This is a genomic window from Ditibartonella choladocola (genome assembly GCF_002007565.1).
Taxonomy (GTDB): domain Bacteria; phylum Pseudomonadota; class Alphaproteobacteria; order Rhizobiales; family Rhizobiaceae; genus Bartonella; species Bartonella choladocola.
In genome coordinates, this window is record NZ_CP015625.1 from 57,672 (window position 1) to 173,014 (window position 115,343).

Here is a 115,343-nt window from a genome sequence, read left to right on the forward strand (position 1 = left end):
GAACTGACAATAATCGGCGGTAAATGCCGGAATACCAGTATGGGCATTTTCGGCGCTCTTGCGATCAAAAATCTTGAATCATTTACGGCAGACTATTTTTTCACGAGTGCTGACGGTGTCGTTCCGGGGTTGGGCTTATGTGAAGCAAGTCTGGAGCAGACTATTTTAAAAGAAGCAATGATGCAAAGGGCGCGTAACACAGTCGTAATGGCTGATGCTGATAAAATAAATCGGGCAGAACAGCATTGTTGGGCAAAGTGTCCTGCCAAATGGACATTGATTACCGACAAGAAAATGGACGAAGAAGAAAAAAGATTGTTTTCTATTGCCGGTGCAACCGTTCTTGAGGCAGCCCCCCATTCGGTTTGATAGATAGCAAAGCGTTTTTCGTGCTTATTGCTCTTCTAATTCGACCAATGTGCCATCAAAATTTTGCGGGTCAATAAACAATACCGGTTTGCCACGAGCACCCGGTTTCGGGTTCCCGTCACCCAGAATTGTAATTCCCTCTTCTATCAACTGGTCACGCATTTCTAAAATGTTTTCAACTTCAAAACAAATATGATGAAGGCCGCCAGAAGGGTTCTTTTCAAGAAAATCCGCAATTTCCGAATGGTCGCCCAAAGGTGTCATAAGTTCCAGTCTGGTATTGGATAGTTCAACAAAAACAACCTTTACGCCGTATTCCGGCAATTCCTGTACAGTGGTGATATTGCCATTGACCGAGCGATAAAGTTCTGCGGCTTGTTCAAGATCCGGTACGGCGATAGCTACATGATTTAAACGACCAAAGTGACGCACAGATAAAACTCCTTAGTATAATGAAACCTAGAATAACCTCTCCGGTTGCTGTGTCTTTATCCTTCTTCCGGAGAGAAAATCGAGGTATTTGTTGTTGTAACATCTAAAATAAGTTGAAGATTGCAGCAACACTGTTTGTTTCTGAAAGTTGTCCCTGAAAGTTGTTTTTGAAAGTCATCCCCGAAAGTCATCGCTTTGCTATAGTTGTTGCCAACAAAGCAGCAGATTCCGGTTCTGCGGCTTTTGTTCGTTTTATAAGTTTTGCGGGAATAGAATTTCTTTGAAACATAGTTCTATGCAAATTGGTGTTGTTTAGCAGGAACCGGATTTTGGCAAGGTGAATGCCGGTTTTTCGAGCGAGATAGCCGGAAATAGAAATCGAGCGGGATTGCGACATTTTGTTTAAGTTGAATTTATATGGCCGGTTATGGACGAAGTGTCTGCATAATGCATATTTCCGGTCGTTTTATGTAGAGTATCTGATGTTTATTTCTCATTCGGGGCTGTTCCGGATGGACTGCGCTATGTTTTTCCCAGTAAAATAATCTATCCGTTATGACTCTCATGATTTTTAAAAAATTTTAAAGAGCAGATTTTACTGTTTTGTTGATGTTGTAGAGATAACCAATAAAGGTAAAAAAAGAAAAGGCGCGCTCTCCCACGCTGCCTTTTCTTTTCCTCCCACATATATCCTATTCATAAAAGACAAAGCTTTTTTTTCCTCCGACAATCCAAGGCTAACACAGCGAAAAAAATAATAAAGCTTGATCGTGTGCGAATGCATAAGTTATAAAAATGCAAATTGTAAATTGCGAAATTGTGAAAAAAATGTCTATCGGAAAACTTTATATTGGAAGAAAAGTTCGTAAATTGCGGGAAGACCAGAAATTGACGCAGGCTCATTTTGCCGAGCGCATAGGTATTTCCACTTCATATCTCAATCAGATCGAAAACAATCAAAGGCCTGTATCGGCTGCGGTTCTGCTGTCTTTGGCTGAAAAATTTCATATTGATATTTCTAGTCTTTCTTCGGGTGAGGACGACCGGCTGCTTTCCGCTCTGAGCGAAACTTTAACCGATCCTCTATTCAAGAATCACCGCGCAGCTATGCAGGAATTGCGGCTTATTACACAAAATGCCCCTGGCCTTGCGCGTGCTTTGATTACTTGCCATCAGGCCTACCGTCTGGCTTCCGAACAATTGGCAAGTACCGACGGATGGTTGCAAGCGGGTGGGCTCACAGAAATTTTACCTTATGAAGAGGTGCGCGACTTTTTCCATTTCATGGATAATTATATTGATGACCTCGACCGGAGTGCAGAAGATCTTGCGGGCGAAATGGGTATCGGGGAACGCGATAATCATTCGGCCATTATCGAACGGCTTGAAAAAAAATATCAGGTCAGTGTCAACTGGGGAACTGCTGACGATGGTATGGTACGCCGTTATGATCCGGTGAGCCGTATTTTGACTTTGAATCCTTATATAGCGCCGCAACAACGCACTTTTGAATTGGCTATCCAACTTGCACGATTTGAAGCGGATCCGCTTTGTGATGAAATCATCAAAAAAGCATCTTTCAAATCGGAGGAAGCCAATGAAATATGTCGCATCGGGCTTTACAACTATTTTGCCGGTGCGCTCATTCTTCCCTATAAACCTTTTATGCGTGCAGCCAGTGCGCTTCGTCATGATATAGAATTGCTTGCCGCCCGTTTCAGCGTTTCTTTGGAACAGGTTTGTCACCGGCTTTCAACTTTGCAACGGCCAGGTCTGAAGGGTGTGCCGATTTTCTTTGCGCGCATCGACCGTGCCGGAAATATAACCAAGCGTCATAGTGCTGTGAAATTGCAATTCGGCCGTTATGGCGCGGCCTGTCCGGTATGGAATGCACATCAGGCTTTTGAAACGCCGGGCAATATCATCCGCCAACTTGCCGAAACGCCCGATGGTGTGCGCTATCTTTGTCTGGCTGTTCAGGTAGTGAAAAGAAATGGCGGTTACCATAGTCCGCATCCCCATTATGCCTTGGCATTCGGCTGTGAAATATCGAATGCGTCGCAATTTGTTTATGCCGATGGCCTTAATCTTGATAATAATGCAGCCTATGAACCGATCGGCATTTCTTGCAGGATTTGTCCACGCACGCGGTGTCCGAACAGGGCAGCACCGCCGCTAAAACATCGTTTAACGGTCAATTATAACCAGCGTGATGCCTTGCCATATACGTTGGAACAAATTGGCTAGGAAAGCTGCTGCAATCCGAAGCAATCGGCCGTTTGAAAATACGATTGATAATGAAAAATCAATCGGACACCGGCGAAGATTCCGGCTGTCCAAACTTTCCTTGAATAGAAAACCGGATTCAAGAATTTGATAATCGAAGACGGTTTTTTACATTTCCCGGATGTCGGCATTTCTTTGCTATAAGAGATGAACATATAAAAATGCGCAGACAAGAAACAGGCTGGCGTTGCATACCGGAAAATTTCCCGATTTTTAGGGGAGAAAACCTCTGGTGGCTGCTATGATTTCGATAAGTTGAAAAACTGTGCGCAATTACGCCATTTGATAATCGCGTTTCAGCCTGACAGGTAAAAGTGATTAAGTGTCTCATCTCACGGAATGAGATCTGCTCCGGCCTATAGACTTTAAGCCGGAGCAATCCTGTTGAAAAATCGGAAACCGGTTATTTGTCAACCAATTTCAAACGGCTGTCATCATACCGTTTTCCGGCAACTTTATCGGGGCTGACAATATTTTCAAGCCGCACGCAATCATCTTTTGTGAGTTGAATTTCGGTGGCAGCAACATTGTCTTCCAGATGGCGGATTTTTCTTGCCCCCGGTATCGGTACGATAAAATCGCCACGGCTTAAAACCCATGCCAATGCAAGCTGTGCAACGGTGGCATTTTTCTCTTTTGCCATTTTTTCCATTTCGGTAATAATCTGCCGATTTTTTTCAAAAGCACCTTCCTGAAAACGCGGCAGCAAACGACGGAAATCGTTAGCGCCCAAGCTTTTTGTTGTAAAATCACTGGCGAAAAAACCGCGTCCCAAGGGACTATACGGGACAAAGCCAATGTTAAGCTCGCGACATGTTGCCAAAATTTCCTTTTCGGGATCGCGTGTCCAGAGCGAATATTCACTTTGGAGTGCACTGATCTGATGAACCTTTGAAGCGCGTCTTAGCGTTTCGCTGTTTGCTTCCGAAAGGCCAAGCGCACGCACTTTGCCTTCTTTGACGAGATCGGCCATGGCACCGACCGTATCTTCAATCGGCACATCCGGATCAACCCGATGCTGATAGAGAAGATCAATGACATCGACGCCCAAACGTTTGAGCGAGGCTTCGGCAACCTCACGCACATGTTCCGGTCGCCCGTCAACACCGGTGGCATCAATGTGGCCATCAGGCTGACGCTCAAGTTTAAAACCGAATTTTGTGGCAATGACCACCTGATCGCGAAATGGTTTTAGCGCTTTACCGACAAGAATTTCGTTATTGAAAGGGCCATACATTTCGGCCGTATCAAAAAGGGTAACGCCAAGTTCAACCGCACGATGCAATGTTTTGATCGCCGATTGTTCATCATCGCCGCCATAAGCATGTGTAAAGCCCATGCAACCAAGTCCGATTTCCGAGACAGTCAATGCACCGATTTTGCGTTTCTTCATACTCAATTCCTTTTTGTTATCTTTATGTTTTTACCGCTGTAACGAATCTAGAAGAATTATTACTGTTTGTTTATCCTGTTTAATTTGCTAAATGTGATCGAATAATTAGAACAATAGAAAAAAGTAAAAACCATGGATCGTCAACAGCTTTCCCATTTATTGATTTTTGAAACAGTCGTTGAAGAAGGTAGTTTTCGCGCCGCCGCAAAAAGGCTGAATATTGCACCTTCTGCCGTATCTTACGCGATTGGAAAATTGGAAGAAAGTTTGGATGTACAGCTTTTTAACCGTACGACTCGCAGTCTGGGATTAAGCCCTGCCGGAAAAGTGCTCATTCGCCAAACGGCTTCCGCTTTGGGAATGATAGAAGACGGTTTTAACGCGGCAAAAGCAACGCATGACAATGTTTCCGGTCTTTTGCGGATCAATACCGGCTATTCGGCGGCAAAATTTCTTATTTCTCCTTATCTCGGAGCATTCGCAGAAGCCTATCCCGATATTATCCTTGATCTCGTGATTGATAACCGGTTTGTCGACATTGTAAAATCCGGTTATGACGCAGGCATACGCATTCACGAGCATGTCGAAAAAGATATGATTGCCGCAAAAATTGGTGGCGATTTGAAAAGCGTTCTTGTCGCGACGCCAAAATATTTTGAAAACCATCCGGTTCCCTGCCACCCTGTCGATTTGAAAAACCATAGAGCAATTTTATATCGTTTCAACGAACAACGCACTTATGTGTGGGAATTCGAGAAAGGCCGGAAAAAATTGACGGTTACTCCTCCCGAACAGCTCGTCGTCAATAGCCATCAATTGGTTATCGACGCAGTGCTTCAGCATACCGGATTGGCTTATATATTTGAAAATTATGTGAAAGACGAGATCAGTCAGGGCAAGCTCGTAAAAGTAATGGAAGATTGGACACCGCCATTTTCGGGGTTTTACATTTATTATCCGCAACAAAAAATGCGCGCAGCTCTTCGTGCTTTTATTGATTTCTTTATTGCCAAAAACCGCTAAGAGAAACCGTTAAGTAAAAACGTTAAGTGAAACGGAAAAATCGGATAGCATTTATAGCCTTCAAGACCAAAATGGTTGACGTTTGAAATCTGTCACAGCCGCAACGTTAGCCTTATTACTCTATTTTTTCGCGGGTGCACCGCCCTTTGTTTATTCGGTTACAGAATTTTCGTTTTTCCCGCTCGACCAATTTTTAAAGCATGACAAGCAAATTTATCTATTCAGAACCGGCGGGGTAAAAAATTCTGTCCAGTGTTAAATTGTATTGATAGAAAAATACCTCGCATTGCGATAACGTGATGGTAATTACATGTATTAACGGTTTGAGACGGAAAAATTTCTTGATATGAAAATGTCGATTCAAATCTTTCCGTAACTCCGAGGAGGGCGATTTTAATGGATGATTTAACGACCGACGCTGCCGATGTTGCTGAAAGACAGGCTGCGCTGCTTTCTGCAGCTTTGCCTTATATGCAGAAATACGAGAACAAGACAGTTGTGGTCAAATATGGCGGTCATGCTATGGGAGACCCTGAACTGGGTCGTGCTTTTGCCCGCGATATTGCGCTTCTCAAGCAATCCGGTATCAACCCGATTGTCGTTCATGGCGGCGGCCCGCAAATTGCAAAACTCCTTGGAAAAATGGGAATTGAATCGAAGTTTGAAGGTGGACTTCGTGTAACCGACGCCAAAACTGTCGAAGTTGTCGAAATGGTTCTGGCCGGTTCGATCAACAAAGAAATTGTTGCAATGATTAATGCCGAAGGCGAATGGGCTATCGGCCTTTGCGGCAAAGATGGCAATATGGTTTTTGCCGAAAAAGCCCAGAAAAAAGTGATCGATCCCGATTCCAATATTGAGCGTATTCTTGATTTGGGTTTTGTCGGCGAACCGGTGGAAGTTGATCGCACACTTCTTGATCTGCTTGCCCGCTCCGAGATGATACCGGTCATTGCGCCGGTTGCACCGGGTAGGGATGGCAACACTTACAACATCAATGCCGATGTTTTTGCCGGTGCAATTGCGGGTGCACTAAAAGCCAAGCGTCTGTTGTTCCTGACGGATGTTCCCGGTGTTCTCGACAAAAACGGTGTTCTTTATAAAGAATTGACAGTCAAACAATGTGAAACGCTTATTCATGACGGCACTATATCGGGCGGCATGATACCGAAAGTTGAAACCTGCATACAGGCGATTGATCGCGGTGTTGAAGGCGTTGTTATTCTGAATGGCAAAACGGCCCATTCTGTTTTGCTTGAACTTTTCACCGAACGCGGCGCGGGTACGTTGATTGTGCCATGATGAACGAACAAGCGGTTTCACGGCTAAAAGCCATCAATGTCTGGGTGTTTGATCTGGATGATACGCTTTACCCGCGTAATAGCGGGCTTTGGGCACAGATCGACAAACGTATCAGTGCCTATGTCAAAAAACAGTTGGAACTTGACGATGATGAAGAGGTCAAAAAATTTCGCCAATATTTCAGGCAAACTTATGGCGGCGCTCTACGTGGAATGATCGAAGAATATTTTGTCGATGTAAAAGACTATTTGAGAGATGTTCATAATATCGACTATTCGCCGTTAAAAAAAGATCCGCAGCTTGCCGAAGATATTAAAAGTTTGCCCGGACGCAAATTCATTTTCACAAACGGTGACCGTGCTCACGCTGGCCGTGTTCTGGCACATCGTGGATTGGAAAACTGTTTTGACGGCATTTATGATGTGACATTTACCGATTTTCTGCCCAAGCCTTACCGGCAAGCCTATCACAGATTTTTAGGACATTTTTCAATCGATCCGGAAAAAACGGCAATGTTTGAAGACAATCTTGCCAATCTTTCAACCTGTAAAGAACTCGGCATGACGACAATTCTGGTTGGTCATAACGAGGATAAAGAAATTCCGGCTTTTGTCGATTTTGAAGCTGTTGAACTGGAAACTTTTCTCCATGATCTGGTAGGTCGCCTCAATGGGTCCTGCTGAATGACCGGAGACAGAACAAAGTCGATTTTTCTTCTGACGAGGCAAGAACTTGCCCTGATCGGCATTACCTTCCTTTGGGGAACGACTTTTCTGATCGTCCAGCTCGCCATGCGCTCAAGCGGGCCGCTGTTTTTCGTCGGATTCCGTTTCATTCTTGCCGGCCTATTTGCCAGTGCCATTTTTTGGCGCAGCCTCAAAAACTTGACAATTCACGAGTTTTTCGCCGGTATCGTTATCGGTTTGCCGATATGTCTCGGCTATGGCTTACAAACAGCCGGATTAAAGACAATTGCAAGCAGTCAGTCGGCGTTTATTACCGCTGTTTATGTGCCTTTGGTCCCTTTGTTACAATGGGCAATTTTGCGCAAAAAACCGGGGCTCACGAGTTTTATCGGCATTGCTTTTGCTTTTATCGGTCTGCTTCTCGTATCCGGTCAGGGATTTCAAGGCTTGGCCTTTTCAAAAGGCGAATTTTTTACTCTTTTATCGGCATTTGCAATTGCTTCGGAAATTGTTCTTATCAGTCTTTTTGCGGGGCGGGTCGATAGTCGGCGTGTTACTGTTGTGCAGCTTTTTATTGCCGGTATTTTTTCTTTTGCTGCAATGCCGTTCAATGGCGAAACTGTTCCTTCATTTTCATGGGGTTGGGTTTTGGCCGGTTCAGGTCTGGCTGCAATGAGTGCGCTGATACAGCTTACGATGAACTGGGCACAAAAATCGGTCTCGCCGACACGCGCCACCATCATCTACACTGGCGAGCCGATATGGGCCGGCCTGATGGGGCGAATCGCAGGCGAGCGTTTACCCCAATCGGCACTATTTGGTGCGCTGTTGATTATTATCGGCATTCTGGTTTCCGAGTTGAAACCGAAAAAGCCGGAAAATGCCGCAGCCATAGATAAAGCAGGCTGAAAGCATAAAGGCCGGTTTTTCAAAAACTACCTATATAGCGATAAGACTACCCGTATAGTGAGAATGATCTGCTTATAATTGACTGTGTTATTTGCTCGTAACGGATTATTTGAAATGTGTGTAGCGTCGGGATTTCAAAATTGAACCGACTCTTTTGTTGGCATTGTTTTATGAGCATTGTCGCAGCAAAATGCCCCATAATGACGGGAAGTCACAAAGTCATATTGTGTTTTATCGTTTTCCCGAAATGAAAAACAGCGACAATATTCGAGGTAAAATTCGGGCGACGATTGGAACCACTTCTGTGGAAAGAAAAAGATTTCCATGAACAAGCTTTTTAACGTTCATTTCGGCTTTGCGTTTCTTTGCGTTCCTTGCTAAATCGCATTTCATGACAATAGATCGCGACCATATACGGAATTTTTCCATCGTGGCTCATATCGACCACGGAAAATCAACTTTGGCTGACCGGCTCATCCAGATGACAGGCGGTCTTGCCCAACGTGAAATGAAAGAACAGGTGCTCGATTCCATGGATATCGAGCGCGAACGCGGCATCACCATCAAAGCGCAAACGGTGCGGCTCCATTACAAAGCAAAAAATGGTGAAACCTACATTCTGAATCTGATCGACACACCGGGTCATGTCGACTTTGCTTATGAAGTTTCACGCTCTCTAGCGGCCTGTGAAGGGTCGCTTCTGGTTGTCGATGCGTCTCAAGGTGTGGAAGCACAAACGCTTGCCAATGTCTATCAGGCAATCGACAATAATCATGAACTGGTCGTTGTCCTCAACAAGGTTGATTTGCCCGCCGCCGAACCGGAACGCGTCAAAGAACAGATAGAAGAAGTTATCGGCATAGATGCCAGTGATGCGATTGAAATTTCTGCCAAGACCGGTATGGGAGTCGATCAGGTTCTGGAAGCGATTGTTCATAAATTGCCTGCACCGCGGGAGGGCGATCGCAATAAACCGCTGAAAGCAATGCTGGTCGATAGCTGGTATGATGCCTATCTCGGTGTCATTGTTCTTGTGCGTGTTATCGACGGCGTTTTGAAAAAAGGCCAGACAATCCGCATGATGGGAACCGATGCAAAATATCCGGTCGAGCGTGTTGGTGTCTTTACCCCTAAAATGGCTACGATTGAAGATTTGGGGCCGGGCGAATTGGGTTTTATCACCGCCTCTATCAAGGAAGTGGCCGATACCCGCGTTGGCGATACCATTACCGAAGATCATCGCCCGTGTGACCATGCTTTGCCGGGCTTCAAACCTGCCCAGCCGGTGGTTTTCTGTGGCCTGTTTCCGGTTGATGCCGACGACTTTGCCGATCTTCGAGCGGCGATGGGGAAACTGCGCTTGAATGACGCAAGTTTTTCTTTTGAAATGGAAACGTCCGCAGCTTTGGGTTTCGGTTTCCGGTGCGGTTTTTTAGGGCTTTTGCATCTTGAAATCATTGAAGAAAGGCTCGAACGCGAGTTCAATCTCGACCTTATTGCTACGGCTCCTTCTGTTGTCTACCGCATCAATATGACCGATGGATCAGTCAAAGAGCTGCATAATCCGGCCGACATGCCCGACATTGTGAAGATTGCTTCTATTGAAGAGCCGTGGATACGCGCCACGATTATGTCGCCGGATGAATATCTCGGCGCAATTTTAAAACTTTGTCAGGATCGTCGCGGGGTGCAGGTTGACCTTTCCTATGTCGGCACTCGTGCGATGGTTACCTATGATTTACCGCTAAACGAGGTGGTTTTCGATTTTTATGACCGTCTGAAGTCGATCTCGAAAGGCTATGCATCCTTCGATTATCATGTAACGGACTATCGAGAAGGTGATCTCGTCAAAATGTCCATTCTTGTGAATGGAGAGCCGGTGGATGCACTTTCTGTTCTCGTGCACCGTTCTGCCGCTGAAAAACGTGGCCGGTCAATGTGTGAAAAATTGAAGGAACTCATTCCTCAACACATGTTCCAGATCCCGATACAGGCCGCCATTGGTGGCAAGATTATCGCTCGCGAGAATATCCGCGCTTTGCGTAAAGATGTGACAGCCAAATGTTATGGTGGCGATGTCAGCCGCAAGCGTAAGCTTCTCGAAAAGCAGAAAGAAGGCAAAAAGCGTATGCGCCAATTCGGTAAGGTTGAAATACCGCAAGAGGCGTTTATTCAAGCTTTGAAAATGAACGATTAATTGCCGTTTTATGGAATATGACCGTAATAGCCGTTTGTGAGCATTGAACGTTAAACTGCAATGCATGGGGCTGGTTACGTTGAATATCAATTTAAGATCATTAAAAATGATCTGCGTGATTTCAGGTTGAAAAATATTCCGTCTTTTTTGAACACATCGGGTTGAACACATCGGGTTGAACACACCGGAAATTTCGTCAAAGCTGAACTTGATTTGAAAATCTGGCAAAAAAACTGCCGGAAAACTTCCGGAAAGAAAACATGTCGGAAAGAAAACATGCCTGAAAAATGCCCGAAAATGCCGGAAAAATCATTGCAATGGAAAACAATTGACAGACTAATCAACTGCCGCAGTGGAAGGACGTTTTGAATTTGCTAGTGCCAGACTATCCGCTACCAACAGACCTTGAAAAGGAACGTTTGAAAAACGGTTCTTATAAAAAACCACAAAAAGCAACTGATTCGCATTCGAGAGCAAATTAATCGATTTAATTATCAATTTTCCCCGTTTTTGGATCTTCAAACCGGTTGAATCCAAAATAATGCAATCTACACTGCACGTGGAATAAAGGCTTCAATCATAAGATGCTGCGACGAGGGTTATTTCTCGCATTTTATCGCGTTTGGGTGTTGACGCAAAATAATAAGCCGGTTAATAATTTGCCCCATAAATTTCAAAAAAGGTTTTGATATTCGGACCTTAGGGGGCTGATAACCAGTTGGGTTATGTCATTCTTATGACCATGACCCGGCGCAGCAGAGTTACACCCCCGCATACTCTGCTGCACTTATTTGCCTGTAAAAAAACAGGTGCTTGAAATGGAAAACAGGTGAAGAGGCATTATGCTTTTTCACCTGTTTTTTGTTTTGTTTGATTGCGTAGATCGGTATGATTAAATCAACAAAATTTGAACGACTTCGATCAACAATTTAACAGAAACCGGTTTTGACCGGTTTCACTGATGGTTCAGAAAAACAGATTCCGGAGAACCGGTTTTTTAATCGCGCAACAATTCGTTGACAGATGTTTTTGAGCGGGTTTTTTCGTCGACCCGTTTGACAATGACGGCGCAATAAAGATTGGGGCCAGCCTCGCCATTTGGAAGTGGTTTTCCCGGCATGGTTCCTGCAACAACAACGGAATAGGGCGGTACTTCGCCATAGAAAATTTCACCGGTTGCGCGGTCGACAATTTTTGTCGATTTGCCGATGAAAACGCCCATACCGAGCACGGCTCCCTCACGGACAATACAACCTTCTACAACTTCCGAACGCGCACCGATAAAGCAATTGTCCTCGATGATTGTGGGACCTGCCTGCAACGGCTCCAGAACGCCGCCAATTCCGGCTCCGCCAGAAAGGTGGACGTGTTTACCCACTTGCGCGCAAGAGCCGACAGTAGCCCATGTATCGACCATTGTGCCTTCACCGACATAAGCCCCGATATTGACGAATGACGGCATCAAAACGACGCTTGGAGCAATATAGGCAGACCGTCGCACAATAGCGTTCGGAACCGCGCGGAAACCGGCATTTTCAAAATTGTCGGCGTTCCAGCCGTCGAATTTCGATGGAACTTTATCCCACCACGAAGATTGATCGGGACCACCGGAAATCAGTCCCATGGCATTGAGCCGGAAAGATAACAGAACCGCTTTTTTGAGCCATTGGTGAACTTTCCAGTTGCCGTTATTTTCACGTTCGGCGACGCGCAGTTTTCCCTTGTCGAGAAGGTCGAGCACATGGTCGACCGCCTCGCGTATTTCTCCCTTTGTCAGGATGTTGACTTTTTCGCGTTCATCAAACGCCTTTTCAATGATGGATTCCAGTTGGGACAGATTGGTCATGGCATTAGGTCTCCGTTAAGTAAGTCGAAAGCATCAGCATTTATTCTCTTCGGCCTAATGCAAGAAACAATTGTGGTCAATGAAAAGGAAGATCCTGAATGGCTAATGGCGAAAAAAACGGTTGGACACCTTTTCGGCACTCGAAAGAGGATGCCCGTAAAGTTCATGAAGTTCCCGATACGGCCCAAACGCGTTCACCAGCTTATCGCCTTGCCTATGTCGATGAAGATTTCATGATGCGGCGCGAATTGCGTGCTGTAAGAATCGGTCTGGAACTGATGAAACCGGAAGTCGGCTTTGTCGAACATGGTATCAAATCGACCGTTGTTCTGTTTGGCGGAGCCCGTATTCCCGAACCCGGTAAAGAAGCCAGATCGGCAAAAAATCCCGAACAAAAGCAAAATCTTGAAAAAGCCTCCCGTTATTATGACGAGGCGCGCAGATTCGCACAACTTTGCTCGCTTTATTCGGCCTCTACCGGCCATCATGAATTTGTCATTATTACCGGCGGTGGTCCCGGTGTGATGGAAGCCGGTAACCGTGGCGCGGACGATGTCGGCGCTCCCAGTATCGGGCTTAATATTGTTTTACCCCATGAACAGGCACCGAATGCTTATGTAACACCTGCCCTCTGTTTTGATTTCCATTATTTTGCGATGCGCAAGATGCATTTTTTGATGCGCGCAAAGGTGATTGCTATTTTTCCGGGTGGATTCGGCACTCTTGACGAATTGTTTGAAGCGTTAACGCTTATTCAGACGGGTCGAATGAAACGTGTTCCCATATTGATGTTCGGGCGTGAATTCTGGAAAAATGTGCTGAATGTGAAATATCTTGCCGAACAGGGAACAATTTCGCCCGATGACGCGAAATTGATAACTTACGTCGAAAGTGCCGACGAGGGTTGGGACATTATCCGCCAGTTTTACGATTTGAAATAGACCGGTTTTTCAAAACAACGATGGCAAATGAATAACAATGGCGAGCAAATCCGGTTCTATCCGGGTTTTGTTTCATCCGAAAACGTGCCATTTGTATTTTCTGTGAGTGGCACAATTGGCAGGGGCGTTTGTCATCACGCTGACTGTGACATTTGATGAGCCTGTGCAATTCTGATGAGCCTGTGCACTTCACCGGTTTCAAAAGCGGGGCAAATGGGGGGAAAAGGGGCAAAGGAGCAAAGGAGGGAGATTTTTCCGCCGGATTTTCCCGCTGATTGCCCGCAATTCAAAGCAAAGCCACAATGTCAAAGCCGGTTAAAAGCCGGAAATTTTGTCCGGTTCGGCATTTCTGACGGTATTCGAGCCTAATGTTCGGTATTTTTGCCGGATGTCCGCGAAATGTAGGAAAAAGATCAAAGGGTGGAAAAAGAACAAGCCATATCCGCCGAACCGGCAAAATAAGAGCCGCATAACCGGCAAAAAAGTTCAGCAAATTTTATGTAGTTTATGCGCCTATCAAGCGGCGGCGATGATGGTTTTTTGTTGGCGGGCAAAGGTGCTTGAACCGTTTTTTTTGAATGCCTCGGCGCCGGTTTTAAAGTGGAAACCGAAACGGGATTTGTCAGGCCAGACGGAATTGGCCGGAATGGTTTTGTTGAACCATGTGAAGGTGGATTAAAAAAGGCGGGTTAAACCCGCCTCGTTTTTTTAAAAAACTGCAATTATTTTCTCGGTGTACCGTCGTCGGATTCACCTTTTTCGTCGTCCTGAATCACAGTTTTATCCAACGGCGAATCTTTCTTTTCACCGGGAACATAGCTGTCTTCGCGCGAACCATCACCATCGTGACGACCGGCTTTGCCACCGTGATCGTGATGGACATTGCCTTCCGGTGCTTTTGCCTTTTGACCTTCTACATAGCTATCTTCTACCGAACCGTCACCTGAAGCATTACGGGCTTCGGCGGCCAATACCATTGATCCTGCTGCCAATAGGCCAGCCAAAGAGACTGCGAGAATCTTTTTCATTTTAATTTCTCCTGTTTTTGAAGCGTTGATGCTCCATGTCATCACACACTGCTTTTGTTAAAACTCTTTATTTTAGAACCATCAATAAAGAAATGTTCCAAACAGTGCTTTATTCAAGTCACGAAATTGCACGAGGACATTTGCTTTGTGACGCGGTCATAGAAACATAATCGGATTTTATTTGCAAATACAGAACGTTGTTTTTTATCTCGATAAGCTTTGAAAGCAGGATTGGACACGATTATGAACAGCTTTACCGGCTTTTTTGAAAATTTGTGAGCGCCAAAGAAACAATAGTTTTGTCGGAAAAATGCATGATAAATGCCGTTCAATTGCATGAAAAACCTTTAAAAAACCGCTTTATCAAATGAATCTTTTCAACATCTCTTGCACGTCTACAGGGGTGCCCTTATATACGCCTCAACGAGGTTCGTTATGGTTGCCGATTTTTGAGTGGCCATTACGGGCTTTTCATATGATAAGGAGCTGTCTGACAGGAATGCTCGCTAGAGGTCCCGACAGCTTGCTGAATGGAGAGTAGAAATGGCAAAAGTAATCGGTATTGACTTAGGTACGACAAACTCTTGCGTAGCCGTCATGGATGGCAAAAACGCGAAAGTTATCGAAAATTCGGAAGGTGCCCGTACCACACCTTCTATTGTAGCATTTGCAGAGGGTGGCGAACGTCTTGTTGGACAGCCGGCGAAGCGTCAGGCTGTAACCAATCCTGAAGGCACTATTTTTGCGGTCAAGCGTTTGATTGGCCGCCGGTTTGATGACCCGATGGTTACCAAGGACAAAGAACTTGTTCCTTATAAAATCGTCAAAGGGGAAAATGGTGATGCCTGGGTTGAAGTAGAAGGCAAGAAATATTCACCTTCTCAGGTTTCTGCAATGGTCTTGCAGAAAATGAAAGAAACGGCTGAGTCCTATTTGGGCGAAAAAGTCGAGCAGGCGGTTATTACAGTTCCTGCCTATTTTAACGATGCCCAGCGTCAGGCAACCAAGGATGCCGGTAAGATTGCCGGTCTTGATGTTTTGCGTATCATCAACGAGCCTACGGCTGCTGCCTTGGCTTATGGCCTTGACAAGAAAGACGGTAAGACAATTGCTGTTTATGACTTGGGCGGCGGTACATTCGATATTTCGGTTCTCGAAATCGGTGATGGCGTTTTTGAAGTTAAATCGACCAATGGTGATACATTCCTTGGTGGTGAAGACTTTGATATGCGTCTGGTCACCTATCTTGCCGAAGAATTTGAAAAAGAAAACGGCATTGATCTGAGAAAAGACAAATTGGCTTTGCAGCGTTTGAAAGAAGCGTCCGAAAAAGCCAAGATCGAGCTTTCCTCTTCGCAGCAAACGGAAATCAATTTGCCGTTCATCACTGCTGACGCAACCGGTCCTAAACACCTCACCATGAAATTGACCCGTGCAAAATTCGAGTCATTGGTTGAAGATCTGGTTCAACGCACAATCAACCCGTGTAAGGCTGCATTGAAAGATGCCGGTTTGAGCGCTGGTGATATTGACGAAGTCGTGCTCGTTGGCGGTATGACCCGTATGCCGAAGATTCAGGAAATTGTAAAAACCTTCTTTGGCAAGGATCCGCATAAAGGCGTCAACCCGGATGAAGTTGTTGCAATGGGTGCTGCTATTCAGGGTGGCGTTTTGCAGGGCGATGTCAAAGACGTTCTGTTGCTTGATGTTACACCGCTATCTTTGGGTATCGAAACATTGGGTGGCGTGTTCACACGCTTGATCGAACGCAACACAACAATTCCGACCAAGAAGTCGCAAACCTTCTCGACTGCGGAAGACAATCAGAATGCTGTAACCATTCGTGTTTTCCAGGGTGAACGTGAAATGGCGGCTGATAACAAGTTGCTTGCCCAGTTTGACCTTGTCGGTATTCCGCCCGCACCGCGTGGCGTTCCTCAAATCGAAGTTACATTCGATATTGATGCCAACGGTATTGTCAGTGTTTCGGCAAAAGATAAAGGCACAGGAAAAGAACACCAGATACGCATTCAGGCTTCTGGCGGTTTGAGCGATGCCGATATCGAGAAGATGGTCAAGGATGCCGAAGCTCATGCTGCCGATGACAAGAAGCGTCGTGAAGGCGTTGAGGCCAAGAATCAGGCAGAGGCTCTTGTCCATACAACCGAGAAATCGCTTGCCGATTATGGTGATAAAGTCTCGGCTGAAGACAAGTCCGCAATTGAAGCTGCAATGGCTGATGTCAAGAAAGCTATCGAATCGGATGATGTTGATAGTCTTCCTGAGAAAACCAAAAAATTGTCCGAAGTCAGCATGAAGCTGGGCGAGGCAATGTATGCTGCTTCAAAAGCACAGGCTGAAGCCGACGCTGCACACGATGCGGCAAAAGAAGAACATAAGGACGATGATGTTGTCGATGCGGATTTTGAAGAGGTCGACGATAACGATAAGAACAACAAGAAATAATTGCTCTTATGTCTCTGTAAATTGAAAAAAAGCCCGACCTTTTAATCAAAAGGGCGGGCTTTGTTATGGAACAACCAATCCGTTCGCAATGGAAACCGGAACTATAATCTGTTTCAAAGAACCAATGACAACAGCCTGAGCGGAAACAAATATGGCAAATGTCGTCTCATCAGTGAACGGCAGAAGAACTGCAGGAATAAGTGATGAAAATTGACTATTATGAAACATTGGGCGTTTCACGGGAATGCGATGAAAAAACGCTCAAATCTGCTTTTCGTAAACTTGCCATGCGTTACCACCCCGACAGGAATCCGGGCGACAAAGAGGCGGAACAGAAATTCAAAGAAATCGGCGAAGCCTACGAGGTTTTAAAAGATCCACAAAAGCGTGCCGCATATGACCGTTTTGGTCATGCCGCTTTTGAAAATGGTGGTGGCGGTGGTGGAAATCCGTTCGGACGCGGCGGGTTTGCTGCCGGTGGTTTTTCCGATATTTTTGAAGACTTCTTTGGCGAGATGATGGGCGGTGCACGGCGCAAACGCGCTGACGGGCGCGAACGTGGTGCCGATCTCAGCTACAATATGGAAGTTACTCTGGAAGAGGCTTATCACGGTAAAACCGCACAAATCAGAGTGCCGGGCTCGATCACCTGTGATCTTTGTTCGGGAACGGGAGCCAAGAAAGGTTCAAAACCGCAACCTTGTGCAACCTGTGGCGGAACAGGAAGGGTTCGTAGCGCTCAAGGTTTCTTCTCGATTGAAAGAACCTGCCCGACATGTCAGGGGCGCGGCGAAACGATCAAGGATCCTTGCCCGAAATGTCATGGACAGGGGCGCATTGAAGAAGAGCGTACATTGACTGTCAATATTCCGGCAGGGATTGAAGATGGAACACGCATTCGCCTTGCAGGAGAAGGAGATGCCGGAAGCCATGGCGGACCGGCTGGCGATCTTTACATTTTCCTGTCTATTAAACCGCATGAATTCTTCCAGCGTGACGGAGCCGATCTTTACTGCCGTGTGCCTATTTCCATGACAACAGCCGCACTCGGAGGCGAGTTTGAAGTTTCCACACTTGATGGCATGAAAACACGTGTCAAAGTACCGGAAGGAACGCAAAATGGCCGGCAATTCCGCTTGAAAGGCAAAGGTATGCCGGTTTTGCGCCAACAGACAACCGGCGATCTTTATATTCAGGTGGCAATTGAAACGCCGCAAAAATTGAGTAAAAGGCAGCGCGAGTTGCTGGAAGAGTTCGACAAATTGTCAGTCGATGAAAATTCGCCGCAGTCACACGGATTTTTTGCCCGTATGAAAGAATTTTTTGAAGGCATTGGCGGCAATAACGCCGATAACAGCAAAAACTGACAAGTTCTCCATAGAAACGTCATGTTATGCATGGCCTTTTATGCATGACCTTTTTGGAAAAAAAGAAAGGCGGAAACATAGTCCGCCTTTTCGGGCTTGTGTTCTGTTATTTGATTATTTGTTCCGTCTTTTTGATTATGGGCGCGAGTTTCATTTCCAATAAAAACCGGATATTGAATATCGGGCAATGCCGTTATTTATTCATTGCTGTTATCGGCAAAGAAAAATTCCAGAAATTTTTCATATATTTCTGTGAGCTGTTCAAGATCTTTAATGGAAACACACTCATCGATCATATGCATGGTTTGCCCGACAAGCCCGAACTCTACAACAGGGCAATAATCTTTGATAAATCTTGCGTCGGATGTTCCGCCAGAGGTTGATAATTCCGGAGTACGGCCTGTCACAGCTTCAATTGCGGCGCTCAAACGACTGACCAGCCGTTCGTTTTTTGTCAAAAATACACCACCCGGACTTACCATCCAGTCAAGCTGGTAACTTGCCGAAGATGCATTGCCATGCTGCAATTTCACTTTAGCCAAACGGTTTTCAATTTCCTGTTTTAGCGTGTCGATATTCCAATTGTCATTATACCGGATGTTGAAACGGATCGTGCTTTGTGCCGGAATAACATTGGTTGTCGGATTGCCCGTATCAATCGCGGTAATTTCAAGATTACTTGGTTGAAAATGACTTGAACCTTCATCAAGGGGTGTATTTTTCAGGGCTTCACACAGCTTGATCGTCAAATAAAGTGGATTGGCAGCACGTTCAGGATAGGCAACATGCCCTTGCTTTCCCTGCACTGTGATAACCCCTGAAAGCGAACCGCGCCGACCCACTTTAATCATATCACCTAAATGGTTCGGGTTTGTCGGTTCGCCAACAATTGTTGCGTCCCACGTTTCGCCTTTGTCGGCTGCCCATTTCAAAAGCTTTATCGTGCCATTAATACCGGGGCCTTCTTCGTCATTTGTTATCAATAGGCTGAGCGAGCCTTCAAGCGGAGTTTTTTCCAAATAACGGGCAACCGCTGCAATAAAACAGGCAATTCCACCTTTCATATCAACGGCACCGCGGCCGTAAAGTTTATCGTCTTTTATCGCACCTTCAAATGGCGGAAAATTCCACGCTTTTTCGTCACCAACCGGTACAACATCGGTATGACCGGCAAAAGCAAGATGCGGCCCGTTCTTGCCGATACGCGCATAAAGATTTTCAATATCGGGTGTGTTTTTATCTGTAAAAATGGGTCGTTCAACAGAAAAACCAAGGCTTTTTGCCCATGTTTGAACTTGCGTTAATACACCGTTTTCATGCGGCGTAACAGATGGACAACGGATAAGTGCCTGCGCCAAAGCTACAGGATCCTTGAGTGTCATCATTGCTATTGTCCTTTGTTTCAAACAGTATCTACAATTATTATTCACCAATTTGATGATAATTAAGAAAATATATTGTTAATATTTTTATCCGGCTGCTAAAGAAATTGCGTGCCCGAATTTCGTCGATCGGGTTAAATTGGTGGGGAAATTATCAAGGGATAACTATTATGGCCGGATTGGTAGATACTCCTGACAATCATAAGGGGAATGTTGCCCTTACACCTGTCGGTAGTAAAACGAAATTGATTGTCGGAGCAGGTGTCGGCAATTTTCTCGAAATGTTCGATTTTACGGTTTATAGTTTTTTTGCCGCTATTATCGGACACGTCTTTTTCAATTCTGAAGATAAGCTGATTTCATTGCTGATATCGGTATCGGTTTTCGGCGTAGGCTTTGTCATGCGTCCATTAGGCAGTATTATTATCGGTGCCTATGCCGATCGCCATGGGCGTAAAGCCGCAATGTTACTGACAATTGTATTGATGGCCATTGGCAGTGCCTTGATAGGATTTGCACCACCTTATGAAGCAATCGGTATTTTTGCACCACTGTTGATTGTTTTGGGGCGTCTCTGTCAAGGATTTTCAGCTGGTGGAGAAGTTGGCGCGGCAACAACGCTTCTTATGGAATCGGCCGAACGTAACAAGCGCGGATTTTTCGTGAGCTGGCAGTTTTTCGGACAAGGCTTGAGTACTTTATCCGGTTCACTGCTCGCCGCCTTATTAATGGGGTGTCTTTCCACGGAAGCCATGGAAAGCTGGGGTTGGCGCGTACCGTTTATCTTTTCACTCCTTATTATTCCTGTCGGGCTTTATATCCGCGCCCATATCAAGGAAACATATAAGGCACCAACTGCTGAAGCACACACAATACATCCGTTCAAAGAGCTTATCAGCCAACATACAAAACAGACGATACTCGGTATTCTTATGGTTTTCCCGTCAACCGTCATGATGTATATTTTGGTGTTTTTTATGCCGAATTATCTGAAAACGGTCACGGAAATCGGAAACTCGCAATCGTTCCTTGTATCGAGTTATGCAAGTGTCATTGTTATCGTTGTAACTGTTTTTGCAGGCTTTTTTTGCGACCGGTTGGAGCGGCGTAAAGGCGCGGCTGTCACAGTTCTGGCGGTCACCTTTATCTCGTCCTATTTTGCATTCCACTTTGTGCAAAATATGCATGTTTTTCTTGCCTTTTACACCGTGTCAATGATTTGTATGGGGTTGATGCTAACTTTATCGGTTCTTTTCATTATAGAAGCATTCGAGAAAAGAATTCGCGCAACTGCAACGGCGGTTATCTATGCTTTTGGTGTTTCAATTTTTGGTGGTACAGCACAGATGATTGTAACATTTCTTCTTAAAATATCCGACCGCAATATTATGGCGCCATTCTGGTATCTTGGCGTTGCTATCGTCGTTGGTATGGCGGCATATCTGGCTTTCGATGAAAAGCGCCACGAGATTTAAAGAATGAGATTTAATGATAGAAAACAGGGGAATTCCGATGAGTAATGAACACCTTTCGCCAGACGCGAAAAAAATTCTTCAAACCATGGCATCCTATGTGCCGGAAATGGAAGCTGTGCGCCACGATTTGCATGCCCATCCAGAGACAGCTTATGAAGAGCATAGAACGGCAAAAGTTATTGCCGATCTTTTGAAAAAATGGGGTTATGAAGTTACAACAGGCCTTGGCAAGACCGGTGTTGTCGGGCGCTTGAAAGTTGGCGATGGCAAAAAATCCATTGGTTTGCGTGCCGATTTTGATGCTTTGCCGATTACAGAAATGACCAATCTTGAATATTCCAGTTGTCATGAAGGCAAAATGCATGCTTGTGGTCATGACGGCCACACAACCATGTTGTTAACGGCCGCACGTTATTTTGCCGAAACGAAGAATTTCAACGGGACACTCAACCTCATTTTCCAGCCGGCAGAAGAAGGTTTTGCCGGTGCAAAAGCAATGATCGACGATGGCCTTTTTGAAAAATTCCCGTGTGATGCCGTTTTTGGTATGCACAACTGGCCGGGGTCTCCAACCGGCAAAATTTCTGTTAATACAGGGGCATTCATGCCTTCAAGCGACACTGTCAAAATCAAAGTGATTGGCAAGGGCGGCCATGGTGCTGTTCCGGATAAGGCAATTGATCCGATAGCAGCAAGTGCTGCGATCATTTCAAGCCTGCAAACGATTGTCTCGCGAAATGTGCCACCGCTTGAAACAGCCGTTGTCACTGTTGGCAGCTTTCATGCAGGGTTTGCCGCAAATGTTATTCCCGATAGTGCGGAAATGTTGCTGACCGTGCGTTGCTTTAGTCCGGACGTAAGGGATTTACTGCAATCGCGTATCGAAAGTCTCGCCAAGTTACAGGCGGAAAGTTTTGGTGCAACCGCTGAAGTTGATTATCAACGTTCATATCCTGTTCTGGTCAACCACGAAGCAGAGACGGCATTTGCTGTTGATGTTGCGGCAAAAGTTTTCGGGCGCGACCATGTTGATGACAATATGACGAAACCATCGGGAAGTGAAGACTTTGCCTTTATGTTGGAAAAAGTGCCAGGGTCCTATGTTGTCATCGGAAATGGAGATAGTGCACCTTTGCATAGTCCCAATTACAATTTCAACGATGAATTGCTGCCTCTTGGTGGTTGTTATTGGGTTTCATTGGCTGAAACATATTTAAAATGACTTTTGAAGGCTACATTCCCGAAAAATGTAGGATATAGGACTTAAATCTATGAAACATATTCGCGAACACATTGAGAAAACCATTGATGAAATGGTGGCAATCCGCCACCAAATTCACGAAAACCCTGAAATGGGCTTTAATGAGCATAAAACCGGCGATAAAGTAGCGAGCCTGCTTGAAAGCTGGGGCTTTGACGTTGTGCGGGGTGTCGGTAAAACCGGCATTGTTGGCACATTGAAAGTCGGTAATGGCAAAAAGGTCATCGGTATACGTGCCGACATGGACGCACTTCCGATAGAAGAGGAAACGAATCTGCCTTATGCGAGTAAAAATGCAGGTGTCATGCATGCTTGCGGTCATGACGGGCATACAACCATTCTTCTGACTGCCGCCCGTTATCTTGCCGAAACCAGAAATTTTGATGGCACAGTTCGCGTTATCTTCCAGCCGGCTGAAGAAAGTCTTGGCGGCGGCAAGAAAATGATTGATGACGGATTGTTTGAAAAATTTCCATGCGACCGGATTTACGGCCTGCATAACTGGCCGGGCTTTCCTGCCGGAACATTGCGTTTCACCAAGGGGCCGATGATGGCCTCTGTCGATACCGCTTATATTACAGTTCGCGGTAAAGGTGGTCACGGGGCACGGCCGGAAACAACAATTGATCCGATTGTTGCAGCTTCGTCTATCGTTATGGCCTTGCAAACCATCGTTTCCCGTAATGTCCCACCGCTTGAGGCCGCACTTATCACTGTCGGTATGTTCAAGGGTGGCAGTGTTTCCAATGTCATCCCAGAAGAAGTCAAGATGGAGCTGACGATCCGCGCATTTTCACCTGAAGTCAGAAAATTGTTACAGGAACGGATTTGTAAACTCGCCAAATCGCAGGCCGAAAGCTATGGTGCCGAAGCCATTATCAATTATGAACGTGGCTATCCTGTTACTGTGAATGATGCCGAATCGATCGATTTTGCGCTGGACGTCGCAAAACAGATTGTCGGCGACAAAAATGTCGTCGAAAATGCCGAGCCGCTAACTCCGAGTGAAGACTTTTCCTATATGCTGGAGAAAGTTCCGGGTGCTTATATCATTATGGGTAATGGCGACAGTACAGGCCTCCATACTCCCCAATACAATTTCAACGATGATGGTATTGCTGTAGGAGCAACCCTGTGGGGTGCGCTGGTTGAAAAATATCTCGCCAAAGCTTGAAAATTTAAAATTTCAAGTTGCTTTTTTGCGAACCGGATATTCAACAGATATTCGTTGCATCTAGCCGGAAAACCAACTTGTCATCTACTACTTGCCCGCCTGTTTTTAAAAATCCACTCACGGGAAACAGGCGGGTTTTTATTCGGAAAGACTATTTTTACGCAATTTATATGCAATTTATATGCAATCGCACCTCGCCAATTCTCTAGAATATCAACCTTGCGGGAAACATCGGGTAGCGAGAAAATATATCCGGACAAAAAGAAAATTTGGTTGGTCATTTCTTGATAATCATCTTTTACACCATCCATAATAGGCAGGATTATCAACGGGGACGGGAAAGATGACTGAAAAAACAATCGAAAATTTGATCCTCTCCTATTTGCCGGAAATGACAGCTTTTCGACATACTGTTCATGAAAATCCGGAATTGTCGGGAAAGGAAACGGCAACATCGGCTCGTGTCGGAGAACTTCTCGAACAATATGGTTATAAAGTCACACGTCACGTCGGTGGGAACGGTATTGTCGCGTCATTGAAAAATGGCAATGGGCGAAAGTCCATCGGCATCAGAGCCGATATGGACGCTTTGCCGATAAGGGAAGAAACAAATCTCGAATATGCCAGCAAAAATGAAGGTGTGATGCATGCTTGTGGCCATGACGGGCATACAACGACACTTCTTACAGCCGCGCGCGCTTTAGCCGAAACAAGAAATTTTGACGGAACAGTGCATCTTATTTTTCAACCGGCCGAAGAAATCGGTGCCGGTGCAATGGCTATGATTAAAGACGGATTGTTTGAAAGATTTCCTTGTGATGCGGTTTATGGGCTACATAATTGGCCGGGATTGGAGCAAGGGAAAATCCAATTTACCAAAAATGCAATGATGGCCTCTGTCGATTCCGTAACAATTGTCGTTTATGGAAAGGGTGGTCATGGAGCCCGCCCTGAAACTGCAATCGACCCGATCATTGTAGCGTCTTCAATCGTCATGGCATTGCAAACGATTGTTTCCCGAAATATTCCGCCACTCCAATCAGCCATTATATCGACCGGCTCAATACATGGTGGTGAAGCATTCAATATCATTCCGGATAGTGTGACAATTTCACTAACGGTGCGCAGTTTCTCGGCAGATATTCAAAATCTTGTTGAAGACCGGATCAAAAAAATCGTTGAAGCGCAGGCGCAAAGTTTCGGAGCGCGCGCTTCTGTGCAATATGACCGGCTGGTTCCGGCGCTGGTTAATCATTCTGAATACAGTGATTTTGCTCTTGATGTCGCAAAACAGAGATTGGGAGCTGATAAAATCGTCCAGAATGAAATACCAACCACTGTAAGCGAGGATTTCGCCTTTATGCTACAAGCCCGACCGGGAGCATTTTTCTTTCTCGGCAATGGCAACAGTGCAAGCCTTCATAGCCCTCATTATAATTTTGACGATCGCAATCTGGTGGATGGAGCAATTTTCTGGTGTGCACTTGTGGCAGCAGTTTTAAAACAGAATTAACCAATCGGAAACCATCCTTATGCATTATCGCAAAAGTTGAATATTGGTTGAACGGAAATGATCGGAAATTGAATCCGTTCTGAATTGCAAATTTTTGAAGATGAGTTCAGGTATTTTATGAAAAAATCATGCCCCTCTTTGACTCGCCGCACTTTCCTTGTCGGAAGCGGAACAGCTTTTATCGGGGTCTTGAGTGGCTGCACAAGCAGCGGAATTTTGGGAGATGGTTATAGTAATATGACCACCGGAGCAATCCCGCGCCCCCCGATCGGAATTGATAAAGGTTTTACAACGCCCGACAAAATGTATGCGGCCGTTCATGAAGGTCCTTATACGCTTGCCGCCATACCTTATGATAAAGTTCCAAAACAATTTCTACGGCAGATTGTACCCAATCCGACAGGCGAACCACCCGGTACAATTGTTGTGAGTCTGAAAGACCATTTTCTTTATTTCATCCAGCCTGACGGCGATGCTTTGCGCTATGGTGTCGGTATTGGTGCAGCCGGTTTCCAATGGTCGGGGCGTGCCAATGTCCAGTTTAAACGTGAATGGCCGCGCTGGACCCCGCCTGCTGAAATGATTGGTCGAAAACCCGAACTTGTCGAATATCGTAATGGTATGGAACCGGGGCCGACCAACCCGCTTGGTGCGCGCGCGCTTTATATCTATCAAAACGGGCGCGATACGGGATATAGAATCCATGGTTCACCGGAATGGTGGTCCATCGGGCAATCAATGTCATCCGGTTGTATCAGGCTGATGAATCAGGATATTATCGACCTCTACAATCGGGTTCCGGTTGGAACACCGATTGTAGTAGGTTAGTCCTCATTATATGGGAGGAGGCGTATAATGAGAAGAAAGGGGTGCCCGACTAGACAAGCGGGGGCAACTCTATCGGGCACCTTGGGGGATACCAGGTTTCGTCCTGGTGCTCACTAAACGAGTGGCCGAATATAAAGTTCCAAAAAATTTTGATTTCATTCAAAAGGGCTTGAAGAATGTTGAAAAAGACTTTCCTTATGACATTTATCCTGGCTGCTCTTTATGGCTTTGCGGCCAATGCACAAGCTTCTTCAGTGCGTAATCAAACCTATATTTGTGAACGTGGTGTGGCGTTGCAGGCGATTTTTATCAAAGATAAAGATGATTCTTATGCGGTTATTTTTGTTGATGGAAAATTGGTAGCAATGCATGAAGATGTCAAAGGGCCGGAAAGGCTTTTTATTGCTGTTGACGATCAGGATAATTATCGTTTCCATATAAAGGGGAACGACGCAAGTCTCACCTATAAAGATAGCGACCAGTCAAAGGCAGAAAAAGTCGTTTTACAGTCCTGTCAGGCCGATATAGCGGAGGATTAATGGAAAAACCCGATTTTGAACGAGGTCCTTTCGGAAAGTTGCGGATGAAGGCTGGCGAGCTGTGGCAGGCTTATGTTGGCCATTCTTTTGTTAGTCAATTGGCAGCGGGAACACTGGCCGAGAAATGTTTCAGAAAATTTTTGACGCAGGACTATTTGTTTCTGGTTCATTTTTCCCGCGGTTATGCGCTTCTCGCGGCAAAATCGACAAATATTGCAGATATCAGGGAAGCACTTGACGGTCTCAAATCCATTATTGAAGAAATGCCGCTTCATGTCGCTTATGCCAAAAAATGGGGTATTTCCGAACAGGAAATGAGTAGAGCAACCGAGGCATTGGAAACAATTGCCTATACGCGCTACGTTCTCGATGTCGGATATGCCGGCGACCGGCTTGATTTGATGGCCGCTCTATTGCCCTGCGTTGCCGGTTATGCCGAAGTCGGCTTGCGGCTTGCAGGTTCCAAAACCACTGTCTTTAATGGCAATCCCTATTCGGAATGGATTAAAAATTACGAAAGCGAAGAATATATCAAAGGGGTGATAGCCTTTATTGATAGTTTCAACAAGCTTGCGGAAAAATATGAAGGGGAAGTGCGTTTTCAACGTTTGAGCGAAATCTTCAATACGGCTACGCGTCTCGAAACCGAATTCTGGCAAATGGGGCTTGATGCGTAATAATTGACGATCATTCAACCGATCTATTTGAAGTCAATGGCGTGCAAGGCTTGTCCATTGCGTTTCAACCATGCTTTACATTCTTTCGTTCGCGGGCATAATTTTTCGCATAAAGCCCAGAATTTGGAACTATGATTCATTTCAACAAGGTGGGAAGCCTCATGGGCAACGAGATAGTCGATAACTCCCAAAGGAGCCATGACAATTCGCCATGAAAATGACAAATGCCCGTCAGCAGAACACGACCCCCAACGGCTTCTGGTGTCCTTATAGCGGACGGAAACCGGCTTCCGGCCTACGGTAGCGCAATGCTTTTCGACAAGCGGAGCAATAATATGAGCGGCCTGTTTTTTAAGTGCGTCTCCAATGTGCCTTGGTAAATAACGCTCGTCACCATAAACAATTATTTTTCCACCCTTACCATTATCATCGGCAATGATGGTGACTGTGCCCCGCCCTTCCCGATGTATGATTTCATAGGGATGGCCCAGAATAGGTATAGCAGCACCGGCTTTCAACATCGGCGTATTGCGAGGCGCTGGCAAACGGGAAATGCGGCTTTCTATCCAACCTTTATAACGTTCAATGAAGCTCGTAATCTCGTTTTCCGATGTTTTCGGAGGAACAGTGACACGAACGCCTTTTCCGCCGGCTTCTATGCGCAATGTCAGCCTTTTTGCGCGCGCAGTTTTCATAATTGTAAGCGGCAAGGAACGGTCTGACAATTGAAGTGTCAATTGCAGCTTTTCCGGTTTCAAATCAGGCGAGCGGGAGAGGCTAGAAAACATGGGCCTTATTTAGGAAATGAAAGCGTTTTTTGAAGAGATTTAATCATATTATAGGAAAATTATTATCACAACGGACTGAAACCATGTCACACCCACCGCAAACATATCGGCGGGTAGAGCCGGATTTCCTAATAAAAGGAAATCCGTTTTATTCTCTTCCGTTTTTGCCTTTTAATCAATTCGTCTGCAAAGAAGAACCGGTTTTATTCTTTCCTTGTCATATCGATCAGGCATATTCAACGCGCACCGTTAGCTATCAGCATCTCCAAAGCGTTGAGGATGGCGGCAATATCTTGCGGACGGGAGAGATGGTGTTCGCCATCACGAATTAATGTCAGTGTAACATTATCGAAAGGCAGATGTTCGACAAGTTCAAGCGTATGCTGATAAGGCACTTCATTGTCGGCCATTCCCTGAATGATATGAACCGGACAATGAATATCGATAAGGCCTTCCATAACCAGATTTTTATCACCGTCATCAAGAAAGATTTTGGTAAAAGGAACCGGTTCCGGCTCGTTTTCATAAGGGACTTCAAAAAAGCCGCGTTCCTCCAGTTCCTGTTTTTGTTTGCTTGTCATTTGCGGGCGAACAAGGTCACGGGTGAAATCGGGTGCAGGGGCGAGAAGCAACAAACCGGCAAGCGGAATGTGTTTCTTTGCCAATTCCTGCGCCATGCGAAGCGCTATCCATCCACCCATTGATGAACCTGCTATGATTTGCGGGCCGCGGCAAAATTTTTCAAAAAGCGTCAGGCTTTCCTCTAACCACAAGGAAATGCTTCCCTTGTAAAAATCGCCCTCCGATTCGCCAGTGCCCGAATAATCGAAGCGCAAAAACGGATAGCCGTTTTTTTCTGCAAATGCATTCAATGCAACGGCTTTTCCCCCCATCATGTGCGAGCGGTAACCCGGTAGCCACATCAAACCGGGGTGTTTTGTTCCTTCAAGGGCACGTATTGCGAGTTTTTGATGGCCGACAGTTAAAAATTCAAGATCACCATTTTGCATGAAAAACTCCTTACATCGCCGGAACGATAACAAATATTATAGATAGACTTATTTTAGCCGGAAAATCGCGAACATAAACCCTTAATGCCGCTTTAAAGCCAATATTCAATAAAAGCCTAGCATTTCGGTTGTTTTTGAACGTTAATTTGTATATGACGAAAAACAGATGAATTTATTCGACTGAAATAAAATATCCGGTGTGAAATCTTGGGTAAACCAAGTTATCACACAGGTTTTAAAGGATAAATTATATCTGAACTGGATAATTGAAACTATTATAGGGAGAATCGACCATTCGCCGACCGTTTAAAACAACGCCAACCCCAAAAGATGGGCCGCGTTCCAATCAGGATATCCGCATTCCTCGTATACAACTTATCGATCATGAGGGGCATAATCACGGGGTCGTTCCGACGCAAGATGCTTTAGCAATGGCTGAAGAGGCAGGTCTCGATCTTGTCGAGATTGTTCCAAATGCCGAACCACCGGTTTGCAAAATCATTGATCTTGGAAAGCTGAAATATCAGAACCAGAAAAAGGCATCCGAGGCGCGCAAGAAACAGAAGACCGTGGAAATCAAAGAAATCAAGATGCGGCCGAACATTGATACCCACGATTACGGGGTAAAAATGAAGGCAATCGGAAAATTTCTTGAAGGTGGCGACAAGGTCAAAATTACCCTTCGGTTCCGTGGCCGCGAAATGGCGCACCAGGAATTGGGCATGCAGCTTCTCGAACGTGTAAAATTGGATACAGCCGGTATTTCAAAAGTTGAAGCCGAGCCAAAACTTGAGGGGCGACAGATGATGATGGTTATTGCGCCCAAATAATTTTGTGTATTTTTTAAAAGCACCGTTGATAACGGTGCTTTTTTATTAACTTTTAGTTGCAAACCCTAACCGGCAAATGAAATAGTAAACATATCGTATTTTGTTTTTATGCTGTTCAAAGCATAGAAGTTGTGTTTCGAGTTTTATACCGCGAAGGGAAACATGTTTTTTTGAAATATAGAAAGCATGGTTATGCGGCAAGAGTAGGGATTATATGTAATGTCAGGATGGCTTAGACGTAAACCGGTGATTGGGCAAACGTCACAAAGGGAACGAAAACTCATTCCGACATTAAGTTGGCCCCATCTTGTCGCGTTAGGTGTCGGTGGAATTGTCGGGACCGGTATTTATACCCTCATCGGTATTGGTGCCGACAGAGCAGGGCCATCCGTGCTGTTATCCTTTGTCATTGCCGGTGTTGTGTGTGCATGTGCCGCTTTTGCCTATGCGGAACTTGCAACTCTTATTCCGCTAGCAGGCGGAGCCTATACCTATTCCTATGCAGCATTAGGCGAGTTGATTGCCTGGATTGTCGGGTGGAGCCTTATTCTTGAATATTCACTTGTGGTCAGCACTGTGGCCGTTGGCTGGTCGGCTTACGCAACAGGATTTTTGCACGGCATCGGCATTCATTTGCCGTTCTGGCTTTCGGCAGGTTACAACGCAGTAGATCCGGCAACCGGTGTGCACGGGTTTGTCAATCTTCCGGCTGTTTTTATTGTTTTTGTTATTGCCGGCATGTTGATGATTGGTACCAAAGCAAGTGCGACATTGAATTTGTTCCTTGTTGTTATCAAAATAGCAGCTTTGGTACTTTTTATTATTGTCACACTTCCCCATTTCAATCTTGAAAATCTTCATCCCTTCATGCCGAACGGATTTTCCAAAGTCATGTCACCGGATGGTGTGGAACGAGGTGTGATGGCTGCGGCCGCTATTATATTTTTCGCATTTTATGGTTTTGATACAATTGCAACCGCTGCCGAGGAAACCAAACAACCGCGTCGGGATCTTTCTATCGGTATCGTCGGTTCGCTGATTGCGTGTATCATCATTTATGTTCTCGTCGGCCTTGGAGCAGTAGGTGCACTTCATTACACCAGTTTTGCGCATAGTGAAGAACCGCTTGCCCATATTTTGCGTACATTGGGCTCGAACCGCATTGCCGGTCTGATCGGCATTGCGGCTGTTATAGCATTGCCGACAGTGTTACTGGCATTCTTCTATGGCCAGACACGTATATTTTTTGTTATGGGACGCGATGGAACCCTTCCCGGTTTCCTCTCGCGCGTCAACGCAAAAACCGGAACGCCGGTTGCAACGACGCTTTTTACCGCCGTCATTATTGCCGCAATTGCCGGGCTTTTTCGACTTGATGAAATAGCTGCACTTGCCAATGCCGGAACGCTGGTTGCCTTCACTTCTGTTGGCATATGCCTGATTGTTTTACGCAAAACAGCAGCCGATGTTCCCAGAAAATTCAAAACACCTTTGGTCTTTATTGTCGGCCCGCTCAGTGCAATAGGCTGCGTTTATCTGTTTTTCAGCCTTCCATCGAAAACCCAATATTATTTTCTGTTGTGGAACCTTATTGGCATCGTACTCTATTTTTGTTACGGTTTCAGGAAAAGTAACATAGCGCATCACATTTCCGTGAATGACCGCTCTTAATGGCATTTTATGATGAACGTTTTTTTCTGAAATGCGTTTATTTATTATATTATATTCACGAGTGTTGTTCGGACAGAATGTTACATTTCGATGGTTTGCCATGCTGGAGGTATGTTTAAGTGTATAAACCAATAAGTTTCTTTTCAGCTGTTATTGCTTTATGCCTGGCGCCGATGGCTGCGGAAGCGGCTGTATACCAGAAAGTTCCGGGAACAGCGGTCTATATTAGTGTGCCCGACAGCTTTACTCTCACAACCGATTTTAGCGGTTTTATAGACAAAAAGTCCGGTGCATCTATTATCGTTGCAACAATGCCGCCAGCCAGTGACAGTGTGAAAAAGTTATTTAACGACGAAAAAACATTCATATCCGCTATGGATAATCATCATTATTCCATTACTTCACGTTCCCGCACGAAATCGCGTGATGGTAATGCTTTGCTTGTTTATCAGGGAAAGCAAACTGCCGCCAATGGTGTTTTTGATAAATGGTCTTCAATGCTTTTTGCACAGAATGCTTCTTACGTGATTACCGTACAGGCTCCTGAAACAGAACATTTCGCATTGGATGATGCGATGAAGATTTTCGCATCCGTTTCGCTTGCCCGTCATAATGATGAAGGCGATCAATTAAGCGCTCTTCCATTTACTTTTGGTGTTGAACCGCCGTTTGAATTTGTTGGCTCCATTATGAACAGTTCGGCAATGTTGACCATTCCGGCTTATACAAAAGATAGTGCTGAAAGTCCCGATATTGTGGTGACAAAGGGGCTTGAAACGGCTCAGGGTGCTCCTCTCGACAAGGTTGTCGATAATTATCTTAACTCGATCAAAGGGACCGTTAACAATGTCGCAGATCGCAAGACCTCGCACACAAAGTTCGCTGGCCACCCCGGTTTGAGGTTGCAGGCGACAGCCGAGATGAAAGGCGATCCGGTAGATCTTGTTATTTATGCGGCTGTGGGCAATGACGGGCATCCGATTTTCATGCATGCAACCGGCGAGAAGGGAACATTGGCTGCCTATAGCGATGAAATTGAAAAGACAGCCGATAGCATACAACTGAGAAACGACGAGAAGAAGTAACTCTCGACAGTGCCGGAAGTCGAAGGATAACCTTCCGTATCGCTTTTTCAGCTCCGATGAGCGGCTTTTGAATGCCTGCCGTCGGGGCTATTTTATATTTTTTGGCAAAGCCGTATAAAATCCGGACATTTCAACCATATATCGAATCGCAATGACGGCAATTCGCGATCCGGTTCCCGTTTCAGGTCTAAGAGCTGAGTCGACATAACAACTGGGCGAACATGGGAGTTGGCCCGGCATAAGAGTTTGCAGCCTATAAGGGCAGTTTTAAAAATAATGAATCGGCGGATTTTTTTAAAAAGATGTGCACAAAATCAGGTGGCGGCTTTTTGACAGGCAGGAAAAGCCACAGTCGTCCGGCATCTGTGCACTTTTGAGATAATGTACCGATCAAAATGACATAAACGCGTAATATTGCACATAACCGTCGGTTCCATTAAACTTGAAACATATGGCAGAGTGGATGGAATTCTTGCATCTCGATCTTCAACAGGATAGGAACAAGCTACCAGTAGTGCTCGTTGATGATGCTTCTACTTATCTGTTACTAGAGGCAGTCATTTAAAAAGGTTCGGCTATTTATGGCTAAAAAGAAACAGTTATCATCATTTGATAAAAGACTGATTGTTCGTTTGCTGCATGATAATTTCCGCAAACATGCATTCTGGTATATTTGCGCAATCATATCAATGCTCGTCATATCTGCTACGACCGGCGCAAGTGCCTGGATTATGCGTGATGTGGTCAATCACATCATCGAAGCAAATGATTTCAAGGTCATTGCGATGGTTTCGACCGGAGTGGCGGTTATCTTTATTATCAAAGGATTTTCCACTTTTGCGCAGACCTATTTTTTGAGTAAGGCAGGAAACAGTATCGTTGCAGAACAACAGCGCCGTATTTATTCGCGCCTTATGCAACAAGGTGTTGCTTTCTATCAGAATACGTCTTCATCCGATCTGCTTGTGCGTGTAACGCAAAATGCAAATGCTGCTCGCAACATTATCGATACGATTGTAACCACGTTTGTACGTGATCTTTTTTCGGTTATCAGCCTTCTTGCAGTGATGCTCTATCAGAATTTTCTACTCAGCATTGTCGCTTTGGCGGTTGGCCCTATCGCTTTTATCGGGGTCCGTCAGGTTTTGAAGCGCGTTCGCGGGTTAATGGAAAAGGAACTCTCTTCCATTGCTGAAATCATTAAGGTTATGCAGGAAACAACAATCGGCATTCGTGTCATTAAAGCTTTCTCGCTCGAAGAGCTGATGAAACGGCGCATGAATAAGGCGATTACCGATGTCGAAGTACGTTCAAACGGCATTGCCAAGCTGGAAGCTGCAACCAGTCCGATTATGGAAACTCTTGCCGGTATTGCAATTGCTGTTGTTATTTGTTTTTCCGGTTATATGGCGACGCAAAGAGTTGGCGTTCAAGGCGAGCTGATGTCATTTATTGTCGCACTCCTTCTGGCCTATGAACCGGCAAAGCGGGTTGCCAATGTGCGTGTCAAAATTGAATCAGGCATGATCGGTGTGCGTATGATGTTTGAAATTCTCGATCATCCGCTTACCCTTATGGAAAAAGAAAATCCGGTTGATCTTGACCGCTCGAAGGGCGATGTCCGGCTTGAACATGTCGGCTTTTCCTATGTGAAGGATCACATGGTTCTGCATGACATTACTCTTGATATTCCGGCAGGAAAGATGACGGCATTGGTCGGGCCTTCCGGATCGGGTAAATCGACAATGATTAACCTTATCATGCGCCTGTATGATCCGCAGGAAGGCCGCATTCTGATTGATGGTCAGGATATTCGTGATGCCAGTTTCAAATCATTGCGCGAATTGATGTCCTATGTCGGGCAAGATACGTTTCTTTTCCAAGGCACTGTCCGCTATAACATCGGGTTAGGGCGCGAAGGGGCGACCGAAGAAGAAATAGAGGAAGTTGCCAAGCTTGCCAATGCACATGATTTTATTATGGAACTGCCAGACGGTTACGATACCGATGTCGGTGATAATGGCGGCAATCTTTCGGGTGGTCAAAAACAGCGTATTGCTATCGCACGCGCTATGTTGCGCAATAGTGAAATTCTGATACTGGACGAGGCGACAAGTGCTCTCGACTCGGAATCCGAATCGTTAATCAAGGAAGCTTTGGCACGTTTGACCACCAACCGCACAACCATTGTCATAGCCCACAGGCTTTCGACAATTTCGCGTGCCGACAAAATTGTTGTTATGAAAAACGGCAGGATTGTCGAACAGGGAACCCAGCATCAATTGTTGAAGATTGAAGGCGGCCTTTATAAGCACCTCCATGATTTACAGTTCAAAGATCCCGATTTCGACGATATTGATCATGTCGAGGATTCATCACAAGATCAGAAAAAAATTGCCAAATAATTCGGGTTCGTTTGAAATTCCGGTTCTATTCGGCATTGTTCATCTCTATCAGATGCAAAATAATGCGATCACTGATTTGTCCGGTTGAATTGGCTTTCTTTCAAAAATACTCTAAATTGGTAGGGTGGGAGAGCAATTGGCTCCTACCCAAGCCATTTTATAGATGTTTTAAATGTTTCTCGCCAAAGGAAAACCATTATGAAAGCCGTCGGATATTTCGAGAATTTGCCGATTACTGATGATCGGTCTTTGCAGGATTTCGATTTGGAAATGCCGGAAATCGGCGATTACGACCTTCTGGTTGCGGTGAAGGCTGTTTCGGTCAATCCGATTGATGTGAAAACGCGCCAGACCGGTAAACCATTCGACGGTAGCCCACGAATTTTAGGGTTTGATGCGTCCGGCATTGTGCAAAAACTTGGTAAAAATGTTACCGGTTTTCACGAGGGAGATGAAGTTTTTTATGCCGGTGCTATCAACCGGCAAGGTTCAAACAGTGAATTTCAAGCTATTGATAGCCGCCTTGTTGCACTTAAACCGGAAAGTCTTGATTTCAAGACGGCGGCTGCTATGCCGCTCACATCGCTCACCGCTTACGAAATGTTGTTTGACCGCATTGATATTTTGAAACCGGTTCACAATGGCAAAAATGCCCTTTTGATGATTGCCGGTGCTGGTGGAGTGGGTTCGATAGCCATTCAATTGGCTCGCCAACTCTCCGATGTTGAAATTATTGCAACCGCTTCCCGCCCGCAATCACAGGAATGGGCGTTAAAAATGGGAGCGCATCACGTCATTGACCACACAAAAGATTTTGCTCCACAACTTGAAAAGATCGGCTTCCCCAATCCGTCATTCATTTTTTCGACAGCAAATTCCGACGGTTATTTACCTCAATATGTCAATATTATCGCACCCGAAGGACGACTTGGTCTTATTGATGGACCGAAAACATTTGATATTAACCCGCTAAAGATGAAAAGCGTTTCGGTTCATTGGGAATCAATGTTTACTCGTTCCATGTTCGTGACAGACGATATTGCGCGCCAAGGACAAATTCTGCATCATGTCGCGCAATTGATCGACGAGAAAAAGCTTGTTCCCACGCTTTCAAAGGTTTTGTCGCCAATCAATGCTGCCAATTTGAGAGAAGCCCACCGTTTGATCGAAACGCACCGCTCGGTCGGCAAACTTGTCGTTGAAGGTTTTTAATCGAATGGCGGGAAAAAACCGCCATTCAAATTTATATTCCGGATTTTATTCAACGAGCTTTCCCAGACGTACTGCCGTGTTACCTTTGCGGGCATGGCGCATTGACGGTTGAACGAGAATGCAATTGTCGTAAGGCGTTTTGATCTCTTCGTCACCATCATAGGCTATGATAGTGCCAGCTTTGCCGATCAGTTGCATGCCTTTAAAATTGTCGGAAAAACGGAAGTTATCTGTTTTGATTGTAACAGCTTCGGTAATATCAACCAGTTTCTGTTGTTGTGGAGCTGTTGGCAGGAGGTAATGTTCAACAGTTTTTCTATCAGCAATACCGGCAACCATCAAAAATCGCGCAGCAACATCGAGAGCTGCGGGGTAGGCCTGTTTTTCAAAATGTTGACCCGATTCAAATAAAATTGCAGCCTTGCGACTTTGCGGATTGCCGAAATCGCCGTAATCACGCAGCCGTTTTCCTGCTTTATGGCCTTTGTCCATCACAATATATTCAGGAACACCGACTTGGCGGGCGAGATCTTCCCCTTTTTTAAGGTACCCCCCCATCATGATTGCCGGATCGGATTCATGCATAGAATGAAGATCCAGCAGCAGATCAACCTGATCGACAACGGGGCGTAACGCACGCGCCCGACGCAATTCCAGACTGTCACGGGATCCATCAAGGGCTTCTTCGCTCCAGACGCGGTTCATATCTTCGTCAAGAAACCGCGTAGCATCGGGTGCATCGGGAGAAAATGCTTCATAGGCGGCAACATTGGCAAAACCCAAAGTAAGTGTACCACGTTCGGGTTTGAATTTGTCGCGCAAGAGCTTGTCGACAACCAATGCGCCGCTGATTTCGTTGCCATGGATGAGCGACATAATCATAGCGTGTTTACCGGGATGCCCCGACTTGAACTGATAAACATAATCGACCCCGCAATTACCTTGTTTCCACGCTGACAGGTCGGGGAACGGCAATTCGATCGGATATTGTTCGAGATTGGTATTCATGATCTTAACTGAAATCCTTGTTTTTATCTGTCGCTTTATGGCGACGAGCCAATAGGAGGATTGATATCAGGCTCAGAAGAACCGTGGACATGACGTAAAAGCTTGGCGACATGTTGTTATGCGTAGTCTGAATAAGCCAAGTTGCTATCAGCGGTGCAAAACCGCCGAAAATAGTGACCGACAGATTGTAACTGACTGCAAGACCGGTACTTCTCACATTGGTCGGGAAAATCTCGGCGATAAGTGCAGGTATTGCCGCAAGGCCGCACGCCAGAAGAAAACCGACAAAAGCCTGTACCGCAAAGAGTACCGCAGGTGTAGGCATTGCGTTAAGAATATAGAATAGCGGCCAGGATGTAACACCAAGAAATACGAATGAAATAGCGACGATCCGGATACGTCCGAACCGGTCGGAAATCGTGCCGACCATCGGCGAGACGATTAACAGCATAAATCCGGTAATCACTGCACCGATGAAAGAAAAAGTTTCGGGTAAATGCAATTGTTTGATCGCATAGGTCGGCATATAAATTTTATGTACGTAATTGAATGCAGTTGCCGCAGCTACAACTCCAATGCAAAGCAGAATATCATGCCAATTATATTTGAAGAGATCGTGTAGAGGCGTATTTTTCGGGCGATTGGATTTGACAGTCTCGAAATCGGCTGTTTCGGCAACACCGCGGCGTATATAAAAGCCGATCGGACCGATTAACAAACCAAAGGCAAAGGCAAGACGCCAACCCCATGAATTAAGCTGTTCGGGAGAAAGAAGAGCAAATAGCAGGGCACTTAAACCGGCTGCAAAAACGGTTGCCAGCCCTTGTGTCGACATCTGGAAACTGGCAAAAAATCCACGTTTGTCAATTCCGGCATGTTCTACCATAAAAGCAACAGACGAACCGAATTCCCCGCCGGTTGAAAATCCTTGTAACATGCGGGCTATGATGATGATAAGCGGGGCCAGAATTCCGATGGTTTCATAAGTAGGACAAAAGGTTATCATTGCAGTGCCGATAACCATCAGCGAGATGGAAAGAGACATAGACGCTTTCCGTCCGGCTTTATCGGCATAGCTTCCCAATACGATCGAGCCGAGTGGGCGGGTGATAAATGATATACCGAATGTTCCGACAGCAATCAGCAATGATACGGCACTGTCCTTATTCGGGAAGAATAAATTCCCGATTGTAATCGCAAAATAACCATAGATCAGAATATCATAGAATTCCAATGCATTACCGGCACTTGCGGCAGCAAATTCGCGCCAGTGTTCCTTGATGCTTTGCCGGATTGACCGGTTACCTTCGCTAGCTTGATGCCCCATTTTCCCCCTCGCCGGTTTCAGGTTTTTCAAAAATTCGTCCAAGCCGAATACAGTCAAGACCGCCTTTATATTATTTAAACGGATATTTCACGCAATAAAACGTGTATATGACCGGTTTTTAACAACCAGTTTTATCAATTTCCAAACCGGAATGAGGTAAATATACTTGTGCTTATTTTAAACGGTCGTCGACATAATAAGCCCATATTTTATCAACGATCGGATGGTTTGAAAATTTTTTACGATAAAGAGCAATGTCCCCTGCGACATAAGCCATGCAAAATTTTCAATTTCCACAATCAGCCCGCTATCTATTGCCGGTTTACATAGTTGATAGGGGGTAGAAAGGACATACCAGTACCGGTAGCTTTTAGCCCGACCAAGGAACTGAAAGAGTGGGTTTCATGCACGCCATGCAAATTCGGCTTGTCATCCAAGCTTGCGATATGACGGGCGATAATCGTTTTCAAGGTTGGCGGTAAAAAACAAAAATGGATCAGGCTGTTCTGTCATTCCGGTCAATATCGGGCTTTCCGTTTTTATCAACAACACTGACGGGAACCAGTGTTTCATGTGCAATTGTCAATCAATTGAACTTCTTCGGATTGGCGCGCAGTCTCGTGATAACCGGAATAGGCCAATAAAAGATCTGCTTCATTATTTGCAAGCAAAAGAATTGCGCTTCCATGACTTCCGGCAATGACACGGGTATGAAAAGTACCGGCTTTTTCATTTATTTCTTTATACCATTGCGGAAAAAACCTTATCGATAATGCTACACTTGTCGCTATTCCCGAATCCGGTCGGGCATCATCTTTTTCGCGCGGCCACCCGTTTGTGAAACAGGCGGATTGTTCCCGATATATCGCCGCTTCCGGCATAATGACACCGTCGGGCATCAATTCGACCGGTTTTTCCATTCAACGAGCCGAATTCCCACCCATTCTTCCGGAAGTTTTACGTCTCGCCCGAAAGCCGGACGGGTAACATGGTCGCTTCGGTGAAACCACAGGTGCGGGCGGGTTCAGGAAAATCTGTGGGCCACAACACCGGTATGATAATTTTTTTCTTTAATCCGGACGGCGATAACAAGTCGGTTGGGCGTGATGAAGGGCTATGCGTGCAATAGCTTGATCGAGGGGTTCTGTTTTCACATCCATTGATGCGCCATTGGCATGAATAAGCGTTCCGGAATCAATCATAATGGCTACATGACCTTTCCAGAAGACGAGATCGCCGCGTTTGAGGCCGTCATCCGGCGAAATATTTTTTCCGATTGTTGCCTGCTGCATATCGGTATCGCGCAAGACTGTTCGCCCCGTCATCATCATCGCAAGTTGCACAAGGCCTGAACAATCAATTCCCAAACCACTTTTGCCCCCCCAAAGATAGGGCGTGTGAATGAAAGACTCTGCTATCGTCACATAATCATCTGCCACCGTGGTGACAGGCATGATATGGTTGAAAACAACAAAACCTCCGTTATCAAGCTTCGCATAACGGGTGCCGCGTGTTTCGGCCTCTGCAACCACGCTGATGCGGCTTCCCATGGATAAAGGGCTAATCATGGGGCTGCGCAAGTCCGCATCACGATATTGGAAAGTGCGTGGCACGTTCACCCGATGGGTGGGTTGATTACCAATAGAACCGATTTTTGACTGTTCTACGTAACCGACATAGCCATCTTGTTGGGCTTGAACCCAGCAAAAGCCGTTTTTTTCTTCAAAGACTTTTACATTCTCGCCGAAGAGACATTCGCTTTGGCGTTCTGAGAGCGCGTCCGGAATTTTGTAAAGAGCAGCAACAGGTGCGACAATGCGCTTCAAAGAACCGGCCACAAAGCGGGATGCCTCCACTTTGCCACGCAAAGCTTCGTCGGCAAGGTCGGGGCGATAGGCATGAAGACGCGGGTCAAGTTTATCCATCAAAGACCTTTCAGAATTGTATAAAGAGCACGAATCCCTTGGGCTTCACCACCAATCGGGAAAGCGGGCTTTTCGGCCGGTGTCCAGCCATAAATATCAAAATGTGCCCAGTTTGCCGCCTGATCGACGAATTTCTGTAAAAACAAAGCAGCCGTAATAGAGCCGGCAAATCCATCCGTTGTTACATTGTTGAGATCGGCAATGCGGGAGGCAAGTTTTTTCTGATAAGGTTTCCAGAGTGGCAATTGCCATAACGGATCCTGAATTTCCATTGAAATGCGGGAGATTTTTTGACCAAGATTTTCATTGTTGCAATAAAAGGGCGGGACATCAGGTCCCAATGCGACACGTGCCGCACCGGTCAAGGTTGCCATGTCGAAAAGATAATCCGGTTTTTCCTCGTCGCCAAAGGCGAGCGCATCCGCCAGAATAAGTCGCCCTTCAGCATCGGTATTGCCGATTTCGACAGTCAACCCCTTTCTGCTTTTTAAAACATCACCGGGCCGAAAAGCATTTCCGGAAATCGAATTTTCAACAGCAGGAACGATAAGTCGCAACCGGATGGGGAGTTTTGCATCCATAATAAGGCGGGCAAGCCCCATGACATTGGCAGCTCCGCCCATATCTTTTTTCATCAATAACATGCCATTTGCGGATTTTATATCAAGGCCACCACTATCGAATGCCACTCCTTTTCCCACCAATGTCACTTTTGGATGGTTCTCGTCTCCCCAGCGGAGGTCGATAATACGCGGGGCTACCGAGCCGGCACGCCCGACAGCGTGAACCATCGGGAAATTTTGTTTGAGAAGATCATCTCCCCAAATACTTGTAACAGTCGCGCCGTAAGTTCTTCCCAATTGGCGTATTGCTTCCTCGATTGTGTCGGGCTCCATGTCATTGGTCGGCGTATTGATGAGATCGCGAACAAGAAATGTTGTTTCAACAAGACGTTCCAGTTCATCTTTATCAATATTGTCAGGAAGGGTGAATTTAAGTTTTTTTTGTGCTTTTGTCTGGAGATAGCGGCGGAATTTATAACTTCCTAACCCAAGTCCCAGAAAAAGATTAAGCGGGTTTTCCGGCAAATTTTCAAAATGCCATTCACCTTCCGGCAATTGTTTGAACAAATTTCCGGTTATAAAGGCATCGCTACCGTCGCCCGCTCCGAGGTAGGCTCTGGAAGCTATCCCGTCATTATCGGGAACCACCAATATGTCACCGCTTTTGCCGGTGAAGTGATTGGCTTTTGCCCACGAGCCTGCAACAGTGTCTTCGGAAGCAAAGGAGAAATCATTTTCTGCGACCAGAATGATCGGGTGGCTGTGTTCGGATTGTTCTGTTGTAAATTCAATCGGGCAAGATGTTATCGGAGCCAATATTCGCGACATAATTCACCTATAATTTTCTAAGCGCAACATATTCCACCAGATGATCGCTACCCTTGTGCAAGATAAGATCGGCACGTGGCCGTGTTGGTAAAATATTTTCTTCAAGATTTTTCAGATTGATTGTGTTCCACAAATTTTCGGCAACCGCCATCGCTTCCTGTTCGGTCATTTTTGAATAACGATGGAAAAATGATTGGGGATTCTGGAAAGCTGTGAGCCGGAAACGGCGGAACCGCTCCATATACCAGTGGCGGATAATTTCGGTTTTTGCGTCAATATAAATAGAAAAATCGAAAAAGTCGGAAACGAATGGTACGGCTTTTCCATCACGCGGCAAATCCCTGACCTGAAGCACGTTAATACCTTCGACAATAAGAATATCCGGCCGGTCGACAACAATCTGCTCGTTTGGCAAAACATCATAGGCCGCGTGGGAGTAAAGCGGTGCTACTACGTCACCCATGCCTGCTTTGATTGCGGAAAGGAAACGTAAAAGTTTGCCGACATCATAGGAATCAGGAAAGCCTTTTCTATCCATCCTGTTTTCTGCTCGTAAAACCGCATTCGGGTAAAGAAAACCGTCTGTTGTTATCAGGTCAACTTTGGGGCTGGATGGCCAACGTTTGAGGAGTTCTTGCAAAATGCGGGCGGTGGTTGATTTACCAACCGCAACCGAACCCGCAATACCTATGATGAACGGTGTTTTAGCTGTGTCTTGTGTGCGCAAGAAACGTTTGCGTTTTTGAAACAGCATCTGGATTGCTTCGACATGGGTCGAAAGCAGGCGGGAAAGGGAAAGATAAATGCGTTGCACTTCATGAAGATCAATCGGATCACCGATGGAACGCAATCGCTTGACCTCGTCAAAGGTCAGGGTCAGTGGCGTATCGGCACGAAAGACAGACCATTCATAGGCAGTAAAAATGCTATAGGGCGAATAACGGCCGAAAACAAAATCACCGAGGTCGCCGGATTGGTGAGTAGGCTCTGGTGTATCAACCATTCTTTCGGGACGCCTTTTCCTCAAGTCCGGATTGAGCTGTGCGCCTTGCAAGTTCTTTGATAACGTCATCAAGCTTTATTCCGCGTATATGCCACATAACCAGCAAATGATAGATCAGGTCGGCGCTCTCGCTGATGAAATGTTTGTCATCTTCATCAATCGAGGCGATAACAGTTTCAACCGCTTCCTCACCCATTTTTTTGGCAGCACGTCCTATTCCCTTTTGTACGAGGCTTGCCGTATAGGAACTGCCATCGTCAACTTTTGCACGTTCGGCAATCGTATGTTCAAGGGTATGCAAACTAAAATCAGTCATTCACCTTCTCCGAATTCATCCAGACGTACCGGAATGCCGGCTTTTGCCATATAATGTTTTGCTTCACCAATGCTATAGGTTCCGAAATGGAAAATTGAAGCGGCAAGCACCGCCGTTGCATGTCCGTCACGGATACCGGCCACGAGATGGTCGAGTGTTCCAACGCCGCCCGATGCAATAACAGGAATATCCACTGCATCGGCAAGGGTGCGGGTCAATGTAATATCATAACCTTCTTTTGTCCCGTCACGGTCCATAGAGGTGAGCAGAATTTCACCGGCACCTTTTTTTTCAACAAGACGGGCAAATTCGATAGCATCAATACCGGTCGGGTTTCTGCCGCCATGGGTAAAAATTTCCCAACGCCGGTTTTTACCATCGCCTGCTACCTCTTTGGCATCAATGGCAACCACAATACACTGATTGCCGAATTTATCGGCGGCTTCGGCAACAAAATCGGGGTTTTTAACAGCGGCTGTGTTTATCGACACCTTGTCGGCACCGGCAAGCAGGAGTTTGCGTATGTCGTTTACAGTGCGCACACCTCCGCCAACCGTGACAGGCATAAAGCATTGGTCGGCCGTGCGGGCAACAACATCGAACAATGTTTCGCGATTGTCGCTGCTTGCTGTAATATCGAGAAAACACAATTCATCGGCACCGGCGCTGTCATAGGCTTTTGCAACTTCAACCGGATCACCGGCATCAACGAGATCAACAAAGTTGACCCCTTTGACGACACGTCCGTCTTTAACATCAAGACAAGGAATAATACGCGCTTTGAGTGTCATAATTGCCCACTCTTTCCGGCTTTTTTATTTGCCTCGTCAATCAATGCCAATGCTTCTTTCGCATCAATATGCCCGTCATAAAGAGCGCGTCCCGAAATTGCGCCGTTCAATATGGCAGCTTCGGGTGAACAAAGCCGTTTTATATCCTCCATCGAGGCAAGACCGCCGGAAGCAATAACCGGTATTGAAACAGAACGGGCAAGCTCAAGGGTTGAATTCCAGTTGATACCGGTGAGGATTCCATCGCGATCAATATCGGTATAGATAATGGCGGCAACCCCTGCGCCTTCAAAACGTTTTGCCAGTTCAAGGGCAGAAAGTTCGGACTCTTCAGCCCACCCTTCAACGGCAACTTTGCCGCCGCGGGCATCAATACCAACGGCTATTTTTCCCGGAAAAAGTTTGCAAGCCTCGCGAACCAGTTGCGGATTTCTGACAGCAACAGTGCCCAGAATTACGCGGGCCAAACCCTTTTTCAGCCAGTTTTCGATATGGGCAAGGGTTCTGATACCGCCACCAAGCTGGACAGGATTGGTTGTTGCCTCTAATATTGCATCAACGGCCGAACCGTTCACTGTAACACCTTCAAATGCACCGTTGAGATCAACAACGTGAAGCCATTTGAAACCTTCCGACTGGAAGTGGTGGGCTTGCGCGGCAGGATCGGCACTATAAACCGTTGCCTTATTCATATCGCCGAGTTTCAGGCGGACACAAAAGCCGTCTTTAAGATCGATTGCAGGGTAAAGAATCATGGTTTCCATTCCAGAAAATTGGCAATGAGTTGAAGGCCGAGACGCTGGCTTTTTTCCGGATGGAACTGCGTCCCGAACATATTGTCGCGGATAACTGCTGCTGTGACCGGCCCGCCATAATCGGTTACTGCCAATAATTCATCAGGATTTTGACAATCAAGTTGATAGGAATGGACAAAATAGGCATGAAGCCCCTGTTCACCGGTACGGATGCCGGAAAATAGCGGGTGGTTCTGTTTCAATTCGAGGGTGTTCCAGCCGATCTGGGGCACTTTCAAAGCATCGTCTTGAGGCTTTATCAAAGTGACATCACCTTTAATCCAGTTAAGACCGTTGGTGATTGTTTTTTCCATTCCGCGGGAAGCCATGAGCTGCATACCAACGCAAATCCCCATGAAGGGATAGCCGCCCTTCAGCACCCTTTCGTTCAAAGCTTCAACCATTCCCTGAACGGCATCAAGTCCGGTACGACAATCGGCATAGGCACCGACGCCCGGCAAAACCACGCGGTCGGCTTTCATAACATCTTCTGCCCGATTGGTGAGGATAATATTTGCGTTTATGCCATGGTCATGGCTTGCGCGCTCGAAAGCTTTTGTGGCCGAGCGTAAATTGCCGGAGCCGTAGTCGATAATTGCGACTTGCATTTTATCAGCCTTTCAAAGTGCCCTTGGTCGAGGGTACAGCGTTTTTCTGGCGCGGGTCTTCCTCGATTGCAGCACGTAAAACACGGGCTACCGATTTAAATGCGGTCTCGGCTATATGGTGGCTATTCAAGCCGTAATGATTGACAATATGAAGCGTAATTCCGGCGTGCTGGGAAAAAGCCTGAAAAAACTCTCTGACCAATTCGGTATCGAACGAGCCGATTTTTTGTGTCGGAAATTCGACCTTGAAAATAAGAAACGGGCGCCCTGATACATCAATGGCCGCTCTCGTACAGGTTTCATCCATAGCGAGATCAAGCGAAGCATAACGGCGAATGCCGCGCCGCTCCCCCAAAGCCTGTTTGATAGCTTCACCCAATGCGATTCCGCAATCTTCCACTGTGTGATGATCGTCTATATAGGTGTCACCGACAGCCTTGATTTTCATATCGATCAATGAATGGCGGGAAAGTTGTTCCAACATATGATTGAAAAACCCTACGCCGGTATCAATTTCAAATATTCCCGTACCGTCAAGATTGACCGAAACCGAAATATCGGTTTCATTGGTTTTGCGTTTTATAGTTGCTGTGCGCGTCATGTTGTTCCCGTTCCAAGAAGCTTCAAAGGTGCTTCACCCGTTATTATTTTCAAAACCTGACGATGAGCACAAGGCTTAATGAAGCGGTATTATTTATAAGCTTTATCAGCGTCACTTTTGAAGTAAAATATGTTAAATCATTCGTGTAAAATATCCAATTGCTTTCACGTTTTTTTCATTGGCGAACCGGTTTTGTGACTTCAAACGGTTTTTACTGTCTCACCGATTTGCCAGTGACCCCATTCTTTTTCAATTTTCTCTTTATCATGACCGGCTGAAAGAAGAGCCCATAATAACAGCCTCGCTTTTAAGGGGGAAAGCCAACCGCCCATCAGCACGCCGCCTTTCATCAGATCAATTTCCGAACCTTTATAGCCATAGGTTCTTTCACTCGTTGGCCCGCTATAGGCCCGTGTTGCTACAATAACCGGCAGAGTACCCGCATAATTTTTAATAATGTCGGCTTCCTCGAAACTGACATGGCCTGATCCGAAACCGGCAACCACAACGCCCTGATAAATGCCGCTTGAAAATACGAGTTCAAGATGATCTCCGCCTGAAGAAAGACACGCTTCGACAAGGGCAACTTTTTTATCAAGCGTTTTCGGCAGGCTTAGCGGTTTTGGTCGTCTATCGATAGAGTGGAAGAATACCGGTTTTGCCTCGACAATCACGCCAAGCGGGCCGACTAAACCTGATTTGAATGTTTCAACTTTAAGAGAATGACTTTTTCTTACAAAATAGGCAGAATGGATTTCGTCATTCATCACCACCATAGCGCTGCGGCCCACGCTTTGTTCATCTATTGCCACGAGTAACGAGGATAAAAGATTGGCCGGCCCGTCGGCACCGGCTGCCATCGGTGCCCGCATAGCACCGGTTATAATGAGCGGCTGGGGTTTTTGCCAATAAAGTGAAAGGAGAAATGCTGATTCTTCAAGTGTATCGGTTCCCTGTGTCAGGATGACAGCTTTTGCACCTTTATCAATCTGGTTATTTGCCCAATCAAGAGCATCAAACAACACTTTGAAGGAGAGTGAACCGCTTGGTAATTTCGCCAATGTTTCGGCATGTATTGTAGCCAATCCCGAAATTCCGGGAACCGATCGGGTGAGTTGTTCTGCCGAAAGTTCCGGCTCCACACCACCGGACTTCCCGGAGACCATGGCAATTGTGCCACCCAATGCACCTATAGCAACCCTCGGCAATGGCATTTTCTGTTTTCCTTTGAATGTTCATACCGGCCAACCCTTAGCAGGATTTCTTCACACCAACAATGAGCATTCATTGCAAGTCATCATTGAATGGGGGTTCCGGAATGACCGAAGCGTTTTTTAAAAAGTAAGAAGGTTTTTAAAATGTCTTCGTCAATATGGTTGAGTTTTAATGTGCGAGTTCCTAAATATGCACTCTATATAGCCGCTTTTCATTGCTTTTAACGAGGATGGAGCGTGTGGATAAAAGGAGTTTACTTGTGACAGAACATAAGCCCGATACAATGTATGGCACGACCATCATTACAGTGCGCAAAGGCAATAAGGTTGTCATTGCCGGCGATGGACAGGTGACATTAGGGCAGACAATCATGAAGGGTAATGCAAGAAAGGTACGCCGTATTGGCAAGAATGGATCGGTTATTGCCGGTTTTGCCGGTGCAACAGCCGATGCATTTACCTTGCTTGAACGGCTTGAAACCAAGCTTGAACAATATCCCGACCAATTGATGCGCGCCTGTGTTGAACTTGCCAAGGATTGGCGCACCGATCGTTATTTGCGTAAACTGGAAGCAATGATGCTGGTGGCCGATAAAAATGTGACGCTGGCTTTGACAGGTCTTGGCGATGTGCTTGAACCTGAAGATGGCATTATGGCAATCGGTTCGGGCGGCAACTTTGCTCTTTCGGCAGCGCGTGCACTGATCGACACCGATATGGATGCCGAAACAATTGCCCGCAAAGCCATGAAGATCGCTTCCGATATTTGCGTTTACACCAATAGCAATTTTATTGTTGAAACGCTTGATGCCGAATAATGATTGAATGTTTCCATGTCACTTCTTGTCAGTCATGCGTAAAACCTGACAAGACGTGTGAAAGAGAGAGCACTTTTAGATGAGTTCTGTATTTTCCCCCCGCGAAATAGTTTCCGAACTTGATCGCTTTATTATCGGACAAAAAGATGCCAAGCGTGCTGTTGCTATTGCATTGCGCAACCGTTGGCGGCGGCAACAACTTCAAGGCGAGATGCGCGAAGAAGTAATGCCGAAAAATATTCTGATGATCGGGCCGACCGGTGTCGGCAAGACCGAAATTGCCCGCCGCCTTGCAAAACTCGCCGGTTCACCTTTTGTCAAGGTTGAAGCCACCAAATTTACAGAGGTCGGCTATGTCGGCCGTGATGTCGAGCAGATTATTCGTGATCTTGTTGAAGTGGCCATCAATCTTGTCCGTGAGAAAAAACGTGAAGAGGTGAAAGCCAAAGCTCATATCAACGCAGAAGAACGTGTTCTGGATGCGCTGGTCGGCAAAACTGCAAGTCCCGCTACCCGCGATAGTTTTCGTAAAAAATTGCGTGAGGGCGAGCTTGATGACAATGAAGTTGAAATAGAGATTGCCGATAACAGTCCGAATAATGCCCCCACCTTCGATATTCCGGGTATGCCGGGCGCACAGATGGGTATTATGAATTTGTCCGATATTTTCGGTAAAATGGGCGGACGCACGAAGACGCGGAAAACAACGGTCAAAAATGCATTCAAACCATTGATCGAAGACGAGTCCGACAAACTTCTCGATCAGGACCAGATCGTTCAGGAAGCGCTTCGTTCCACTGAAAATGACGGTATTGTCTTTATCGACGAAATCGACAAGATTGCGGCCCGTGAAGGCGGCCTCGGTGCCGGTGTTTCGCGTGAAGGTGTGCAGCGCGATCTGTTACCTTTGATTGAAGGAACAACGGTTGCTACCAAATATGGTCAGGTTAAAACCGATCATATTCTGTTTATCGCGTCCGGTGCGTTTCACGTATCGAAACCTTCAGACCTCTTGCCGGAACTTCAGGGACGTTTGCCGATCAGGGTCGAGCTGAATGCGCTCACGCGGGAAGATTTCCGCCGCATTCTGACCGAAACGGAAGTCAGTCTTATCAAGCAATATATTGCTTTGATGGCGACCGAAAATGTGACACTCGAAATTACCGATGATGCCATTGATGCTCTCGCCGATATAGCAGTGGATTTGAACTCTACTGTGGAAAATATCGGTGCCCGCCGTCTGCAAACAGTGATGGAACGCGTTCTTGACGAAATTTCCTTCACAGCACCGGATAAATCGGGAACAACCTTCAAGGTTGATGCCGCTTATGTCAAAAAAGCAGTGGGTGACCTTGCCGCCAATGCCGATTTGTCGCGGTTTATTCTGTAGTTTCAAAACAAACAGAGTTTATATAGTCTATCAAAAACAGCCCTTCGGGGCTGTTTTGTTTTGGATATAGCAGCCTTTTACGCACTACCGGCCATTTATGACAAATGAAGGAGCGAGATCATTGTCAGGCTTGCGGTCGCCAGAATGATGATGGATATGAAAGCTGTCAGGACAACCCGCGGTCCGGATTTTTTCAAAGCCTTTATATCAACGCCCAGTCCTAAAGCAGCCATTGAAATAACAGTCAGGATTTTTGCCACAAAAGCCATGGTATCGAGTGCCAATTGGGGAATAATATTGCAGGAATTGGCAAGCAAAAGAATGACGAAGCCGATAATGAACCACGGCACCATTTTGCCGAATTTGAGTTTGGTGTTGGCACCAAGGCCATAAATGAGGCCGATCACAAATATAACCGGCCCAAGCATCAAAACACGGACAAGTTTGACAAGTGTCGCTGTCTGGACACTGATAAGTGAAACAGGTGCTGCCGCAGCCAAAACTTGCGGCACAGCATAAACAGTCATACCGGCAAGAACGCCGTATTGTGTAAAGCTTAAGCCCGCTAGCGGGACAGCAAGTGGCAAGACCAGAATAACAACAATACCGAGTGCTGCTGTAAAAGCAATTGATGAAGCCACATCAGAGCCTTCTGCTTTGATGACAGGTGCAACAGCGGCAATCGCCGAATTTCCGCAAATCGAATTGCCACAGGCTACAAGCAATGCGAGACGGGGGCCAAGGCCCAAAAGTCTGCCAATTGCGTAAGTTACGGCAATCACACAGGCCACAATGACGATAATGCCGATAAGCAATCCGAAACCGGCAGCGACGACCGCGCTCACACTGATACTTGCGCCCAATAATAGAACCGCGCATTCAAGAAGGATTTTTGCCGAAAATCCCACCCCTTCAGCATATTGGGATGGAATACCTTTGATTGTCCGGATGATTGCGCCAATCAGGATGGCAAGAACCAGACTTTCAAGCCAGGCCTCGCCGAAGATAAGTTTTTCAAGCTTTTCCAGAACAATGGCAACAGCCGAAATAACTGCGCATAATATGATGCCCGGTGCAAAACGAAAAAAAATGGCCTGAACTCGGCTTGTCATAGTGAAATATCCTTTTTTAAAATTTGCTAGCGCGGTTTAATCATGTAATCAATTTTCAAATATGTTATGAATTGTTCGATTTGATCGAACATTGGCACGGCAATGATTACATTTGAACAGATGCGGATATTTCTTGCTGTCGCCGAACGCGAGCATTTGACCGAAGCGGCCAAAGCTCTTTTGTTGACACCTTCTGCTGTTTCCAGTGCCATCCACATGATAGAAGAACATTATCAGGTGCGCCTTTTTAATCGCATTGGACGGCGTATCCAGTTGAGTGATGCGGGTTCTGTCTTCGTTGAGGATTGCCGCCACACATTGGCGCAAGTCAAACTTGCCGAAACAACTTTGCGTGAATTTAGCGGGCTTAAACGTGGAGCACTCGGTCTCTATGCGAGCCAGACAATCGCCAATTATTTTTTGCCACCGGTCATTGCAAAGTTTCGCAATTTATATCCGGCGATAACGGTCAAAATGTCGATCGGTAACACCGAACAGGTTGAAAATGCTGTTCTATCAGGCGTGACAGACATCGGTTTTGCTGAAGGAACTATCAAAAATGAAAGCCTTCATCGTCAAAAAGTGGCTGATGACGAATTGTTCATTATTGCGGCAAAAAACCATCCTCTTACAACTAAACCGTCGGTGAAGTTTCAAGATATTTCGGCGTTTCCGTGGATTTTGCGTGAAAATGGCTCAGGAACACGGGCAATTTTCGAGCAGGCACTTGCAAACCATGGCTATGACTTCACCGATCTTGAGGTGATGCAGACTTTCCCGTCGAATGAAGCGGTGCTTTCGGCAGTAGCTGCGTCAAATGCTCTGACTGCCATTTCAAAACGTGCGGTTTCGGCTTTGCTTGCCGCAGGGCTTGTTGAAAGGTTGAATTTTTTATCCGTAAAACGTGATTTTTTACTGTTACTCAATCCGCAACGCTTCAAAACCAAAGCAGTTGGTGCTTTTATTGGTTTGCTTGAAAGTTGAGTGGCCAAATTTAGAAGAGCTATAATTCAAATCTACGGGGATAAAACAAAAACACATATTAAATTGCCGGATGGGAATGATGATGAAGAAAACTCTGATGATGCTTTTTTGGGGGTGTTCGTTTTTAACGCTGACAGACGCCGATGCGTCGAAACTCGATGATGTCCTCGACATTAAAACATTACGCGTTTGCACCACCGGCGACTATAAACCGTATAGTTTTTTGAAAACGGATGGTACTTACGAAGGCATCGACATTTCCATGGCGCATTCTTTGGCCAAATCTCTTGGAGCGGTGGTTGAATTTGTGCCGACAAGCTGGAAAACGCTGATGGCCGATTTTCTTGACGATAAATGTGATATTGCAATGGGTGGGATTTCCATTTCTCTTGCCCGCCAACAAAAGGTTTATATGTCTGAACCACTTGGAGTGGACGGTAAAATTCCGTTTGTCCGCTGTGAAGACGCAAAAAAATATAATACGTTAAATGCACTTAACCAAAAGAGTGTTCGCGCGATCGAGCCGGCAGGCGGAACCAATGAGGCATTTGTCAGAAAATATATGCCGAATGCCAAACTCGAACTTTTTCATGACAATACAACAATTTTTAAAAATCTTGTCGACAAAAAAGCCGATGTCATGATTACCGATGCATCCGAAGCACTTTATCAAAAACGGTATTACCCGACTTTATGCGCCGTCAATCCCGATAAGCCTTTGGAGTTTTTCGAGAAGGGCTACATGCTCCCGAAAGGCGACATCAGTTGGAAACTTTATGTCGACCAATGGCTGCATTTGATGCAAAAAAACGGCGAATATAATGCAATCTCCGCCCATTGGCTGAAAGCAGGTGATGTTGGACATCATGATAAAAAACATTCTGGAGCCAAACATGCCCACTAAATTAAGCTTATCTGGCTTAAACAGGGGTAAACTGCAAAAATAAGATACCCTGTTCATTCACCAAAACGGTCTCATGTCGTCTGGCGGGTTTTTAAAAAATCGGCCAATAAATCAAGTGCGTTAGCCGTTTTTGGATGCGGCGGATGAGCGAATTTCAAATAACTCTGGAAACAAAAAACGGAAGCATTTTACGGCTTCCGTTCTTGAACTTTGGTTTGGTGGCAAAAAACACTTCTGCTTTTCATGCGTATTGTTTCAGCCGATAATTTTTTTGGCAGGAAATAACAAAAATACGCGGGTTTCATTGCTTGCGCGGTCAACAACCACATTGTCGGCAACTTTGGCTCCAACACGCAAGCAATAGCGTAGCATGGGCGGAAGCGAAGAAAATACCTCATCGGGCTTGATTGCTTCTTCCGGCATAATATCCATTGTCACACCATGGGCGGCGCGCAAATGAACTTCTGATTGCGAACGGCAAAAATGGTAGAGATAGGAAAGTTCCAATGCATGTGCGGCAGGGTAGCGGCTGTTGAATGCCAGACTTCCAATCACGTAATCGACATTCTGGAGAAGGCAGAAGCGGGAAATTGCCTGCCACAAAAGCCCTTGGGCACGATGGGCTTTCGCTTTGTCGAAACATTTAAACGGTGAAATTGTTAAAAAAACCGATGCATTCCGGCCGCTTTCAACCTCGAAACTGTCGCCAAGGCTTGTCGCTTCAAGATTTTGATTGGCACCTAACACGTTTGTCAATGTCATGCAGCAGCTTGCAAGAAGATTTTGCGGGTCTTCAATATCATTGACAATCATCAACCATTGGTCGCCATCATCGGATATATGGCCTTTTGTTGACGCCGGAACTTTTGGCATAGGGTCATGCGATAATCTCCGCAAACGGGCTTCCAAAGAACCGAATGTTGCAAGTACAAGTGTATCGCTCGTATCGCAATTTTGATGATCCGGTTGTTCGAGAACTGTCCTTGCATAAGCTACCATTTCAATGCTCCTATTGAAGCGCTGTCGATCAAAAGCAATCAACAACATGTCATGTTGTCGATTTAGAACTCTCTTGTTGCATGACAATGACGGGAAAGTGATTTTTTCAAGGCAATGCACATTCCGCCCGAAATATAGTAAATAACAAGTAAATGATTATTCTTTTTTATTGTTATCAATCGCTTGCTTATAGTTTTCCGACGAAAAGCAACGGTTTTCATTCTGTCAAAAAAATGGCATCGGCCTTTATCGGGCTGGCAATGTGTCAAAAACGGATATGTCTTTCCGGTCTTTTTTGTCTTTTTGCGTTGCAACCGGATCAATGGAAATTCGAGATTGTCGCGGTTCTGCGGCTTTATAAAATGACCGGTTAAAAACAAAATTTTAGCTATTTTATAAAAATTTGAAAAGCGGTCAAAACTAGCCAGTCGACTTGTTGCAAGACGACTTTTTGACAATCGTATATTTTATGAAAATGGAAAAGCTCGTTCATCTGCGCGATGATTATTGAAAAACCTATTTAGTTTTTTGTTTTTCACGTTTCCAATGGAGTAATTCATCGAGCACGATCAGGACGGCGCCGACTGTTATGAAGCTGTCAGCAAGGTTGAAAATTGCAAAGGAGAAAACATCGTTGATATGGAAAGAAATGTAATCAATGACATAATGAAAACGTATGCGGTCTATCAGATTTCCGATGGCACCACCAATGACCAGCAGGAAGCCAAATCGCGATAGTGATTTTTCCGGACCGGCGTTTTTCCATAACCAGATAACGAAGCAGATAATGCAAAATGTCAATGCGATAAGCCCCCAATCGGAGACTGATGACAACATGGAAAAAGCAATTCCGGGGTTGCGGGCATGATAAAGTGAAAGAAACGGCAAAAGGTCGATTTCTTCCCCGACTGCCAATGTATTGACCACCCAATATTTGATTAATTGGTCAAGCCCGACAGTGATGATAAGCCCCGCTATAAGTGTGATGAGGGATTTTGCCTTCATGAACGGGCCTCGCGTGGATCAAGTGTCAGGTTATGACGGCGGATTTCATAAAGCATGACACCGGTTGCCACAGCAAGATTGAGTGAATCAGCACGTCCTGCCTGCGGAATACGCGCAAGCTGATCGCAGCTATCGGCAAGATTATCCGGCAGGCCCTGTTGCTCGTTGCCCATAAAAAGAATGATAGGCCCCTTTTTATAGTCGATTGTGCGGTAATCGACGGAACCTTTTAAATGTGTACCGATGATTTGACCATGAAATCCGGTGCGCCATTTTAAGAACTCGTCGGCGCTCATTTTAAAAAGCGGAAGGGCAAAAATCGAACCCATGGTTGCGCGTACAGTCTCAAGCGAATAGGGGTCGGTTGTATCGCCGACAAGGATAAGCCCCTTTGCACCTACTGCATCGGCTGTGCGGATAATGGTTCCAAGATTGCCGGGATCGCGGATGCGGTCAAGTGCAACATAGACATCTTCTCCCTTTGCGTTGAAGGTAGACATGTCACGCCAGCGTTGTTCAAAAACACCAACCACCATTTGCGGATTGTCGCGCCTTGTTACCGATTCCATAACCTTCTGGTTTGCTTCGATGATGAGACCACCGGAAGCTTTTGTGCGGGCTGCCGTTTTTTCAATTAACGGGTTGCCAAGGCCTGCTTTGGAAAACAGAAGTGTGCGTATTGTCCAGCCGAGATCAAGGGCATCAATAATAAGCTTCAACCCTTCGGCCATGAAAACGCCTTCACGATCGCGATTTTTTTTAAGCGACAAGGATTTCATATCCTTGATGATCGGATTGGCAAGCGAGGTAATTTCTTTAACCTGACCGTGTTGTTTTTGTGTTGTCATATTAAAAAATCCAGCGACTGAAAAGAGAGGTCGAAAGTGCCCTTTGTGCTTTTTCTTCACGCAAAATAAGTTCACCCGATTCGATGCGCCCGCCAAGGCCGGTAAATTCATCACGCATCAATTCGTGGATTGCGAAAAATGAGGCACGAATAGAATAGGCTGTCAATATTACGGCAATCGGGTTGTCGGATAAAATAGCGCGACATCCTTTGACCATTTCGGGCAAATGATCGAAAAGTTGCCACACCTCGCCATGGGGGCCGCGCCCGTAAGCCGGCGGATCAAGTAAAATAATGTCATAATGTTTGCCGCGACGCCCTTCGCGTTCGACAAATTTCATCGCATCATCACAGATCCAGCGAATGGGGCGATCTGTCAAATGTGCAACTTCCTGATTTTCTTTGGCCCATAAGATCGCTTTTTTGGACGCGTCGACATGGGTGACTTCGGCTCCCGCTCTTGCCGCAATAAGCGAGGCAAGGCCGGTATAGCCAAAAAGGTTCAATACCTTGACGGGACGGTTTGCTTTTTTAATCAGCTCTTCCATAAAACGCCAATGGGCATCCTGTTCGGGAAAGACACCGACATGGCGAAATGACGTAAAGCGGCCGAGAAACGGCATTCCATCCCATGACAATGGCCATGTTTCGCCAAGGGGTTGTTTGGGAAAATTCCAGCGCCCCATGCCTTCTTCATCGGTATTTCCGGTGAAAATCGCATCGACATCCTGCCATTCTTTTTCGCTTGATGCCGGTTGCCACAAAGCTTGTCCTTCGGGGCGAATAATGCGCAAATTGCCGTAACGTTCGAGTTTGAGGCCATTACCACTGTCGATCAATGCATAATTCTCGTTCGCACTTGTTTCCAGAATAACCGGTAATCTTTCTTCTGGTCTTTTTCCTGACGGGCGAGGTAGGAAGCGGCTTTTGATTTTTGGTGCTTCTCCGCCCCTATTTTCCGGCTGCAATTTTTGATTCTCGCGTCTCGTGTTATCCTGTTCGACGATTTTGCGATAATTGCCTGAATTATTGGCGTGCACAGCTTTCCGTCTTTCAGGCTTGTTTCCTGTCTCAAGGGCCTTTTTCGGAGCATAGGGGGCAGTACCGTTGCGCGGTGTTTTCATTCCCCTTTTTTTCTTGTCTTTCGGGTGTTGTGCTTTCACAAGTCTTGCATTTTCCATAATTAACAGAACGTTCTTTGCTTATAAAACATCTTTTCCAAAAAGGTATATTTTTCTTGCAACATCGCAATCCTGAATGATCCGGTCAATAAACCGTTCAATCATCAAAATGGTCTTTGAATTTTTAAATGGATGACATGAGTTCACTATAATTGACATGGGTTCGCTATAATTGACATGGGTTCACTATAATTTTGTGTTTTGAGCATAATTTTAGGTTTGGATTTTGGTTATAACGCCTTGATATGTCGATTTATGTAAAAGTTGGTCAAAACTTTGAACCAGAGAGGCGGTTGTAAAATAAAAATCTGCGCGAATGTAATCGCCTATGTTGGACGAAAAAATTAAAAAATAATAATTTTCACATTGATTTATATCCGCGCCGAACCTCTATAGGCGCGTCGGCTTCTTTTAATGCGGAGATTCTATTTCGAGAGCGAATAATTTATGTGAAATAGTGTTCTTCAATGGTGAAGCGGAATCGAAACACGACGCTTTCCATTGTTTTGTAGTTTCAAGAATGCTTGGCAGATTCAAGAATGGTCGGCGATTGTCAATTCGGTCGTTGTCAAATTCGACTTTTTCGACATATCCATTTTAAGCCCTTGCAATTCGGTTTGCGTGTCTTTCAGGGCTTTGCGGAAGCGATGTTGGCTAAACCAGACTGTTATACCACCTATGATAATGCCGATTGCCAGAGCCAGAAACAGCCACACAAACAGCGGAGCATGATAGACAAGATTGCTATCTGTTGTATCAAACGGGTTAAGGCTTAACGCGACGCTTGTCCGATTGGCAATAATAAAAGCAATCAGGATGATGCCAACCGGTATCAGTATTATCAGACTAACAATCTGTTTCAGATTCATGATTTTACTCGTTGTTCAAGCGGTCACGCAATTCCTTGCCGGTTTTAAAAAACGGTACCCATTTTTCTTCAACCGAGACCGATTCACCCGTACGCGGATTTCGGCCGGAGCGTGCAGGCCGGTTTTTAACCGAAAAAGCCCCGAATCCGCGCAACTCCACCCGTTTTCCCTCGGCCAAAGCGGTAGATATTTCATCAAATACAGAACTCACAATATTTTCAATATCCCGCTGGAAAAGATGAGGGTTACGGTTAGCAATAATCTGCACAAGTTCCGACTTAATCAAAACAGCCTCCAATTTTGATCCGCATAGTGACAATGATCCGCTAAAAAACAACGATTATAACGATCCGTCGATTTTCAGATCCCATGACTGGCAGGCATTTTGAATTTCCGTTCAAAAATTTTGCCAGAAGTCCTTTATCATTCACTACAAAATCCAGTTAACGCAATAGTTTATTGTCTGTCTATCGCATTTCGTCAACGTTATTTGATTAAAAAATATTTGTGTTCGGTAAAAAATTTTGAAAAAGGCAGTTTGCCACATTTAACGTTACCTTGTGGGCTTTTGACATTTGATAAAAACAGGCGGTCCAATGAAAAGTTGAATGGAAAGCAGAATTGCTCTAAATATTGAACTGGTATATGGGAACTTCGTCTAGGCGTTTGTTTTTGTAAAACTCAGGAAAAATTCAGAGGTATGATGGACGACGGTTCAGAAATATTTTCACCGAGCTTCAAGTCTGATGCTGTTTTTGATGCTGCACGTCGTCATTCAGTGCGTGTCCACATATTGAAATTTCTACTGCCGGTCGTGGCTATTATTATTGCTCTGGTTTTTTCCTGGTTTACATTTTTTGCAACGCCGAGCACGAGCGATCTCGTTGTTTTGAACGGAGATCAGGGCAGTGGTGGACAATTGACGATGACCGACCCCAAGCTTGAAGGCTATACTTCGGCCAACAAACCCTATTCGCTCAAAGCCGACAAGGCCATTCAGGATCCGCATCATCCCGGTATGATCGAACTGCAACGGATTATTGCGACACTCCCCTTGGGCGAGCGTGGCGACGCCGCTGTCAATGCCGTGGGCGCGTTCTATGACAATGTCAATGGTCGCCTGCAATTCGATAAACCTTTTGAAGTAAAAACAAATGATGGAATGGTCGCAAAGCTTGATGCTGCCGATGTCAACCTGGCGACAAGTCAATTAAGCACAGACAAGCCGGTTGATATTCGTCGTGGCGGGCAACATTTGAAAGCGAACGGTTTACAAATTCGTGATAATGGGCAAGTGTTGTTTTTTAATCGTGGTGTCAGTCTTGTCATTGACAACGCAAATGCGCAATAAAATGAGGGGCACTTGCCATTTTAAAAATGTGCGGTGTTTCGTTTATTCGAGGATTGTAAAATGAAGCCTTTAAAGCAGTATTTTTCTAAGCTTGGTGCAGTGACGGCAACAGGATTGGCTTTCATGAGCCTCGGACAAATGCCTTTATGGGCTCAACAGACAAATTTCGGGGTTAATCTTTCGGGCGGGAAAGAGCCGGTTGAACTCAACGCCGATAATCTGGAAATGCGTGACAAAGACGGCGTCGCAATTTTTACCGGCAATGTTTCTGTTGTGCAGGGCGACCGGATTTTGCGGACCTCCAAATTGATTGTGCATTACGCCAAAGCACCTGACGATGCCAATAAAGACAAGTCCGCAACAGCAAGCGACACTTCCGATCAGGGCAAAGGGGATGCAGCCACCAAAACAGCCGCCGCCGGTGCCGGTGGCCTTGGCTCGACGGGTGTTGAAAAAATGGAAGCATCCGGCAAAGTCTATATCAAAACAGCCACACAGGTCGCGACTGGCGATGAAGGTATTTTCGATGGCAAATCGAAATTGATGGTTTTGACAGGAAAACGCGTCATTTTGGCAGATGGTGATAATGTAGCAACCGGTTGTAAATTGACGGCCCATATGGATACAGGCAAAGCTTTTCTCGAAAGCTGTAAATCGGCGGGGCAAAATGGTCGTGTATCGATCATTATGAATCGCAACGAACAAAACGGAAAATGAGCGTTTTATGTCACAAAGTGATTCGCAAATGGCTTTTGAAGAAATAGCCTATGAAGATGGTTCGGGTAAAAGCCTCAAAGAACGCCTCAAAGGAACGTTGGTTGCTCGCGATTTGACGAAAACCTACCGCGGGCGGCAGGTTGTAAAAGGTGTATCCTTCGGTGTGCGCGCCGGAGAAATTGTCGGCATTCTGGGCCCCAACGGAGCCGGCAAAACGACTTGTTTCTACATGGTGACAGGACTTGTCGAAGTGGATGGCGGAAGCATTGAAATCGACGGTTTTGATGTCACCGATATGCCGATGTACAGGCGTTCCCGTTTGGGTATCGGTTATTTGCCGCAGGAAGCTTCTATTTTCCGTGGTCTTTCAGTGGAAGACAATATCAAAGCGGTTTTGGAAGTGGTCGAAAAGGACCGCAAAAAACGCGCGGAAGAACTTGATGCCCTGCTTGATGAATTCAAGATTGCGCATTTGCGCAAAAGCCCGTCATTGGCTCTTTCCGGCGGCGAAAGAAGGCGTTTGGAAATTGCCCGTGCGCTTGCTTCGCGTCCGAACTTCATGTTGCTCGATGAGCCTTTTGCAGGTATCGACCCGATTGCGATAGCCGACATTCAACAATTGGTACGGCACTTGAAAAGCCGCGGCATCGGCGTTCTGGTGACCGACCATAATGTTCGTGAAACACTGGGGCTTGTCGATCGTGCCTATATTATCCATGATGGTCAGGTTCTCACCCATGGCCAGCCGGATGATATTGTCACCAATGCGGATGTGCGCAGGCTTTATCTCGGCGATCAATTTTCTCTCTGAGTTCTTCGCGTTTGCCTGAATTATGTTTGATGACAAGAATGGCTGAAAGCGTTTGTCATTAAAAAAATTATGGCGTGCAGCAAGGCTTGTCGTTCCTGATGGCGATAGATTTTCCAACAGGCGGAGTTTGGATAAGATACGCCAAAGCCTTCCTGAGGCTGTCGCCGACACTATTTATTTTTTTCGGCAATTAATAACGCAAGGTGAAAATGCACGGAACTTATGAAAATATGTTCCAATGTGCTTTGTAATGGGCGCGCGGGGATGTTTTTGCATTATCACCTATAACCGGCTGGCGCTAAAAACACGCTAACACTGTAAAACACATAGATCGTGGTAAAGCGGCTGTCCTTTGCACATGATAAACGGCCGAACAAAAAAACGGTTGGTGGCGATGAACCGCTCTTTCATAATCAAATTCCGACATGTGCCTATGCTTGCACACGCATTCCGGATGCGGGCTAAAGCAGGCTTGTTGTTTTTCATGCTGAAAAATCCGCATGGCGATGTTTTATTTCCGGTTACGGGGCAGTGTTTCAATCGAGAAAAGAAAACGGGAAATAGCAAGCAGGAAATAGAAAACGCGAAATGGAGGAGTGAAATATCAAAAAACTGCGGGTGATTATTGATAAATCAATCCGGTTTGACCGGATCGTCAACATAAAATCCGTTTGTTGGTTTTCTCTTGTCGGAAACAACGACACAACGAATTGAATGTTCATTCATTGATTTCATTTGACGAACACATCGCACACCGGTGAAAAAATATAAAAATTGTTGAAATGCACAAGCCGAAACGCAGCTTTTGATTTTTTATCATTTTTTAGTTGACAAGCAAGGATCATACCATTTTCGTTGAAGGATAGATTTTTACGAAAATTATCCGACCGAAGTTAAACATGTCGGTTCGTTTGCGTGATGTTCATTTACCGTTTCGCGCGGGGTCCATTGGGGAGGATTAAGGTTTATGGCGCTGTCACCATCGTTCGAGTTACGCCAATCGCAGTCGCTGGTGATGACACCCCAGTTGATGCAATCCATCAAACTTTTGCAGATGACTGCCGGTGAATTGGAACAATTCATCGAGGAAGCGTTGGAAAAAAATCCGTTGCTTGAACGCTTGGCAGTTGATGACAATAATGGCGGCAATTTAGATGATGCGGGAGCCAAAGAAGGCGAATTTCAAGATTTTTCCGGTGTCACGCAAATGCCGGAAGAAAAAATTGTCGAAGACAGGCAGCCATACGAAACATTTGATCCTGAAACACTCTCCAACATGTTTGATGGCGCCGACGAGGTCGGTATTTCACAAAGCCCGACATTTGACGGGAACCAAAAAGACGGTTATTCGTCTGAATGGACGGGTGCTTCCGCGAAAGCTTTACCAATCGAAGATTTCAATTTTATCGAGTCGATTGCCGAAAAGCCGAATTTACAGGATTTTGTTGCCGAGCAGATTGCTTTTGCCTTCAAAGATAAAAATGAACACGACATTGCCTGTTATCTCGCTTGCGATCTGGATGACGCGGGATATTTTACCGGTTCAATTCAAAAAATAGCCGAAGAATTTTCGGTATCCGAAACATTGGTTTCAAATATTTTGAAACGCCTTCAGCAATTCGACCCGCCGGGAATATTTGCAACCTCGCTTAGTGAATGTCTTTCATTGCAGCTTGAACGACAAAATCGCATGGATCCGGCAATCGGAATTGTGCTTCAAAATCTTCCGCTTCTGGCAAGGCGGGACTTTGCAATGCTTTCCAGGCTTTCCGGTCTCGATGAAAGCGAAGTTTCAGATATTTTAAAAGAGATTCGCGGTCTCGATCCGAAACCCGGCACCGCCTATAATACATCGACAGCAGTGCCTGTCATACCGGATGTGATTATTTCAAAACGGCCGAATGGAGAATTTTTCGTCGAACTGAACCCTGCGGTTTTACCAAAGCTTGTTATTCATCGGGATTATGCTGTCAAAATAGGTAAAGACAGTGTTGACCGCAGTTTCATCAATAGCTGTGTTCAGAATGCCAATTGGTTGATAAAGGCGCTCGATCAGCGGGAAAGAACATTGATTACTGTGAGTGCCGAGATTGTTCGCCATCAGCAGGAATTTTTGCGGCGCGGCATTTCTTTTTTAAAACCCCTCACACTTGCGACAATCGCCGAAGCGGTTCACATGCACGAATCGACAATAAGTCGTGTAACAGCAAATAAATATGTGGCAACGCCGCGCGGCATTTTCGAGATGCGCAGTTTCTTTTCGGCTGCTTTGCAATCGACCGAAGGAGGCGAGCAATATGCAGCCGATGCTGTTCGCCATCGTATTCGCGAGCTGATAGACAATGAAAACGTCGATCATGTTCTTTCCGATGATACACTTGTTCAATTGCTCAAAAAAGAAAATATAGTTCTCGCCCGACGAACTGTCGCTAAATATAGAGAAGTAATGAATATATCTTCCTCGGTGTTACGCAGAAGAGAAAAAAAGGCAAAACTTGGAACAATTCCAGAATGAGTTTGTCGATTGACTTGTTGTTGATAAATGACTAGAAGCCCGCCCAGAAAATGCGGTTTTCCTGTCTTTTCAGGAAAAGGGCGTGCTTTGAGTTGCTTCCTCTCGAAGATGTCGTTAAACTGCAAAAATCACGAATTATGAACGAGGTTTATAATGAGCTTGCGCATTTCAGGAAAGCACATGGATATTGGTGAAGCTTTCCGTACGCGGATTGAAGACCGTATCAATGATGCGATTTCAAAATATTTCGCCGGCGGCGTTACCGGACATGTTACCGTTGTCAAATCGGGTTCACGTTTTTCGGCGGAATGCGTATTGCATTTAAGCTCCGGAGCAGTGTTGCAAACAACCGGTCAGGCACAAGACCCGCAAGCCGCTTTCGATGCGGCAGCAGAACGGTTGGAGACACGTCTTCGTCGTTATAAAAGGCGTTTGAAATCCCGCAGCAACAAGCAGAATGATAATGCCGCTTTTGCCGAATTTGCATACCACATTATGGAACCGGTGCCCGATGAAGACGAGGGCTTGCCGGAAGATTATGCGCCGACAATCGTTGCCGAGACATCCATGACATTGCGCGATATGTCTGTTGCCAATGCTGTTGTCGAACTTGATTTGATGGATAACCCTGTTCTGGTGTTCCGCAATGCAGCCGATGGAAAAATCAATATTGTTTATCGGCGTGCAGACGGCAATATCGGTTGGATCGACCCGTCATCCATCACCAATAAAGCTTGAATCGGGGAAAAACCTTTTCCTTAACGGTTTTACAAATACGATAAAAAGGGAATCATCCACACCCTTTCATTCTCCGGGCATGATTGTCAGCTTGAGAGAGGATTCGGGATGGAAAAAGGAAACCACATGGATCTCAGTGATTTGATAGCACCTGAAGCGGTTATTCCTGCACTTAAGGCAAATTCCAAAAAACAGGTTTTGCAAATTATGGCAGAAAAAGTCGCTTCTTTGACGGGGCTCGATGCACACACGGTGCTTGAAACGATTCTCCAGCGGGAGAAGCTTGGTTCCACCGGCGTTGGCAATGGCATTGCTATTCCACATGGCAAACTTAATAATGTCGACCGTATTATCGGGGTTTTTGCCCGTCTTGAAACACCGGTCGACTTCGAGGCACTTGATGACGAGCCGGTTGATCTTGTTTTTCTGCTTCTGGCACCTGAAAGTGCCGGTGCCGATCATTTAAAAGCACTTTCGCGCATTGCCCGCGTTTTGCGTGATAGTGATATGGTGCAAAAATTGCGCAATACACATGATGCGGCAGCCATTCATACGTTTCTCACCCAGCATCCGGCTGCGTCGAATGCTGCTTGAGATCGCGTTGATTGCTTGAGATATTCTATATGCCCGGAATCAATGCCGATTGCGGGCATTTATTTTTATGGTGAGGTGGCTCAACTATCAAGAGTTGACCGGCAACGAGACCACTGATAGGCTTTTATGACCGGATTTAAGTTTATGTGTCCGGTAAATTTCAATGGCAGGACAAAATAATGACCTCTTTGGCCCATCAGAATGATGACCGCTTTCGCGAGCCGGGTATAGCCGCGCCGCTTACTTTTCTCATCATGTTTATTATCTTTATTTATGGTGCCTTGTTGGTCGGTCTGCTTGGTCTGTCGAACTGGATTATCCACGCTTGGAACCTGACATTTTTCATCAATCTGGGAAAATTCGGGGTATTTCTTCTGGCTATTATCATACCGGCTTTATGGGCGGTTCTCGTAGCTATTTGCGCCAGCATTCCTTATTACATTTTGCGCTCGCGCGGGTCTTATCTTATGGCATCGAAGGTCGCAACAATCATTGTTTTTGCGATGTTTCATATTTTTGCCTTGCCATGGATTTTGTGGCCGATGGTGCGTCGTGCTTCGCCGAAATTGCGCCGTAAACACATTGAAAAATTGCGCCAAATGGTGAGAGACGGCAAAATGAAAGACCGGCTTGCAGAACGCCACCGGCGTTTGTTGGTTCGAGGATACCATTTTTCCTGAGCCGACTTTTTAGGTTGTTTAGCATCCCGGCTCTACAGAGCATGAAAAGCAAAATAATGCCTTCTATAGAAAATCAAAACTACAATTGACCCGATATAAACTATCGTCTTGGGAAGCCTTGGGAAGCGGGTGAAGGGAACATGCTTTGCGTCAGGAACGCAAGGCTTGAATAAAGCCCATTAAAATAATGGATCATAATTGAAAACGGCGATAGGAAATTTTCCGGACTTGGGAAATTGAAAAACCGGGCTTGCAAAATTTGCTGCCCGGTTAACAAGACTGATGCGGTAAAATTATTTTAGCGTGGTCGAATTATTGATGTCTCAGAGCTGCCAAAGTGCGACGGTTATACCGACGCGGTGTGATGCACCAGTAAACCCCGCCGGAAACGAGCGATGCAACGAGATTGATGACAGTCTCTCCGAAAGATAGCGCCATTCCACTCAACCAGAGCGAGATGAAATAAAGAATAGCGGCGATGACGGCTGACAATAAATAATAGTGCATTTTGTAGAAATGGCGGTGTTCGCCATAAATAATCGCTGCAATAAAGACAATACCCACAATCATGAAATGCGGCGGAATATCATAAAGCGGATTATTCGGTGACAATAAATCATGTAATGTTATGTCATGTTCGAGTAACAAAACAGTCAAGCCGATTTGTACAATCATAAATGCCGCTTCGGCAAAAATACAACCGACTAAAATCCATGTAATGTGGAATGCTGTAATACTTTTCATGTCACTTCCTATTCGAGCCACCATTTTCAGTCGCCGTGTCCGGCAATCATCATGGCTTCAAGTTTTAACCGTTCCGACTTTCTTAAACGTTCCGATTGTGATTTGAGTTGCCCGCATGCAGCAAGAATATCACGTCCGCGCGGTGTTCTAATCGGTGAAGCATAGCCAGCCTGATTGATTAAATCGGCAAACCGTTCGATTTGTTCCCAATCCGAACACTGGTAATTGCTTCCCGGCCAGGGATTGAAAGGAATAAGGTTGATTTTAGCCGGTATACCTTTCAGAAGTTTGATTAACCGTTTGGCATCGTCGAGGCTGTCATTGACATCTTTGAGCATGACATATTCAAACGTTATCCGTTTTGCATTTGATAGCCCCGGATAAGCGCGGCAGGCATCAAGCAATTCCGCCAAAGGATATTTTTTATTGATGGGAACCAATATATCGCGCAACTCGTCACGAACTGCGTGAAGCGATATGGCAAGCATAACGCCGATTTCTTCGCCGGTTTTGAAAATTCCCGGAACCACGCCGGATGTTGACAATGTGATACGGCGTTTTGAAAGTGACAGCCCTTCACCATCCGAAGCAATCAACAATGCCTGTTTGACCGCTTCAAAGTTATAAAGCGGTTCGCCCATTCCCATCATGACGATGTTGGTGATTTTGCGCCCCTCTGCCGGTACAATAGCGCCATCTGGTGTGTCTTTATCAGGAAAATCGCCGAGCCGGTCGCGGGCGATCAGCAATTGTCCAAGAATTTCTTCCGCCGTGAGATTGCGAACCAGCTTTTGGGTTCCGGTGTGACAGAACGAACATGTGAGCGTACATCCCACTTGCGAGGACATGCACAAAGTACCGCGCCCCTCTTCGGGGATATAGACCATTTCAACCTCGACGGGTTTTCCGGCTCCACGGGAAGGAAAGCGCAACAACCATTTGCGAGTTCCGTCGTTGGATATTTGTTCTTCGACAATTTCCGGACGGGCGATGGAAAAATGCTTTTTCATTTTTTCCCGCATATCCTTGGAAATATTGAACATATCGTCGAAATTGGAAACACCGCGCACATAAAGCCAATGCCAAAGCTGGCTCACACGCATACGTGTCTGACGTTCCGGAACGCCTATCTCCTGTAAAGCACTAGCCATTTCAGCGCGCGACAGACCGATCAGGGATGCTTTTGTTTCATCCATTTTTGCCGGACGCAAAAGTGATGCCGCGCCAATAGGTTTAAGATCGTAGGATACGCTCATACTTTCAAATGCTCTGAATAAAGTTCTGCCATGCGCATTTAGCACAAAAGCAAACAAACGTCACCACACTTATGCTCCATAAAAAACACTGCAACATGGTATTATTATGTTGCAGTGCCTGAAATTGATGAAAAACAAAAAGTTTTATTTATTTACATTTCTGTGCAGCATTCAGGGCTGCCGTAATTCCTTTCAGGGAATAGGTGTAGCTCGTATTTGTTCCACGTTGGGAAACAGCTTTGACAGAAAGATTGGAGCCATTTTTCATAGCTGCAACAAGCTGGCTTTCGGTTGCCGGCGAAGCTGCCCATGCCGATGAATCCTTGGTAAAGAATTCAAAATTCTTGCCGTCGACAGAAACGGTAACTTTATCCTTCAAGGCATAACCCGCCATGAATTGGGGTTCATATGTAACCGGATTTCCGGCACGTTTGCTGACGAGGAAATAATTGTCGCCATGGTTGACCGATTTTGGTTCCGCAGTGATCGGGGCGGAAAGCACATAACATACTGTGTTGTTTCCGGATTTATAGGAATAGGCACCCCATGCATCGAATTGGTTGATGCGTGTTGGTGTTTGTGCCGAAGCAGTTCCGGCAATAGCCATAATCATGACAGACGCAGCAACAAAAGTTTTTCCAAACATCGTATACTCAGCTCACTTTTAATTTTCTATTGGCAAAGCCATGTGGCTTCAAACCGGCGATTTTCAAAAACCGGCATATCATTCTTGCAACATGCCGACAGTTGTTACATGCAATTTTGACTAGTTTATGGTTACCAAAAGGTGAAGTTTCGCGTAAAAATATCAATTTCTGCGGAAAAACTATTTTTTTGGCGTTTCAATCGGGTTTTTTTCCAATATTTTTCGGGCTGCCTGATAATGCGCATCGGTAATGTGGGCGCGAACTGCGGAAATCGCAATTGTAAGGACTGCAATATCATCCGTGAAGCCGATAACGGCCAACATATCGGGGATAAGATCGAAAGGCATCACAAAATAGGCGAGTGCTGCAAGAAGAATGCCGCGTACTCGTGTCGGTGTTTGAGGGTCGAATGCACAATAATAACTGGCAACAACATCTTCCATAAAAGGAATGTGGCCAGCCGCTTTGCGAACTGTTTTCCAGAAAGTCGCCCGTACTTTTGCAGCGCGGCTTTTTTGCGTTTCTTCTGATTCGGGCTTCAGAATTTTATCAATTGTTTTTTTATCCATCTTAAAATCCCATAAGGAAAAATGTTCTCAAAGCACGCCCCGTTAACAATGATAGAAGTAGGAAGGACGCATAATTTTACAAGTTTCCCGTTTCAGGAATCCTTTTTAAGGGGATATTCCGGAATTGACTTGTCAAAAGATATTTCAAAATTGAAGAGAGGAATTTCTTTTGTAAAATTCGGCGCTTGACTCTCATTTATATTCGATTCAATAATAGAACAAAACAAGAACATTGTGTGAGTCTTTTATGCCGGATATAGCCCAATTACGCCGCCTCATTGCCCGCATTGAAGGAAAACCTGTCGCTTTTTCTACAGATGGCAAGAGGAAGGGCAAAGAAAAGCCTGTTCTTCCTGAAGGCTATTTTAATCTCGGTCACGAAACAGCCGATTTTATGGCCGGCCCATTTCCCTCTTATGCCTTGCATGAAGTTATTTCAGGGCCAGCCGCCATGAATAGTGCAACCGGTTTTTCTCTCGGTCTTCTCAAACGTAATGAAAAGGCGAATTGCCCTTTCATCTGGCTGGAAGAAGAAAGCACAGAAATAGAATATGGCATTCCTTATCCTGTCGGTATTTCTGCTTTCGGGCTTGATCCGGCGCGATTTATTCTGGTGCGTTGTCCGAAAGCCGAAGATGTATTGAAAGCGGCTGATGATGCATTGGCAACGTCTCGTGTTGGTGGTTTGTTGTTAAGCCTTTCGGGGGCTTGTCGGGCGCTTGATTTCACAGCCACCCGACGTTTGCATCTGGCAGCAGAAAAAGCACATTCGCCGGTTGTTCTGGTGCTTGGCAAAGAAGCATTGAAAAACAGCAACGCTGCCACACGTTGGCAAATCAAAGCAGCACCTTCCGAAAGTTCGGGTGCAAAAGCACCGGGGCTAACAAATTATGATGTCACGCTTTTGCGAAATAGAACCGGATATACCGGACATTGGTTGATGCAATGGAACATCCATGACCAGATTTTTACAAACCCCCAAGAAATACGGCACACACGGCCGGCTCTATTTGGCACTCGCTTTTCCTCGCCTGCCGATAGACCGTCTAAAGACGGTTTTGCCGCCTGAAAAAGCACCGGATTTCACAAAACCTTTTGCAATTGTTGGCCGTTCTGTTCACGGACTTAGGCTTGTTTGTGTCAATGAGGCGGCTATACATGCCGGCCTTTATCCGGGGCTTTCTCTGGTTCATGCACGCAGCCTTTGTGAAAGAATAGAAACAGTCAATGAAGCGGAAGAGGCCGACAAGGACTATCTTCAATATCTCGCCCGAAATGCCGGTCGTTTCACCCCTCTTGTAGCCTATAGCCTTCCCTTTGGTTTGATACTTGATGTAACAGGCTGCGATCATCTTTTCGGGGGGCCACAAAAAATGCTCGAAAAAGTGACCGCTTATTATAAGGGGCTGGGGCTTGAGACACTCTCTGCACTGACAATAACACCGGCAGCCGCACGGGCTTTTGCCCGTTTTGGTGTCAACCGTTTTGTCACAAAAGAAGATTTTGTTTTAACATTGGATCGGCTGAAATTACCGTCACTTGAAGCAAAGCCGGATGTCCAGATGGCACTTCGCCGTGCCGGATTTTATTGTTTGAAAGATATTCAGGCGGTTTCACCAAAAGCTTTGGCTGCACGCTTTGGCGAAGTTTTGCCTGCCCGCCTTGATGCGCTTTATGGAAAAAGACAGGAACCGCTTTCATTTATAAACCCGCCTCCATCCCTTTATTTGTCATTACGTTTGGAAGAGCCATTGATTGATGTAACAATGGTTGAAAAACAGTTTTTTATTCTGGCAAAAGAATTTTTCAAGCGTCTGACGAAGCTCGGTCTGGGGTGTCTGATGATAAACATCATCCTTTATCGGGTTGATGGACATATTGACCGGATAGGCATCGAGACCGGTCGCCCTTTGAGCGACCCCGTACAATTCCTGTCGCTTCTTGAGGAACGGCTGAAAAGCTTGAAGACACCGCTCGATGCGGGATATGGCTATGATACTTTGGCTCTTTCGGTAAGTCGTTCCACTCCCCTTCGTCCCCTTCAGACAGAGCTTGTCAATGACGATCTCGAACCGGCAGAAATCGGGCAACTGGTTGATCGGCTTTCAACCCGTCTGGGGGCAGATCATGTTCTGGTTGCCGGTAGCAAAGAAAGTCATATTCCCGAATATGCAGCTTTTTGGGGGGTAGCGCAGCACCATAAACCGCACACCGAAGCTTTGAAAGCTTTGGATGCACAATTGAAGGCACAAGGATTTTTCCCGCTTCATTCCAATCCGCCAGAACGCCCTATCAGGCTTTTTTGCCCGCCACAGCCTATTGATGTCATTGCCGCTTTGCCGGATGACCCGCCAGCTTCTTTTCGCTGGCGAAGGGTTATCCATAAAATCCGCCTTGCCGAAGGGCCTGAACGTATCAGTGCGGAATGGTGGAAACATTCGGGTCCTGATCGTGATTATTATCGCGTGGAAGATGAAAATGGCGAACGTTTCTGGATATTCCGTTATGGCGAATATCCGAAAACCAAATGGTTTCTACATGGCTTATTTGCCTGAAATTTTTCAGTTTCCAGAGGCTCTAAAGGCAAGTTTACGCATTATGCGTTGGTTTTTGTTCTCTACCAGAAAGTCCGGTTTTTTGAAAAACATGTCTTTACGTCGGGCAAAAAAATCTTTCCGCCAAGAAACGACCGGACAAAATAAGGCGTCAACATGTTTGCATTGTCTGTAAGAAGCAATTTTTCGTTTTTAAAAGGCGCTTCCCATCCCGAAGAGCTGGTGGGCGAGGCGGCACGCCTCCACTATGCAGGCATCGGCATTGCCGATGAAAATACATTGGCCGGTGTGGTTCGCGGCTTTGCCATGGCACGGGAAGTTTTAAAACTTGACCCTTCCTTCCGCTATCTTGTCGGTTGTCGTCTGGTGTTTTCGGATGGAACGCCGGATCTTGTTGTCTATCCACGAGACAGAAAAGCTTATGGCCTGTTGTGCCGGATGCTAAGCGAAGGAAAAGCAAAATCCGGCGAAAAAGGAGCTTGCCAATTAAAGTTTGAAGATTTTTTGTTTCGTGCGCGCGGTTTCCAGATCATTGTTACAGATGGCGAAAAACTGGAAGACACGTTGAAAAATTTGCAACAGGTGGCAAAGGGGCAAGTCTTTCTGGGTTTGCCGATGAATTTTACCGGCAAGGATGCCCGCTATGGCGAATATCTGGCAACAATGGCCAAAAACTTTAACGTCGGCCTCATTGCTGCTGCCGATATTCTCTATCACAGTGAAGAAAGGCGCATTTTACAAGATATTCTGACAGCAATCCGCCTTCATAAAACAATTGACGAAGCCGGATTTGCGCTTCAAGCTAATAGTGAAAAATATCTGAAGCCGGTGAAAGAAATAGAACGGCTTTATCGGAATTTTTCCGGAGCAATCAAGACGCAACAGGATTTTGTAGCCCCCATTTCCTTTTCACTTGATGACCTTTCCTATTCCTATCCGGACGAGCCGGTTCCTGCCGGTAAAACGCCCCAATCCTATCTGGAAGAATTGACCTGGAAAGGCATGGCTGAAAGGTTTCCAAAAACAGCTTATGAGAGCCTAAAACCACTTCTGGAAAAAGAATTGAAGCTTATCAAGAAGCTTCGCTATGCTCCCTATTTTCTGACTGTTTATGACATTGTCAGTTTTGCAAAATCACAAGGCATTCTTTGTCAGGGGCGCGGTTCGGCCGCTAATTCGGCAGTATGTTTCTGTTTGGGCATTACCAATGTCAATCCGCAACAGATTGATCTGTTGTTCGAGCGGTTTATTTCCGAAGAACGTAACGAGCCACCCGATATTGATGTCGATTTCGAGCATGAGCGGCGCGAAGAAGTGATGCAATATATCTATCGCCGTTATGGTCGCCATAGAGCTGCAATTGTTGCAACGGTCATCTGTTATCGCAGTCGCAGTGCCATTCGCGATGTTGGCAAAGCTTTGGGCTTGAGCGAAGATATTATAGGAGCGATTGCCTCGACTGTCTGGGGCACATCCGGTAAAAAAGTGGGCGATGAAGAGATTGCTCAAAGAGGACTCGACCCGACAAACCGGATGATTGGTCTGACGGTACGTCTTGCTCATGAATTGGTCGGCTTTCCAAGGCATTTGTCACAACATGTCGGCGGTTTTGTTTTGACTGAGCAAAGGCTTGACGAAACCGTACCGATCGGCCTTGCTGCCATGAAAGACCGCAGCTTCATCGAGTGGGATAAAGATGACATCGACACTGTCAAATTGATGAAGGTCGATATTTTGTCTTTGGGGATGTTGACCTTGATCCGCAAAGCTTTTGATCTTTTGAAACGTCATAAAAATATCAGCCTTGGCTTGCATGATGTGCCGCGGGAAGACGAAAGCGTCTATAAAATGTTGTCGAAAGGCGATTCAATCGGAGTTTTTCAGGTTGAAAGCCGGGCACAAATGAACATGTTGCCGCGATTGAAGCCGAAACAATTCTATGATCTGGTCATTGAAGTGGCTATTGTCCGCCCCGGCCCGATACAGGGCGATATGGTGCACCCCTATTTGCGCCGTCGCAACCATATGGAAAAAGTTGTTTATCCCTCACCTTCACCACAATTCGGCCCGCCTGACGAATTGCAACGTGTTCTGGGAAAAACTTTGGGCGTGCCGCTTTTTCAGGAACAGGCAATGCGCATTGCCATAGAAGCCGCCAAATTTACTCCCGATGAAGCCAATCTTTTGCGCCGTGCCATGGCAACATTCCGGCGGGTTGGAACCATTCATACCATGCAGGCAAAAATGGTCGAGGGAATGGTCAGGCGAGGTTACAAGCGTGATTTTGCCGAAAATTGTTTCAAACAGATTGAAGGTTTCGGTGAATATGGTTTTCCTGAAAGCCATGCCGCAAGCTTTGCCCACCTTGTTTATGTTTCGGCTTGGCTCAAATGCCATCATCCGGAAATTTTCGCGACTGCTCTTCTTAATTCCCAACCTATGGGATTTTATGCCCCCGCGCAGATTATTCGGGATGCCCGCAATCACGGTGTCGAGGTTTTACCGGTCGATGTCAATCATAGCCATTATGACCATTGTCTGGAAAAAAATGGCACTGGTTTTTCTTTGCGATTGGGATTTCGTCAAATCAACGGTTTTGCCATTGAATGGGGAAAAAGAATCGAACTTCAACAGGCTGAAGGGCGGTTTTCTTCGATTGAAGAATTGCATCGTCGGGTGGTGCTACCAAAACGCGCCTTTGAACTTCTTGCCGATGCCGATTGTTTCTTAAGTATCAATAAAGAGCGGCGCTCGGCTTTATGGGCAGTGCGCCGTTTGCCCGATCATGGAAATTTGCCATTATTTGCGGCAGCACAACAATCCGATCTCGGTGAAGAAGAGCCGCTTATCTTTACGCCGATGAAATTGAGCGAACATGTTATTACCGATTATGAAACAACGCGACTGTCGCTCAAAGCCCATCCGGTCAGTTTTTTGCGAAACGACCTTGTGAAAAAGGGTGTGCTTACCTGTCATGACGCAATGGAAATTGCAGGCGGATCTTCTGCAACAATAGCCGGTATTGTTACAGTCCGGCAAAAGCCCGGCAGCGCCAAAGGCGTGGTCTTTTTGACAATGGAAGATGAAAGCGGCATTGCCAATATTGTTGTCTGGCCAAAAATAATGTTGCGCTTTCGCCGCGAGGTCATGGGGGGAAAACTCCTATTGATAACAGGTAAAATACAACGCGATTCTTCCGGTGTTACCCATCTTGTTGCCTGTTATATTGAAGATAGAAGTATGGACATTATCAATCTGAGCGAAATTCCCGAACATTTTGCAGCAATTGAAAGCGAACCTGTGGCCCGCCATCCCCGCCAGTTCCGCGCTCTGCCAAAATCCCGCGATTTCCATTAAAACTTTCGTCCAACCCGTCTTCGATAATGCTACTGTCTTTATATCTGCGAAATTTTGATATTTGCGAAATTTCGCTCCTGCTTTTTGCAGGATCGAGAGAAAACCATTGTCATGACTTGAATAGGTGAAAGTCCGTCTATCGGTTAATTTTCAATTCTTCGGTTTTTCATGATGTGATAATGAATAAAAATGTAAGTTTTTTAATCATATTATAAATGAATATTTTATATAAAATTTCAATTTTTTAATTATTATAATTATAAAAAATTTGTTTTATTTATTTAAAATTTTAATTAACATATATAATTATTGTTATATTTAAGTTATTTTTATATTTATGTTATGTTTATTTGTAGTGAAATTTAATTTATTTAGTGATTTTATTATAGGTTAATTATCTTTTCAGGTAAAATCGGAATACTGCGAATTTATATAAATGTGGTTACATAAATCCGGTTTTCTTCCAAAAATTATAATGGCATTGGTGTGAATTATGGTGCAGGCAATTTTCTGTTTCTGATCGAAACATTCAAAAACCTACACCGGCACTAAAACCACTTCTTCTCATAAATTTTATTTGTTTTCTGAAAAATTCAGGAAGATTGTTATGATGTTTTAAAACGGATGAATGTTTAGTGGCACAGACCATCATAGTCACAAATGATAGTCTTTTACTTCATCAATATTTCATGCAACATATTCAGTAATATTGGAACATTTCAGAAAATAATTCAGGCAACGGCTGCAAGTCGCTCGTTTCCCAAACGATAGGAAACCGCTTCGGCAAGATGGCGTTTGGTAAGATGCGTCTCACCGTCAAGATCGGCAATCGTACGAGCAACTTTCAGGACACGATGGTAGGCGCGCGCTGAAAGGCGCATTTTTTCGCTTATCGTTTGTAATAATATTGTTGCGGCACCATCAAGAACAGCAACTTTTTCGATCAGATTTGCAGGACAATCGCCATTGGTGCGGATTTGGGGTATTCCCAGTTCTGCATATCTTTTTGTCTGTATATCTCGTGCTTTTCTAACGCGTTCGGCGACAATGCGGCTTGGTTCGGCTTCAGCCGGTTTGATGAGATCAAGTGCCGATAAGGCAGGCACATCAATACGTAAATCTATGCGGTCAAGTAATGGTCCGGAAATGCGTGCCTGATAATCAAGCTGGCATTTCGGGCCTTTGGCGCAAACATGCCCCGGTTCTCCTGCCATACCACAACGACAAGGGTTCATGGCGGCTACAAGCTGGATACGCGCCGGATAGCTGACATGCCGGTTGGCACGCGCAACAACGCATTCTCCGCTTTCAAGCGGCTGGCGCAAAGAATCGAGAACCTGTGGCGAAAATTCGGGAAACTCATCGAGAAACAACACACCATTATGGGCAAGTGAAACTTCACCGGGGCGCGCTTTAATGCCACCGCCGACCATAGCGGCCATGGATGCCGAATGGTGGGGCGCACGGAAAGGCCGATGAATGGAAACAGAACCGTTCGTTGTTTCTCCGGCAATCGAGGCAATCAGCGAAACATCAAGAAGTTCACGTGCATCGAGCGGCGGTAGAATGGAAGGTAAACGCTCGGCCAACATCGATTTGCCAGCTCCGGGAGGGCCGACAAACAACAAATTATGGCGTCCGGCAGCGGCAACTTCGAGTGCACGTTTGGCGGCATTTTGCCCCTTTATGTCGGCAAGATCAGGCAAATTATCCTGAACAATATATTGGCGTGGCTGTGGCGGCGAAAGAAATTGCGAACCTTTGAAATGATTGACCAGAGCAAGCAAACTTGAAGGGGCTAAAATGTCGATGTCGGATCCTGCCCAGGCGGCTTCCGGCCCACATTTTTCGGGGCAGATCAGCCCCTTATCGGAAGCGACAGCGGTCATGGCTGCGGGCAAGACACCGCTCACCGGTGCGATGGAACCATCCAGCCCCAATTCCCCCATGACAACGTATTTTTGCCCGATTTCAGGGGGTAAAAGCCCCATTTCGACCATAAGCCCGACGGCTATCGGCAGATCATAATGGGAACCTTCTTTGGGTAAATCGGCCGGCGCAAGATTGACAGTAATCCGTTTGATCGGCATGGATAAACCACAGGCATGAAGTGCTGCTTGCACGCGTTCGCGACTTTCTGCAACCGCCTTGTCGGCAAGGCCAACAATCGACATCCCCATTTTACCATTGGCAATCATAACCTGAACATCAACAGGTAAAGCGTCAATGCCGGAAAAGGCAACAGTCGTAATACGTGCAACCATTTGTCTTGTTCTCATGTGAGTTGTATCAAAATGAGACAACCATTATTTTTAGTGAAAATCAAGAACATTTCATGAACAAATAATAAATTTATAGTTGTTTTTATATCCGGTTGAAAATTGACGCTTAACACTTCCTTGACGAAAATGAAGCAAAATCATGTTTGGTTGTGTATGAATAGACAAGAACCTATGGTATCGAAGAAAAAGACATATTTAAAACATCAGGTGATGTTTGTCTTTTGCCGTCGGCAAAAACGTGGAATCGGAACTATGGGGCGCTATGTTCAGTGAATAAACGGGTCAATTTCAGAGTTTTGCGATAAAGAGTTAAGTGTTTTGGTAACAACGAGTACAAAGTCGAGGTTGAAGAGGGGAAGCGCTTTTGTCGCTTTCGGAGCCTGTTTTGCACTCGCTTTTTCTTACCCGCAAGCAGCAACTGCTTTTGATCTTTTCGGTATCCATTTATGGGGAAAGAAAGACCAGACCGACAAAAATTCCGATGTTATCGGTGTTCCCAAACATTATAAAGTTAAAGTGACCAATGCTCCGAATGCACCGGAAGCGGGCGTAAAAATTGTCAAGGCAGCGTCTTCACTTGTCGAGGATGAAGATAAAGCTGCCTCCGGTTCTGCAGGACTTTTGGCCAAAGCGCGCGGTGATTACAGGAAAATTCTGGCCGCTCTTTATGCCGATGGTTATTACGGGGGAACAATCAGCATTGCTGTAAATGGCGCAGAAGCAGCCAATATTCGACCAGATACAGAATTGCCCGACCAATCCGACATTGTCATCACAATTGATACCGGACCGCAATATCATTTCGGTGTTGCGAGCGTTCATGATCTCGCGCCAAAAACCGACGACAAAAAAGACAAAGTTCCTCTTCCGGCCGATTCTGGATATGCGTCAGGGGATGTTGCAAAATCCGGTTCGGTCTTCAAGGCGGAACAGCTAGCCATCGAGGGCTGGCGCCAGCAGGGTTACGCCAAGGCTAGCGTAAAAAATCGCGATGTGGTTGCCGATCATGCCAGTCGCACTGTCGATTCCAATATCGAGGTTCAGCCCGGTCAGAAGGCACATTACGGTCCCTTGACAGTTAAAAACGTCAGTGAAAAACCGCGCATGGATTCAGCCTATGTTGCTTGGATGACAGGACTGAAAGAGGGGCAGGAATATGACCCCGATGATATTGCCAAGGCCAATAAACGTCTGGCACGGCTTGATGTATTTCGTGCTGCCAATGTAAGGGAAGCAGACAAGATCAAGGCTGATGGCAGTTTGCCGCTCAATCTTACGGTGCAAGAACGGCCACTCCATCGTTTCGGCGTTGGCGGCAGCTATTCAACACTTGATGGCGCAGGCTTTGAAGCCTATTGGATGCACAGAGATCTGTTCGGTCATGCGGAACGCTTGCGTTTTGATGCCAAGATTAGCGGCATTGGTGGTAGTCAGGATGATTCGTATAATCCGAAAAATTTCAGTTATCTGTTGGGAACGACTTTCACCCGTCCGGGTATTATTACGCCTGACACCGATTTCGTCGCGAGTCTCAAAGGTCAACGTGAGGTTCTTGATAATTATACAACCACGGGGTTAACCGGACAGCTTGGTTTAACGCAAATTTTTAGCGACGAGTTATCGGGACGCCTTTATTTCAATGCTGCCCAAACCAAATCGGAAGACGATTATTTCGGCAATCGCGATTTTACAACAGTCGGATTTTTGGGAGGTTTGCTTTATGACAGCCGTGACAACAAATCCAATCCGAAACATGGTCTTTATGGCGAAGCTGTTCTGGAGCCGATTTACGAAATTCATTATGGAAACTTTATCGGCAAGATGACATTGGAAGGCCGTTCCTATTTTTCACTTGATTCAAAAGATCGCTATGTCATTGCAACGCGGGCAAAGATCGGTTCGATTACCGGTCCGGAAGCGCGCGAAATCCCCTCCGATATGCTCTTCTTTGCCGGTGGCGGTGGTTCGGTACGTGGCTATGGCTACCGCAATATTGGTATCAGAACCGATACGCACGATACAATTGGCGGCCGTTCACTTGTCGAAGGGTCGGCGGAACTGCGCACAATGGTGACCGATACAATCGGTCTCGTCGGTTTTGTCGATGCCGGTGTTGTGGGGGCTGATTCCACACCGGATTTTTCCGAAAACACCAAAGTCGGTGCCGGTATTGGTGTTCGTTATATGACAGGGCTCGGACCATTGCGTTTTGATGTCGCAGCACCTCTTGATGGTGCGGTCGGCGACCCCGATCTCGGTTTTTATGTTGGCATAGGGCAGGCGTTCTGATGATGAAAAATTTTTCACTTTCAGCTTTTATGACCGCATTGTTCCTGATCTTTGCAGGCTTGACGGCAAGCTTTGCCGAGACTTCTTCACCCGCCGGTCATGATACGGCTGCGGCCGAAAAATCGTGGGTTTTGTCATTTATTGAAAGCAAGATTTCCTCACCCAACCGGCAAATCCGTTTTGCCGATATTGAAGGGGCTTTGTCGTCGAATGCCACAATCGGCTCGATTACGATTGCCGATCGACAAGGCGTTTGGCTCAAGATCACCAATGCCAAGCTTGACTGGAATCGTTTGGCACTATTGCGCGGGCAAGTGTCTATTAACGAATTGTCAGCCGAAAAAATTGATATTTTCAGAAAACCTTTGCCTGATACTTCGGCACCCAGTCCCCAGTCCAAGGGCTTTTCTATACCGGACTTGCCAGTTGCAATAAGCATCAAATCGCTTGATGCAAAGACAGTTGCATTCGGAGAACCACTATTCAATCTTCCTTCCGAAGTGTCGTTGCAAGGCGGTATAACCCTTGCCGATGGTGATCTCGCAGCCCGACTTGTTATGAAACGTCTGGACAAGCCCGGCAATTTCGACGTGTTGGCCGATATTTCCAACAGCACCAATAAGGCAAAAATCGATATTGAAGTCTCGGAGCCGGAAAACGGCATTGTTGCCAATCTTTTAAAAATAAAAAATCGCCCCTCTGTTGCTTTGATAGCAAAAGGCGAAGGACCGCTTGATAATTTCGAGCTTGGTCTTTCTATGAAAGCCGGTGCCGATCCGGTGTTGAATGGCAAATTCAAGCTTCAGGGCACAGAAAGCGGAAAATCGATAAATGTTAACCTGTCGGGGCCAATTGTCCTTTTGATGCCGGACGAATATCGGGCATTTTTCGGGGCAAGGACGGATCTTGAATTGGCAGCTTTGCTGAAAAAGGACGGCGGTTTTCGGCTTGACAAATTTTCGATCAATGGTGAGGGCGTTCATATAGCGGCAAATGCAGAAACATTGTCAGACGGTTTTTTGCGCCGTTTGGCGGTCAAAGCATCAGTCAAAGCGCAAACAGGTGAGGCAATTATTTTGCCTGTCGCCGGAGGCAAGACACGTGCCGATAATATTGCTCTTAATATTGATTATGGGCGCAATGAAAGCTCAATGTGGAATGGGCAATTTATCGTCAATAATTTTGCAAACGAAAATTTCATTGCCCATGATATTACTGTTGATATGGGTGGGGACTCGGAAAATCTCGATGATGTGAATAATCGTCATGTCGGGTTGCAGATCAGCGGCGCAATCAACGGCATGGCAACGCCCAAGAGCAAGATTTCGGATGCTTTGGGAAAATCGGTCAATTTGAAAGTCGATGCCGATATTCTTGCCCGTCAGCCGGTGACTATACGCACTGTCAATCTTTCTGCTAACGGGCTTACTTTATGGCTGAAGGGGCAGGTCGAGAAGCTTCAATTCAAGGGAAATCTCGGCATTCAAGCCGATACATTGGAACCTTTGGCAATGTTGAGCGGAAAACCGCTTTCAGGAGCAGCCGATATTGAGGCAAATGGTATCATCGGCCTTGTCGGTGGTTCTTTCGACCTTGACCTTTCCGGAAAAACTGTGGCTTTGAAAACCGGCAATGAGACGCTTGATCGTTTGTTGGCTGGCAATGTCAGATTGTCGGGCGGAATAAAACGCGACGAAACCGGAATTACAACGCGCCAATTTCAGCTTGGTAACGACCATATCAAGCTTGAAGCGAATGGCAGCTTCTCGAGTGATGAAGCCGATATGGACTATCAGCTTGATCTTTCCGACCTTAATCTCGTCAATTCCCGTATGCATGGAGCCGTTGAATTGCAGGGTGCTGCCCGTGGTCATAACCGTCTTGTTGCTTTAAGTCTTGGAGCAAAGATAAAAGAAGCAACTTTATCAGGTCAGAAAATGCAGGATACGGCAATTTTTGCCAATGCCGTTCTTGATAACACCTCTCCTGTCGCCACCTATTTGAGCGGTTATGTAGACGGTAGCGGCCTATTCGGAGGTGAAAAACTGAAACTAAGCGGAAGTTTTTCCGATAGTGACCAATTCAAAAGTCTGAACAATCTCGACATTCTTGTCGGCGAAACGCATGTGAACGGCAATCTGAAGCAAAATCTGGAAGGACTGATTGACGGCAATATCCATGTTGACGCACGCGATATTTCAACATTGAGTGCGCTTTTGCTCACCGACGGCCATGGCAGTATGACGGGTGACTTTAATTTAAGCGAAAGTGAAGGAAAACAGAGCGGTCGTCTGAAGGCTCATATCGACAAACTGGTTATAGGCGAAAATCATGTTGAAAGCCTTGATATGAATTTGACGCTCGATGACCCGAAAGGCGCTTTCCGTGTCAATGGTTTTGTCAATGCTTCGGATATTCGTGTTGCCAATTTTGTCGTCAATACGATAAAAGCGACTGCAAAAGACATGGATGGAAAAACCGCTTTCCAGGTTTCTGCGGATGTCCAGAACAATATCAAGGCCGATCTTTCCGGTCTCTCGATCTACCCTCCAGCAAACGGGGATGAAGTGCAAAACGGTCAAGGGGATAATCGGCGGTTGACGATCGCGCTGGATTCTTTGAACGTTACACAGGATACGGTTCATGCAAAGCTTTTAAATCCGGCTTCGGTGATTTTGTTTGACGATAGTTACCGGATTTCGCCTTTGATATTGGATGTCAATGGCGGGAAATTTTCGATTAAAGGCGATGGCGGAGCAAAACTTGATTTAGAGTTGCAAATGGATCATTTGCCCGTTTCACTTGCCAATCTGGTAAAACCGGATCTTCGTGCAACCGGTACTTTAACCGGTCAAGCCGATATAAAAGGAACGCCGGATACACCTGATGTCGCCTTTGATATGAAAGGCGAAGGTCTGTCTATCGGCCTTCTTAAAGACAAAAAGATAGCACCATTTGCACTTGATGCCAAAGGCAGAACCAATGGCAAATCGGTCAATGTTGATACAAGAATTTCCGGTTCCGGTCTTGATGTCGAAGCCAGTGGCAAAGTACCGCTGGATGCAGGAAATCTCGATCTCGATATAAGCTTGAAAAACTTGCCCGTTGCTCTGGCAAATGGTTTTGTTGCCAATCAGAATCTTGGTGGAACCGTCTCCGGTCACGCCCACGTCGGCGGACAGTTGAAAGCACCGACGGCAACATTCAATCTTTCAGGCCAAGGCTTGAGAGCCGATCTGTTGGCAAAAAACGGCCTTACGCCAATCAGTTTGAATGCTCAGGCGCGTTATGAAAATAATGTTCTTAATCTTGAGCAATTCAATGCAAATGGGCCGCAAGGGCTTAATATGTCGGCAAATGGCCGCATTCCGGTCAAAGGCGATGGCATTGATCTTCATGTCAAGGGTGCTGCTCCCTTGGCAATTGCCAATCAATTCCTTGCCGAACGTGGAACGCAACTTTCCGGCTCGGCAAATGTTGATGCGACAGTCAGAGGTTCCTTTTCAAAACCGGAATTGAATGGTCGTTTTTCTCTTGCAAATGGTACTTTTATTGATCCGCAAAGCAATTTGCGCCTGAACAATATTGTGGTTGATGCCGGTTTGAGTGGTGAGCGCATTGTGCTCAACCGCGCCAACGCTTCATCATCTGCTGGCGGGACAATTTCTGCCAATGGTTCCATCTCGACAGATTTTTCTGCCGGTATGCCCGCTGATATGACCGTTCGCCTCAATCACACACGCTATAGCGATGGGGAAATGGTTGTTGCCACCGTTGATGGCACTTTAACAGTGACGGGTGGGCTTTTAAATAATCCGGTGATTGGCGGTGATCTTACAATCGAAAAGGCTGAAATTACCGTTCCGGATCGTTTCGGCGGAGCAGCTCTGATTGATGTCAAACATAAACATCTTACAAAAGATATTGAAACAACGCTTGAGCGCGCAAAAATTGATACCGGAAGACAGAAAGTTGCAACCGCGCCCGCAAAACCTTCCGTTGTCCAGTTGAAATTGCATATCCGTGCACCGAACCAGATTTTTGTTCGCGGTATGGGGCTTGATGTCGAATTGGGTGGTGAAATCGGCCTGTTCGGTCCGGTCAATGATATTCATCCTGTCGGCGGTTTCCAGATGTTGCGAGGCCGGTTTGAAATTCTTTCACAACGCCTCACCTTCACAGAAGGAACGGTGACACTCGTTGGCAATCTCAATCCTGAAGTCAATTTTGTTGCGACCACGCAAGGAAGTGACATTACGGTGACGGTAACCGTTAGCGGTACAATCAATGCACTCAATGTTTCCTTCACTTCGGTTCCGGTATTGCCTCAGGACGAAGTTCTCGCCCGTTTGATTTTCAATCGTTCGATCAGCGAACTGTCACCCTTCCAGATTGCGCAGCTCGCTTCTGCTGCTGCTGAACTTGCCGGTGTTACCAACACGTCGCTTCTCGGTTCCTTACGGTCGACTACCGGTCTTGATGATCTTGATGTTGTGACAGATAAACAGGGGAATACCGGTGTTAAAGCGGGTCGCTATATTCGCGATAATATCTATCTCGGTGTCGAAGCCGGTTCGGGTGGCAACACTAAAGGCACAGTCAATCTGGATATTTCCAAAAACTTGAAAGCCAAAGGCGCACTTGGTGCACAAGGCGATTCAAGTGTTGGTGTTTTCTATGAAAAAGATTATTAAAACGAGGAATATTGTTTTTGCCGGAAATGGCCTTCCGGCGTTCGTTTCATCGTCACTCACAACGCGTAAGGAATCATAATGCCCCGACTTTTTGCCGCATTGGAAGTGCCGCATGATGCCGCATTGTCCTTGTCACTGTTGCGAGGCGGTTTACCTGGTGCGCGTTTCATCGAAGTCGAGGATTATCATATCACCCTGCGCTTCTTTGGTGACATGAGCAATCAGATGGCTGATGAACTTTTAGAAAAACTCGATCATATTAAAAGAAAGCCATTCAGCCTTCGCCTCAAAGGCATTGATGTTTTCGGTTCAAAAACACCGCATTCGATTTATGCAAGTGTAGAACCATGTGAGGAACTCTTGCTTTTACAAAGCGACATTGATCGTATTGCCAAAAGACTTGGGCTCAAATCGGATAAAGGAAAATATATTCCTCACGTGACAGTTGCTCGCCTCAAACAGGTGAAGCTTGATGATTTATTGCCCTATCTTTCTTCACATGGCCATTTTGAAACGGGGTATTTTCCGGTTAACCGCTTTGTGATGATGTCTTCACATGAGTCAATTGGCGGCGGGCCTTATATTGTTGAAGAGCATTGGCAGCTCGACCGACAGCCTTCCTCTTTTGAATGAAGAAATTTTATAATTTATCGGAACCGGAACCGGAACCGGAACCGGAACCGGAACCGGAACCGGAACCGGAACCGGAACAGAAACCGAAACTGAATCTGAATCTGAAACCGGAACGGCATTGCGGTTTATAAACAAGATCGACGCGCGAATGTCGGCCTTGAGTGGCAAGTTCCTACTTTTTGTGCCTTGACAGTTTCGACATCAATTTTGAAACAAATGATGTTTTACGAAGCATTTCCTGTTCAAAGCGTTTTCTGTCGTCAACCGTCAAGATTTGATCGAGAATCTGTTTTCCAAGTTTATTCCTGTCGATCTGTTTGAATTTGTAACAGAGTTCCTGATAGGCAAAGGGGCTCAATGCGTTTTTGTAATCATATCCTGTGCGGGATTTTGTCGCTTGCAATTCACGCGCAATTGTCTGCAAAATCTCGACAATCTCACCTTGTCTGTTGCTGGCATTCATAATCGAATTTTTCCGGTTGATACGATAATATATCAATCGTTCCCAGACCACAGAAAGCGTTTTCGCGTTCAATAGCGTGTTGAAATAAAACGGCATATCCTCGAAAATAAGACCTTCAGGAAAACGTGCGTTTATTTTTTCGATGAGTGAGCGTTTGGTGATCTTGTTCCATGCGACAACAAATGAATCATAGGAAAAGATTTTTTCAGGCTCGATATCCTCAAGAGAAAAGGAATGATGTGTTCCTCTGAACTTTTTGAACAATGGAAGTGCGGTCTGGTTGTCTTCCTCGGTGATATTGCCGGTTTGGTCATCAAGATAGGCTGTTTGACAATATACAATATCGCAATCGTATTTTTTTGCCGGTTCATACAGCTTTTCATATGCATCCCGACGAATTTTGTCGTCCGAGTCAAGAAAAGCAATGTAATCACCTGTTGCTAACGGGATTGCTGTGTTTCTTGCCGCACCCAAACCACCATTTTGCTTCCGGATAGCGGTAATTCTTTTATCGCGGGATGCATATTCGGCAATGATCTGAGGACTTTCATCAGTACTGCCGTCGTCAACAATAATAATTTCCAAGTCTGTGAAGGACTGTGAGACAACGCTGTCAAGGCATTCACGCAACCATGGAGCAACGTTATAAACCGGTATAATAACTGATATAGCTGGAGCCATTCTTATTTGCCGTAAAGAGGAATTGTATTAAAAAGATAAACATATTCTCTGTGGCGTGGTTTTCTCACGACAATAAGAGGCAAGCCGAAGATATAATATTTCACACCAAAACTTTTCCTTTTAACGCGATATAACCATTTGGGACAGGATGATGTCACTTGTTGGGGAATGTTTTCTTGTGGAGGAAGATTTCCCTGCTTCAGCTTCTCCAAATAAGTCAGGCGCCCGGTTTTCAGCCATTCCATATCTTCTTCATTACGCCAACTCGCTTTCCACCAATGAATACTGAAATTATTTTTTGTAAGGCAATTGTCGCTGAATTTTTCGCCGTAGCGGAACGGGTAAAATGTTTCTTCCGGGTATATGATTATATCCAATAATCGGGTTATTTTGGAAACGCGACGACTATCGAATGGAGCAAAGTTATAATCCCTCTTCAGGATATATGTCATTATCTCTGGTAACAGATGCCGCGGTCCCTTGAAGATCTCGTTCTTTTCGTAATAATCAAGCATAGATTTTAGAAAAGGGTGGTGTTTCACACCTCCTATAATGGCACCATTTACTTCTGTAGGAGATTGAAACCCCACAAAAAGGGACGCAGATAACAGGGGATCGAAACTTTTTGACGCAGTGACATCGGTGTCAAGATAAATGCCACCATAATCATGCAAAACTTTGAGACGCACATAATCCGAGACATAGGCCCATAATTTGCGGTCATATACGGCTTTCAACCATTGGCATTGTTCAAGTGTTGCTTTAAAATCAAACCACTCGGATTTTTCTTCACCGATTTTGATGATCTCATAATCGGGCATGGCAAGTTTCCAGGTCTGGATACAGGCATGGACATCGGCCGGCATATCATCACCAAACCAGACGTAAAAAAGACGCTTGGGCAATTGTGATGTTTTTTTCATCATGAACCTTACTTATCGACGGAAAAAATTGATTATACGTTTGGCGAAGTTGGTTTTTTGACCCGATATGTCAGCAGCTATTTCCAAAAGATAGTTTTTCTCGGATTCGTTCAAGCCAACAAATGGCGATTTTATAAATTTGCGAGCCATATCTTCTTTTCCCCATCTAATATGTTGTTCGGCAATTTTTTTCAATGTCGGGGATATATCAAGGCGATAAGGCAGTTTGGATGCGATCGCAAAAATTTTTGCCAATACGGTCATCCGGTCATCATTGTTGGCTTTCTGTTTGGCAGGAAGAGCACAAACCGAATTCGGATTATCGCGATTGTAAAAATAATATTCATCGGGAACAAAAACCAACTTTTCGGCTCCGTTTAGCGCCTCGAAATTGAAAAGAATGTCTTCGGCAAATCCGTTATAACCTTTCTGCTCAAGAAATGAGATTTCACGGTTCATCAACGAAGAACGTCTGTAGATTTTCCCATGAACTGCGGGAAAAAATATCTGGCATAACAGTTCGTTTTTTTCAACAGGTTCAGTGTAAAGAGATTGGTGATAGTCTTCTCTATAGGAACACTTGTCATGATGGACAATTGAATGATTGGTAAAAGCAATATCGGCGTTGTTTCTGTCGCTTGCAGCAACAAGGACGTCTATAAATTTTTCAGAAATCCAATCATCAGAATCCACAAAACAGAGATAATCTCCCGTTGCCAGTCTAATGCCGGTATTTCTGGTTTTTGTTATGCCTTGATTTTTTTGATGAAAAACGCGGATGCGTGAATCTTTTTTAGCATATCGGTCACAAATTTCACCAGACCGATCCTTACTTCCGTCATCAATTAAGATAATTTCCAAATCGGAAAAAGTCTGATTACAAATTGACGCAAGTGTTTTTTCAATGAAATTTTCAACATTGAAAACCGGTACTATGACAGAAACTTTTACCATTTTTCTTATTAATTCCTTAAGTGCCGCGCAAGAAGATATGCGTTATCAGAGCTGTTATCTCGAATAAACATCATATGTAAACATATTGGCGTAAATGTAGCAAAAATTAGAGTCCATCATCTGTCATGCTATATATTATTGGTTTATTCCCATCGCCGTGCCGAAACGCTTACGAATCATTAACATCAGTTATCGTGAAATACTTCTAAACAATTACGATTAAGTCTGCAACCCTAAGTAGTATTTTGTTATGAAACCAAAATTATCCATCTCATGTCCAATCACCAGTTGATTGCTTACCAATATACAATAATATAAAATTTATATCGAATCGGCAATCGTCAAAAATACTAGTGAATTTTTCGTTTTATCAAATATAAAATGGTAAATAATCTGTCGACACAAATTTCTATAACCAGACAAAGACGAATTGAATAGCGATGTATGGAAAAGAAATTATGCAAATTTTAAGTATTTTTGATGTTATAGATATTTTTAATTATTTATTTTAAAATATAACTATCAGTTTTTGTCGTGTATTTTATTAATCCGATTAAAAAAGGTTAAAAATATATTAAAATTATTATTGGGGATCAAAGTCGAGGTCAAAAAAACTGGCGTCTTTTTACGAAAAAATAAAGTCCAATGTCTTCGATTGCTTTTTGATTGTGGTGTCGTCTATGCACGCAATGAGTGTATAAAGGCCGTAAAAACCAAATTCGCACTTTTGTGCGACGATGATTTTGTATTCACTGACAAAACGGATATCAATATTCCGCTTTAAGCTCTGAAAAAATTTCCGGAAATCGGAAATGTCACAGGTGCTGTCATTGCCCGTCGTGAAGCGGGTAGCGCGTTATAGTTGCAGAAACGTTATTATGAAAAATTTATGTATCTTGATAAAGGGAGAGGGACACTTTGCTCCGTTCCTATTTCTTACGTAAAACCACGAATATATGAAACGCCAGAGTACACCTTCTATCAATGTGACATGAGTCATCAATGTAACATTCGATCGAACATTTCTGCCATGTGTAAATATATTTTTTATATAAATCTTTATTTTGCATTTATAGAAAATATAAATTTTTATATTTAATTTAACAATCATATTATTATTAGTAATAGTTTAATATTGTTATTAAATAAGTTATTATTAATATGTTACAATATATAAAAAGTTAAAAAATTTATAACACAAAATATAAAATTACCATAAATCGTTTTATATATATTTAATAATATTAAATTAATTAATCGGGCTCCGTTCTGGGAAGCGACCAAATTTTCGAGAATATCCAATTTGCGTTTTTTGCTGTAAAAATCTATAACGTAAATTTATTCGTTTCTTATCTATTTTAAAGCTTTTGATTCAAGGACATCTTATGGGATTACGGCGCTATTTAAAAATAAACCAAATATTATCCAGGATAAAATCGTTGGATAGAAAATTGGAACAGGAAGTAATAAATCAAATTCAAACTGAAAGTAAAACTGACAGAAAAAAAGCTGATGATATTATTGTTTCGATTTTGGAAAATAATGGTGTTCTGAGCAAAAAATTAACGGGCGTAGCTGGTGAAATAGATTATGCTGAAACTGATATAAATCAAAAACTTGATAAAATATTCAATAAAATATCGTCTCTTGATAATGATGTAAATAAAAAAGAATATGTCATCAATGATGACAGAGTGGAGATTATAAAAAACCTTATTAAAGATGAACGTGCCCGCCATATTGTATTAAATATGGAGTTTGAAGGAGCCGATTTATCGCTTCGAATCGACGATTCGGATATTCGTGTGTTCAAGCAGATATTCGTGGATAACGAATATGACAGTTTAAATCTTCCCGAGACTGCAAAAACGATTATCGATTTGGGAGCCAATATTGGCCTCTCCGTGTTTTTTTTCATAAAGAAATTTCCGGATGCGCGCATCGTTGCGGTTGAACCCGATGCTGTCAACTTTTCGATTATGGAGAAAAATCTCGAAAAGTTTTCCAAATCTGTTTCTCTTTTGCAAGCTGCAATCTGGCCCACAGATGGCGAAGTTTCATTGGTTGAAGAAGATGACGATCACGCGTCTCTGGGAGCCTGGGGGTATCGCACCGAGGCTTCAAAGGACAATTCCGCGCTTTCTGTTAAGGCAATCAGTATTCCTACCATCATGAAACAATATGATATGGATTTTATTGATATATTGAAAGTCGATATAGAAGGCGCTGAATACGAGCTTTTCGAGAAAAATTATGAAGACTGGATTGATAAAGTTGGTCTCGTTATTATTGAAACACATGATCGCTTCAAACCGAATTCGGAAGCGGTGGTGCGTAAAGCATTGAAAGGTCGCTTTGATGAACTTCCGATGAAGGGCGAAAACCTGTTTTTTAAGAAAAAGTAAAATCGGAACGATAAAATTTCGAGTATTTCATCGGTTTATTCAATTTTATTATGTATCCTGATTTTTATCGCTATTCAATTTGATAACTCGTTTATAAAAAACATGATCGTTAATTAAATATCCTGTTTCATAAATTCGATATGTAAATAAACATCATAGATAATATATATTAATGATATAAGTGTTATTATAATTTACTGAAAATAACGAATTAATATTATTTTTATTTGATAAACATGTAATATATTTAAAGCACTTTGAATGAATTATAAAACGTATGGGTATTTTTGACTAGTGATATAAAGCAATCTTTATATCGCGGTTGCGCTGCGTTTCGACATCTGCTAAATCACCCGAAGCTAAAAATCTTCAAGGAGTGCATAATGGCTGCCAAAGAATATATTATCAAGGATATCGGCCTTGCCGACTATGGTCGCAGAGAACTCGATATTGCCGAAACTGAAATGCCGGGTCTAATGGCCTGCCGCGAGGAATTCGGCTCCTCTCAACCGTTGCGTGGCGCCCGCATTTCCGGTTCGCTGCACATGACAATCCAGACAGCCGTTCTTATTGAAACTTTAAAAATGATCGGTGCAGATTTGCGCTGGGCTTCATGCAATATTTTTTCAACGCAGGATCATGCTGCCGCAGCAATTGCCGCAGGTGGTACACCTGTTTTTGCGGTCAAGGGCGAAACACTTGAACAATATTGGAGCTATACCGATGCTATTTTCCAATGGCCGGATGGCAAGCCTTCAAATATGATTCTTGATGATGGCGGCGATGCAACAGCTTATATCCTGACCGGCGCCCGCGCCGAAGATGGCGAGGATGTGCTTTCAAAGCCGGAATCAGAAGAAGAGGAAATCTTCTTTGCCCAAATCAAGAAACGCATGAAAGAAACGCCCGGTTTCTTCACCCGTCAACGTGATGCCATCAAAGGTGTGACCGAAGAGACAACGACAGGTGTTCATCGTCTTTACCATTTGCAAGAACAGGGTCTCCTTCCGTTCCCGGCAATCAACGTTAATGACAGCGTGACAAAATCCAAATTCGACAACCGTTATGGCTGTAAAGAATCGCTGGTTGACGGTATCCGCCGTGGTACCGACGTGATGATGGCTGGCAAAGTTGCTATTGTTTGCGGCTATGGCGATGTTGGCAAAGGCTGTGCAGCGTCCCTTTCTGGTGCGGGTGCACGCGTCAAAGTCACCGAAGTTGATCCGATTTGCGCCTTGCAGGCAGCTATGGACGGCTATGAAGTTGTAACACTTGAAGATGCCGCTCCGACCGCCGACATTATCATCACGGCAACAGGAAACCGTGACATTGTTCGCCTTGAACATATGCGCGCAGTCAAGGATATGTGCATCATCGGCAATATCGGGCATTTTGATAATGAAATTCAGGTTGCTTCACTGAAAAACCTGAAATGGACAAATATCAAGCCGCAAGTCGACATGATTACATTTCCGGATGGAAAACGCATTATCCTTCTTTCGGAAGGGCGTCTGCTTAATCTTGGCAATGCAACAGGCCATCCTTCTTTCGTTATGTCGGCGTCTTTCACCAACCAGACATTGGCCCAGATCGAATTGTTCACACGTGGCGAGAATTATAAAAATCAGGTCTATGTTCTGCCGAAACATCTTGATGAGAAAGTTGCCCGTTTGCATCTTGATCGTCTTGGCGTCAAACTGACAACACTCTCGGAAGAGCAGGCAGCCTATATCGGCGTTTCGGTTGAAGGTCCGTTCAAGCCCGATCGTTATCGCTACTAAAATAGCTATTGCAGAACGTCGTTCATCTATATTGATTTTAAAGGTCGGGCAAAAATGCCCGGCCTTTGTTTTTTGAAGATACTTCACCTGAAAAGCATAGACATGTATGGTTAAGGCTGATTCGGCTAGATATGATCGAGAAATCAACTTTGCAGGCAAAAGGTGGATATAAGAGCAAATTATTAGCGGGGATTTCGCCGGCTTTGGCTGCTTTATTCTGTTTTCCGGCAATGTCTGTTGCAAGTCACGCTGCCGGTTTCGACGCACTTTCCGATTTTGGCAGTTCAAGCCTTCAAATGGTTGTTTTCGGTGGAATTATTGTTACCGCAGTCATTATCTGCCTCGGCATTTTTATCCGGCTTTCTTCTGAAAAGCCCAATGACGAGAAAAACGGCAAAACCGACTATTTGCAAGAAATTGATAATTATGAATTCTTGCTTACACATAGCGGACAATGTGCGGTTATCTGGAAAACGCCGGTTGCTCACCCGAAAATAATCGGCCATATGGTTGCACTTGATAAAGCGGGGATAAATTCTCAGGACATATTAAGGTTCGGCCAATGGCTTGATGAAAACGAACTGCGCGCTTTAGATGATGCCTTGAACCGTTTGCGGCAGGAGGCACAGCCGTTTACTCTTTATTTGACAACGAAACAAAAAACACTGGTTGAAGCAACCGGTCTTATTGCAGGAACTGCTGCGGTTTTACGTTTTCAGGATCTTTCCGGTCAACAGGAACAGCTTGCCAGGCTTGAAAAGGATGCCGCTTTTACGAAGACGATGCTTGCAATGCGTAATGTTCTTCTTGAAGCGCTCGATGAACCTGTCTGGCTCGTCAATAACGATAAAAGAATTATTTATGCCAATCGTGCATTTGAGAAGGCCAGCGGTTACGATCCCGAAAAAGCTGAGGAAGCTTCATTGTTTAATGAGGCGACACGTAAGAAACTCCTTGAAAATAAACCGCTTTTCAAGGGGCCTGCCTATGCCATTGTCGAAGGGGATCGCAGGCTCCTAGAAGTCACACAAGTGACGTCCGATGATGGTGTAGCGACCTTTGCTCATGATATTAGCGCCATGGAAGAAATGTCGGAAGAAATGAAGCGCATGGCGCGTGGACATTCCGAAACGCTTGACCAGATTTCAACGGCCGTTGCCATTTTTGGTCCCGACCAAAAATTGAAATTTGCCAATCAGGCTTTCGCAACGCTCTGGCCGTTGGATACGGTTTTTCTGGAAAGCGAACCCAGTCATACCCTGCTTCTTGATCGTTTGCGGGAAGAAGGCATTATTGCTGAAAAGCCCGATTGGAGGGGTTGGAAGGAAGAGCTTTTTTCCGCCTATCGTTCGGGTGAGCCAAGCCAGCAAATCTGGAATTTGCCGGATGGTCGCACGCTCAGGGTTTTGGCAAGTCCTCATCCGCAAGGTGGCGTGACATGGCTTTTTGAAAATCTTACTGAAAAAATAGATCTTGAACGGCGTTATAACAGCCTCATTGAAATGCAAGGCGAAACGCTGGACCATCTTTCCGAAGGTGTCGCCTTGTTCGGTCCGGACGGGCGTGTGCGCCTTTCCAATCCGGCATTGGCCAAATTATGGTCTTTACCCGCCGAATTGACAGTTGAAGGAACGCATATTTCAAAACTTCAGGCTGAATGCGCGCAAAAGACAACGAGCAATGCATGGGATACATTCGGTGCATTTATCACCGGTTTTAGTGAAAATCGGGATGCCATTTCGGGGCGTATGGATTTAACAAGTGGTGTTATTCTCGATTATGCGTTGGTGCCCTTGCCAAATGCACAGACCATGATGACCTTTGTCAATGTAACAGATACGGTCAATATCACCCGTGCATTGCAAGAAAAGAATGATGCATTGCGCAGTGCCGACGCATTGCGCAGCGAATTTGTTCGTCATGTGTCTTATGAATTGCGCACCCCCCTTACCAATATTATCGGCTTTTCGGATATTTTACAGAACCAGTTATTCGGACCGCTCAACTCCCGCCAGCAAGAATATCTCGAACATATCGCTTCCGAATCGGGTGCGCTTCTCGACATTGTCAATGATATTCTCGACCTCGCAAAACTTGATGCCGGCATTATGGAACTTGATATTAAAGATGTCGATATTGCCGCTTCAATGGCTTTCGCAACAGAACGCACAAAAGAGCGTCTTGGTACTCGTCCGGTACAAATTGAAGAAAAAATTGAAGATGGCCTCACGACGATTCCGGCAGATCAGGCAAGGCTACGCCAGATTTTTGTCAATGTATTGAGCAATGCCGCCAATTTTGCTCCCGACAATAGTGTTATTACCTTTTCTGCCAAAAAGGATGGAAATGACATTGTTTTTTCTGTTCACGATGACGGAGCAGGAATTCCGGAAGAAATTCTTGATACTGTTTTCAAGCGGTTTTCATCCCATGCCCATCATGGTTCACGTGCCGGAGCAGGGCTTGGTCTTTCGATTGTCAAAAGCTTTGTCGAGCTTCATGGTGGCAGTGTCGCGATAGAAACCGGAAATGCAAAAGGAACAACCGTTTTTTGCCGTTTTCCAGCCAAACGTCGTTCGCCCGCAACGTTGCTTCAATCAGAGGAAACAGAATGATTTTCAGTTTATTTCTTGAAAATGAAAAAGCAACCGAACGCTTTGGCGAGGATTTTGCACTAGCTCTTGAAAAGGGTAATCTTGTTACGCTTGAAGGGGATCTCGGAACAGGGAAAACATCGCTTTCCCGTTCTGTTGTTCGCACCCTTGCCGATAATGAAGAGATGGATGTTCCAAGTCCTACCTTCACGCTTGTTCAAGTTTATGATTTGCCAAAATTCAACCTCACCCATGCCGATCTTTATCGCATTAACGAACCGGAAGAAATTGACGAGCTTGGCTTTGAAGAGGCGCGAGAGGCCGGAGTTGTTCTTGTCGAATGGCCGGAAAAAGCCGAAGGAGAATTGGGAAAAGCAGATTTTGTCATTTTTCTTGAGCATCAGGGAAATGGTCGAAAAATAACGATTGAGGCGGAAGGCCGTGCTGCCGAAAGGCTCGAACGTTCGCTGGAAATAAGAGCGTTTTTGAGATCGAATCAACGGGGAAATTTCAAACGTCGCTATTTTACCGGTGATGCTTCGGCGCGTTCCTACGAAATTATTTATGGCAAGGACTGTCATGAGATATTGATGAATGCACCGGCAATGGAAATGCCCGAACAAAATGGCCAGTCTTACGGGGAAATAGCCCATCTTGCGACATCGGTCAGCCAGTTTGTCGGCATTGACCGGCTGATTTTGAAAAATGGTTTTGTAGCACCAGAAATTCTAGCGCAAGATTTAAAAAACGGTTTGCTCATTACCGACGATCTTGGGCGGGACGGCGTGCTTGATGAAGAACGGAAACCAATTGAAAACCGCTATATCGAATCGGGAAAATTGCTTTCTTCATTTCACCAAAAAGTGTGGCCCAAACATCAAAAATTCGATGATCTGACACTTGATATACCGGCTTATGATCGGGGTGTCTTAAGGGCAGAAGTTTCCCTTCTTCTTGATTGGTATTTCCCGTACCTTACCGGAACAGAGATAAATCAGCCTCTGAAGCAAGAATTTTATCGGCTATGGGAGCCGTTTTTTGAAATTTTTGAAAAGGCAGAACAAAGTTTTGTTATGCGCGATTATCATTCGCCCAATATTATCTGGCGGCAGAATGAACAGGGTTTGAAAAAAATAGGCCTCATTGATTTTCAGGATGGGCAAATTGGCCCGACAGCCTATGATGTTGTATCACTCGCCCAAGATGCGCGTGTTGCTATTAGCCGCCCGCTTGAGGAGCGTATCATCAAAGCCTATTGCGATGAACGCAAAAAGGGTGCTCGTATCTTTGATGAAGAACAGTTCAAACTCATCTATGCTATTGCCGGTGCGCAACGCGTTTCCAAAATTCTCGGTATTTTTGTTCGTCTTGACAAGCGTGATGGCAAGCCCGCTTATTTGAAACATTTGCCGCACTGCCGCGATTATTTGAAACGCAATCTTGAACATCCGGCTCTTTCATCATTGCGTCAATTCTATATTGCCTCGAAACTGGTTGAAGAGTGAAAAAATGAAAATAACACATGCTATGGTGCTTGCTGCGGGGCTTGGCACCCGCATGCGGCCATTGACTTTCAAAACACCGAAACCACTGGTAAAAATTGCCGGTCGAAGTCTTTTGAACCGCGCTCTCGACGCCCTTGAAAAAGCCGGTGTCGAGGAAGCGGTGGTTAATGTCCATTATCTTGCCGATTCCATCGAAAGTCATGTCGAAAGCCGTAAAAAACCGCATGTAACCATTTCGGATGAGCGTGCGGAACTTCTCGATTCGGCCGGAGGCGTGGTGAAAGCTTTGCCGCTTTTGGGAGAAAATCCGTTTTTTGTTCTTAACGCCGATACATTCTGGGTCGACCATGGCACACCAACTCTTGAAGCAATGGCAAATCGTTTTGACCCTGATAGAATGGATATGCTGCTTATGACGGTCAAACGCACGCAGGCAGCAGGGCCGGAAAAAGGCGATTTCCTGATTGGTGAAGGGCAAAAACTTGTTCGCGCACCCGCAAATGCACCGGAAGCGGTTATTTATGGTGGTGCACTTATTGTAAATCCGAAAATATTTGCATTTGCAAAAATCGAACCGCAATCGCTCAACCTCTATTTTGACGAGGCCATTGCGCGTGGTCGCCTTTATGGTTTTCCATTGGATGGCAATTGGTATACTGTCGGGACAATTGCAATGATTAGCAAGGTTGAGGAACTGATGCGCCAAAGGGGGGAAATAGCGTGAAAGACAAGCCGAAGCTGTTTTCGATTTCGAGCGGTGCGCCGTTTTTGCCAACTTTTGTTGATGCACTTCTTTCGGGACGCCTGATTAAAGATTTCGGCAAAGGCGGCAATATCCAGAAAGCTTTGGCAGATACTCTTATCTATGTTCCGACACGGCGTGCCGCGCGTACGCTGCGCTCCTGCTTTGTGGAAATGAGCAAGACACATTCAAGCTTCCTGCCCACAATTCGCCCTTTGGGCGATGTTGATGAAGATACGGCTTTTTTCCTTGATAATGGAGCGGCAGCTTTGTCGCTCAATCCGAAAATTGGCGATGTCGAGCGGCTCTTGTTATTGGCGCGTCTCATCCGTCCATGGCGGGAGAATTTGCCTGCCCATGTGCGCTCTCTCTTCGGCAGCGAAGATATTATCATACCGGCCAATACAGCCGATGCGATCTGGCTTGCCGAAGATCTCGCCCGTCTGATGGACGAGGTCGAGACAGAGTCCGCCGATTGGGCAAAACTTGAAGATATTGCCCCCGATATGGTCGCCGAATGGTGGCAGGTGACACTTGATTTTCTGGAAATTGTAACAAAAACCTGGCCTGGTATTCTTGCCGAGCGGCAGAAAATAAATCCGGCAGAATGGCGCAATAAGGCCATTCGTGCGGAAACTGAAAGGCTTTTGCGTAACAAACCGCGTGATCCTGTTATTGTGGCCGGTTCCAATGGCTCGATTCCGGCCATTGCCGATTTGCTGAAAGTGGTAAGCGGATTGGAAAATGGTGCTGTTGTTTTGCCAGGCCTCGACCTTGCCATGGATGATGCCCAATGGGCGGCGCTTGATGAAACCCGCGACGACCCCTCCATTTTCGGCCATCCGCAATATAGTTTCAAAAAATTGTTCGACCGCATGAAACTAACGAGAAATGTCGTTGACGAGATCGGGGCGCCTTCGGAAAACAAGAAAAAACGCGCGGCAATTTTATCCGAAGCATTGCGACCGGCTGTGACCACCGACACATGGTCACAATTGAAACGCAATGGTTTTGATGAAATTTTTGCCGATGTCTCTTTGATCGAGGCTGCCAATGAACGTGAAGAGGCTTTGGCGGTCGCGGTTGCGCTAAGGCAGGCGATCGAAGACAAAAAGAAGACGGCCGCACTTGTGACAGGGGACAGAAATCTTGCCCGCCGTGTTGTTGCCGAACTCAAACGTTTTGGCATTGAAGCCAATGATTCCGGTGGCGTTCCTCTAAGCGAAGTTCTACCGGCAACTTTGTTGCGGCTTATTTTACAAACTTTGTTTCAACCCGGCGATCCGGTGGCTTTCCTGTCTCTTCTCAAACACCCATTGACATCGCTTGGATATGAACGGGGGGTTTTACGAAAAATTGCCGAACGTTTCGAGCTTTTTGCATTAAGGGGGGGAACTGGAAGAATCAATATTGCAACCTGTGAGCAGTTTGTTGAAGAGCGTCTTCTTGCTCTCACAACAGATGAAAACGGGATGAACGATATTGATACCGATATGATCGAGGAAGCAAGAAATCTTGCGTCTTCACTGGTGAAAGCTGTTCAGCCATTGGTAACATTGATGGCAGAAAGTGAATCGCTGTCGGTGAACGAGGTTGCCCGTGCCACGACTGAAGTTTTGGAAAATTTCGGGGCAAACGAGCAAGGCTCGTTTCACGCGCTTTATGCAGGAGAGGCGGGAAAAGCCATTATATCTTTGCTGCGTGATCTTGTTGCCGATCAATCCGGCCTCACGTTCGACATTTCCGAATGGCCGGCCATTCTTGAAGCTTTGATGGCTGCACGCTCGGTTAGCCCCTCTGCCGGTGGTCATCCCCGTCTTTTTATCTGGGGTGCACTGGAATCGCGTTTGCAAACGGTTGATACAATGGTCATTGGTGGCTTGAATGAAGGCTCGTGGCCGGCGACAGCTCGCAATGACCCGTTCATGTCGCGGCCGATGAAAATGACATTGACACTTGACCCTCCGGAGCGCCGGATCGGTTTGGCTGCTCATGATTTCCAGATGGCTATGGGCATGGATAAAGTCATTATGAGCAGGGCATTGAGAGTTGATAATGCCCCTTCTGTGCCGTCACGCTGGTTACAAAGACTGGAAACAGTTGTGGGCGCTAAAGCGAGTGCCGATATGCGCACTCATGGCGGAGTTTTTGTCCACTGGGCGCGGGAACTCGATCGTCGCAAAAATGTCGATTTTATTGCGCGCCCATGCCCCACCCCGCCATTGAAACAACGTCCGAAACATTTTTCTGTTACCGAAATCGAAACATTACGCCGCGACCCTTATGCAATCTATGCCAAAAAGGTTTTGCGCCTGAAGCCGCTTGACGACCTTATCCACGACCCGTCAGTTGCCGAGCGTGGCACGCTTTATCATGCAATTGTTGCGGGCTTTTCATTGCTGAAAATTGATCCGGAAAAACCGGATGCACTGCAAAAATTTCTTGAAATTGCGCGTGCCGAATTTGACCGGATGCAGCTTCCACTTGATGTTGAAGCTATTTGGTGGCCACGTTTTGAAATTCTTGCGCCATCAATTATCTCGTGGGAAAAAGGACTTTCTCCGCGTGAGAGATGTGTCGAAATTTCGGCTCGTCCGGTTCATATTGTGCCGGAGGGTGCAACCCTTTCAGGACGTGCCGACCGCATTGATGTGATGAATGGGCATTTTGCCGAAATTCTTGATTTCAAAACCGGCTCGACTCCTTCCGTGAAACAGGCGGCAACACTTATGGCACCGCAATTGGCGTTGGAAGCAGCTCTTTTGTCGCGCAATGCTTTTGTTCCGCTTAAAAATATCAAACCGTCCGAACTTGCCTATATCCGTTTAAGTGCCCATGGAGAAGTAAAAGAAGAGCGCATCTCTTTATCTGCCAAAAAAACCGCAATCGAACTTTCCGAAGAAGCATGGGCAAGATTGGGTGAACTGGTGGAATATTATCAAAATCCCGCCCATGGCTATTTGTCGCGAGCAATGCCACCTTTGACCACCTATGAAGGTGATTATGACCATTTGGCGCGGGTTCTCGAATGGTCAGCCGGTTCTGACACGGCAGGTGAAGAATGACCAAACGTGAAATTCCAGAAGATGCCATAAAAAATCAGACGGCTGCTTCAAATCCGCAAAGCAGTGCGTGGGTGTCTGCCAATGCCGGTTCCGGCAAAACGCATGTTTTGACTTTTCGGGTTATCAGACTTTTATTGAATGGTACCGAACCGGCGAGGATTTTATGCCTCACTTATACCAAAGCAGCCGCTGCTGTCATGCAAACGCGCATTTTCCAGACTCTTTCCGGTTGGACAGAGCTTGATGATGACGAATTGACAGAGGTGTTGGTCGCACTTGAGGGCAGAAAACCCGATTCAAAAAGGCTTGATGAAGCGCGCAGACTTTTTGCCCGCGCTCTTGAAACACCGGGCGGGTTAAAAATCCAGACTATCCATGCCTTTTGTGAAGGTCTCCTTCACCAATTTCCTTTGGAAGCCAATATTGCCGGCCATTTCGAGATGATGGACGACCTCAAACGTGACGAGTTTTTAAAAAATGCGCGTCGTGACCTGCTTGAAAAAGCTTATTTGCAAAAAAATGGTTCTCTTCATGACGCTTTGATGCTGGTTTTGAAAACTGTGGGCGAAAGCGGACTTTTTACGCTGTTAGACGAAGCAATCGAAAAACGGCAGGCTTTAACTCCGTTTCTCGCTCGTGTGAGTGGACCGGATGGCAAGCATATTCTGGAAAAAGCATTACAAATATCTCCGGATGATACGGAAGAAAATCTCACTGATGAAATCCGTAAAACGGCGCGTCATTCGGAGGAGACTATTAAAGCATTCAAAAGTCTCGGCCACTCTTACAGCCAGAATTTCGTTGAAAAATTGGAGCTTGTAGAAAAAGCGGATAATAGCGAGAGCATAAAATTTATCGAACTTGCCTATTTTACCAGTGGAAATCCGCGCAAAATAAGCAATCTGGCGTCAAAAAAACTTCTTGCAGCTTTGCCATGGCTCGAAGACGATTTGTTAATGCGTCAGGAAAAGCTCGTTCTCTATCTCGACAAATTGCGACGTGTACGACTGGTACCGCTCAATTTGGCTGCCTTTCAGCTCTGTTACCGGCTTTTGGCGCGTTATGAAAGTTTGAAGAAAGCAGAAGGTTTGCTTGATTTTGATGATTTGATCGAGCGGGCGCTTAATCTGTTAAAACGCGATGGTGCGGGCCAATGGGTACAATATAAACTGGATCGGGGCATTGACCATATTCTGGTTGACGAAGCACAGGATACAAGCCCTTCCCAGTGGCAGATAATCCAGCTTCTTGCACAGGAATTTTTTGTCGGGGAAGGACAAAGAGAGGTCAACCGCACTGTCTTTGCTGTTGGTGATGAAAAACAGTCGATCTATTCTTTCCAAGGGGCAGTGCCGGAAGATTTCGCAACGAATGGTCGCATTATCGAAAGAAAAGCCGAAGCCGTTGGCAAATCTTTCGGCCACATACGTTTGAATTATTCCTTCCGTTCGACAGCCGATGTTTTAAAAAGTGTTGATCGGGTATTTGAAAAACCGGAAAATTATAAAGGTCTTTCAGCCGAAAATATCAAAACCGTGCATGAGCCGGTTCGTCGCAATGACCCCGGTGAAGTGGTGATCTGGGACAATATTGCGCCAATAGATGTAGAAGAACCGGAAGATTGGCGCAAACCTGTCGACCAGCTTCACGCACCGGCTGTTCGCCTTGCCGAAGAGATAGCAACGACGATCAGCCATTGGCTTCATCATCATGAAGTGCTTCCTGGTCAGGGAAGAGAAGTCAAAGCCAGTGATATTATGGTGCTGGTGAGAAAACGCGACCAGTTTGTTCCGGCTTTGGCGCGCGCATTGAAAAACCGCAATGTTCCGGTTGCCGGTGCCGACCGCTTGCGTCTGGCAAGCCATATTGCGGTGCGTGATTTAACGGCGCTTGCCCGATTTGTTCTGCAACCGCAGGATGACCTTTCTCTCGCATCTGTTTTGAAAAGCCCGCTTTTCGGACTTGATGAAGATGATCTTTATCGGATTGCTATAAACCGCGAAGGAAGCCTGTTTAGTAGCCTTGAGGCCCATAGTGAAGAGAAGCTGGAATTTGCAACGGTTCTGGCTTTACTCAAAAAATATAGAAACCTTGCCGATAAAACGCCTGTCTATGAATTTTATAGTCATATATTAAGCGAAGATCAGGGGCGGGCAAAAATTCTCGCGCGATTGGGTTCGGAAGCAAGCGATGTCCTTGATGCGTTCATGGATTATACCTTATCTATCCAGAAAACCGGTTTGCCGGGGTTGCAGGCTTTTCTGGAAACAATCAAGCTTTCCGATCCGGAAATCAAACGTGAACTCGACCAGAACCGTGAAGAAGTCCGCATTATGACTGTTCATGCGGCAAAGGGGCTTGAAAGTGCCATTGTCTTTCTGGTCGATTCCGGTTCGCGTATCTGGAATGCACAACATGAACCGAAATTCATCGAAATTGACAGTCATGGCAAGAAGAGCTTTTTGTGGCAGCCCGCCAAGGAGTTCAAAACATCATTCGGTGACAATTATATCAATACGTTAAAATTAAAAGCCGAGGAAGAATATAGGCGTCTTCTTTATGTTGGTATGACACGCGCAGAAGACCGCCTTATTATTTGTGGTTATAGGGGAAAGAATGTTGTTGGCGGCACATGGAGTGAACTTGTCAGCGAAGCGTTGATACCGGTTTCTGAAGAAATTGCCGGCCCTTCACCCGACATCAAGGCGTGGCGTTATTGCGTGGATGACAAACGTGCAAGTGTCGACACAAAAACCGCTAAAGAAGAAAGAGCGGTTCCCGCTTTTCCGCTTCCTTCCTATTTCCATAGCCGCATGGAGCCGGAAACCGATTTGCCTAAGCCGCTTACCCCTTCAGGTGCTTCACTCGATATTGACGAGAATGCACCGGCGGCAAAAAATAATGTTACGATTTCACCGGTTCTGGGAGAAAAACCGGCAAATTCTTCATTTGCTATCGAACGGGGGACAATCATTCACCGGCTTTTGCAGTATTTGCCGCAAATAAAGGAGGAAGACAGGCAAAGGTTAGCCCGTGCCTATCTTGAAAAAGCCGCACCTGAATGGAGCGAGGAACAAAGAAAGGATGCTTTTGAACAGACCTTCAAGGTCATGGATAGTGAAGCACTGCGCCCTTTGTTTACCAAAGAAGCGCGTGCCGAAGTGACTTTGATGGGAACTGTCACAATAAGGGGCAAGAAATACGTCGTTTCCGGCCAAATAGACCGCCTGAACGATGGCGTAGACACAATTGTTCTGGGCGATTTCAAAACCGGTCGTGCACCCAAACGCGAGCAGCAAATTCCTGACAGCTACATGTTGCAAATGGCGCTTTACCGAACATTATTGATGAGCATTCACCCGAATAAGACCGTCAGAACATTGCTGATCTATAGTGACGGGCCGAAAGTTTTTGAACTCGACGGCAAAAAACTTGATTTCTTGATGAATAAAGAAAAAAGTAATTTATCCGCGGAATAATGGTTGAAAAAGCTTGCTCTTGACGGAATCGGTCTGGCACGCCAAATTTAGACAAATTGGAATCACAAAGGAAAGATCAATGAGCACTGTAAAAGTCGATACAAGCAATTTTGAAAATGACGTGCTAAAGTCGGCAGAACCTGTTGTTGTAGACTTCTGGGCAGAATGGTGCGGTCCATGTAAAATGATAGCGCCCTCGCTTGAAGAAATTGCTACCGAGTTACAGGGTAAGGTCAAAGTTGCAAAAATCAATATTGACGAAAATCCCGAACTTGCAACGCAATTCGGTGTCCGTTCCATACCGACATTATTATTGTTCAATAATGGTGAAATCGTCTCCAATATGGTGGGTGCTGCTCCCAAAAGCCGTTTGTCAGACTGGATCAAAGACGGTATCCGCTAATTTTTCGATATTTTATATTTTTAAACGACGCTATTCTTGAATGGCGTCGTTTTTATTTGTTCGGTTTATCAATTTTCAATCCGGCGTCCGGTGCGTAATTTTTCATGCATAAGCGGAAACTTTCCGGAAAGTCGAAGTTCCAGAAAATAGCCGATAGAATTTATCCAGTGAGACAAAACGTAGAGAAAAACTGTTTTTTCAAAGTGTAATTGTCGGGAATAGCTATCAATAATAACACTTGAAATTCCGGTTTAACGGTTTCCCGACCTGATTGAAATTCAACTTGATATAAAACTCTGTATAGTCCGTTTTGTAAGTTTTTCTTTGATAAACAGGTGATATAAATCCGGTACCGATTTTTTAGAATTGTTGCAATCATCATGATTGGATCAAGCATATTTGATACATATTGCAAAAAAATGTAATATTTCTCAATTTTAGAATATGTCCTACTTGCTAGATTGGCGTTATTCTGCCATGACGATAGATCTGTCCAGGGAAACGACAGACTTTTTCTGTTTAACCCAGAAAGGACGGTAACGGTCAATCTTGGGGGGGCGGTTATTCAAGGCGGCGTTTTTGATGAAATATCAATAGAAAATGGGCTTTGCATATTTTCGCGATGAACCGCGACAATCGATCAAAGGTATATTTTTATTGGGATGGGTTAATGATGAATCATATGGAAAATGGCGGTAACATTTCCTCTGAAGACGTTCAAACATTGAAGCGGAATGAAACACGAAGTGACCAGAAGATTGGTGGAATACTGCGGCATTTTCGTAAAAAAAATGGCGTAACACAAATGGAGCTGGCGGCTGTTGCAGGTATTACACCACAGCAAATTCAAAAATATGAAAAAGGATCGGATCGCATTGCCGTTTCACGGCTTATGACGCTTCTTGATTTTCTGGATATAAATTATGAAGAATTTATAAAAGAGATGCGCAATTGCAATTAACACCGATTGCCGGAATTCAAGAGCGATTCTGTGCTTATCTCGACTGAATCCGGTTTTTAGCCTGTTTTTGATATTTGAACAGGCCGGAAACCGGAGAAGAGCGTTATATAACTTGTTTATGTCACCGGATGATAATGTCTCTCATGGTACAACAATCCGGAGTACCGGATTGAAAAACAGCCGGAAAATTCCTTTTATGCAGTCTGGATGTTTCGTGTCTGATAATCTTTGATTGTATAAAACTTGATTTTTGGTGCTCGTTCCGCTTCATAATTGAGCGAAAAATTATTTTCAGCGAGAAATACCGGATCTCCATCAAGATCGGATGCAATAGCATCCCTATGTGTGGCTATGAATTTGTTAAGATCGGCTTTGTCATCAGCCGAAATCCAGCGGCATACAGTAAAGCGTGCCGGTTCAAAACCGACGGGAAGAGAATATTCCACTTTGAGACGCTCGGTCAGAACATCAATTTGTAAAGCGCCGATAACACCGACAATCGACGGCGAACCATCGTCAGGCATAAAGAGTTGAACAACGCCTTCTTCAGCCATTTGTTGCAGAGCTTCTTTAAGCTTCTTTGCCTTCATCGGGTCACCGAGACGGACACGGCGCAAAATTTCCGGAGCAAAATTCGGAACGCCTTTGAAAAGAATGTCTTCGCCTTCTGTCAGCGTATCGCCAATTCGTAACGTTCCATGATTGGGGATTCCCACAACGTCACCGGCATAGGCTTCATCGGCAATCTGGCGGGAGCGGGCAAAGAAAAATTGCGGTGCCGATAGAGTCATGGGTTTTCCGGTACGCACGAGTTTTGCTTTCATGCCGCGGGATAGAATTCCCGAACAAACGCGCAAAAACGCAATGCGATCGCGGTGATTAGGGTCCATATTGGCTTGTATTTTGAAAACAAAACCGGTCATTTTCGGCTCTGTCGCCTCGACAATGCGAGTATCGGCAACTTGTGCACGCGGACTTGGACCATAGGCAACAAGAGCGTCGATAAGATCACGCACACCATAATTCTTCAAAGCAGAACCGAAATAGACCGGTGTCATTTGGCCTTCACGGAACGATTTCAAGTCAAATCTTTTACATGCGTCACGCGCAAGAATAACGCCTTCAACAAAAGCCGCACGATCATGTTCGGGCAGCAATAGAGCTGCTTCTTCAGGCCCGCTGACAGGGCGCGGAGTTTTTTCTTCGTCTTTCTGGCGTACAAGATTGTTATGAAGGTCAAAACTTCCTGCAAAATTTTTGCCCGATCCGATTGGCCATGTTACCGGTGCAGTATCAAGTGCAAGCTTGTCTTCTATTTCGTCCAATATCTCCAATGGGTCGAGTGCCTCCCGATCCATTTTGTTAACGAACGTCACAATCGGAATGTCGCGCATGCGACAGACTTCAAAAAGCTTCAATGTTCTGGGTTCAATACCGCGTGCTCCGTCAAGAACCATGACAGCGCTATCGACAGCCGTCAGTGTACGGTAGGTATCATCGGCAAAGTCTTCGTGCCCCGGTGTATCAAGCAGATTGAATATATGATCTTCATATTCGAATGTCATAACCGAGGTGACAACCGAAATGCCGCGCTCGCGTTCGATTTTCATCCAGTCGGAACGGGTCTGGATACGGTCTTTCTTGGCCTTGACTTCACCTGCAAGCTGGATAGCACCACCGAATAATAACAATTTTTCGGTCAAGGTTGTCTTACCGGCATCAGGGTGCGCGATAATAGCAAATGTGCGGCGCCGCGCGACCTCTTGTGCCTCGTTCATAACTCACTCCTGTTACTTCGTTACCTGCACGACCTGTTTGTTTTGATAACCGGCCGGTCGATAATAAAATTCGGCTTCTTTTACCTCTTTTTTTAAAAAAGAGTGAGGAATTTGTGCCCTCTATCTGAAAATTTTCAATAAATTGGCGGCAAGCTTAAAGCTTGTCTTCAAGAATTGTACCGGATTGTTTCAAAATCATCTTGAAAGGGGTGAAAAGCCCCCTTTCAAGATGATTGCCGTGTCCATCTATTCGTTGACAAGTTTTCCGGCGAGCGCGTCAGCAATCAAGGCTCGCGTTTCATCAATGCCATAAAGAGCAATGAAAGAACCGAAACGCGGTCCCCGTTCCTGACCGATCAGAACTTCATAAAGCATTTGGAAAAATGAAACAGAAACACCGGGCCCCCCGTCAGGGCTTTTTTTGTTGTGGTCCTGATAACGCTCTGTCACGCGGCCAATGTCGAGCAGTGCATTCTGGATTGTGTGGGCATCGGCATCTGCTGGCAAGTGTGCAAGGGTTTGGTCAATTTTTTCCAAAGTTTCGCGTTCGACAGCATCCGGTGCACGGAATTTTTTGGTCGGTTTGACGAAATCATTGAAATAGCGAATGGCAAAACCGACAAGGCTGTCGAGTTCAGGCTGGTTTTCCGGTGTAGCACCCTTGGCGTAACGCGAAATAAAGCCCCATAAGACATCGGCATTCTCGGCATTGGATGCACTGACCAGATTGAGCAACATGGCAAAGGGTACGGGTAAATCCACTTCCGGCGGGTTGCCGTTATGCATATGCCAGACAGGATTGTTCAGCCGGTCTTTCCAGCTTTGCTTCGGATAGGCAGAAAGAAAACTGTAATATTCGTCAACGGCCTTCGGTATCACATCGAAATAAAGCCGCTTGGCAGTTTTCGGTTTCTGGTACATGTAAAGGCCAAGGCTTGAAGTGGGCGCATAAGTAAGCCACTCGTCGATTGTCAGGCCATTACCCTTCGATTTTGAAATCTTCTGTCCTTTGTCATCCAGAAATAGCTCGTAATTAAAGCCTTCCGGCGGTGTCCCGCCAAGAATACGACAAATTTTTGAAGACAAAGCCACAGAATCAATCAGATCTTTACCAGCCATTTCATAATCGATGCCCAAAGCCGTCCAGCGCATGGCCCAATCGGCTTTCCATTGGCATTTGACCTTGCCACCGGTGATTTCGGTTTCAATTTTTTCGCCGGTCTCCGGCTCGATATAGGTGATCGTGCCTTTTTTCGCGTCATGGGCGATCATCGGGACCTGCAAAACTTTTCCCGAAACAGGAGAGATCGGCAAGAATGGCGAATAGGTCGCACGCCGCTCTTCACCCAATGTCGGAATAATGACAGCCATGATCTTATCGTAATTGGCAAGCATTTTGAGGAGCGTTTCATCAAAACGTCCCGAAGTATAATAATCGGTCGCGCTGGCAAATTCGTAATTGAAGCCGAAACGGTCAAGAAAAGCGCGAAGCCGCGCATTATTGGCGGCGCCGAAAGAGGGATAATCTTTCGTAAACGGGTCGGGAACCTGCGTTAAAGGTTTACCAACATAGGTCTCCATCAATGCACGATTGGGGACATTTTCCGGCACTTTGCGCAATCCGTCCATATCGTCGGAAAAACATAACAATTTGGTTTTGACTTTGTTTTCCGTTAAAACGTGAAAAGCGTGGCGTACCATTGTTGTGCGCGCAACTTCACCGAAGGTACCGATATGCGGCAAACCGGACGGCCCGTAACCGGTCTCGAACATGACAGTATCAGGGTAGCCTTTTTTTTCGTAACGTTTGACAATCTTGCGTGCCTCCTCGAACGGCCAAGCTCTGGATTGGGCTGCCGCATCAATGACATCCTGATTAAGATTTTCTGCCATGAAATTGTCTGTTGACATGGGGTTTTATCCTGAATTTGAATCGTTTAAGAAAGCTCTATGGCTCAAACGGCTTTTCGTCAATCATCGGAAGAAAAAAACCGGAAAAAACCTCGAAAGAATACGATCAGGGGGAAGATTATGGAAATATTGACTGCGCAAGAAGCATTAATATACATTATGGTCACTACTTCTGCTGCTGATGCAGCGGTGAGCGACAATGAACTGAAATTGATTAGCGAAATTGTTGCGCGTCTTCCGGTATTTAGTGGGTTCGACGAGGAGCGGCTTGATGCTTTGGCGGCCGAATGTTGTTCTTATCTCGGCCTTGACGATGGACTTGAAAGAATACTTGAAATGACCGGTGCGGCTCTTTCCCCCAGATTGCGTGACACAGCTTATGCCTTGGCTGTTGAAGTTGCGGCGAGCGATCTTGATGTCAGGCAGGAAGAGTTGATGTTCTTACAAATTTTGCGCGAGCATTTCGAGCTTGAAGATTTGACTGTTGCAGCGATTGAACGTTCGGCGCGTATCCGGTTCAGAAAAGCTTGAGACAGTGTTTTTGGACCGCGATGGAATGCATTCGGTCAATCGTTCAAAACTATATAAATATAAGAATTCATGTTTGAACATGACATTCTGACAGTCCAGTCAAAATCCTGTTTGTTAAAGGGCTGTCTATTGATGTGAAATGGTGGAGAATTACTTCTCGTATGGGGAGTAAATTCCGGGGTCCTGATCGTCTTCCGGATTGGTAGCTATATCCTCGTCAAGGGCAGCTTGTCTGAACTGCAATTCCTGATCGTCGAGAAAGTTTTTCAAAGCAATGCTCACACGTGTGGCTGCTTCGCTATTGCTATCAATCATCGCGTCAAGAAAATCCTTTAATGAAATACCGATGAGGTCAAATCCGAGGTCTTTTTCAACGGCCCGAAGATCATAAGTATTTCGGGGAGAATATAGAATTTCTTTCAGATAGGCTGCTGCTTCCTGAATTGGCAAGCCATGCGGTTTTTCAAGGCCGAATTTTTCGGAAAGCAAATAGAGGAGCTTTTCTTCTTCATCCTCGATCTCTTCGGCACTTTTCCGGTTATCCAGAGGTTTGAAGCGATTGGCAACCTGACGTGCGCCATTTTCGGCCTGCGAAGAGGTGCTCGGTGTTACGGCATTGAATGTTTCTGCCAGAGTGTCAGAACTTGAATCACCATCAAGATTCTTTGCACGACGATTTGTAAGCTCTGTAGCCGCCGCTACAGTGACATAAGTTTGCACAGGAATGGGTGGAATCATGGCAAATCCCTTTCCGGCATTGAAAAATAAAAGATAAACGATTGTAGGAAAGCGTGCAATTGTTTTAAAGTTTAATTTTATCGATATAATTTAAAGTCAAAAATTATAATATTTTTCATTTAAATACATATATTTAAAAGGATAGAATATTTAAAAAACATATAATGGATTTTAGGGGTAGAGATATTTTTTAAACTTTTAATTGATAATATTGAATATTATTGATCGTATTTTATGAGAGAAAATCTCTGACTTCGATAAATCGGCTGACATCATTGCGCTTTTCCCTGTTAAAAGCATGGACAAAAATATTTCAACCGGTCGGACACAAAGGAAAATGTGCCCCTGCATGTTGTCGGCAAGGCTTGCGTGATAAACATGTTTTCAAGTTCCAAACGAAGAAAGTATGTTGATTTCTTGTCGGTTTCATGTGTTTGTTTGGCTAAAGGAGAATGAACATGAAGCCAATATTCATCCAGTTGCAATGTGCACCGGGTACAGCTTACGACGTTGCCGATATACTTTATGAGCGCGAGATCGTTTCGGAACTCTATTCCACAAGTGGCGAATTCGAGCTTCTGGCAAAGATCTATATCGAAGAGGGCAAGGATATCGGTAAATTCATCAATGACAACATTCTTGATATACCCGGTATCACGCGATCTTTGACAACACTGACATTTACTGCATTCTAAATCCGGATTAAACGGAGAATGGGCAGGAAGAGCCGGAGCAGCTTATGCGGTCGGTAAAACTTCATCTTTCGCGGTTTGTGCTGGTTTTTGCGATTACTGTTCAATCAGTCGTGATGGCGCAGGCTGCTTTAATCGGCCTCGATGCTGCCGGAAAATCCTATGGCGGCATAATTTGCTCGGCATCAGGCGCTAGAAAAAGCTTGCCAACAGGACATGCGCCAATGCCGGCTTGTTGTGTCGGCGGGTGCATTCTTTCTGCAGCACTGCAAATATCCCGACCCGATGATAACTTCCTTGAAATATCGGAGCGGTCAAGCGAGCCGATTGGCATTTTATTGGCATTGTCACTTCTTGGGCACTATAATTTTTGCCTATATGACGCACGCTCGCCGCCACATAGATTTTCCTGAACAGATTTTATTGTCCGTCGATCGTTACTTTTTGGTCTACACACAAAACTTCACGTGTAGCGGTCATCCGGAATTTTTTAGTAATCGAATTTTATTCCGAATATCAGGAGTTATTTATGTCTTACGCTTTTCAAAAATGCTCGATTTCAATCAGAACAAGCTTTGCTGTTCTCGCAGCTTTTGCCTGTTTGTTTCTATCTTTGTCGCTCGGTAGTGCTTTTGCCAATGAGTATAAAATTGGTGATATTGAAATTACCAATGTCTGGGCACGAGCGACCCCGAACGGGGCAAAAGTTGCCGGTGGTTTTTTCACCATCGTCAATCATGGTAAAGAAGCCGATAGGCTGGTGTCTCTCTCGTCGGAATTGTCCGATAAAGCACAAATCCATTCCATGGAAATGGCTGATGGTATCATGAAAATGCGCCATCAGGCGGATGGTGTGGTCATTCCGGCCGGTGGAACAGTCGAATTCAAACCGGGTAGCTTCCACGTCATGTTTATGGATCTCGACAAAACCTTGAACAAAGGTGACGAGTTCAAGGCAAAAATGGTTTTTGAAAAAGCCGGCACTGTCGATGTCGTCTTTACTGTTTCGGGCATTGGTGCACAAGCACCGGATTCAATGCATGCCAATCATGAAGAACATCAGCATTAAAAACTGCTTTTAGAATTAAAGTTTTTGCGAAAAAATAAAATGCGTGGCGGAATTTTGTCACGCATTTCTCTTGATCGAGATTTTTATTCAAGTTTTTAAAAGTAATCACCAATTTAAAGCCATTGCCGCGCAAAGTTTTCACGTGAAACGCTTCCATTATAGTCGGGCGGCCGCCTTCATGGAGTAAGCTTCAATAACGAGATTTCCATTTTACCCGACAGGTGTAATACGTCGCAAAGTCAGGTTGATACGGCCGGGAACTTTCAAAAGTGTAGAAGTTTCCGGATAAATCCGGTCAACACCATGAAACGCAAGACGCATATCGCCGCCGAATATAATAACATCACCGCTATTCAACCGTAAGGAATGGGTTTTTCCGCCTTTGACTGGCGTTCCGACACGAAAGAGACACGTATCGCCCAAAGAAATCGAGATAACAGGTGCGGCAAGTTCACCTTCATCCTTGTCCTGATGCATTCCCATGCGTGCGTCCGGCGAATAGAAGTTGATGAGGCAGGCTTCCGGCGGAGCAGAAAATCCGGATAATTTTTGCCATAACTCTAGGAGTTGTCGGGGAATTTCCGGCCATGGTTTTTGCGTTTGAGGATGTGTTTCCTGATAGCGATAGCCGCGATCTTTGTCGGTAACCCAGCCGAGTTTTCCGCAATTGGTTTGCCGGACACTCATCGGCTTTCCGGTCTTTGGCATTCTGGGAACAAATAATGGCGCTTGCCGGACGATTTCTCTCACTTCGTCAACCAGATTTTCCTGATCGGTGCGATTGAAATAGTTCGGAAAATAATCAAAGCCGTAAAAATCCATCCTTTGAAAATAAACAGACTCTGACGGCTCTTCAAGATGGTGAACATCATTCGCCGTGCTCAAGCACCGAAAAGATCACGATCCTTCAAGCCCCTATATAATGCTATGGAATTTGATATATCAGCTTGGCTTTTCCGCTTTTGTAAATGGTTGCAGTTGAGTGGAATTTTTTAAAAAACAGAAAAATTGCAGCGGATAAAGGCTTATATAGTGACGCTTTATCAGGCAAATTTGACATGAGCAAATGGTGGCCAGGATCGGGCCACTCTGTCAGAGAAACAGATTTATCAATCTGTATTTTTGACAGGCAAACATTATGTCCTGTCGGGAAAACCTGTCTGGAATGGCTGTTCTTGTTTTTCAGCGATAGTCCGGCCAAACTTCATAGATGTCATCCCGAAAATCGTTTCACACTTTTCGGGATGGGTTTTGGTTACCGGCGCATCTTGTCCGAAAACCGTTTCACACTTTTCGGGATGGGTTTTTGAGTGCCCGCGCATCTTATCCGAAAACCGTTTCACACTTTTCGGGATGAGTTTTAAGTGCCCGCGCATCTTATCCGAAAACCGTTTCACACTTTTCGGGATGAGTTTTAAGTGCCCACGCATCTTGTCCGAAAACCGCTTCACACTTTTAGGGATGGGTTTTTGAGTGCCCGCGCATCTTGTCCGAAAACCGTTTCACACTTTTCGGGATGCGCGGGGTATGCGGTGTAATAAAATAATCAAGCCTGATTGAGGTCGGGGATGCGCAGCTTTTGGCCGGGGAAGATTTTTTCAGGCGATTTCAACATAGGCTTGTTTGCCTCGAAAATAATCTTGTTTTTGTCGCCATGACCTTTTCCATAAACTTCTTCAGCAATCTTCCACAAAGTGTCACCCTTTTTCACTTCATAAAAATGCGGTTCTGCCGGTTGTGAACCTGACGATTGTGTGGCAGCAGAGGCTGAAGATGTTTGCGAAGTGCCTGATTGTGCTGTTTGATTGCTTGCCGGTTTTTGGCCGTTTTCTACTTTGAGATTATCGGTATTAACCGATTCAATGCTGTGAAGGTTGCCGACTGCAAGAATTGCTTTTTCAAGTGTTGTCTGATCTTTGACAGCGCCGGTCAGAATTGCTTTGCCGTTCTCGACCGCGACTTTCACATTCTCTGTTCCAAGATTAAGGCCATCCAAAGCTGTTTTAATGCTTTGTGCGTCAGGGGCTTGTTCCCCAAGGCCAAGTTTTTCGCCAACCGATTTTACGAAATTAAAAAGTCCCATTGCATTCTCCTTTCAAGAAAATGCGCGTCTTGCCCTTTTGAGGCGGAGCGGCACATCGTTAGAGCGGAAGCGTGTGTTCCGGCTTTCATTCAAAAGACATAGAGCAGGAATTTAGATTTCAATCCTTGGTTACTTTTGAACGAGCCTTTTTCACTTCCGAACGAATGCTTTTGGCTTTTAATCTTCGCTCGATCGAACCTTTGGTCGGTTTTGTTTTACGTCGCTTTGGCGGTCGTGGTTCGGCCGCTTTTTTGACGAGTGAAACCAGTCTTTCCCGCGCATCTTGCCGGTTTTTTTCCTGCAAACGAAAACGCGATGCTTCGATGAGAATTTCGCCGTCTTTCGTTGCTTTTTGTCCGGCCAATTTTATGAGGCGGGTAAATATATCGTGGGGCAGACCGGCCCGATAGGCGAAAAAGCGTAATTGTACAGCCGTGGCAACCTTGTTGACATTTTGTCCTCCAGGTCCCGAAGCACGAATAAAGCTTTCCGCAATATCGCTTTCGCGTATGCGGATTTTCGCACTGATAAAAAGTTCACCTGTATCGCTTTTCATTTGTGCGATTATAACGTCGAAACGCCAATAAAAAAGCCCGGTAAAAGTAACCGGGCTTTCATTTGATTATTTATTTATTTTTGAACTCAGGCCTTGGGGGCTGCGTTTTTCACATCATCATCAACATGCGGAATGAATTTCTCGAAGTTTTTGATGAACATGCCCGCAAGCTTCTTGACCTGTTCGTCATAGGCGGCTTTGTCTTTCCATGTCGAACGGGGATCAAGAATTGCTGAATCAACTCCGGCAACTGCTTTCGGTACCATAAAACCGAAATTTTCATCCTTGCGGAATTCGACATTTTTAAGCGAACCGTCCAATGCAGCATTCAGCAATGCGCGGGTTGCCTTGATTGGCATACGGCTGCCAACGCCGTAAGGACCACCGGTCCAACCGGTATTGATGAGCCAGCAATCAACATGGTGTTCGGCAATTTTCTTGCGTAACAGATTGCCATAGACAGAAGGATGACGCGGCATGAATGGTGCACCAAAGCATGTCGAGAACGTTGCTTCCGGTTCGGTGACACCTTTTTCGGTCCCTGCAACCTTGGCTGTATAGCCGGACAGGAAGTGGTACATGGCTTGTGCCGGTGTGAGTTTGGCAATCGGCGGGATAACGCCAAAAGCATCGGCTGTCAGCATGATGATGTTTTTCGGTTGTCCACCTTTGCCGGTTTTACTTGCATTATCGACAAAATAGATCGGATAGGCGGCACGTGTATTTTCAGTCAGAGAACCGTCATTGAAATCCGGCTCGCGATCTTTGTCGAGAACGACGTTTTCAAGAATAGTACCGAAACGCTGGGTTGTGGAATAGATAACCGGTTCCGCTTCAGCCGATAGACGGATGACCTTGGCATAACAACCGCCTTCAAAATTGAAGACGCCGTCATTGCCCCAACCATGTTCGTCATCGCCGATCAATGTGCGGCTTGCATCGGCCGAAAGTGTTGTTTTGCCGGTTCCTGAAAGCCCGAAGAAAACAGCGGTATCGCCTTTTGGCCCTTCATTGGCTGAAGAGTGCATTGGCATAACGCCTTTTTCCGGCAGAATATAGTTCAATGCGGTGAAGACCGACTTTTTCATTTCGCCGGCATAGGATGTGCCGCCAATCAGAACGATAAGCCGTGTAAGATCACAGGCAATGACTGTCTCGGAACGTGTTCCATGACGCTTCGGATCAGCACGGAAAGACGGCAGATTGATAATCGTCATCTGCGGAACGTATGATTCCAGTGCTTTTTCATCCGGACGGATGAGGAGGTTGCGGATGAAAACGGCGTGCCAGGCATATTCGGAGGCAACGCGTGCTCTGATCGAGTTTTCATGATCCGCACCGCCGATAAGATCTTCAACAAACAGATCGCGTCCTTTGGCATGTTCGACAAAATCGGCAAACAACTGGTCAAAATGTTCCTGACTCATCGGTTTGTTGTTGTCCCACCAGATATTGGGTTCGGTTTCTTTTGTGCGAACGATAAACTTGTCTTTTGCTGAACGGCCGGTAAATTGGCCTGTATAGGCAACAAGCGCTCCTTCGGCTGTCAACTTCGCTTCGTTGCGACGAATTGCTTCTTCATAAAGAAAAGGCGGTTTCAAATTGTAGTAAACATTGCCCAAATCTTTAAAACCGAAGCTTTTGAGTGAAGCCTTTGGATTGAATATGCCAGTCTCTTTCATAGTACCTCCGCTATTGCCCTTAAAAGCAACAAATGGCCCACACGATTGTGAGTGTTTCCTCCTAAAATCAGAAAAAATATTAAATATCAAATATTTAATCGATTTAAAAAAATTTAATTTTTTTAAAAGATGCAGTTAATGAAACTTCACCATGTGACCCGCGTTTATCCTGACGTAACAAAGAAAGGCATTTTTCGTTATTGAATCAAAGACTTTCGTGATCTCTGCCACAATTTGTACCACATTTGTTTTGCAAAAGCGTTCAAGACACCCATATAAAGAAAACATATGTGTAAAAATAAACAGCGACGTTTCAAACATTGAATGGAATGTTGCAGCAAAAATAAAACCGCAAGAAAGAGTCGGAAAACTATGAAAGATATTGCAACCACGACACAGACAATTGCACTTGTCGATGACGATCGCAACATTCTGACATCGGTGTCGATAGCCCTCGAATCGGAGGGCTACCGCGTAGAGACCTACACGGATGGTGCTTCAGCCCTTGAAGGTTTGACAGCAAGACCCCCCAATCTTGCAATCTTCGATATCAAGATGCCCCGGATGGACGGTATGGAGCTGTTGCGGCGCTTGCGCCAGAAGTCCGATCTGCCGGTTATTTTTCTCACCTCGAAGGATGACGAGATCGACGAGCTTTTCGGCCTGAAAATGGGGGCGGATGATTTTATCACCAAGCCGTTTTCCCAACGCCTTCTCGTCGAACGTGTCAAGG

General features: G+C 45.4%; 94 protein-coding genes (2 of these 94 cut by a window edge). 53 read left to right on the top strand and 41 right to left on the bottom strand.

The annotated features are described in order from the left end of the window. Positions 1 to 369: the end of a DeoR/GlpR family DNA-binding transcription regulator gene (locus tag BBC0122_RS00275; RefSeq protein WP_077994368.1), read on the top strand. Its footprint begins 399 nt before the window's first position; 369 of the gene's 768 nt are visible here — the last part of the coding sequence; the start codon falls outside the window, past its left edge; its stop codon occupies positions 367 to 369. A gap of 24 nt (positions 370 to 393) precedes the next feature. Here BBC0122_RS00275 and mce read toward each other — a convergent pair whose 3' ends face one another. Then, positions 394 to 801, bottom strand: coding sequence for a methylmalonyl-CoA epimerase (mce, locus tag BBC0122_RS00280; protein WP_077990275.1), 408 nt, complete (start codon positions 799 to 801; stop codon positions 394 to 396). 828 nt (positions 802 to 1,629) lie between these two features. Here mce and BBC0122_RS00290 point away from each other — a divergent pair. Then, positions 1,630 to 3,048, top strand: coding sequence for a helix-turn-helix domain-containing protein (locus tag BBC0122_RS00290; RefSeq protein ID WP_077994369.1), 1,419 nt, complete (start codon positions 1,630 to 1,632; stop codon positions 3,046 to 3,048). Between the two features lie 442 nt (positions 3,049 to 3,490). Here the strand turns inward: BBC0122_RS00290 and BBC0122_RS00300 are convergent, their stop codons facing one another. Beyond that, positions 3,491 to 4,480 carry an aldo/keto reductase gene (locus tag BBC0122_RS00300; RefSeq protein ID WP_077990280.1) on the bottom strand — a complete coding sequence of 330 codons (990 nt, stop codon included), beginning with the start codon at positions 4,478 to 4,480 and terminating at the stop codon, positions 3,491 to 3,493. A 132-nt stretch (positions 4,481 to 4,612) separates the two neighbouring features. Between BBC0122_RS00300 and BBC0122_RS00305 the strand changes: the two genes are divergently transcribed. The 5 genes from BBC0122_RS00305 (at position 4,613) to lepA (ending at position 10,597) form a co-directional block, all read left to right on the top strand. Continuing rightward, positions 4,613 to 5,503, top strand: a complete 891-nt coding sequence (locus tag BBC0122_RS00305) for a LysR family transcriptional regulator (protein ID WP_077990282.1) — start codon at positions 4,613 to 4,615, stop codon at positions 5,501 to 5,503. Between the two features lie 396 nt (positions 5,504 to 5,899). Continuing rightward, positions 5,900 to 6,805: an acetylglutamate kinase gene (gene argB, locus BBC0122_RS00310; protein WP_077990283.1), complete on the top strand. Its 906-nt coding sequence runs from the start codon at positions 5,900 to 5,902 to the stop codon at positions 6,803 to 6,805. Beyond that, positions 6,802 to 7,488 (top strand): pyrimidine 5'-nucleotidase, encoded by a 687-nt coding sequence (locus BBC0122_RS00315; protein WP_077990284.1) that lies wholly within the window; start codon positions 6,802 to 6,804, stop codon positions 7,486 to 7,488. The genes argB and BBC0122_RS00315 overlap by 4 nt, the downstream gene beginning before the upstream one ends. Beyond that, the gene (locus tag BBC0122_RS00320) at positions 7,489 to 8,400 is read left to right on the top strand and encodes a DMT family transporter (RefSeq protein ID WP_077990285.1); all 912 of its coding nucleotides are present in this window, start codon (positions 7,489 to 7,491) and stop codon (positions 8,398 to 8,400) included. It abuts the gene before it with no gap. 391 nt (positions 8,401 to 8,791) lie between these two features. Further along, positions 8,792 to 10,597, top strand: a complete 1,806-nt coding sequence (gene lepA, locus BBC0122_RS00325) for a translation elongation factor 4 (protein ID WP_077990286.1) — start codon at positions 8,792 to 8,794, stop codon at positions 10,595 to 10,597. A gap of 997 nt (positions 10,598 to 11,594) precedes the next feature. Here lepA and dapD read toward each other — a convergent pair. Beyond that, complete coding sequence (dapD, locus tag BBC0122_RS00335) at positions 11,595 to 12,443, bottom strand: 2,3,4,5-tetrahydropyridine-2,6-dicarboxylate N-succinyltransferase (RefSeq protein WP_077990289.1); 849 nt, start codon at positions 12,441 to 12,443, stop codon at positions 11,595 to 11,597. A 98-nt stretch (positions 12,444 to 12,541) separates the two neighbouring features. Here dapD and BBC0122_RS00340 point away from each other — a divergent pair, with 98 nt between their 5' ends. Continuing rightward, positions 12,542 to 13,384: an LOG family protein gene (locus BBC0122_RS00340; RefSeq protein ID WP_077990290.1), complete on the top strand. Its 843-nt coding sequence runs from the start codon at positions 12,542 to 12,544 to the stop codon at positions 13,382 to 13,384. Positions 13,385 to 14,106: 722 nt separating this feature from the next. On the opposite strand, the gene BBC0122_RS00350 is transcribed toward BBC0122_RS00340, so the two are convergent. Then, on the bottom strand, positions 14,107 to 14,412 hold the full coding sequence (locus BBC0122_RS00350) for a hypothetical protein (RefSeq protein WP_077990292.1): 306 nt from the start codon (positions 14,410 to 14,412) through the stop codon (positions 14,107 to 14,109). Between the two features lie 543 nt (positions 14,413 to 14,955). Here BBC0122_RS00350 and dnaK point away from each other — a divergent pair. Further along, complete coding sequence (gene dnaK / locus BBC0122_RS00355) at positions 14,956 to 16,878, top strand: molecular chaperone DnaK (RefSeq protein WP_077990293.1); 1,923 nt, start codon at positions 14,956 to 14,958, stop codon at positions 16,876 to 16,878. 203 nt (positions 16,879 to 17,081) lie between these two features. Beyond that, the gene (dnaJ, locus tag BBC0122_RS00360; protein WP_077990294.1) at positions 17,082 to 18,245 is read left to right on the top strand and encodes a molecular chaperone DnaJ; all 1,164 of its coding nucleotides are present in this window, start codon (positions 17,082 to 17,084) and stop codon (positions 18,243 to 18,245) included. Between the two features lie 197 nt (positions 18,246 to 18,442). On the opposite strand, the gene dapE is transcribed toward dnaJ, so the two are convergent. Continuing rightward, positions 18,443 to 19,630: a succinyl-diaminopimelate desuccinylase gene (dapE, locus tag BBC0122_RS00365; RefSeq protein WP_077990295.1), complete on the bottom strand. Its 1,188-nt coding sequence runs from the start codon at positions 19,628 to 19,630 to the stop codon at positions 18,443 to 18,445. A gap of 167 nt (positions 19,631 to 19,797) precedes the next feature. On the opposite strand from dapE, the gene BBC0122_RS00370 reads away from it, so the two are divergent. From BBC0122_RS00370 to tenA, 7 genes are all read left to right on the top strand, one after another. Then, positions 19,798 to 21,102 carry an MFS transporter gene (locus BBC0122_RS00370; RefSeq protein WP_077990297.1) on the top strand — a complete coding sequence of 435 codons (1,305 nt, stop codon included), beginning with the start codon at positions 19,798 to 19,800 and terminating at the stop codon, positions 21,100 to 21,102. A gap of 37 nt (positions 21,103 to 21,139) precedes the next feature. Continuing rightward, positions 21,140 to 22,324, top strand: a complete 1,185-nt coding sequence (locus BBC0122_RS00375; RefSeq protein WP_077990299.1) for a M20 aminoacylase family protein — start codon at positions 21,140 to 21,142, stop codon at positions 22,322 to 22,324. 49 nt (positions 22,325 to 22,373) lie between these two features. Beyond that, positions 22,374 to 23,537, top strand: a complete 1,164-nt coding sequence (locus tag BBC0122_RS00380; RefSeq protein WP_077990300.1) for a M20 aminoacylase family protein — start codon at positions 22,374 to 22,376, stop codon at positions 23,535 to 23,537. A 343-nt stretch (positions 23,538 to 23,880) separates the two neighbouring features. Then, positions 23,881 to 25,050, top strand: a complete 1,170-nt coding sequence (locus BBC0122_RS00390) for a M20 aminoacylase family protein (RefSeq protein ID WP_077990304.1) — start codon at positions 23,881 to 23,883, stop codon at positions 25,048 to 25,050. A gap of 117 nt (positions 25,051 to 25,167) precedes the next feature. Next, positions 25,168 to 25,878: a L,D-transpeptidase gene (locus tag BBC0122_RS00395; RefSeq protein WP_077990305.1), complete on the top strand. Its 711-nt coding sequence runs from the start codon at positions 25,168 to 25,170 to the stop codon at positions 25,876 to 25,878. Positions 25,879 to 26,054: 176 nt separating this feature from the next. Next, on the top strand, positions 26,055 to 26,417 hold the full coding sequence (locus BBC0122_RS00400; protein ID WP_077990307.1) for an MliC family protein: 363 nt from the start codon (positions 26,055 to 26,057) through the stop codon (positions 26,415 to 26,417). Then, positions 26,417 to 27,094 (top strand): thiaminase II, encoded by a 678-nt coding sequence (gene tenA / locus BBC0122_RS00405; protein ID WP_077990308.1) that lies wholly within the window; start codon positions 26,417 to 26,419, stop codon positions 27,092 to 27,094. Before BBC0122_RS00400 ends, tenA begins: the two co-directional genes overlap by 1 nt. A 23-nt stretch (positions 27,095 to 27,117) precedes the next feature. On the opposite strand, the gene BBC0122_RS00410 is transcribed toward tenA, so the two are convergent. Continuing rightward, on the bottom strand, positions 27,118 to 27,882 hold the full coding sequence (locus BBC0122_RS00410; protein WP_077990310.1) for a M48 family metallopeptidase: 765 nt from the start codon (positions 27,880 to 27,882) through the stop codon (positions 27,118 to 27,120). Between the two features lie 236 nt (positions 27,883 to 28,118). Further along, positions 28,119 to 28,892 carry an alpha/beta hydrolase gene (locus tag BBC0122_RS00415; protein ID WP_077990312.1) on the bottom strand — a complete coding sequence of 258 codons (774 nt, stop codon included), beginning with the start codon at positions 28,890 to 28,892 and terminating at the stop codon, positions 28,119 to 28,121. Between the two features lie 293 nt (positions 28,893 to 29,185). Between BBC0122_RS00415 and infC the strand changes: the two genes are divergently transcribed. From infC to BBC0122_RS00440, 5 genes are all read left to right on the top strand, one after another. Then, positions 29,186 to 29,722, top strand: a complete 537-nt coding sequence (gene infC / locus BBC0122_RS00420) for a translation initiation factor IF-3 (RefSeq protein WP_077990314.1) — start codon at positions 29,186 to 29,188, stop codon at positions 29,720 to 29,722. A 219-nt stretch (positions 29,723 to 29,941) separates the two neighbouring features. Beyond that, the gene (locus BBC0122_RS00425; protein ID WP_077990315.1) at positions 29,942 to 31,393 is read left to right on the top strand and encodes an amino acid permease; all 1,452 of its coding nucleotides are present in this window, start codon (positions 29,942 to 29,944) and stop codon (positions 31,391 to 31,393) included. A gap of 173 nt (positions 31,394 to 31,566) precedes the next feature. After that, entirely contained in the window at positions 31,567 to 32,478 is a 912-nt protein-coding gene (locus BBC0122_RS00430; RefSeq protein ID WP_149866620.1) for a hypothetical protein, read from the top strand. Between the two features lie 581 nt (positions 32,479 to 33,059). Then, a complete protein-coding gene (locus BBC0122_RS00435; RefSeq protein WP_077990318.1) occupies positions 33,060 to 34,883 on the top strand; it encodes an ABC transporter ATP-binding protein in 1,824 nt (607 codons plus the stop codon). A gap of 198 nt (positions 34,884 to 35,081) precedes the next feature. After that, positions 35,082 to 36,095: a zinc-binding alcohol dehydrogenase family protein gene (locus BBC0122_RS00440; RefSeq protein ID WP_077990320.1), complete on the top strand. Its 1,014-nt coding sequence runs from the start codon at positions 35,082 to 35,084 to the stop codon at positions 36,093 to 36,095. Positions 36,096 to 36,140: 45 nt separating this feature from the next. Here the strand turns inward: BBC0122_RS00440 and BBC0122_RS00445 are convergent, their stop codons facing one another. From BBC0122_RS00445 to BBC0122_RS00500, 12 genes are all read right to left on the bottom strand, one after another. Continuing rightward, positions 36,141 to 37,103 (bottom strand): M14 family metallopeptidase, encoded by a 963-nt coding sequence (locus tag BBC0122_RS00445; protein ID WP_077990321.1) that lies wholly within the window; start codon positions 37,101 to 37,103, stop codon positions 36,141 to 36,143. Between the two features lie 4 nt (positions 37,104 to 37,107). After that, on the bottom strand, positions 37,108 to 38,430 hold the full coding sequence (locus BBC0122_RS00450; RefSeq protein ID WP_077994370.1) for an MFS transporter: 1,323 nt from the start codon (positions 38,428 to 38,430) through the stop codon (positions 37,108 to 37,110). A 569-nt stretch (positions 38,431 to 38,999) separates the two neighbouring features. Next, the gene (locus BBC0122_RS00455) at positions 39,000 to 39,350 is read right to left on the bottom strand and encodes a hypothetical protein (RefSeq protein WP_077990323.1); all 351 of its coding nucleotides are present in this window, start codon (positions 39,348 to 39,350) and stop codon (positions 39,000 to 39,002) included. Between the two features lie 150 nt (positions 39,351 to 39,500). Then, the gene (locus tag BBC0122_RS00460; protein WP_077990324.1) at positions 39,501 to 40,355 is read right to left on the bottom strand and encodes a C40 family peptidase; all 855 of its coding nucleotides are present in this window, start codon (positions 40,353 to 40,355) and stop codon (positions 39,501 to 39,503) included. Continuing rightward, positions 40,355 to 41,746 carry a leucyl aminopeptidase family protein gene (locus BBC0122_RS00465; RefSeq protein ID WP_077990326.1) on the bottom strand — a complete coding sequence of 464 codons (1,392 nt, stop codon included), beginning with the start codon at positions 41,744 to 41,746 and terminating at the stop codon, positions 40,355 to 40,357. The genes BBC0122_RS00460 and BBC0122_RS00465 overlap by 1 nt, the downstream gene beginning before the upstream one ends. Positions 41,747 to 41,753: 7 nt before the next feature. Beyond that, on the bottom strand, positions 41,754 to 42,749 hold the full coding sequence (coaA, locus tag BBC0122_RS00470) for a type I pantothenate kinase (protein WP_077990327.1): 996 nt from the start codon (positions 42,747 to 42,749) through the stop codon (positions 41,754 to 41,756). Further along, positions 42,742 to 43,065 (bottom strand): phosphoribosyl-ATP diphosphatase, encoded by a 324-nt coding sequence (locus BBC0122_RS00475; RefSeq protein ID WP_077990330.1) that lies wholly within the window; start codon positions 43,063 to 43,065, stop codon positions 42,742 to 42,744. The genes coaA and BBC0122_RS00475 overlap by 8 nt, the downstream gene beginning before the upstream one ends. Beyond that, on the bottom strand, positions 43,062 to 43,856 hold the full coding sequence (hisF, locus tag BBC0122_RS00480) for an imidazole glycerol phosphate synthase subunit HisF (protein ID WP_077990332.1): 795 nt from the start codon (positions 43,854 to 43,856) through the stop codon (positions 43,062 to 43,064). The genes BBC0122_RS00475 and hisF overlap by 4 nt, the downstream gene beginning before the upstream one ends. Continuing rightward, on the bottom strand, positions 43,853 to 44,611 hold the full coding sequence (hisA, locus tag BBC0122_RS00485; RefSeq protein WP_077990333.1) for a 1-(5-phosphoribosyl)-5-[(5-phosphoribosylamino)methylideneamino]imidazole-4-carboxamide isomerase: 759 nt from the start codon (positions 44,609 to 44,611) through the stop codon (positions 43,853 to 43,855). Before hisA ends, hisF begins: the two co-directional genes overlap by 4 nt. Beyond that, on the bottom strand, positions 44,608 to 45,258 hold the full coding sequence (gene hisH, locus BBC0122_RS00490) for an imidazole glycerol phosphate synthase subunit HisH (protein ID WP_077990335.1): 651 nt from the start codon (positions 45,256 to 45,258) through the stop codon (positions 44,608 to 44,610). The genes hisA and hisH overlap by 4 nt, the downstream gene beginning before the upstream one ends. Before the next feature lie 4 nt (positions 45,259 to 45,262). Beyond that, positions 45,263 to 45,859, bottom strand: a complete 597-nt coding sequence (gene hisB / locus BBC0122_RS00495; RefSeq protein WP_077990336.1) for an imidazoleglycerol-phosphate dehydratase HisB — start codon at positions 45,857 to 45,859, stop codon at positions 45,263 to 45,265. A 200-nt stretch (positions 45,860 to 46,059) separates the two neighbouring features. After that, positions 46,060 to 47,067: an asparaginase gene (locus BBC0122_RS00500; protein WP_077994371.1), complete on the bottom strand. Its 1,008-nt coding sequence runs from the start codon at positions 47,065 to 47,067 to the stop codon at positions 46,060 to 46,062. Between the two features lie 266 nt (positions 47,068 to 47,333). Between BBC0122_RS00500 and hslV the strand changes: the two genes are divergently transcribed. Together hslV and hslU are read left to right on the top strand one after the other, a co-directional pair. Next, positions 47,334 to 47,891: an ATP-dependent protease subunit HslV gene (gene hslV, locus BBC0122_RS00505; RefSeq protein WP_075869579.1), complete on the top strand. Its 558-nt coding sequence runs from the start codon at positions 47,334 to 47,336 to the stop codon at positions 47,889 to 47,891. 79 nt (positions 47,892 to 47,970) lie between these two features. Then, positions 47,971 to 49,281, top strand: coding sequence for an ATP-dependent protease ATPase subunit HslU (gene hslU / locus BBC0122_RS00510; RefSeq protein ID WP_077990338.1), 1,311 nt, complete (start codon positions 47,971 to 47,973; stop codon positions 49,279 to 49,281). A 95-nt stretch (positions 49,282 to 49,376) separates the two neighbouring features. On the opposite strand, the gene BBC0122_RS00515 is transcribed toward hslU, so the two are convergent. Further along, positions 49,377 to 50,393: a YeiH family protein gene (locus BBC0122_RS00515; protein ID WP_077990340.1), complete on the bottom strand. Its 1,017-nt coding sequence runs from the start codon at positions 50,391 to 50,393 to the stop codon at positions 49,377 to 49,379. Between the two features lie 102 nt (positions 50,394 to 50,495). On the opposite strand from BBC0122_RS00515, the gene BBC0122_RS00520 reads away from it, so the two are divergent. Further along, the gene (locus BBC0122_RS00520) at positions 50,496 to 51,377 is read left to right on the top strand and encodes a LysR family transcriptional regulator (RefSeq protein WP_077990342.1); all 882 of its coding nucleotides are present in this window, start codon (positions 50,496 to 50,498) and stop codon (positions 51,375 to 51,377) included. Positions 51,378 to 51,453: 76 nt separating this feature from the next. Next, positions 51,454 to 52,281 (top strand): transporter substrate-binding domain-containing protein, encoded by an 828-nt coding sequence (locus BBC0122_RS00525; protein WP_225868129.1) that lies wholly within the window; start codon positions 51,454 to 51,456, stop codon positions 52,279 to 52,281. Positions 52,282 to 52,536: 255 nt separating this feature from the next. On the opposite strand, the gene BBC0122_RS00530 is transcribed toward BBC0122_RS00525, so the two are convergent. From BBC0122_RS00530 to BBC0122_RS00560, 6 genes are all read right to left on the bottom strand, one after another. Next, positions 52,537 to 53,280 carry a hypothetical protein gene (locus tag BBC0122_RS00530; RefSeq protein WP_077990344.1) on the bottom strand — a complete coding sequence of 248 codons (744 nt, stop codon included), beginning with the start codon at positions 53,278 to 53,280 and terminating at the stop codon, positions 52,537 to 52,539. Between the two features lie 516 nt (positions 53,281 to 53,796). After that, complete coding sequence (gene lspA / locus BBC0122_RS00540) at positions 53,797 to 54,285, bottom strand: signal peptidase II (protein WP_077990347.1); 489 nt, start codon at positions 54,283 to 54,285, stop codon at positions 53,797 to 53,799. Next, the gene (locus BBC0122_RS00545) at positions 54,282 to 55,133 is read right to left on the bottom strand and encodes a TrmH family RNA methyltransferase (protein ID WP_077990348.1); all 852 of its coding nucleotides are present in this window, start codon (positions 55,131 to 55,133) and stop codon (positions 54,282 to 54,284) included. The genes lspA and BBC0122_RS00545 overlap by 4 nt, the downstream gene beginning before the upstream one ends. A 1-nt stretch (position 55,134) precedes the next feature. Continuing rightward, positions 55,135 to 56,256 carry an RsmD family RNA methyltransferase gene (locus BBC0122_RS00550; RefSeq protein WP_077994375.1) on the bottom strand — a complete coding sequence of 374 codons (1,122 nt, stop codon included), beginning with the start codon at positions 56,254 to 56,256 and terminating at the stop codon, positions 55,135 to 55,137. Positions 56,257 to 56,846: 590 nt separating this feature from the next. Continuing rightward, positions 56,847 to 57,182 carry a lipopolysaccharide assembly protein LapA domain-containing protein gene (locus BBC0122_RS00555; RefSeq protein WP_077990350.1) on the bottom strand — a complete coding sequence of 112 codons (336 nt, stop codon included), beginning with the start codon at positions 57,180 to 57,182 and terminating at the stop codon, positions 56,847 to 56,849. Positions 57,183 to 57,186: 4 nt separating this feature from the next. Further along, positions 57,187 to 57,468: an integration host factor subunit beta gene (locus BBC0122_RS00560; RefSeq protein ID WP_077994377.1), complete on the bottom strand. Its 282-nt coding sequence runs from the start codon at positions 57,466 to 57,468 to the stop codon at positions 57,187 to 57,189. A 414-nt stretch (positions 57,469 to 57,882) separates the two neighbouring features. Between BBC0122_RS00560 and lptC the strand changes: the two genes are divergently transcribed. The 7 genes from lptC to BBC0122_RS00600 all read left to right on the top strand — a co-directional run bounded on the left by lptC (position 57,883) and on the right by BBC0122_RS00600 (position 64,588). After that, positions 57,883 to 58,533 carry an LPS export ABC transporter periplasmic protein LptC gene (lptC, locus tag BBC0122_RS00565; RefSeq protein WP_225868130.1) on the top strand — a complete coding sequence of 217 codons (651 nt, stop codon included), beginning with the start codon at positions 57,883 to 57,885 and terminating at the stop codon, positions 58,531 to 58,533. Between the two features lie 60 nt (positions 58,534 to 58,593). Next, positions 58,594 to 59,250 carry an LptA/OstA family protein gene (locus BBC0122_RS00570; protein WP_077990351.1) on the top strand — a complete coding sequence of 219 codons (657 nt, stop codon included), beginning with the start codon at positions 58,594 to 58,596 and terminating at the stop codon, positions 59,248 to 59,250. Positions 59,251 to 59,278: 28 nt separating this feature from the next. Further along, positions 59,279 to 60,061 carry an LPS export ABC transporter ATP-binding protein gene (gene lptB / locus BBC0122_RS00575; protein ID WP_149866712.1) on the top strand — a complete coding sequence of 261 codons (783 nt, stop codon included), beginning with the start codon at positions 59,279 to 59,281 and terminating at the stop codon, positions 60,059 to 60,061. Positions 60,062 to 61,028: 967 nt separating this feature from the next. Further along, positions 61,029 to 62,576: an RNA polymerase factor sigma-54 gene (gene rpoN, locus BBC0122_RS00585; RefSeq protein ID WP_077990356.1), complete on the top strand. Its 1,548-nt coding sequence runs from the start codon at positions 61,029 to 61,031 to the stop codon at positions 62,574 to 62,576. Between the two features lie 153 nt (positions 62,577 to 62,729). Further along, a complete protein-coding gene (gene hpf, locus BBC0122_RS00590) occupies positions 62,730 to 63,314 on the top strand; it encodes a ribosome hibernation-promoting factor, HPF/YfiA family (protein ID WP_077990357.1) in 585 nt (194 codons plus the stop codon). A 126-nt stretch (positions 63,315 to 63,440) separates the two neighbouring features. Beyond that, entirely contained in the window at positions 63,441 to 63,908 is a 468-nt protein-coding gene (gene ptsN / locus BBC0122_RS00595; RefSeq protein ID WP_077994380.1) for a PTS IIA-like nitrogen regulatory protein PtsN, read from the top strand. 179 nt (positions 63,909 to 64,087) lie between these two features. After that, on the top strand, positions 64,088 to 64,588 hold the full coding sequence (locus BBC0122_RS00600) for a hypothetical protein (protein ID WP_188318055.1): 501 nt from the start codon (positions 64,088 to 64,090) through the stop codon (positions 64,586 to 64,588). Positions 64,589 to 64,900: 312 nt separating this feature from the next. Here BBC0122_RS00600 and BBC0122_RS00605 read toward each other — a convergent pair whose 3' ends face one another. The 4 genes from BBC0122_RS00605 to BBC0122_RS00620 form a co-directional block, all read right to left on the bottom strand. After that, positions 64,901 to 65,332, bottom strand: a complete 432-nt coding sequence (locus tag BBC0122_RS00605; protein ID WP_077990359.1) for a hypothetical protein — start codon at positions 65,330 to 65,332, stop codon at positions 64,901 to 64,903. Positions 65,333 to 65,358: 26 nt separating this feature from the next. After that, positions 65,359 to 66,588 carry a dual-specificity RNA methyltransferase RlmN gene (rlmN, locus tag BBC0122_RS00610; protein ID WP_077994381.1) on the bottom strand — a complete coding sequence of 410 codons (1,230 nt, stop codon included), beginning with the start codon at positions 66,586 to 66,588 and terminating at the stop codon, positions 65,359 to 65,361. Between the two features lie 148 nt (positions 66,589 to 66,736). Then, positions 66,737 to 67,234 carry an invasion associated locus B family protein gene (locus tag BBC0122_RS00615; RefSeq protein ID WP_077990360.1) on the bottom strand — a complete coding sequence of 166 codons (498 nt, stop codon included), beginning with the start codon at positions 67,232 to 67,234 and terminating at the stop codon, positions 66,737 to 66,739. Positions 67,235 to 67,414: 180 nt separating this feature from the next. After that, the gene (locus BBC0122_RS00620; RefSeq protein ID WP_077990362.1) at positions 67,415 to 67,804 is read right to left on the bottom strand and encodes a YkvA family protein; all 390 of its coding nucleotides are present in this window, start codon (positions 67,802 to 67,804) and stop codon (positions 67,415 to 67,417) included. 247 nt (positions 67,805 to 68,051) lie between these two features. Between BBC0122_RS00620 and BBC0122_RS00625 the strand changes: the two genes are divergently transcribed. From BBC0122_RS00625 to BBC0122_RS00635, 3 genes are all read left to right on the top strand, one after another. Further along, positions 68,052 to 68,873 carry an ImuA family protein gene (locus BBC0122_RS00625; RefSeq protein WP_077990364.1) on the top strand — a complete coding sequence of 274 codons (822 nt, stop codon included), beginning with the start codon at positions 68,052 to 68,054 and terminating at the stop codon, positions 68,871 to 68,873. Then, positions 68,761 to 70,359: a Y-family DNA polymerase gene (locus BBC0122_RS00630; protein WP_149866621.1), complete on the top strand. Its 1,599-nt coding sequence runs from the start codon at positions 68,761 to 68,763 to the stop codon at positions 70,357 to 70,359. Before BBC0122_RS00625 ends, BBC0122_RS00630 begins: the two co-directional genes overlap by 113 nt. 156 nt (positions 70,360 to 70,515) lie before the next feature. Beyond that, positions 70,516 to 73,716 carry an error-prone DNA polymerase gene (locus BBC0122_RS00635; protein WP_077990366.1) on the top strand — a complete coding sequence of 1,067 codons (3,201 nt, stop codon included), beginning with the start codon at positions 70,516 to 70,518 and terminating at the stop codon, positions 73,714 to 73,716. A 731-nt stretch (positions 73,717 to 74,447) separates the two neighbouring features. On the opposite strand, the gene BBC0122_RS00640 is transcribed toward BBC0122_RS00635, so the two are convergent. Further along, positions 74,448 to 75,980: a YifB family Mg chelatase-like AAA ATPase gene (locus BBC0122_RS00640; RefSeq protein WP_077990368.1), complete on the bottom strand. Its 1,533-nt coding sequence runs from the start codon at positions 75,978 to 75,980 to the stop codon at positions 74,448 to 74,450. A 336-nt stretch (positions 75,981 to 76,316) separates the two neighbouring features. On the opposite strand from BBC0122_RS00640, the gene BBC0122_RS00645 reads away from it, so the two are divergent. The 3 genes from BBC0122_RS00645 (at position 76,317) to thpR (ending at position 83,614) form a co-directional block, all read left to right on the top strand. Continuing rightward, on the top strand, positions 76,317 to 78,287 hold the full coding sequence (locus BBC0122_RS00645; protein ID WP_440131338.1) for an autotransporter assembly complex protein TamA: 1,971 nt from the start codon (positions 76,317 to 76,319) through the stop codon (positions 78,285 to 78,287). Then, positions 78,287 to 82,981 carry a translocation/assembly module TamB domain-containing protein gene (locus BBC0122_RS00650; RefSeq protein WP_077990371.1) on the top strand — a complete coding sequence of 1,565 codons (4,695 nt, stop codon included), beginning with the start codon at positions 78,287 to 78,289 and terminating at the stop codon, positions 82,979 to 82,981. The genes BBC0122_RS00645 and BBC0122_RS00650 overlap by 1 nt, the downstream gene beginning before the upstream one ends. A 78-nt stretch (positions 82,982 to 83,059) precedes the next feature. Next, entirely contained in the window at positions 83,060 to 83,614 is a 555-nt protein-coding gene (gene thpR / locus BBC0122_RS00655) for an RNA 2',3'-cyclic phosphodiesterase (RefSeq protein WP_077990373.1), read from the top strand. 172 nt (positions 83,615 to 83,786) lie between these two features. On the opposite strand, the gene BBC0122_RS00660 is transcribed toward thpR, so the two are convergent. Genes BBC0122_RS00660 through BBC0122_RS00670 form a run of 3 tightly spaced genes read right to left on the bottom strand, consistent with a single transcriptional unit; the run spans position 83,787 to position 86,635 of the window. Next, positions 83,787 to 84,758, bottom strand: a complete 972-nt coding sequence (locus tag BBC0122_RS00660; RefSeq protein ID WP_077990375.1) for a glycosyltransferase — start codon at positions 84,756 to 84,758, stop codon at positions 83,787 to 83,789. Between the two features lie 2 nt (positions 84,759 to 84,760). Further along, a complete protein-coding gene (locus tag BBC0122_RS00665; RefSeq protein WP_077990377.1) occupies positions 84,761 to 85,684 on the bottom strand; it encodes a glycosyltransferase in 924 nt (307 codons plus the stop codon). Between the two features lie 9 nt (positions 85,685 to 85,693). After that, a complete protein-coding gene (locus tag BBC0122_RS00670; RefSeq protein ID WP_077990379.1) occupies positions 85,694 to 86,635 on the bottom strand; it encodes a glycosyltransferase family 2 protein in 942 nt (313 codons plus the stop codon). Between the two features lie 1,439 nt (positions 86,636 to 88,074). Between BBC0122_RS00670 and BBC0122_RS00680 the strand changes: the two genes are divergently transcribed. From BBC0122_RS00680 to BBC0122_RS00720, 9 genes are all read left to right on the top strand, one after another. Then, complete coding sequence (locus BBC0122_RS00680) at positions 88,075 to 89,040, top strand: FkbM family methyltransferase (protein WP_188318056.1); 966 nt, start codon at positions 88,075 to 88,077, stop codon at positions 89,038 to 89,040. A 383-nt stretch (positions 89,041 to 89,423) separates the two neighbouring features. Next, positions 89,424 to 90,821, top strand: coding sequence for an adenosylhomocysteinase (gene ahcY, locus BBC0122_RS00685; protein WP_077990386.1), 1,398 nt, complete (start codon positions 89,424 to 89,426; stop codon positions 90,819 to 90,821). A gap of 131 nt (positions 90,822 to 90,952) precedes the next feature. Then, positions 90,953 to 93,436, top strand: a complete 2,484-nt coding sequence (locus BBC0122_RS00690) for a sensor histidine kinase (RefSeq protein ID WP_077990387.1) — start codon at positions 90,953 to 90,955, stop codon at positions 93,434 to 93,436. Next, positions 93,433 to 94,920 (top strand): tRNA (adenosine(37)-N6)-threonylcarbamoyltransferase complex ATPase subunit type 1 TsaE, encoded by a 1,488-nt coding sequence (tsaE, locus tag BBC0122_RS00695; protein ID WP_077990389.1) that lies wholly within the window; start codon positions 93,433 to 93,435, stop codon positions 94,918 to 94,920. Before BBC0122_RS00690 ends, tsaE begins: the two co-directional genes overlap by 4 nt. Before the next feature lie 4 nt (positions 94,921 to 94,924). Next, positions 94,925 to 95,644, top strand: a complete 720-nt coding sequence (locus tag BBC0122_RS00700) for a nucleotidyltransferase family protein (protein WP_077990390.1) — start codon at positions 94,925 to 94,927, stop codon at positions 95,642 to 95,644. Next, the gene (gene addB, locus BBC0122_RS00705) at positions 95,641 to 98,727 is read left to right on the top strand and encodes a double-strand break repair protein AddB (protein ID WP_077990391.1); all 3,087 of its coding nucleotides are present in this window, start codon (positions 95,641 to 95,643) and stop codon (positions 98,725 to 98,727) included. Before BBC0122_RS00700 ends, addB begins: the two co-directional genes overlap by 4 nt. Then, positions 98,724 to 102,206, top strand: a complete 3,483-nt coding sequence (gene addA / locus BBC0122_RS00710; RefSeq protein ID WP_077990392.1) for a double-strand break repair helicase AddA — start codon at positions 98,724 to 98,726, stop codon at positions 102,204 to 102,206. The genes addB and addA overlap by 4 nt, the downstream gene beginning before the upstream one ends. A 79-nt stretch (positions 102,207 to 102,285) precedes the next feature. Then, complete coding sequence (gene trxA, locus BBC0122_RS00715; RefSeq protein WP_077990394.1) at positions 102,286 to 102,609, top strand: thioredoxin; 324 nt, start codon at positions 102,286 to 102,288, stop codon at positions 102,607 to 102,609. A gap of 670 nt (positions 102,610 to 103,279) precedes the next feature. Continuing rightward, the gene (locus BBC0122_RS00720; RefSeq protein ID WP_188318057.1) at positions 103,280 to 103,570 is read left to right on the top strand and encodes a helix-turn-helix domain-containing protein; all 291 of its coding nucleotides are present in this window, start codon (positions 103,280 to 103,282) and stop codon (positions 103,568 to 103,570) included. Positions 103,571 to 103,764: 194 nt separating this feature from the next. Here the strand turns inward: BBC0122_RS00720 and BBC0122_RS00725 are convergent, their stop codons facing one another. Both BBC0122_RS00725 and BBC0122_RS00730 read right to left on the bottom strand, forming a co-directional pair. After that, positions 103,765 to 105,348, bottom strand: coding sequence for a peptide chain release factor 3 (locus BBC0122_RS00725; protein ID WP_077990398.1), 1,584 nt, complete (start codon positions 105,346 to 105,348; stop codon positions 103,765 to 103,767). Between the two features lie 246 nt (positions 105,349 to 105,594). Beyond that, complete coding sequence (locus BBC0122_RS00730) at positions 105,595 to 107,259, bottom strand: lysine--tRNA ligase (RefSeq protein ID WP_077990399.1); 1,665 nt, start codon at positions 107,257 to 107,259, stop codon at positions 105,595 to 105,597. Between the two features lie 120 nt (positions 107,260 to 107,379). On the opposite strand from BBC0122_RS00730, the gene BBC0122_RS00735 reads away from it, so the two are divergent. After that, positions 107,380 to 107,790 (top strand): tellurite resistance TerB family protein, encoded by a 411-nt coding sequence (locus BBC0122_RS00735; RefSeq protein WP_225868204.1) that lies wholly within the window; start codon positions 107,380 to 107,382, stop codon positions 107,788 to 107,790. Between the two features lie 150 nt (positions 107,791 to 107,940). Here the strand turns inward: BBC0122_RS00735 and BBC0122_RS00740 are convergent, their stop codons facing one another. Further along, positions 107,941 to 108,528 (bottom strand): hypothetical protein, encoded by a 588-nt coding sequence (locus BBC0122_RS00740; protein ID WP_077990402.1) that lies wholly within the window; start codon positions 108,526 to 108,528, stop codon positions 107,941 to 107,943. A 458-nt stretch (positions 108,529 to 108,986) separates the two neighbouring features. Here BBC0122_RS00740 and BBC0122_RS00745 point away from each other — a divergent pair, with 458 nt between their 5' ends. From BBC0122_RS00745 to BBC0122_RS00755, 3 genes are all read left to right on the top strand, one after another. After that, on the top strand, positions 108,987 to 109,223 hold the full coding sequence (locus BBC0122_RS00745) for an Lrp/AsnC ligand binding domain-containing protein (RefSeq protein WP_075869935.1): 237 nt from the start codon (positions 108,987 to 108,989) through the stop codon (positions 109,221 to 109,223). Between the two features lie 44 nt (positions 109,224 to 109,267). Continuing rightward, positions 109,268 to 109,633, top strand: coding sequence for a hypothetical protein (locus tag BBC0122_RS00750; protein ID WP_077990404.1), 366 nt, complete (start codon positions 109,268 to 109,270; stop codon positions 109,631 to 109,633). Positions 109,634 to 109,749: 116 nt separating this feature from the next. Beyond that, entirely contained in the window at positions 109,750 to 110,289 is a 540-nt protein-coding gene (locus BBC0122_RS00755; RefSeq protein ID WP_077990406.1) for a copper chaperone PCu(A)C, read from the top strand. Positions 110,290 to 110,499: 210 nt separating this feature from the next. Here the strand turns inward: BBC0122_RS00755 and BBC0122_RS00760 are convergent, their stop codons facing one another. The 4 genes from BBC0122_RS00760 to BBC0122_RS00780 form a co-directional block, all read right to left on the bottom strand. Further along, a complete protein-coding gene (locus BBC0122_RS00760; RefSeq protein ID WP_077994383.1) occupies positions 110,500 to 111,111 on the bottom strand; it encodes an alpha-ketoglutarate-dependent dioxygenase AlkB in 612 nt (203 codons plus the stop codon). A 724-nt stretch (positions 111,112 to 111,835) separates the two neighbouring features. After that, positions 111,836 to 112,372, bottom strand: coding sequence for a peptidoglycan-binding protein LysM (gene lysM / locus BBC0122_RS00770; protein WP_077990408.1), 537 nt, complete (start codon positions 112,370 to 112,372; stop codon positions 111,836 to 111,838). A gap of 118 nt (positions 112,373 to 112,490) precedes the next feature. After that, on the bottom strand, positions 112,491 to 112,928 hold the full coding sequence (arfB, locus tag BBC0122_RS00775; protein WP_077990409.1) for an alternative ribosome rescue aminoacyl-tRNA hydrolase ArfB: 438 nt from the start codon (positions 112,926 to 112,928) through the stop codon (positions 112,491 to 112,493). 86 nt (positions 112,929 to 113,014) lie between these two features. Further along, complete coding sequence (locus tag BBC0122_RS00780) at positions 113,015 to 114,610, bottom strand: phosphoenolpyruvate carboxykinase (protein WP_077990410.1); 1,596 nt, start codon at positions 114,608 to 114,610, stop codon at positions 113,015 to 113,017. 372 nt (positions 114,611 to 114,982) lie between these two features. Between BBC0122_RS00780 and BBC0122_RS00785 the strand changes: the two genes are divergently transcribed. After that, positions 114,983 to 115,343 carry the beginning of a response regulator transcription factor gene (locus BBC0122_RS00785; protein ID WP_077990411.1) on the top strand. It continues 362 nt past the right edge of the window, so the window shows 361 of its 723 coding nt (coding positions 1–361); its start codon is at positions 114,983 to 114,985; the stop codon falls past the right edge of the window.

What these genes read in the sequence shown, in the direction of transcription:
- BBC0122_RS00290 (WP_077994369.1), top strand. Translation starts at nt 1,630, where the DNA reads ATGTCTATCGGAAAACTTTATATTGGAAGAAAAGTTCGTAAATTGCGG.
- BBC0122_RS00300 (WP_077990280.1), bottom strand. Translation starts at nt 4,480, where the DNA reads ATGAAGAAACGCAAAATCGGTGCATTGACTGTCTCGGAAATCGGACTT.
- BBC0122_RS00305 (WP_077990282.1), top strand. Translation starts at nt 4,613, where the DNA reads ATGGATCGTCAACAGCTTTCCCATTTATTGATTTTTGAAACAGTCGTT.
- argB (WP_077990283.1), top strand. Translation starts at nt 5,900, where the DNA reads ATGGATGATTTAACGACCGACGCTGCCGATGTTGCTGAAAGACAGGCT.
- BBC0122_RS00315 (WP_077990284.1), top strand. Translation starts at nt 6,802, where the DNA reads ATGATGAACGAACAAGCGGTTTCACGGCTAAAAGCCATCAATGTCTGG.
- BBC0122_RS00320 (WP_077990285.1), top strand. Translation starts at nt 7,489, where the DNA reads ATGACCGGAGACAGAACAAAGTCGATTTTTCTTCTGACGAGGCAAGAA.
- lepA (WP_077990286.1), top strand. Translation starts at nt 8,792, where the DNA reads ATGACAATAGATCGCGACCATATACGGAATTTTTCCATCGTGGCTCAT.
- dapD (WP_077990289.1), bottom strand. Translation starts at nt 12,443, where the DNA reads ATGACCAATCTGTCCCAACTGGAATCCATCATTGAAAAGGCGTTTGAT.
- BBC0122_RS00340 (WP_077990290.1), top strand. Translation starts at nt 12,542, where the DNA reads ATGGCTAATGGCGAAAAAAACGGTTGGACACCTTTTCGGCACTCGAAA.
- BBC0122_RS00350 (WP_077990292.1), bottom strand. Translation starts at nt 14,412, where the DNA reads ATGAAAAAGATTCTCGCAGTCTCTTTGGCTGGCCTATTGGCAGCAGGA.
- dnaK (WP_077990293.1), top strand. Translation starts at nt 14,956, where the DNA reads ATGGCAAAAGTAATCGGTATTGACTTAGGTACGACAAACTCTTGCGTA.
- dnaJ (WP_077990294.1), top strand. Translation starts at nt 17,082, where the DNA reads ATGAAAATTGACTATTATGAAACATTGGGCGTTTCACGGGAATGCGAT.
- dapE (WP_077990295.1), bottom strand. Translation starts at nt 19,630, where the DNA reads ATGATGACACTCAAGGATCCTGTAGCTTTGGCGCAGGCACTTATCCGT.
- BBC0122_RS00370 (WP_077990297.1), top strand. Translation starts at nt 19,798, where the DNA reads ATGGCCGGATTGGTAGATACTCCTGACAATCATAAGGGGAATGTTGCC.
- BBC0122_RS00375 (WP_077990299.1), top strand. Translation starts at nt 21,140, where the DNA reads ATGAGTAATGAACACCTTTCGCCAGACGCGAAAAAAATTCTTCAAACC.
- BBC0122_RS00380 (WP_077990300.1), top strand. Translation starts at nt 22,374, where the DNA reads ATGAAACATATTCGCGAACACATTGAGAAAACCATTGATGAAATGGTG.
- BBC0122_RS00390 (WP_077990304.1), top strand. Translation starts at nt 23,881, where the DNA reads ATGACTGAAAAAACAATCGAAAATTTGATCCTCTCCTATTTGCCGGAA.
- BBC0122_RS00395 (WP_077990305.1), top strand. Translation starts at nt 25,168, where the DNA reads ATGAAAAAATCATGCCCCTCTTTGACTCGCCGCACTTTCCTTGTCGGA.
- BBC0122_RS00400 (WP_077990307.1), top strand. Translation starts at nt 26,055, where the DNA reads ATGTTGAAAAAGACTTTCCTTATGACATTTATCCTGGCTGCTCTTTAT.
- tenA (WP_077990308.1), top strand. Translation starts at nt 26,417, where the DNA reads ATGGAAAAACCCGATTTTGAACGAGGTCCTTTCGGAAAGTTGCGGATG.
- BBC0122_RS00410 (WP_077990310.1), bottom strand. Translation starts at nt 27,882, where the DNA reads ATGTTTTCTAGCCTCTCCCGCTCGCCTGATTTGAAACCGGAAAAGCTG.
- BBC0122_RS00415 (WP_077990312.1), bottom strand. Translation starts at nt 28,892, where the DNA reads ATGCAAAATGGTGATCTTGAATTTTTAACTGTCGGCCATCAAAAACTC.
- BBC0122_RS00425 (WP_077990315.1), top strand. Translation starts at nt 29,942, where the DNA reads ATGTCAGGATGGCTTAGACGTAAACCGGTGATTGGGCAAACGTCACAA.
- BBC0122_RS00430 (WP_149866620.1), top strand. Translation starts at nt 31,567, where the DNA reads ATGGCTGCGGAAGCGGCTGTATACCAGAAAGTTCCGGGAACAGCGGTC.
- BBC0122_RS00435 (WP_077990318.1), top strand. Translation starts at nt 33,060, where the DNA reads ATGGCTAAAAAGAAACAGTTATCATCATTTGATAAAAGACTGATTGTT.
- BBC0122_RS00440 (WP_077990320.1), top strand. Translation starts at nt 35,082, where the DNA reads ATGAAAGCCGTCGGATATTTCGAGAATTTGCCGATTACTGATGATCGG.
- BBC0122_RS00445 (WP_077990321.1), bottom strand. Translation starts at nt 37,103, where the DNA reads ATGAATACCAATCTCGAACAATATCCGATCGAATTGCCGTTCCCCGAC.
- BBC0122_RS00450 (WP_077994370.1), bottom strand. Translation starts at nt 38,430, where the DNA reads ATGGGGCATCAAGCTAGCGAAGGTAACCGGTCAATCCGGCAAAGCATC.
- BBC0122_RS00455 (WP_077990323.1), bottom strand. Translation starts at nt 39,350, where the DNA reads ATGGAAAAACCGGTCGAATTGATGCCCGACGGTGTCATTATGCCGGAA.
- BBC0122_RS00460 (WP_077990324.1), bottom strand. Translation starts at nt 40,355, where the DNA reads ATGGATAAACTTGACCCGCGTCTTCATGCCTATCGCCCCGACCTTGCC.
- BBC0122_RS00465 (WP_077990326.1), bottom strand. Translation starts at nt 41,746, where the DNA reads ATGTCGCGAATATTGGCTCCGATAACATCTTGCCCGATTGAATTTACA.
- coaA (WP_077990327.1), bottom strand. Translation starts at nt 42,749, where the DNA reads ATGGTTGATACACCAGAGCCTACTCACCAATCCGGCGACCTCGGTGAT.
- BBC0122_RS00475 (WP_077990330.1), bottom strand. Translation starts at nt 43,065, where the DNA reads ATGACTGATTTTAGTTTGCATACCCTTGAACATACGATTGCCGAACGT.
- hisF (WP_077990332.1), bottom strand. Translation starts at nt 43,856, where the DNA reads ATGACACTCAAAGCGCGTATTATTCCTTGTCTTGATGTTAAAGACGGA.
- hisA (WP_077990333.1), bottom strand. Translation starts at nt 44,611, where the DNA reads ATGATTCTTTACCCTGCAATCGATCTTAAAGACGGCTTTTGTGTCCGC.
- hisH (WP_077990335.1), bottom strand. Translation starts at nt 45,258, where the DNA reads ATGCAAGTCGCAATTATCGACTACGGCTCCGGCAATTTACGCTCGGCC.
- hisB (WP_077990336.1), bottom strand. Translation starts at nt 45,859, where the DNA reads ATGACGCGCACAGCAACTATAAAACGCAAAACCAATGAAACCGATATT.
- hslU (WP_077990338.1), top strand. Translation starts at nt 47,971, where the DNA reads ATGAGTTCTGTATTTTCCCCCCGCGAAATAGTTTCCGAACTTGATCGC.
- BBC0122_RS00515 (WP_077990340.1), bottom strand. Translation starts at nt 50,393, where the DNA reads ATGACAAGCCGAGTTCAGGCCATTTTTTTTCGTTTTGCACCGGGCATC.
- BBC0122_RS00520 (WP_077990342.1), top strand. Translation starts at nt 50,496, where the DNA reads ATGATTACATTTGAACAGATGCGGATATTTCTTGCTGTCGCCGAACGC.
- BBC0122_RS00525 (WP_225868129.1), top strand. Translation starts at nt 51,454, where the DNA reads ATGATGATGAAGAAAACTCTGATGATGCTTTTTTGGGGGTGTTCGTTT.
- BBC0122_RS00530 (WP_077990344.1), bottom strand. Translation starts at nt 53,280, where the DNA reads ATGGTAGCTTATGCAAGGACAGTTCTCGAACAACCGGATCATCAAAAT.
- lspA (WP_077990347.1), bottom strand. Translation starts at nt 54,285, where the DNA reads ATGAAGGCAAAATCCCTCATCACACTTATAGCGGGGCTTATCATCACT.
- BBC0122_RS00545 (WP_077990348.1), bottom strand. Translation starts at nt 55,133, where the DNA reads ATGACAACACAAAAACAACACGGTCAGGTTAAAGAAATTACCTCGCTT.
- BBC0122_RS00550 (WP_077994375.1), bottom strand. Translation starts at nt 56,256, where the DNA reads ATGAAAACACCGCGCAACGGTACTGCCCCCTATGCTCCGAAAAAGGCC.
- BBC0122_RS00555 (WP_077990350.1), bottom strand. Translation starts at nt 57,182, where the DNA reads ATGAATCTGAAACAGATTGTTAGTCTGATAATACTGATACCGGTTGGC.
- lptC (WP_225868130.1), top strand. Translation starts at nt 57,883, where the DNA reads ATGATGGACGACGGTTCAGAAATATTTTCACCGAGCTTCAAGTCTGAT.
- BBC0122_RS00570 (WP_077990351.1), top strand. Translation starts at nt 58,594, where the DNA reads ATGAAGCCTTTAAAGCAGTATTTTTCTAAGCTTGGTGCAGTGACGGCA.
- lptB (WP_149866712.1), top strand. Translation starts at nt 59,279, where the DNA reads ATGGCTTTTGAAGAAATAGCCTATGAAGATGGTTCGGGTAAAAGCCTC.
- rpoN (WP_077990356.1), top strand. Translation starts at nt 61,029, where the DNA reads ATGGCGCTGTCACCATCGTTCGAGTTACGCCAATCGCAGTCGCTGGTG.
- hpf (WP_077990357.1), top strand. Translation starts at nt 62,730, where the DNA reads ATGAGCTTGCGCATTTCAGGAAAGCACATGGATATTGGTGAAGCTTTC.
- ptsN (WP_077994380.1), top strand. Translation starts at nt 63,441, where the DNA reads ATGGATCTCAGTGATTTGATAGCACCTGAAGCGGTTATTCCTGCACTT.
- BBC0122_RS00600 (WP_188318055.1), top strand. Translation starts at nt 64,088, where the DNA reads ATGACCTCTTTGGCCCATCAGAATGATGACCGCTTTCGCGAGCCGGGT.
- BBC0122_RS00605 (WP_077990359.1), bottom strand. Translation starts at nt 65,332, where the DNA reads ATGAAAAGTATTACAGCATTCCACATTACATGGATTTTAGTCGGTTGT.
- rlmN (WP_077994381.1), bottom strand. Translation starts at nt 66,588, where the DNA reads ATGAGCGTATCCTACGATCTTAAACCTATTGGCGCGGCATCACTTTTG.
- BBC0122_RS00615 (WP_077990360.1), bottom strand. Translation starts at nt 67,234, where the DNA reads ATGTTTGGAAAAACTTTTGTTGCTGCGTCTGTCATGATTATGGCTATT.
- BBC0122_RS00620 (WP_077990362.1), bottom strand. Translation starts at nt 67,804, where the DNA reads ATGGATAAAAAAACAATTGATAAAATTCTGAAGCCCGAATCAGAAGAA.
- BBC0122_RS00625 (WP_077990364.1), top strand. Translation starts at nt 68,052, where the DNA reads ATGCCGGATATAGCCCAATTACGCCGCCTCATTGCCCGCATTGAAGGA.
- BBC0122_RS00630 (WP_149866621.1), top strand. Translation starts at nt 68,761, where the DNA reads ATGACCAGATTTTTACAAACCCCCAAGAAATACGGCACACACGGCCGG.
- BBC0122_RS00635 (WP_077990366.1), top strand. Translation starts at nt 70,516, where the DNA reads ATGTTTGCATTGTCTGTAAGAAGCAATTTTTCGTTTTTAAAAGGCGCT.
- BBC0122_RS00640 (WP_077990368.1), bottom strand. Translation starts at nt 75,980, where the DNA reads ATGGTTGCACGTATTACGACTGTTGCCTTTTCCGGCATTGACGCTTTA.
- BBC0122_RS00650 (WP_077990371.1), top strand. Translation starts at nt 78,287, where the DNA reads ATGATGAAAAATTTTTCACTTTCAGCTTTTATGACCGCATTGTTCCTG.
- thpR (WP_077990373.1), top strand. Translation starts at nt 83,060, where the DNA reads ATGCCCCGACTTTTTGCCGCATTGGAAGTGCCGCATGATGCCGCATTG.
- BBC0122_RS00660 (WP_077990375.1), bottom strand. Translation starts at nt 84,758, where the DNA reads ATGGCTCCAGCTATATCAGTTATTATACCGGTTTATAACGTTGCTCCA.
- BBC0122_RS00665 (WP_077990377.1), bottom strand. Translation starts at nt 85,684, where the DNA reads ATGATGAAAAAAACATCACAATTGCCCAAGCGTCTTTTTTACGTCTGG.
- BBC0122_RS00670 (WP_077990379.1), bottom strand. Translation starts at nt 86,635, where the DNA reads ATGGTAAAAGTTTCTGTCATAGTACCGGTTTTCAATGTTGAAAATTTC.
- ahcY (WP_077990386.1), top strand. Translation starts at nt 89,424, where the DNA reads ATGGCTGCCAAAGAATATATTATCAAGGATATCGGCCTTGCCGACTAT.
- BBC0122_RS00690 (WP_077990387.1), top strand. Translation starts at nt 90,953, where the DNA reads ATGATCGAGAAATCAACTTTGCAGGCAAAAGGTGGATATAAGAGCAAA.
- tsaE (WP_077990389.1), top strand. Translation starts at nt 93,433, where the DNA reads ATGATTTTCAGTTTATTTCTTGAAAATGAAAAAGCAACCGAACGCTTT.
- BBC0122_RS00700 (WP_077990390.1), top strand. Translation starts at nt 94,925, where the DNA reads ATGAAAATAACACATGCTATGGTGCTTGCTGCGGGGCTTGGCACCCGC.
- addA (WP_077990392.1), top strand. Translation starts at nt 98,724, where the DNA reads ATGACCAAACGTGAAATTCCAGAAGATGCCATAAAAAATCAGACGGCT.
- trxA (WP_077990394.1), top strand. Translation starts at nt 102,286, where the DNA reads ATGAGCACTGTAAAAGTCGATACAAGCAATTTTGAAAATGACGTGCTA.
- BBC0122_RS00720 (WP_188318057.1), top strand. Translation starts at nt 103,280, where the DNA reads ATGATGAATCATATGGAAAATGGCGGTAACATTTCCTCTGAAGACGTT.
- BBC0122_RS00725 (WP_077990398.1), bottom strand. Translation starts at nt 105,348, where the DNA reads ATGAACGAGGCACAAGAGGTCGCGCGGCGCCGCACATTTGCTATTATC.
- BBC0122_RS00730 (WP_077990399.1), bottom strand. Translation starts at nt 107,259, where the DNA reads ATGTCAACAGACAATTTCATGGCAGAAAATCTTAATCAGGATGTCATT.
- BBC0122_RS00735 (WP_225868204.1), top strand. Translation starts at nt 107,380, where the DNA reads ATGGAAATATTGACTGCGCAAGAAGCATTAATATACATTATGGTCACT.
- BBC0122_RS00740 (WP_077990402.1), bottom strand. Translation starts at nt 108,528, where the DNA reads ATGATTCCACCCATTCCTGTGCAAACTTATGTCACTGTAGCGGCGGCT.
- BBC0122_RS00745 (WP_075869935.1), top strand. Translation starts at nt 108,987, where the DNA reads ATGAAGCCAATATTCATCCAGTTGCAATGTGCACCGGGTACAGCTTAC.
- BBC0122_RS00750 (WP_077990404.1), top strand. Translation starts at nt 109,268, where the DNA reads ATGCGGTCGGTAAAACTTCATCTTTCGCGGTTTGTGCTGGTTTTTGCG.
- BBC0122_RS00755 (WP_077990406.1), top strand. Translation starts at nt 109,750, where the DNA reads ATGTCTTACGCTTTTCAAAAATGCTCGATTTCAATCAGAACAAGCTTT.
- BBC0122_RS00760 (WP_077994383.1), bottom strand. Translation starts at nt 111,111, where the DNA reads ATGGATTTTTACGGCTTTGATTATTTTCCGAACTATTTCAATCGCACC.
- lysM (WP_077990408.1), bottom strand. Translation starts at nt 112,372, where the DNA reads ATGGGACTTTTTAATTTCGTAAAATCGGTTGGCGAAAAACTTGGCCTT.
- arfB (WP_077990409.1), bottom strand. Translation starts at nt 112,928, where the DNA reads ATGAAAAGCGATACAGGTGAACTTTTTATCAGTGCGAAAATCCGCATA.
- BBC0122_RS00780 (WP_077990410.1), bottom strand. Translation starts at nt 114,610, where the DNA reads ATGAAAGAGACTGGCATATTCAATCCAAAGGCTTCACTCAAAAGCTTC.